General features: G+C 49.6%; 97 protein-coding genes, 1 tRNA gene and 2 pseudogenes (1 of these 100 running past the window's edge). 54 read left to right on the forward strand and 46 right to left on the reverse strand.

Features of this window, described 5'->3' with window-relative positions; translation table 11 throughout:
- Positions 1-84: 84 nt before the first annotated feature.
- Positions 85-552, reverse strand: coding sequence for a type I restriction endonuclease (locus H6F93_RS05905; protein ID WP_199313511.1), 468 nt, complete (start codon positions 550-552; stop codon positions 85-87).
- Between the two features lie 206 nt (positions 553-758).
- Positions 759-2,075, reverse strand: coding sequence for a D-alanyl-D-alanine carboxypeptidase (locus H6F93_RS05910; protein ID WP_190679693.1), 1,317 nt, complete (start codon positions 2,073-2,075; stop codon positions 759-761).
- Between the two features lie 119 nt (positions 2,076-2,194).
- Between H6F93_RS05910 and H6F93_RS05915 the strand changes: the two genes are divergently transcribed.
- Together H6F93_RS05915 and H6F93_RS05920 are read left to right on the forward strand one after the other, a co-directional pair.
- Entirely contained in the window at positions 2,195-2,857 is a 663-nt protein-coding gene (locus H6F93_RS05915) for a cofactor assembly of complex C subunit B (protein WP_190679694.1), read from the forward strand.
- A 171-nt stretch (positions 2,858-3,028) separates the two neighbouring features.
- Complete coding sequence (locus H6F93_RS05920) at positions 3,029-3,544, forward strand: DUF456 domain-containing protein (RefSeq protein WP_190642539.1); 516 nt, start codon at positions 3,029-3,031, stop codon at positions 3,542-3,544.
- Positions 3,545-3,567: 23 nt separating this feature from the next.
- Here the strand turns inward: H6F93_RS05920 and H6F93_RS05925 are convergent, their stop codons facing one another.
- Both H6F93_RS05925 and H6F93_RS05930 read right to left on the reverse strand, forming a co-directional pair.
- Positions 3,568-4,602: a bifunctional heptose 7-phosphate kinase/heptose 1-phosphate adenyltransferase gene (locus H6F93_RS05925; RefSeq protein WP_190679695.1), complete on the reverse strand. Its 1,035-nt coding sequence runs from the start codon at positions 4,600-4,602 to the stop codon at positions 3,568-3,570.
- A gap of 159 nt (positions 4,603-4,761) precedes the next feature.
- Positions 4,762-5,982, reverse strand: a complete 1,221-nt coding sequence (locus H6F93_RS05930) for an acetamidase/formamidase family protein (protein WP_347277250.1) — start codon at positions 5,980-5,982, stop codon at positions 4,762-4,764.
- 375 nt (positions 5,983-6,357) lie between these two features.
- Between H6F93_RS05930 and H6F93_RS05935 the strand changes: the two genes are divergently transcribed.
- The gene (locus H6F93_RS05935) at positions 6,358-7,032 is read left to right on the forward strand and encodes a response regulator transcription factor (RefSeq protein WP_190679696.1); all 675 of its coding nucleotides are present in this window, start codon (positions 6,358-6,360) and stop codon (positions 7,030-7,032) included.
- Between the two features lie 13 nt (positions 7,033-7,045).
- Here H6F93_RS05935 and recD2 read toward each other — a convergent pair whose 3' ends face one another.
- A complete protein-coding gene (gene recD2, locus H6F93_RS05940; RefSeq protein ID WP_190679697.1) occupies positions 7,046-9,322 on the reverse strand; it encodes an SF1B family DNA helicase RecD2 in 2,277 nt (758 codons plus the stop codon).
- 135 nt (positions 9,323-9,457) lie between these two features.
- Here recD2 and H6F93_RS05945 point away from each other — a divergent pair, with 135 nt between their 5' ends.
- Positions 9,458-11,122: an adenylate/guanylate cyclase domain-containing protein gene (locus H6F93_RS05945; protein WP_190679698.1), complete on the forward strand. Its 1,665-nt coding sequence runs from the start codon at positions 9,458-9,460 to the stop codon at positions 11,120-11,122.
- A gap of 12 nt (positions 11,123-11,134) precedes the next feature.
- Here the strand turns inward: H6F93_RS05945 and H6F93_RS05950 are convergent, their stop codons facing one another.
- The 4 genes from H6F93_RS05950 to H6F93_RS33290 all read right to left on the reverse strand — a co-directional run bounded on the left by H6F93_RS05950 (position 11,135) and on the right by H6F93_RS33290 (position 13,894).
- Positions 11,135-11,629 (reverse strand): hypothetical protein, encoded by a 495-nt coding sequence (locus tag H6F93_RS05950; RefSeq protein ID WP_190679699.1) that lies wholly within the window; start codon positions 11,627-11,629, stop codon positions 11,135-11,137.
- The gene (locus tag H6F93_RS05955; RefSeq protein WP_190679700.1) at positions 11,626-12,657 is read right to left on the reverse strand and encodes a hypothetical protein; all 1,032 of its coding nucleotides are present in this window, start codon (positions 12,655-12,657) and stop codon (positions 11,626-11,628) included. The genes H6F93_RS05950 and H6F93_RS05955 overlap by 4 nt, the downstream gene beginning before the upstream one ends.
- A 118-nt stretch (positions 12,658-12,775) precedes the next feature.
- Complete coding sequence (locus tag H6F93_RS05960; RefSeq protein WP_199313512.1) at positions 12,776-13,708, reverse strand: radical SAM/SPASM domain-containing protein; 933 nt, start codon at positions 13,706-13,708, stop codon at positions 12,776-12,778.
- A gap of 18 nt (positions 13,709-13,726) precedes the next feature.
- Complete coding sequence (locus H6F93_RS33290; RefSeq protein WP_199313513.1) at positions 13,727-13,894, reverse strand: hypothetical protein; 168 nt, start codon at positions 13,892-13,894, stop codon at positions 13,727-13,729.
- Between the two features lie 443 nt (positions 13,895-14,337).
- Between H6F93_RS33290 and H6F93_RS05965 the strand changes: the two genes are divergently transcribed.
- Positions 14,338-15,570: an MFS transporter gene (locus H6F93_RS05965; RefSeq protein WP_190679701.1), complete on the forward strand. Its 1,233-nt coding sequence runs from the start codon at positions 14,338-14,340 to the stop codon at positions 15,568-15,570.
- A 71-nt stretch (positions 15,571-15,641) separates the two neighbouring features.
- Here H6F93_RS05965 and H6F93_RS05970 read toward each other — a convergent pair whose 3' ends face one another.
- Entirely contained in the window at positions 15,642-16,280 is a 639-nt protein-coding gene (locus tag H6F93_RS05970) for a hypothetical protein (protein WP_190679702.1), read from the reverse strand.
- A gap of 261 nt (positions 16,281-16,541) precedes the next feature.
- Entirely contained in the window at positions 16,542-17,243 is a 702-nt protein-coding gene (locus H6F93_RS05975) for a LuxR C-terminal-related transcriptional regulator (RefSeq protein ID WP_190679703.1), read from the reverse strand.
- Between the two features lie 93 nt (positions 17,244-17,336).
- Between H6F93_RS05975 and H6F93_RS05980 the strand changes: the two genes are divergently transcribed.
- Entirely contained in the window at positions 17,337-18,032 is a 696-nt protein-coding gene (locus tag H6F93_RS05980; protein ID WP_190679704.1) for a DJ-1/PfpI family protein, read from the forward strand.
- A 275-nt stretch (positions 18,033-18,307) separates the two neighbouring features.
- The gene (locus H6F93_RS05985; RefSeq protein WP_190679705.1) at positions 18,308-19,102 is read left to right on the forward strand and encodes an SDR family NAD(P)-dependent oxidoreductase; all 795 of its coding nucleotides are present in this window, start codon (positions 18,308-18,310) and stop codon (positions 19,100-19,102) included.
- Between the two features lie 225 nt (positions 19,103-19,327).
- On the opposite strand, the gene H6F93_RS05990 is transcribed toward H6F93_RS05985, so the two are convergent.
- Positions 19,328-19,948, reverse strand: a complete 621-nt coding sequence (locus tag H6F93_RS05990; protein ID WP_190679706.1) for a LysE family translocator — start codon at positions 19,946-19,948, stop codon at positions 19,328-19,330.
- Positions 19,949-20,065: 117 nt separating this feature from the next.
- Positions 20,066-20,542 carry a DUF4231 domain-containing protein gene (locus H6F93_RS35675; RefSeq protein ID WP_190679707.1) on the reverse strand — a complete coding sequence of 159 codons (477 nt, stop codon included), beginning with the start codon at positions 20,540-20,542 and terminating at the stop codon, positions 20,066-20,068.
- Between the two features lie 318 nt (positions 20,543-20,860).
- On the opposite strand from H6F93_RS35675, the pseudogene H6F93_RS35680 reads away from it, so the two are divergent.
- The 4 genes and pseudogenes from H6F93_RS35680 to H6F93_RS06010 form a co-directional block, all read left to right on the forward strand.
- A pseudogene (locus H6F93_RS35680) lies at positions 20,861-21,070 on the forward strand (transposase); the annotation flags it as partial.
- 120 nt (positions 21,071-21,190) lie between these two features.
- Positions 21,191-21,355, forward strand: a pseudogene (locus H6F93_RS35685) (transposase); the annotation flags it as partial.
- A 51-nt stretch (positions 21,356-21,406) separates the two neighbouring features.
- On the forward strand, positions 21,407-21,754 hold the full coding sequence (locus tag H6F93_RS06005) for an isochorismatase family protein (protein WP_524537907.1): 348 nt from the start codon (positions 21,407-21,409) through the stop codon (positions 21,752-21,754).
- A gap of 227 nt (positions 21,755-21,981) precedes the next feature.
- Entirely contained in the window at positions 21,982-23,121 is a 1,140-nt protein-coding gene (locus H6F93_RS06010; protein ID WP_190641901.1) for an alkene reductase, read from the forward strand.
- Here H6F93_RS06010 and H6F93_RS06015 read toward each other — a convergent pair.
- From H6F93_RS06015 to H6F93_RS06030, 4 genes are all read right to left on the reverse strand, one after another.
- On the reverse strand, positions 23,097-23,237 hold the full coding sequence (locus H6F93_RS06015) for a hypothetical protein (protein WP_190641902.1): 141 nt from the start codon (positions 23,235-23,237) through the stop codon (positions 23,097-23,099). The genes H6F93_RS06010 and H6F93_RS06015 overlap by 25 nt on opposite strands.
- Before the next feature lie 40 nt (positions 23,238-23,277).
- A complete protein-coding gene (locus H6F93_RS06020) occupies positions 23,278-24,060 on the reverse strand; it encodes a class I SAM-dependent methyltransferase (protein ID WP_190679708.1) in 783 nt (260 codons plus the stop codon).
- A gap of 288 nt (positions 24,061-24,348) precedes the next feature.
- Complete coding sequence (locus H6F93_RS06025; protein WP_190679709.1) at positions 24,349-24,597, reverse strand: hypothetical protein; 249 nt, start codon at positions 24,595-24,597, stop codon at positions 24,349-24,351.
- A 474-nt stretch (positions 24,598-25,071) separates the two neighbouring features.
- On the reverse strand, positions 25,072-27,180 hold the full coding sequence (locus H6F93_RS06030; RefSeq protein ID WP_190679710.1) for a BamA/TamA family outer membrane protein: 2,109 nt from the start codon (positions 27,178-27,180) through the stop codon (positions 25,072-25,074).
- A gap of 694 nt (positions 27,181-27,874) precedes the next feature.
- Here H6F93_RS06030 and bioB point away from each other — a divergent pair.
- The 9 genes from bioB (at position 27,875) to H6F93_RS06075 (ending at position 32,801) form a co-directional block, all read left to right on the forward strand.
- Complete coding sequence (bioB, locus tag H6F93_RS06035) at positions 27,875-28,978, forward strand: biotin synthase BioB (protein WP_190641906.1); 1,104 nt, start codon at positions 27,875-27,877, stop codon at positions 28,976-28,978.
- 83 nt (positions 28,979-29,061) lie between these two features.
- Positions 29,062-29,646, forward strand: a complete 585-nt coding sequence (locus tag H6F93_RS06040; protein WP_190679711.1) for a biotin transporter BioY — start codon at positions 29,062-29,064, stop codon at positions 29,644-29,646.
- Positions 29,647-29,720: 74 nt separating this feature from the next.
- Entirely contained in the window at positions 29,721-30,215 is a 495-nt protein-coding gene (gene lspA / locus H6F93_RS06045) for a signal peptidase II (protein WP_190641908.1), read from the forward strand.
- Between the two features lie 122 nt (positions 30,216-30,337).
- Complete coding sequence (locus H6F93_RS06050) at positions 30,338-30,703, forward strand: rubredoxin (protein WP_190679712.1); 366 nt, start codon at positions 30,338-30,340, stop codon at positions 30,701-30,703.
- A gap of 60 nt (positions 30,704-30,763) precedes the next feature.
- A complete protein-coding gene (locus H6F93_RS06055) occupies positions 30,764-31,777 on the forward strand; it encodes a photosynthesis system II assembly factor Ycf48 (RefSeq protein ID WP_190641910.1) in 1,014 nt (337 codons plus the stop codon).
- A gap of 159 nt (positions 31,778-31,936) precedes the next feature.
- Complete coding sequence (gene psbE / locus H6F93_RS06060; RefSeq protein ID WP_190641911.1) at positions 31,937-32,182, forward strand: cytochrome b559 subunit alpha; 246 nt, start codon at positions 31,937-31,939, stop codon at positions 32,180-32,182.
- A gap of 142 nt (positions 32,183-32,324) precedes the next feature.
- Complete coding sequence (gene psbF / locus H6F93_RS06065; RefSeq protein ID WP_190641912.1) at positions 32,325-32,459, forward strand: cytochrome b559 subunit beta; 135 nt, start codon at positions 32,325-32,327, stop codon at positions 32,457-32,459.
- Between the two features lie 8 nt (positions 32,460-32,467).
- Entirely contained in the window at positions 32,468-32,593 is a 126-nt protein-coding gene (psbL, locus tag H6F93_RS06070) for a photosystem II reaction center protein PsbL (protein WP_190641913.1), read from the forward strand.
- An 88-nt stretch (positions 32,594-32,681) separates the two neighbouring features.
- Positions 32,682-32,801 carry a photosystem II reaction center protein J gene (locus tag H6F93_RS06075; RefSeq protein ID WP_190641914.1) on the forward strand — a complete coding sequence of 40 codons (120 nt, stop codon included), beginning with the start codon at positions 32,682-32,684 and terminating at the stop codon, positions 32,799-32,801.
- Between the two features lie 158 nt (positions 32,802-32,959).
- Here H6F93_RS06075 and H6F93_RS06080 read toward each other — a convergent pair whose 3' ends face one another.
- Together H6F93_RS06080 and psaI are read right to left on the reverse strand one after the other, a co-directional pair.
- Positions 32,960-33,445, reverse strand: a complete 486-nt coding sequence (locus H6F93_RS06080; protein WP_190641915.1) for a photosystem I reaction center subunit XI — start codon at positions 33,443-33,445, stop codon at positions 32,960-32,962.
- An 83-nt stretch (positions 33,446-33,528) separates the two neighbouring features.
- Positions 33,529-33,642: a photosystem I reaction center subunit VIII gene (psaI, locus tag H6F93_RS06085; protein WP_190679713.1), complete on the reverse strand. Its 114-nt coding sequence runs from the start codon at positions 33,640-33,642 to the stop codon at positions 33,529-33,531.
- A gap of 209 nt (positions 33,643-33,851) precedes the next feature.
- Between psaI and H6F93_RS06090 the strand changes: the two genes are divergently transcribed.
- Positions 33,852-34,796 (forward strand): ATP adenylyltransferase family protein, encoded by a 945-nt coding sequence (locus H6F93_RS06090; protein WP_190679714.1) that lies wholly within the window; start codon positions 33,852-33,854, stop codon positions 34,794-34,796.
- On the opposite strand, the gene H6F93_RS06095 is transcribed toward H6F93_RS06090, so the two are convergent.
- The 3 genes from H6F93_RS06095 to H6F93_RS06105 form a co-directional block, all read right to left on the reverse strand.
- Positions 34,779-36,548, reverse strand: coding sequence for a protein kinase domain-containing protein (locus H6F93_RS06095; RefSeq protein WP_190679715.1), 1,770 nt, complete (start codon positions 36,546-36,548; stop codon positions 34,779-34,781). The genes H6F93_RS06090 and H6F93_RS06095 overlap by 18 nt on opposite strands.
- A 361-nt stretch (positions 36,549-36,909) precedes the next feature.
- Positions 36,910-39,558 (reverse strand): ATP-binding protein, encoded by a 2,649-nt coding sequence (locus H6F93_RS06100; protein ID WP_190679716.1) that lies wholly within the window; start codon positions 39,556-39,558, stop codon positions 36,910-36,912.
- A gap of 417 nt (positions 39,559-39,975) precedes the next feature.
- Positions 39,976-40,152, reverse strand: a complete 177-nt coding sequence (locus H6F93_RS06105) for a hypothetical protein (RefSeq protein WP_190679717.1) — start codon at positions 40,150-40,152, stop codon at positions 39,976-39,978.
- Positions 40,153-40,452: 300 nt separating this feature from the next.
- On the opposite strand from H6F93_RS06105, the gene H6F93_RS06110 reads away from it, so the two are divergent.
- Complete coding sequence (locus tag H6F93_RS06110) at positions 40,453-41,418, forward strand: hypothetical protein (protein WP_190679718.1); 966 nt, start codon at positions 40,453-40,455, stop codon at positions 41,416-41,418.
- A 32-nt stretch (positions 41,419-41,450) separates the two neighbouring features.
- On the opposite strand, the gene ileS is transcribed toward H6F93_RS06110, so the two are convergent.
- Positions 41,451-44,390 carry an isoleucine--tRNA ligase gene (gene ileS, locus H6F93_RS06115; RefSeq protein WP_190679719.1) on the reverse strand — a complete coding sequence of 980 codons (2,940 nt, stop codon included), beginning with the start codon at positions 44,388-44,390 and terminating at the stop codon, positions 41,451-41,453.
- Positions 44,391-44,683: 293 nt separating this feature from the next.
- Here ileS and H6F93_RS06120 point away from each other — a divergent pair, with 293 nt between their 5' ends.
- Positions 44,684-46,294: a S8 family peptidase gene (locus H6F93_RS06120; protein WP_190679720.1), complete on the forward strand. Its 1,611-nt coding sequence runs from the start codon at positions 44,684-44,686 to the stop codon at positions 46,292-46,294.
- A gap of 13 nt (positions 46,295-46,307) precedes the next feature.
- On the opposite strand, the gene H6F93_RS06125 is transcribed toward H6F93_RS06120, so the two are convergent.
- Positions 46,308-47,204, reverse strand: a complete 897-nt coding sequence (locus H6F93_RS06125) for a Ycf66 family protein (RefSeq protein ID WP_190679721.1) — start codon at positions 47,202-47,204, stop codon at positions 46,308-46,310.
- A 184-nt stretch (positions 47,205-47,388) separates the two neighbouring features.
- Between H6F93_RS06125 and H6F93_RS06130 the strand changes: the two genes are divergently transcribed.
- Positions 47,389-47,631 carry a hypothetical protein gene (locus H6F93_RS06130; protein ID WP_190679722.1) on the forward strand — a complete coding sequence of 81 codons (243 nt, stop codon included), beginning with the start codon at positions 47,389-47,391 and terminating at the stop codon, positions 47,629-47,631.
- 822 nt (positions 47,632-48,453) lie between these two features.
- On the forward strand, positions 48,454-51,210 hold the full coding sequence (locus H6F93_RS06135; RefSeq protein ID WP_190679723.1) for a CHAT domain-containing protein: 2,757 nt from the start codon (positions 48,454-48,456) through the stop codon (positions 51,208-51,210).
- Between the two features lie 12 nt (positions 51,211-51,222).
- Here H6F93_RS06135 and H6F93_RS06140 read toward each other — a convergent pair whose 3' ends face one another.
- Positions 51,223-51,588: a VOC family protein gene (locus H6F93_RS06140; RefSeq protein WP_190679724.1), complete on the reverse strand. Its 366-nt coding sequence runs from the start codon at positions 51,586-51,588 to the stop codon at positions 51,223-51,225.
- A gap of 219 nt (positions 51,589-51,807) precedes the next feature.
- Here H6F93_RS06140 and H6F93_RS06145 point away from each other — a divergent pair, with 219 nt between their 5' ends.
- From H6F93_RS06145 to H6F93_RS06155, 3 genes are all read left to right on the forward strand, one after another.
- Positions 51,808-52,938, forward strand: coding sequence for a glycosyltransferase family 4 protein (locus tag H6F93_RS06145; protein ID WP_199313514.1), 1,131 nt, complete (start codon positions 51,808-51,810; stop codon positions 52,936-52,938).
- A 177-nt stretch (positions 52,939-53,115) separates the two neighbouring features.
- On the forward strand, positions 53,116-54,327 hold the full coding sequence (locus H6F93_RS06150) for a M20 metallopeptidase family protein (RefSeq protein WP_190679725.1): 1,212 nt from the start codon (positions 53,116-53,118) through the stop codon (positions 54,325-54,327).
- Between the two features lie 19 nt (positions 54,328-54,346).
- Positions 54,347-54,958: a DUF3318 domain-containing protein gene (locus H6F93_RS06155; RefSeq protein WP_206755708.1), complete on the forward strand. Its 612-nt coding sequence runs from the start codon at positions 54,347-54,349 to the stop codon at positions 54,956-54,958.
- 19 nt (positions 54,959-54,977) lie between these two features.
- Here H6F93_RS06155 and H6F93_RS06160 read toward each other — a convergent pair whose 3' ends face one another.
- Positions 54,978-55,703, reverse strand: coding sequence for a hypothetical protein (locus H6F93_RS06160; RefSeq protein ID WP_190641929.1), 726 nt, complete (start codon positions 55,701-55,703; stop codon positions 54,978-54,980).
- A 308-nt stretch (positions 55,704-56,011) separates the two neighbouring features.
- Here H6F93_RS06160 and H6F93_RS06165 point away from each other — a divergent pair, with 308 nt between their 5' ends.
- Positions 56,012-56,530: a GNAT family N-acetyltransferase gene (locus H6F93_RS06165; RefSeq protein WP_190641930.1), complete on the forward strand. Its 519-nt coding sequence runs from the start codon at positions 56,012-56,014 to the stop codon at positions 56,528-56,530.
- 43 nt (positions 56,531-56,573) lie between these two features.
- Here the strand turns inward: H6F93_RS06165 and H6F93_RS06170 are convergent, their stop codons facing one another.
- A complete protein-coding gene (locus tag H6F93_RS06170; protein ID WP_190679726.1) occupies positions 56,574-57,014 on the reverse strand; it encodes a DUF4332 domain-containing protein in 441 nt (146 codons plus the stop codon).
- A 141-nt stretch (positions 57,015-57,155) separates the two neighbouring features.
- Between H6F93_RS06170 and H6F93_RS06175 the strand changes: the two genes are divergently transcribed.
- The 4 genes from H6F93_RS06175 to H6F93_RS06190 all read left to right on the forward strand — a co-directional run bounded on the left by H6F93_RS06175 (position 57,156) and on the right by H6F93_RS06190 (position 60,156).
- Positions 57,156-57,229 (forward strand) — tRNA-Pro (locus tag H6F93_RS06175).
- 405 nt (positions 57,230-57,634) lie between these two features.
- Positions 57,635-58,426 carry a Tic22 family protein gene (locus tag H6F93_RS06180; protein ID WP_190679727.1) on the forward strand — a complete coding sequence of 264 codons (792 nt, stop codon included), beginning with the start codon at positions 57,635-57,637 and terminating at the stop codon, positions 58,424-58,426.
- A 130-nt stretch (positions 58,427-58,556) separates the two neighbouring features.
- Entirely contained in the window at positions 58,557-59,459 is a 903-nt protein-coding gene (gene prmC, locus H6F93_RS06185) for a peptide chain release factor N(5)-glutamine methyltransferase (RefSeq protein ID WP_190679728.1), read from the forward strand.
- A gap of 73 nt (positions 59,460-59,532) precedes the next feature.
- Entirely contained in the window at positions 59,533-60,156 is a 624-nt protein-coding gene (locus H6F93_RS06190) for an L-threonylcarbamoyladenylate synthase (RefSeq protein WP_190679729.1), read from the forward strand.
- A gap of 248 nt (positions 60,157-60,404) precedes the next feature.
- On the opposite strand, the gene H6F93_RS06195 is transcribed toward H6F93_RS06190, so the two are convergent.
- Entirely contained in the window at positions 60,405-61,640 is a 1,236-nt protein-coding gene (locus H6F93_RS06195; protein WP_190679730.1) for an S-layer homology domain-containing protein, read from the reverse strand.
- A gap of 726 nt (positions 61,641-62,366) precedes the next feature.
- On the opposite strand from H6F93_RS06195, the gene H6F93_RS06200 reads away from it, so the two are divergent.
- A complete protein-coding gene (locus tag H6F93_RS06200) occupies positions 62,367-65,963 on the forward strand; it encodes a sensor histidine kinase (RefSeq protein ID WP_190679731.1) in 3,597 nt (1,198 codons plus the stop codon).
- A 7-nt stretch (positions 65,964-65,970) separates the two neighbouring features.
- Here the strand turns inward: H6F93_RS06200 and H6F93_RS06205 are convergent, their stop codons facing one another.
- Both H6F93_RS06205 and dxs read right to left on the reverse strand, forming a co-directional pair.
- Positions 65,971-66,921 carry a response regulator gene (locus H6F93_RS06205; RefSeq protein ID WP_190641937.1) on the reverse strand — a complete coding sequence of 317 codons (951 nt, stop codon included), beginning with the start codon at positions 66,919-66,921 and terminating at the stop codon, positions 65,971-65,973.
- 182 nt (positions 66,922-67,103) lie between these two features.
- Positions 67,104-69,011, reverse strand: a complete 1,908-nt coding sequence (gene dxs / locus H6F93_RS06210; protein ID WP_190679732.1) for a 1-deoxy-D-xylulose-5-phosphate synthase — start codon at positions 69,009-69,011, stop codon at positions 67,104-67,106.
- Between the two features lie 317 nt (positions 69,012-69,328).
- On the opposite strand from dxs, the gene H6F93_RS06215 reads away from it, so the two are divergent.
- The 3 genes from H6F93_RS06215 (at position 69,329) to H6F93_RS06225 (ending at position 74,929) form a co-directional block, all read left to right on the forward strand.
- On the forward strand, positions 69,329-72,448 hold the full coding sequence (locus H6F93_RS06215) for a response regulator (RefSeq protein WP_199313515.1): 3,120 nt from the start codon (positions 69,329-69,331) through the stop codon (positions 72,446-72,448).
- A 342-nt stretch (positions 72,449-72,790) separates the two neighbouring features.
- Positions 72,791-74,122 carry a type IV pilus twitching motility protein PilT gene (locus tag H6F93_RS06220; RefSeq protein ID WP_190641939.1) on the forward strand — a complete coding sequence of 444 codons (1,332 nt, stop codon included), beginning with the start codon at positions 72,791-72,793 and terminating at the stop codon, positions 74,120-74,122.
- A gap of 27 nt (positions 74,123-74,149) precedes the next feature.
- Positions 74,150-74,929 carry a circadian clock KaiB family protein gene (locus tag H6F93_RS06225; protein WP_190679733.1) on the forward strand — a complete coding sequence of 260 codons (780 nt, stop codon included), beginning with the start codon at positions 74,150-74,152 and terminating at the stop codon, positions 74,927-74,929.
- A gap of 264 nt (positions 74,930-75,193) precedes the next feature.
- Here H6F93_RS06225 and H6F93_RS06230 read toward each other — a convergent pair whose 3' ends face one another.
- The gene (locus H6F93_RS06230) at positions 75,194-76,084 is read right to left on the reverse strand and encodes an alpha/beta fold hydrolase (protein WP_190679734.1); all 891 of its coding nucleotides are present in this window, start codon (positions 76,082-76,084) and stop codon (positions 75,194-75,196) included.
- A 170-nt stretch (positions 76,085-76,254) separates the two neighbouring features.
- On the opposite strand from H6F93_RS06230, the gene H6F93_RS06235 reads away from it, so the two are divergent.
- From H6F93_RS06235 to infB, 5 genes are all read left to right on the forward strand, one after another.
- Positions 76,255-77,754 carry a hypothetical protein gene (locus tag H6F93_RS06235; RefSeq protein WP_190679735.1) on the forward strand — a complete coding sequence of 500 codons (1,500 nt, stop codon included), beginning with the start codon at positions 76,255-76,257 and terminating at the stop codon, positions 77,752-77,754.
- 257 nt (positions 77,755-78,011) lie between these two features.
- A complete protein-coding gene (rimP, locus tag H6F93_RS06240; protein WP_190641943.1) occupies positions 78,012-78,473 on the forward strand; it encodes a ribosome maturation factor RimP in 462 nt (153 codons plus the stop codon).
- A 128-nt stretch (positions 78,474-78,601) separates the two neighbouring features.
- Entirely contained in the window at positions 78,602-79,984 is a 1,383-nt protein-coding gene (gene nusA / locus H6F93_RS06245; RefSeq protein WP_190641944.1) for a transcription termination factor NusA, read from the forward strand.
- Between the two features lie 77 nt (positions 79,985-80,061).
- A complete protein-coding gene (locus H6F93_RS06250) occupies positions 80,062-80,361 on the forward strand; it encodes a DUF448 domain-containing protein (RefSeq protein ID WP_524537904.1) in 300 nt (99 codons plus the stop codon).
- A gap of 447 nt (positions 80,362-80,808) precedes the next feature.
- Positions 80,809-83,919, forward strand: coding sequence for a translation initiation factor IF-2 (infB, locus tag H6F93_RS06255; protein ID WP_190679737.1), 3,111 nt, complete (start codon positions 80,809-80,811; stop codon positions 83,917-83,919).
- Positions 83,920-83,995: 76 nt separating this feature from the next.
- Here infB and ureG read toward each other — a convergent pair whose 3' ends face one another.
- The 3 genes from ureG to ureE form a co-directional block, all read right to left on the reverse strand.
- Positions 83,996-84,616, reverse strand: coding sequence for an urease accessory protein UreG (gene ureG, locus H6F93_RS06260; protein WP_190679738.1), 621 nt, complete (start codon positions 84,614-84,616; stop codon positions 83,996-83,998).
- 68 nt (positions 84,617-84,684) lie between these two features.
- On the reverse strand, positions 84,685-85,482 hold the full coding sequence (locus tag H6F93_RS06265) for an urease accessory protein UreF (RefSeq protein ID WP_242043324.1): 798 nt from the start codon (positions 85,480-85,482) through the stop codon (positions 84,685-84,687).
- Positions 85,406-85,900 (reverse strand): urease accessory protein UreE, encoded by a 495-nt coding sequence (ureE, locus tag H6F93_RS06270; protein WP_190679739.1) that lies wholly within the window; start codon positions 85,898-85,900, stop codon positions 85,406-85,408. The genes H6F93_RS06265 and ureE overlap by 77 nt, the downstream gene beginning before the upstream one ends.
- A 274-nt stretch (positions 85,901-86,174) precedes the next feature.
- Here ureE and H6F93_RS06275 point away from each other — a divergent pair, with 274 nt between their 5' ends.
- The 5 genes from H6F93_RS06275 (at position 86,175) to cupS (ending at position 92,822) form a co-directional block, all read left to right on the forward strand.
- The gene (locus H6F93_RS06275) at positions 86,175-86,810 is read left to right on the forward strand and encodes a peroxiredoxin (protein WP_190679740.1); all 636 of its coding nucleotides are present in this window, start codon (positions 86,175-86,177) and stop codon (positions 86,808-86,810) included.
- Between the two features lie 579 nt (positions 86,811-87,389).
- Positions 87,390-89,252 (forward strand): NAD(P)H-quinone oxidoreductase subunit F, encoded by a 1,863-nt coding sequence (locus H6F93_RS06280; RefSeq protein ID WP_190679741.1) that lies wholly within the window; start codon positions 87,390-87,392, stop codon positions 89,250-89,252.
- 16 nt (positions 89,253-89,268) lie between these two features.
- A complete protein-coding gene (locus H6F93_RS06285; RefSeq protein ID WP_190679742.1) occupies positions 89,269-90,825 on the forward strand; it encodes an NADH-quinone oxidoreductase subunit M in 1,557 nt (518 codons plus the stop codon).
- Positions 90,826-90,989: 164 nt separating this feature from the next.
- Positions 90,990-92,297, forward strand: a complete 1,308-nt coding sequence (gene cupA, locus H6F93_RS06290; RefSeq protein WP_190679743.1) for a CO2 hydration protein CupA — start codon at positions 90,990-90,992, stop codon at positions 92,295-92,297.
- A gap of 123 nt (positions 92,298-92,420) precedes the next feature.
- Positions 92,421-92,822 (forward strand): CO2 hydration-associated protein CupS, encoded by a 402-nt coding sequence (gene cupS, locus H6F93_RS06295; RefSeq protein ID WP_190641953.1) that lies wholly within the window; start codon positions 92,421-92,423, stop codon positions 92,820-92,822.
- A gap of 128 nt (positions 92,823-92,950) precedes the next feature.
- On the opposite strand, the gene H6F93_RS06300 is transcribed toward cupS, so the two are convergent.
- The 5 genes from H6F93_RS06300 to dacB form a co-directional block, all read right to left on the reverse strand.
- The gene (locus H6F93_RS06300; RefSeq protein ID WP_524537905.1) at positions 92,951-94,153 is read right to left on the reverse strand and encodes a ferrochelatase; all 1,203 of its coding nucleotides are present in this window, start codon (positions 94,151-94,153) and stop codon (positions 92,951-92,953) included.
- A gap of 132 nt (positions 94,154-94,285) precedes the next feature.
- On the reverse strand, positions 94,286-95,407 hold the full coding sequence (locus H6F93_RS06305; RefSeq protein WP_190679744.1) for a DNA topoisomerase IB: 1,122 nt from the start codon (positions 95,405-95,407) through the stop codon (positions 94,286-94,288).
- Between the two features lie 41 nt (positions 95,408-95,448).
- Entirely contained in the window at positions 95,449-95,985 is a 537-nt protein-coding gene (locus tag H6F93_RS06310) for a DUF937 domain-containing protein (RefSeq protein ID WP_190641955.1), read from the reverse strand.
- A gap of 153 nt (positions 95,986-96,138) precedes the next feature.
- Positions 96,139-96,531 (reverse strand): BON domain-containing protein, encoded by a 393-nt coding sequence (locus H6F93_RS06315; protein WP_190641956.1) that lies wholly within the window; start codon positions 96,529-96,531, stop codon positions 96,139-96,141.
- A 415-nt stretch (positions 96,532-96,946) separates the two neighbouring features.
- A complete protein-coding gene (gene dacB / locus H6F93_RS06320) occupies positions 96,947-98,446 on the reverse strand; it encodes a D-alanyl-D-alanine carboxypeptidase/D-alanyl-D-alanine endopeptidase (protein WP_190679775.1) in 1,500 nt (499 codons plus the stop codon).
- Positions 98,447-99,180: 734 nt separating this feature from the next.
- On the opposite strand from dacB, the gene H6F93_RS06325 reads away from it, so the two are divergent.
- Positions 99,181-100,818: a peptide ligase PGM1-related protein gene (locus H6F93_RS06325; RefSeq protein WP_190679745.1), complete on the forward strand. Its 1,638-nt coding sequence runs from the start codon at positions 99,181-99,183 to the stop codon at positions 100,816-100,818.
- 133 nt (positions 100,819-100,951) lie between these two features.
- Here H6F93_RS06325 and carB read toward each other — a convergent pair whose 3' ends face one another.
- Entirely contained in the window at positions 100,952-104,284 is a 3,333-nt protein-coding gene (carB, locus tag H6F93_RS06330; RefSeq protein ID WP_190679746.1) for a carbamoyl-phosphate synthase large subunit, read from the reverse strand.
- Positions 104,285-104,454: 170 nt separating this feature from the next.
- Here carB and H6F93_RS06335 point away from each other — a divergent pair, with 170 nt between their 5' ends.
- The 4 genes from H6F93_RS06335 (at position 104,455) to cbiE (ending at position 107,807) form a co-directional block, all read left to right on the forward strand.
- Positions 104,455-104,763, forward strand: coding sequence for a BMC domain-containing protein (locus H6F93_RS06335; RefSeq protein ID WP_190641959.1), 309 nt, complete (start codon positions 104,455-104,457; stop codon positions 104,761-104,763).
- 118 nt (positions 104,764-104,881) lie between these two features.
- Complete coding sequence (locus H6F93_RS06340; protein ID WP_190641960.1) at positions 104,882-105,241, forward strand: carbon dioxide-concentrating mechanism protein CcmK; 360 nt, start codon at positions 104,882-104,884, stop codon at positions 105,239-105,241.
- 598 nt (positions 105,242-105,839) lie between these two features.
- The gene (locus H6F93_RS06345; RefSeq protein WP_190641961.1) at positions 105,840-106,517 is read left to right on the forward strand and encodes a response regulator; all 678 of its coding nucleotides are present in this window, start codon (positions 105,840-105,842) and stop codon (positions 106,515-106,517) included.
- A gap of 6 nt (positions 106,518-106,523) precedes the next feature.
- Positions 106,524-107,807, forward strand: coding sequence for a precorrin-6y C5,15-methyltransferase (decarboxylating) subunit CbiE (cbiE, locus tag H6F93_RS06350; protein ID WP_190679747.1), 1,284 nt, complete (start codon positions 106,524-106,526; stop codon positions 107,805-107,807).
- On the opposite strand, the gene H6F93_RS06355 is transcribed toward cbiE, so the two are convergent.
- Together H6F93_RS06355 and H6F93_RS06360 are read right to left on the reverse strand one after the other, a co-directional pair.
- Positions 107,779-108,624, reverse strand: coding sequence for a CPBP family intramembrane glutamic endopeptidase (locus H6F93_RS06355; RefSeq protein WP_190679748.1), 846 nt, complete (start codon positions 108,622-108,624; stop codon positions 107,779-107,781). The two genes, cbiE and H6F93_RS06355, sit on opposite strands and share 29 nt — an antisense overlap.
- Before the next feature lie 248 nt (positions 108,625-108,872).
- Positions 108,873-109,283, reverse strand: a complete 411-nt coding sequence (locus tag H6F93_RS06360) for an AbrB/MazE/SpoVT family DNA-binding domain-containing protein (RefSeq protein WP_190641964.1) — start codon at positions 109,281-109,283, stop codon at positions 108,873-108,875.
- A gap of 925 nt (positions 109,284-110,208) precedes the next feature.
- On the opposite strand from H6F93_RS06360, the gene H6F93_RS06365 reads away from it, so the two are divergent.
- Both H6F93_RS06365 and H6F93_RS06370 read left to right on the forward strand, forming a co-directional pair.
- The gene (locus H6F93_RS06365; protein ID WP_190679749.1) at positions 110,209-111,222 is read left to right on the forward strand and encodes a succinate dehydrogenase/fumarate reductase iron-sulfur subunit; all 1,014 of its coding nucleotides are present in this window, start codon (positions 110,209-110,211) and stop codon (positions 111,220-111,222) included.
- An 80-nt stretch (positions 111,223-111,302) separates the two neighbouring features.
- Positions 111,303-111,506, forward strand: a complete 204-nt coding sequence (locus tag H6F93_RS06370; protein WP_190641966.1) for a CAB/ELIP/HLIP family chlorophyll-binding protein — start codon at positions 111,303-111,305, stop codon at positions 111,504-111,506.
- Here H6F93_RS06370 and H6F93_RS06375 read toward each other — a convergent pair.
- The 4 genes from H6F93_RS06375 to H6F93_RS06390 form a co-directional block, all read right to left on the reverse strand.
- Complete coding sequence (locus tag H6F93_RS06375; protein WP_190679750.1) at positions 111,503-113,023, reverse strand: trypsin-like peptidase domain-containing protein; 1,521 nt, start codon at positions 113,021-113,023, stop codon at positions 111,503-111,505. The genes H6F93_RS06370 and H6F93_RS06375 overlap by 4 nt on opposite strands.
- Before the next feature lie 338 nt (positions 113,024-113,361).
- Positions 113,362-113,904: a TolB family protein gene (locus H6F93_RS06380; protein ID WP_347277252.1), complete on the reverse strand. Its 543-nt coding sequence runs from the start codon at positions 113,902-113,904 to the stop codon at positions 113,362-113,364.
- A gap of 70 nt (positions 113,905-113,974) precedes the next feature.
- Positions 113,975-114,388, reverse strand: coding sequence for a TolB family protein (locus H6F93_RS06385; protein WP_242043325.1), 414 nt, complete (start codon positions 114,386-114,388; stop codon positions 113,975-113,977).
- A gap of 154 nt (positions 114,389-114,542) precedes the next feature.
- On the reverse strand, positions 114,543-115,343 hold the 3' portion of the coding sequence (locus tag H6F93_RS06390; RefSeq protein WP_190679751.1) for a Ycf66 family protein. The gene runs 48 nt beyond the window's last position; the window shows 801 of its 849 coding nt (coding positions 49-849); its start codon lies off the right edge, out of view; it ends in the stop codon at positions 114,543-114,545.

Here is a 115,343-nt window from a genome sequence, read left to right on the forward strand (position 1 = left end):
ACGCAGAAAACCGACTCCTATCTCTGCCTAAGCGTTCAGCACTCTATCTCTCGAACCTGGCTCAGCACTGAAACACGAGCTGCGCTAATTTCTGATTAGTCTAAACTCCAGTTTTAAGTCATACTCAAGGATGTTAAAGCTGAAAAATGGCTCCTCATCCATAAGGTTAGTTGCTCGGAGATCGGTAAAGAACCGATACTCGATTCCGTTACTTACAACAGCAACTTTTGTTGCAATTAATCCATTGAAGTAACGCCTTAGTTGACCATCATAAGCTTCAGCTTTTTGACCACGCGCTTTTGCTTCAACGAGCATAACAATCGTGTCATTAATTGCTATGGCGTAATCTACCTTTTCAAATTGCCCAGCTTTTTTTATGGCAAAATCTGCTACGTATTCAGGTCTAACTTCAGAAGGATCGTAGCAGTCGTAGCCAAGAGTATTGATGAAAGGCACGATAAGTGCCATTTTTGTGGCTTCTTCTCCAACAACTTGATCAGCTCGCTTGCGAACTTGATCAGAAAGTTTAGCGATTTCCTCAGTAAAACCCATTTTGCTTTGCCAACCTTTAGGGGAATTTATCTAATCAACAATACTGACTAGACTCAAAGTTCCCGCAAAGTTTACAAAGATCACCGCAGATTTTGAGGGCTTCTATAAAGCTTGCGTCAAGTTCATAACCTCTGAAAATAACTGTCTTCAATTCTTGCGTTGATACATGTTGTTTTTGTAAGCAGTTTGGCTAACTGAAAAATCTTCTACAAGATCTCATTGCGGCTCGCGGCTCCTAATTGATTGCTTTCCAAACGGCTCAGTTCTCCTGGGGTGAGCGTGGGAGGGATTGTGGATTGTGCACCCCATTGAGTAGTCAGGTTTTGCAGCAGAACGTCTTGCTGATTGCGGAGTTCGTCGAGATTCCAGCCTCGGTTGATGATGGCAAACCAGACTAAGCCGCGATCGCGAGTTGAGATTGCCCCTGCCAACGAGCTAACGTCTGCTAGCGTGCCTGTTTTGACTGCCGAAGAAATGGGAATGCGGCGACCTGCCAGGGTGCCGCGATCGCGCCCAATCACCGGAAACAAGTCCGCTACATTCAGGCTTTTGGGCTGCAAGTTGCGCTGAATCGCTGTCAGCATCGCAACAACTGCCCGTGGAGAAATCCGATTTTCAACGCCCAGCCCAGAGCCGTTGATGAGCTGAATTTCTTCAATTGGCACATTTGCGGTGTCGGCACAGAGTTGCGCTACTTTCTCAGCCCCACCCAAAGAGTTTGCCAACATTTCAGACATAACGTTGTTGCTGTAAATGTTCATTGCCTTGAGGATCTGAGACAGTGGCAATGAGCTGTGCCGAATGAGGGGTTGCGGACTGCGGCTGTTAACCTGTTCCAACGGGGCAGCTTGCACTGAGCCTGCAACAGCGACTTGAGGGCGAGGAGTGTTAGACGGCAGCATTCGATATTGATTTTCGACCTCGCCAGACCAGAGTGTAGAATTGATGCCTTGCCGCAAAAAGTTTCCGGCCGTCACGGGATCGGTTTCGTAGTTCATGGCAAAATTGCCCGTGATCACCAGATTTCCGGAAATGCGGTTGATACCTGCTTGATTTAAAGCATTGCCGAGGGCGATCGCTTCTTCCCACACAAACAGCGGATCGCCGCTACCTTGTACGATCAAATCCCCCTGCAAAGTTCCTGCTTCAACTGGTCCCGTGGTGCTAACCAGCGTTTCAAACTGATGATCGGGTTCCCAGGTTAAAAGCGCCGCGAGAGTTGTTGCAATCTTCGTCAGCGAGGCAGCAGGTAGGGGAACGTTTCCCTGATTTTCTGCCAGAACTTGGTTTCCTTCCTGAATCCATACTCCCTGCTCCGTCGCGGGTAAATCCTGCTGAGTCAGTTGAGCAAGATGCTGCTGTACGACAGACTCAGCTCTTGGATCTAGTGCAAATTCAGGTTGAAGTAAAACCTGCACCTGGATCGCATCTAACCAGGTTGACCAATTAGCTGACTTGAGAGTCTGAATTTCAGCCGTATTCAGCCACGTTGAGAAAAAGTTTGAGATCAACAGCTCTAGCACGCGTCGTCTTCCTTCAAGGACTTGGAGTAAACCCGATAAAATGGGAATGGACTTAACTTCTGAGGCGTTTGTTCCAGTTTTGATTAGCTTTAGTTTTTACTATCAGCCAGACCTAATCTATGGCTAGACCTGACCAAAATCAAGTATTGCGGCAGTTGCCCATTGTGGTAGGTGTTTTGGCAGGTACGCTACTGATGATCAATCGCCTGCTGACCCCGGCTCCGAGTGGTTTTCAGGCGCGATCGGATGCGTTGGGGATCATCGTTAGTGCCCTACTGATTCTAACGGGCTTGCTGTGGCAACAGGTGCAGCCGCGATCGCCCGAAGCCGTTGAGCTAATTGGCGAAGAAGGCTTTGAGTTAGCGCCAGATTTGCCAGATCCCGTCAAAACAGAATTAGCCTGGGCTTCGCACCTGCTGTTGACCAATACCGTGACGCGATCGCTCGTGGTCTATTATCAGGGGCGAGTGCTGCTGCGACGTGGTATCTTGGCTCCCAACTCAGCGGTTAAGCCAGGAGACATCCTGAAGCGAGTATTGGAAAAACAAAAGCCTGTATACCTGGTGAACCTCAAAATCTATCCGGGGCGAGTCGAATTTGACTATTTGCCAGAGAATACTCAAGGAGTGATTTGTCAGCCCATGGGCAGCGAAGGGGCGCTGATTTTGGCAGCTAATGCCCCCAGAAGCTACACGCAGCAAGACGAAACCTGGATCGCTGGAATCGCCGATAAGCTGGCAGATACTCTAAGCCGATCTCCGTTAGTATCCTCTGAAGCCTAGTAACTTCGTCATTCCTTCTTATCCAGACGCGATTGTGGAAGTTCAACCCGCTTGTAGGGGCGATTCGCGAATCGCCCTTACCCCAAACCCCCTAATTAAATTCTTGTCTGCATCGTTGCGCTCCTAACCAAAGTTCAACTCAATCAAACCCACAGTGAGGAGATATTGTTAATGGCAGTTCTGTACTGGTCGTTGGTCGCGCTAATGATTGTCGGTGTGATTGGGGCGGTGGTTCCTGGCATTCCTGGAACTAGCCTGATTGTAGTGGCGATCGCCATCTGGGGTTTCGCTCAAGGATTTACAGGGCTCTGGATTCCCATCGCCGTCGCGATTACAGTGCTGCTGCTCAGCATTGGCGTTGACCTGCTGGCAACCTACTGGGGCGCAAAAAAAGCAGGAGCGAGCAAGTGGGGACAAATTGGGGCGATCGTGGGCTTGTTCCTGGGCTTCTTTGGACTGCTTCCAGCGTTGCCGTTTGGCGGCCCACTGCTGGGAATTCTGATTGGTCCACTAGCCGGAGCCATCATCGGTGAATATCTCTATCGAAAAGACCTGAACCTGGCAGTCAAAGCCGGAGTTGGCATCGTCGTCGGCTCGCTGATTGGTAACTTGATTCAGGGCGTGCTGGCGATCGCTGTCGTCGTGGTCTTCCTTGTCTCAACCTGGCCACAAGTACAGGCATTTTGAAGCGATGCGGTTTGCAGAAATTTTTAGTTAGGCATCTCATCCAGCAAGTCTTGTAGTGCAGCTTTCATCTCCTCAACTGTAGTCGTAGCAGTGCCAAACTGCCGCACCACAATACTGGCTGCCAGGTTGCCCAAAACCGCTGCTTCCCAGGCAGACGCGCCGACTGTTAGAGCAATCGTGAGCGCTGCCGCCACTGTATCGCCTGCACCTGTAACATCAAATACTTCGGTGCGATTAAACGCGGGGATCACGGAATGGTTGCCATTGCGGTCAAACAGGCTCATTCCCTCCTCGCCTCTAGTAATTAGAACATGCTGTGCCTGAGTTAGCGCTAAGAGGTCACGTCCGGCTCGTTCGAGTGCTTCAGGAGAGGCGATTGCATATCCCACCGCGAGTTCTGCCTCCGGCAAGTTTGGCGTAAACAAAAAGGCTCCAGCGTAGCGATGCAACTCAGTTTGGGCATCTACCACAGTTTGAGTATGGGACAGAGCTGCCTCAATTACAGGTTGAGTTAGTCCGCCATCTCCATAATCGGAACAGACTACCGCCTGAGCATCCTTTGCCTGCTGTTGAATGTATTCTGCTAGCTGAAGTTGCAGGCTGAGATCGGGCAAGCTATCTGATTTGCGATCGATTCGCACGATCTGCTGGGTTACGGATTGGCGAGCATGACCAGAGATGCGAGTTTTGGTCACGGTGGGTCGATCCCGATCGACCAAAATTCCTTGCGTATCAATTCCTGCTGCTTCAAAAATTTGCCTTAGCGCATTTCCCTGGTCATCCTTCCCGACCAGCCCAACAGCCTTGACTTGCGCTCCTAGCTTCGCCAAATTGTAAACTGCGTTGGCTCCCCCACCCGGCACCTGCCGCGTCGTCTCATGCCGCAGGATCAGCACGGGAGCTTCCCGCGAAACTCGCTCAACTTGTCCTGTTAGAAACTCATCCAGGGTGAGATCGCCGACTACCAGGACTTGCGATCGCCCAAAATTCTCTAAAAGTTGCCAAAGCCGATCAGCCGCAGATCGGAGTTGAACAGTAAAGTCAGCTTCTAGGGTCATAGGCGGTTGTTAGAAATTGAGGGTTGGAGATTGGGGGTTAGCCTTCTTGGAGAAACGAGATAAATCGCGTCTTGTGGACTGATAGCGATCGTTCCATAATCTACAGGCGAATTAGGGGCGACGCATCCCCCCTAATTCCTAACCCCCAACCCCTAATCCCTAATTTCCTTGGGTTAGTGGTGCAAATAGCTCCTTAGGAATCACTCCGTGAATTCCTTTGACGATATCGACAACCTGAGAAACCTCAAAGTCGATTGCTGCACTGCCAAAGAGAAGCGCGTCTGGCTTAGTCAAGCCATATTCCTCATTGGTGATTCGTAGATACTCACGCACCGACTTTTTCATTGCCTCATCCAAGTCTTGGTCAAGACCAACTGCAATCCAGGCATCTTCGGTTTCACCGACTGGCGCTTCTAGCGTCATACCTTTATGAACAATGAGCTCAAAGGTAGGCGTGAGAGAGCATTCGATCGCTGTCAGCGCAACCTCTCCATTACCCTGAGCACAATGAGGATCGCCAGAATAAAATAGCGCTCCGGGCACTTGAACGGGTAAATAAAGGCTGCTGCCTACTCCTAAAAGCTTAATATCTACGTTGCCGCCGTATAAACCAGGCGGAACTGAATTGACTGCATCTTCAGGATCAGCCGGAACAACGCCCATCAGTCCCATGAATGGCTTCAGCGGAATGTTTAAGTTAGGCAGTCCATTCGTTGGCTTAAAGATGCCGATGTCATTCTCGCGGTCAATGGGAATGACTTTGGTGTAGATCGGTTCACCATTCTCAGGATATTCCCCTGGGAGAGAACCTCTGCCATGACGGTTAGAAATCACACCGTAGGGTACGCGGTAATCAATGTTGAGGGTCTTGATTTCCAGTACGTCTCCCGGTTCTGCCCCTTCTACATAGATGGGACCAGTGATCACGTGTGGGCCAGGGCCAGTTTTCTCGACCTCTGCCTTGATCTGCAACTGGTCAGGCAAAATATCTGATTCAGCAATACCACTACCTGTGAGAAATTCGATGGTGTCTCCCTGGTCAGCCAAAATGCCTTCGTGAGAAACAGTTTGCATAACCAAGCGATCGCCCGACTGCACTCGCAAAATCGGCTCACTGTCTGGCTTAAACAGTTCTCCCCAAATCACGTTTTCAGGAGTAGACAAGACCTCATAGGTCTGACCAGTTGCCGTTGCTGGAGAAGGAAACACGCCCCCTACAATTGCCCACAGAGAGAGAGCGATCGCCGCAGTCACACCTGCGGTCAATCTCAACCTGCGAAACCGGCGACTGCGTCCTCTAATTGTTTCAGTGACCAAGCTGATGCCTGAACGAATCTGATCTACAGGTCGCTCTAGCCGAAAACCTTGCTTTTTTCTCACCTTTATCTCCTAGTTCGCTCCTACACCCGTGCTTAAGGAGTTTCCTCAGGGCTAGAACCTACGTGATCAAGACGCAAAACCGGACAAAGGGAACAGTAGATGCTTTAGATTTCTTAGTTTTACGTATGAATACGCAAGGCCGAGCTTGGAAGCTCCTTAAATTCCGGTAGATGGCATTAGTGAACAGGTTTTCAGGAATGAATTTTGTAGCATATGCTACAAAATTCATTCCTGGTTATGCCAAAAGTAGTACTCTAATTCTGACTCTCACTCTAAAATGTATCCTTTAACACAACGCCTACCTACGACACAAGGGAGTCTAAATTTTACGAGATCCAAGAACTGCTTACTGATAGCGCTGGGTCGGTTGTGCGTATGCGAATTTTGCTTGTTGAAGATGATGCCAGGTTAGGCGAAGCGCTCTCCGAGGCGCTGACTGACCAACGCTATGTTGTAGATGTTGCTAAGGATGGGGAAAAAGGTTGGCAGCAGGTGACAACCTTGCCCTATGACCTGATTTTGCTGGACGTAACGTTGCCCAAGCTGGATGGCATGAGCCTCTGCCAACGTCTGCGAACTCAAGGCTATCACCAACCGCTGATGATGATCACCGCCCGTGACACTAGCGCTGACAAAATTGCTGGACTGGATGCGGGAGCCGACGACTATGTGGTAAAACCGTTTGACCTGCCAGAACTGTTGGCTCGAATTCGTGCCCTCCTGCGTCGCGGCAGTTCTGGTTCCTCTCCAGGAATGCAGTGGGGCAGTTTGCAGCTAAACCCCAGTACCTATGAGGTGCAGTATGGCGATCGCCCCCTCCGGCTCACCCCCAAAGAGTTCTCCATTTTAGAATTGCTCATCCGCAACGGTCGCCGCGTTCTCAGTCGGGCCGCGGTGATTGAGCACATCTGGTCTTTGCAGGAGCCACCCGAAGAAGACACGGTCAAGGCACATATCAAAAGTTTGCGCCAAAAGCTAAGAGTCTCTGGCGCGCCTGAAGACCTGATTGAGACGGTGCATGGCTTGGGATATCGGCTAAAGCAGATTTAGTCGATATCTATTCCTAAAAGTCCAGATGTCCGCTCAGGCGTTTCTCTAAAAGCGTGTATCGCTGCTGGTCTTTGACCTGCCGGACGGCAAGGGCGATCGCCTTTTGTGGTCCCACCAGAATTGCCAGTTTTTTAGCACGAGTCAGTCCGGTGTAAATCAGGTTGCGGCTCAGCATCAAGTAGTGCTGCATATAGAGCGGCAGAATCACCACCGGATACTCACTTCCCTGGCTTTTGTGAATGGTGACTGACCAGGCTAAAGTAATTTCGTTCAAGTCGGCGTAGTCATAACTCACGATCCTTTCTGCGAATTGCACGCTCACTTCTTGTTCTTCTGGATCGATCGCCGTAATCACTCCTAAATCTCCGTTGAATACTTCGCGATCGTAGTCATTCACTTTTTGGATGATGCGATCGCCCACCCTCAAAATCATTCCACCCCGCTCAATCTGTGCCTTTGTGGAACTGGGCGGATTAATTAAAGATTGCAGTACACCATTCAAGTTGCGCGTCCCGACTTCCCCGCGTGTCATCGGACATAACACCTGTACATCTCGCGCCACATCAAAGCCCAATTGCGGAATCAGATCGGTGATCAAATCATGGATTGCCTGAATTCCGGGCTGTGGCTCTGGTGCGCCTAACCACAAACAGTCCGATTCAGGCACATTAGACACAGGCTCCAGTTGAGGGAACTGACCCTGATTAATTCGGTGAGCATTACTCACGATCTGACTAGTTTGAGCCTGACGAAAAACTTGTGTCAGTCGCACCACCGGAATTTTTTCTGACGCAATCAAATCCTGCAAAACCGCACCCGGTCCGACGCTGGGCAACTGGTCAATGTCTCCCACGAGTAACAGTTGAGCATCTAGAGGAACGGCTTTGAATAGAGAATTTGCCAGAAACAAGTCCAGCATGGAAGCTTCATCCACAACAATCCCCTGCGCTGGAATCGGATATTCCTGATCGCGCTTAAACTTCATCGTTTTGGGGTCAAATTCCAATAAACGGTGAATCGTTTTGGCAGGTTGTCCGGTCATTTCACTTAGTCGTTGGGCTGCCCGTCCCGTGGGAGACGCAAGAGCGATCGCCTTTCCCATTGCCCTCCACAGCGCCACAATAGTGCGCGTCGTAAAGGTTTTGCCGCAGCCTGGTCCACCCGTAAGAATCAACACGCGCTGAGTAGCAGCCATTTCGACCGCATGGCGCTGCTGGTCTGAAAGCTGCAAACCCGTTTTTTCGGTGAAGCGATCGATCCAGCGCTGTACACGCGGCAGATCTACGGTGAGGGGTTGGTTGAGCAATTGTTGCGATCGCTCTGCCAGTTTCTTCTCCGCCCCAAAAAAAGGAGGAGCATAATAAACTCGTGTTTCTGTGTCGGGTATCTCTTCTTCAACCAGTTCTCCATCACTCACCATCAGTTGAATGATAGATGATACCTGTGTTGGTTCAGGTCGGTGATCGTCTATTTCCAGACGTTTCACCACTCGATTCACTAAATCATCTTTGGGTAAAAAACAGTGCCCTTCTTCAGAGGCTTCTGTTAACACATGAAGGGTGCCGCTGCGATAGCGAAACTCTGAATTAGGTGCAATTCCTAAGTTACGGGCGATCGCATCTGCCGTAACAAAGCCAATACCATATACATCCGTCGCCAGTTGGTAAGGATTGCCGGTTACCGTGGCGATCGACTCATCTCCATACTGCTTATAAATCTTCACCGCATACGTGGTCGAAACTCCGTGCCCTTGCAGAAACAGCATCACCTCTTTGATTGCCTTTTGCGTTTCCCAAGCCGCTTGAATTAACTTAACTCGCTTCTTGGCAATTCCCGGAACTTCTGCCAAGCGTTCTATCTGATGTTCAATCACCTCTAGAGTTTCTAGCCCAAAGTGCGCCACAATCCGCTTAGCTGTCACCGGACCTACCCCTTTAATTAAGCCACTGCCCAAATACTTTTCAAGTCCTGTGAGCGTCGCAGGTTTGGTTTCTCGATACTGAACAACTTGAAACTGTTGCCCATACTTAGGATGTTCTCGCCAGGTGCCCTGAAGCTGTAAAGTCTGTCCTGCCTGAATATTGGCAAAATTGCCAACGATCGTCACTAACTCACTGGTGCGAGGCGCTTTCAGCCGCGCTATTGTATAGCCCGATTCCTGAGAATGGTAGGTCAACCGCTCCACCACCCCTTGCAGTGGCTCAATCGGTGGCGCAGCCTGAGCATTCCCCTGAGACTGATTGGGGGGCTTCTCCGCAGCAGTTTGATATCTTCCCGATGAGTTCGACACAGTAACTGTTGGCGCTGAATACTTCTAGTGTGCCAGCTAGACGCGGCATTGGGGTTGGCTGCTCGCCAAGTTAGGTAAGTTGCAGTCTGGGTAACCTAAGGGGGTTGGGACAAACTCCTCTCTGATTTGAAGGCAATGCAGCAAAAATACAGCGCGATCGCCAGCGTCATCAAGCTCGTCGGTCGGTTTGGCAGATTCGCTAAACCGTCGTTAGAAGGTGTTACCGTTTCACCGTCTGAACTTTCTTCAAATCCAGCGATCGCCCCCTATTCTGTTCCTGACAACGAGGAGGAAAGGCTAGATGTGCTGCGACGATATCAGATTCTTAATACTTTGCCTGAAGCAGAGTTTGACGATCTAACCGAGCTAGCAGCTTACATTTGCGGTAGCCCCATTTCCTTGCTCAGCCTTACTAGTGCCAATCAGCAGTGGTTTAAGTCCAGGGTTGGGTTAGATGCTACTAGCGCACCGAGAGAGTTTTCCTTCTGTTCCCACGCAATCCTCAACCCAGACGATTTGATGATCGTACCTAACACATTAGAGGATGAGCGATTTGTCGATAACCCACTTGTCACAGCCGACCCCAGCATTCGCTTTTATGCAGGGGCACCGCTGGTTACACCAGATGGCTTTCCCCTGGGAACGCTCTGCGTAATGGATCGGGTGCCGCGCAGCCTCACGCCAGAGCAGCAAAAGGCACTGCAAACCTTAAGCCGACAGGCGATCGCCCAGATGGAACTGCGGCTAACCGTAAAAAAACTAGAGCGGCAAATCGTTCGCTATCAGCAGGCAGAAGCAAAACTGCGGGCTTCAGATCAGCAAGTGGTGGATTTGTTGGAAGGGATGACCGACGGCTTTTTTGCGCTCGATCGCCAGGGCCGTTTTACCTTTGTCAATCGCAAAGCAGAGCAAATTTTGCAGCGATCGAGCGAAGGTCTGCTAGGCAAGGTAGTTTGGCAAGTGCTGCCCGAAATGGCGAATTCAACCTTTAAACGAGAATACACAAAAGCGGTTGACCAGCAAACCAGCGTCAGTTTTGAGGAATTTTCTCACCCCTTGGGACGCTGGATTGAAGTTCGAGCATTCCCCTCTTTTGGAGGAATTTCTGTCTTTATTCACGACATCACCGTTCGCAAAACGGTAGAGGAAGCGTTGCGCTACCAGCAGGAGCAGTCTGAACATTTGTTGCTAAACATTCTGCCCGAAGCGATCGCCGATCGACTCAAAATCGAAGAAGAAGCGATCGCGGACAGCTTTGATGAAACGACCATCTTGTTTGCTGATCTGGTTAATTTCACTCACATTTCTAGCCAGATTACTCCCCATGAACTGGTGTCTCTGTTAAACAAAATTTTCTCTGTGTTTGACCGACTCACCGAAAAATATGATTTAGAGAAAATTAAAACGATTGGAGATGCTTACCTGGTCGCCAGTGGCGTACCCGTTCCCCGCCGCGATCACGCAGAAGCCGCCGCTAATATCGCGTTAGAGATGCAGGAAGCCATTCAACAGTTCAGCACTTCTCAGGGCGATCGCCTCTCGCTTAGCATTGGCATCAATTCAGGCTCAGTTGTTGCTGGAATCATTGGCACCAAAAAGTTCTCCTATGACCTCTGGGGAGACACAGTAAACGTAGCCAGTCGAATGCAATCTCACGCCTCATCTGGCAGCATCCAGGTGACAGAAGCAACCTATGAACTGTTGCGCGATCGCTACCTGTTTGAGAAACGCGGCAAGATTGTGGTCAAAGGTAAAGGTGAGATGACGACTTATTTATTGGTTGGCAAAAAAGAGAGATAGCGTTTATCTCTATCATTGATTTGCGGCAACCTGAAACGCCTGATGAATCTCTGCTTCTTTCCATCCTTGCTCTGTCAGGGTAGCGAGAATTCGTTCATAAGGGTGTCCTAGTCGGACTGCCCGCCGGATATATTCGTCTAGCGCAATGCGTTCCTGGGGAGTTGTGTTTTGGGAAACGGTGCGGGCGACTACCCCGTGAGGGGAACTGCTTCGCATCGCCTGCTGACGAATGGATGCCTCAGTTCGCTCTGCTGCATTTCTGACTGCTCCGTCGCGGCTAGATATCCCTGTAGTGTTAGCAATTTCCTTCGCTAAAGTGAGTGCTGCCCATCCTGTCACAAGGGACAAAGGAATCCAGATAATTAAACCAATTCCAGCTGTACACACGACTGAAGCGGCTAGCAGCCAAAAGGCGTTGCTCAACCCGCCTGTGAATGCAGCAAGACAAAGAAAGACCAGGGGAAACCCGACGGCAAAAGATTTAAATGATCGGATAGGAGTGCTCATAATTTGTTGTCAATTGCAGTTTCCCAGTAGCGGATAAACGTAATCACTAAAGCCATGTAGCAGGGAATGGCAAAGGCAACCTCTACAGGCACATGGGTGAAAGGTGTGGTGAAACCAGTGAAGTTGGCGATCGCACTTTCACCATAGACTCGATAGCCGTTGATGATAAACCAGGACTCTAACGGCAGGGCGATCGCTCCTGTTACGAGTAGGGCAATTAGAAACCGTTGGGGAATGCTGTAGTGGATGAACAGTTTGTTCACAATATTCATTGCTAGCCAGATCACCAGAATCCAGGTTCCAGTCATGAGCAAGCTAATGTCGTGAAAGATGTAAGACCAATCGGGCAAATTCTGATTTCTTGCCATTGGTTCAATCATCACTTCAAACAAAAGAATGCCGACTAAAGCAATGACAAAACTTCTTAGCCATTTTCTTCGCTTAGTTGGAATTAAAAGCTGTTCATCAATTGCAAAACTCCAATACTTATAGAAACTAATCACTAAAGTTGTAAAAACTGGCGTGTAGTAAATCACCTCAATAATGGGCACATTCCAAACGAAAATGCCAATTACGGAATCCAATACCTCCGGGGCATAACCTCGAATTCCAATATTTACAACAACGATTTCAAGAATGCTAACTAGAACAGTCAGAATTGCTAAGTAAAGTGCAAACCGGTGCCATTCCTTCCAGCGAGGCAAAAAATGATCAACTAGCAGCACGACGGATAAAATCATTGCTGCCCAGCCAATTGTCAACACCCAACTCACGTCTCGATATACATACGCCCACCAACCCAGCTTATGGTTATGCCACATAGGAGCCGTAAAGACTTCGAAGATCAGCACACCGACGCTCAGGATTAGAAAGCGCTGTCCGACCTTGTCTTTGACTTTAGGAAGAATCAAAAATGCAGCAGCAACTCCACTAAAAACGAACAGTTCAAATAATAGAGTTAGCGGGGTTGGTCTTGCATCAAAACCGCAGGCTAGATGAGAAAGGAAGCTATTAGTCAATCCATTCATGCAAAGGAAATTTCTCCAGCTAGTTCTTTAAGGATGGGTTGGCGATCGCACAGCAATTCGATTCCACAAGATGGTGCGTTACAGCTTTGCCTAACACACCCTATCCATCATCCACTGATCAGCACTTACTGACAGCGCCACAATCATTACAGCTTCCATCGGAAACCGTCGTCATCTCGCGAAATGTTGAATCTTTTATTTTGCAGCCGCCCCATTTTGCCTGACAAAATTCCGGCAAAGTTGTCAGTCTTTCCCACACTTTCCATAGCGGCTCTTCTAACACATCGCCAAATTTGCTGTGGTTAAAGTCACAGGACATGATGTCGCCATAGGGAGAAGCATAAAAGTAACTGGTTCCACAGGAGCACCCGACACTTTTGTGACTAGTGAAGTGGGCATAAAAGGTGACGCCAGGGTAGTCTGAATTTTGGTTATACCGTTGTGCAGATTGAATCATGGCTTCAACCCAACCCTCGTTATCGACTAGATCTTCTCGATCTTTGTATCGTCCTGTGGGCAACGCATCAAACACTAAAACTTCGTGAATACCAATTTCTTTGCCCAATTCGACAATTTTTTTGAGCTCACCTTGCTCGTAAGTTTCAGGTGTCATGGTGGTCGAAATTCCGGTTGAGAAACCTAGCTTTTGAGCCAGTTTAATTCCTCGAATTGCCTGAGCGAACAGACCTTCCTTACATCGAAAATGATCGTGCTCTGCGGGATTTGCTGAATCAATACTGATGTAAATACTATCCAAACCTGCTGACTTTAATTCATGAATTCGCTCTTCTAAGAACCAACCATTTGTGAATAGAACGGTGGTAGAAAAGCCTTTATCTACAGATTGAATAATTTCTGGCAAATCCGATCGCATCAGGGGCTCACCCCCCACAAAGTTAATCACAGAAACGCCCAAATCTTGAGCATCTCGAATCAATTTTTGTGCCTGATTGAGTGTCAGGACTGCCCGACCTGGTTCTTCTACGGCTGTGAAAAAGCTGCAATGCTGACAGGCAGCGTTGCAGTCATCATTCACCGCAAAACTCATCATGTTGGGCAGATTCTTGTTTTAAATCGTGCGGTAGAGGGCACGAGCAATGAAATTAGCAGCGGGTTTGCTAAATAAAGCGGGAGTCGAGAGGGAATAAACCGGGTAGCCGTTGCGAAAATGGATGACTTTGTTGTGATTCAGGTAAATTCTATAGAGAACTTCGACGAAATCAATGCTGCAATTCATAGCTTTAGTGGCTAAAAACCATTTCAGCCGGAGGTTCGTTAGCAACGAATTCATAAGGTTTGGCTAGAAATCTAGAGTTTAGCCAGAGGCGATCGCTCCTCCCAACGATTTGAAATAAAACGTACAAATTCTCTAGGCTGTTCCTTGCATTCAATGACTTGTTATGTTGGACGACAGCTTCAATTGCTAACTTCCACTTTGATTTCAGGAGCTGACAACAAATCACGGTTGCGGCGGGTTCATTATTACCCAAATATTTCATCTTTAACCGAATGTTTGGCTCATCGCATTCAGGACTGGGTAGATAAGTTCGTAAAGAAACTATGTTCTCATAACCCATGCTAGCCGATTTCAAGATTGTCCCTATGTGGTTCCAGATGATCTTACCTTGTGCTAATGGATACATCTCCGTAAACTGAGGAGGTTGATCTAGAAAGCCTTTGATGCCAACCCCCATAACCCTTAACTCCAAAACTCGCTGGCAGATTCCTGCCGTACTTGCTGTAACAGTTTTTGTAAATTATTTAGACCGCAATAACCTGTCTTTAGCGATACCTCGTCTTGCTCAAGACTTTAATTGGAGCGATCGCGAAGTAGGCTCAAAGGGCGAGTTATTGTTGGCTGCTTTCTTTTTATCCTACGCTCTGTCCAACATGTTGCTGAGTCCTTTAGCAGAGCGATTTGGGGCAAAACGAAGTGTCATAGCAGCGATCGCAGCCTTCTCCCTCGTTACGATTTTGAGCGCACCGTTTGGATACTCTTTTACAGCTCTGATTGTCCTACGTTTGCTTTTGGGACTGGGAGAAGGGGTTCACATTCCGATGTTGAGTGCGATTATCAGTCAATGGTTTTCGTCGGGGGAGCGATCGCGTGCTAATGCAATTTGGGGAAGCGGCATTTTTCTGTCTACGGCGATCGCACCGCTGATTGTGGTGCCGTTGATTCAGGTTTGGGGTTGGCGTTCTACCTTTGCGGTTTTAGGCGTTGCTGGAATGCTGCTCTCGATTCCATTAGTTTACTTTCTAGTGCCGGATGAGCTGTTTTCAGTCCAATCTGATGTGGATACGACCGCTTACGATCAGCGTCAGCAAAGACCGTCGGTTCAATATCGTCGAGATCATCGATTCTGGCTTGCCGTTGTAGGAGGTAGCCTCAATGCCTTTTGTGCTTTTGGTGTATTGAACTGGTTGCCCACGTATTTTAATCGTGCAAAGGCGATCGATTTTGCACAACTGGGATGGCCGCTTGCTTTAATTTTTTCAGCCGGAATCGCTGGCATTGCGCTGATGGCTTATCTAGGCGACAAGTTGCAGCAAAGGACAAAACTTGCCGGAGTTGGTTTTCTGATAGCAGGTGGGATGGTTTATATTGCTTCCACTACCAATAGAGTAGAACTTTTGGTGCTGTTTTTTGCCGCCGCAGTGTTTTGTCAAAGTGCTTATGCGGCTCAAGAATACGCAATCATTCAACGCATCTTGCCAGCCAATCAAGTGGGTGCAGGAACAGGACTTTATAACGGTTTATCTATGTTGTTGGGAGGGGTGGGTGGCTCTCTAATTCCAGGGTCAATCGTGGCAGCAACGGGTAGTTTTGATGTAGCCATTCTCAGCATTGTGGTAGGTGCATGGCTGGCATCAATTGTGATGTTTGTGCTATCACGAATGATTCGGTACTGATAGTGGCGTAATACATGAGCCGAGTGGAGTGACCTGTTCTGCTGCAACGCGATGTCTTGGAATTTTGGCCGTTACACCAAATCTGGCAAAGCGATTTGGCCTTCATGAGCACCGCTGTAAAGGTACGTTTTATACCCTCGAAGGAGAATCCGAAATCCTAATGATGTATATAAGTGTCTTGCTTCCTCTAACAGAGTATCAACCTGCGGCTGATTATTATCCTGTATGGACCTTCCTATCTGCCGCCAGAGTTCAATTGGTTCATCAATGTTTTGTAACACATAGGTGGGATGCCAATCTGATACTTCTTCAGTGCAATTCACTTCAATGAGCTTCAACGCTAACTGATAGTCCTGCGGCGCAATGTTCCATTTGAGTGACCGCCAGGTTGCTGTGCAACGGATTGAGGGGACGCCATTCTTCAACTGTGCATCAAGGCGTTTGCATTCTCCAGTTCGCCAAATCTCTGACAGTTCGCAACTTGTCCACCCTGTGAAATTGGTCGGTATAACGATGGAAGCTTCGGGTGGGTCGAGCGTGTCAGGAAGTCCTGTTTCCCCAGGGTGCATCCATCCCCAAGTCAAATCACTAGCAAAAATATGATTTTGCTTCAAACATTCTGATACGCGCGCCCATGCTGCACTCAGGTAATTTTCTGAGATGTTCCGCAAAATCGTCTCGAATGAATCGCCTAAGACAAATCCTGCCACATCCAATCTACGACCGCACCTTGGAACCTCTAAAGATTCAAGAGCTTCCCAATCTTCTTTGTGAAGTGCCCACATATCCATACGAAGCAATATAATCTATTTGTAAAATTGTGCGCGAAGAAAAGCCGACTTCCAGCAGAATGGTTTAGATGAGCGGCAGCAAAACCTTGAACTCAAAACTAGGGGTGTTGTGATGTCTACTGCATCACACATCACAATTGCTATCTTGCTCTATTCAACTGCCTCCATGGTTGGAGCCTATCACATACGCAATTTCGCTACCATTTCTGTCCGAGCAGAAACTTCTAACTTCCGAAACATACGCTTTAGAGCTTGTTTTACAGAACTCTGAGTGATCCACAACTCCGCACCAATTTCTGCATTGGTCAGCCCTTTTGCAACAAGATCAGCAATTTGAACTTCTCTAGGTGTAAGACACTTGACGGATGGATTTGTACCCCAGGGCTGTTTTCGCAGTTCAGCAAGACGTGCAGAAAGGTGAGTGCAAACGGCTCCCAAACTAGCCAGATCCAATTGACTAAATGCAGGCACATGACCAATACGAGCAAAGTTTACTGTACCAACTAACTGACCTTGCCCAACAATGGGACCCGTCATAATATGCTCATGATCATAGGTAGAACAGCATCTTTTGTACAACTCACTCTGTTTCCAGGCTCCCTTCGGCAGAACTAATTCTTCATGAGCCGGAGCATGGTACTGCAAAACGTACTGCAAAACTGGATCAACAGATTTACCAAACTTTTGATACTGTTCAACAAACGTATCTGAAACCCCTCTTGCATCAACACTGGCTAAGCCGTTATTTTCATCTAGAAGATAAATCCCCCAGCGTTGCACTCCAAAATATTCGCTGATACTATCCATCACCCTAAACCGCAGGACTTGTTCAGTTGGTGCAGTAGCGATCGCTTGAAACAAAGGGTAAAGAGAACGAGGCATAGGCTAAAAGTGTACCCACTTGAGGACTATTGGCGTTAGCAGACTTTCCCTACAATCGTTTCACAACCAGACGTTATTAAACAACTGAGGGCAATGTCTCAACTACAAATTGGCTTTCTCGTTTATCCGGGTGTAATTCAGCTTGACGTGATGGCAGCTTACCAAGTTTTAGCCTTTTCACCCAATACACAAGTGCATTTGGTCTGGAAAAATCTGACCCCTATCCTTAGCAACGAAGGTCTGACCCTGACGCCAACCGTAACACTTGCCGATTGTCCAACTCTGGATGTGATTTGCGTGCCAGGTGGCGGTATGAGACAAATCGAGATCATAAAAGACGTTGAAATTTTGGACTTTCTGCAACAGCAGTCAAAATCTGCTCAATATGTGACGAGTGTATGCACAGGTTCAATGATCCTGGCAGCGACTGGTTTACTGCAAGGCTACAAAGCAACCTGCCATTGGGCATTTCGTGATCAGCTGGCAATGATGGGAGTTGAAGTTGTGCCTCAACGAGTTGTTGTTGACCGCGATCGCATCACAGGGGCTGGTGTTACATCAGGAATTGATTTTGGCTTAACGCTGCTGGGGCTGCTTTGTGGAGAGAAGGTTGCAAAGATGGCTCAATTGATGATGGAGTACACCCCTGAACCACCTTTTAACGCAGGCACACCTGAAACAGCGGGGGAAGAAATTGTGCAACCCTTGATGCAATTTGGCAAACCACTCCTTGATGCTTTCCTAGCCCAAACAAAAAAGACAGCGAGTCAACTCAACCTGAAAAGCTAATTTCTGATGTTGCTGGCTCAGCCGAAATTTCAAGGCTGCATCCCCACCGACCAACTTAGCAAGATCACGGGTCGGTTCATTAGACACAGCTACCGTATTACTACTTCCTTGTTTACTAGACCTCCTGCATGAATCACTTTTTGAAGCGTGAATGGTAGCGCGGCGGAGCCGCGCTACCATTCACGCAGGAAGTCTACTGTAGTAATAGTTCTTCGGAATGATGCAGAAACTATGAACTTAGCCGAATCTACTTTAGTAAAGTGAGATAAGTTTGCATGACGACAGCCTTGATTACTGGAGCCTCTGCTGGCATTGGTGCAGCATTTGCCCAACAATTAGCAGCACGTCAAACCGATCTTGTGCTGGTCGCTCGTTCCCAGGACAAGTTACAGGAACTTGCCAATTCCCTCAAACATCAACATCAAATCCAAGTAGACATTATTGTTCAGGATTTGACAGCACCAGACGCGACAGAAACTATCTTTCAAACTGTGCAACAACTTGGACGATCGATTGACCTATTGGTCAACAATGCTGGGATTGGAGATTACGGTGATTTTGCTGAAAGCGATCGCGACCTGCAGCTGAAAATGGTGCAGCTTAATATTGCGACAATTGTGGATTTGAGCCATCGCTTCTTGATTGGAATGCGGCAGCGTCGAACGGGAGGGATAATCAATTTGTCTTCGGTGGCTGCGTTTCAGTCTATGCCCTATTTCTCGATCTACGCGGCAACAAAAGCATTTATTCTCAGCTTTAGCGAAGCGTTGTGGGCGGAAAATCGCAGCTACGGAGTGCATGTGCTAGCTGTTTGCCCAGGACCGGCGGGCATTAAGTTCTTCAAAGAAGCGGGATTTCCATCGTTCCTGGTTAACGTAGCTGAAAAAATCGATATGCCAGTTGAGACTGTTGTACGAGATGCCCTAAAAGCATTTGAAAAACGAGAGCCGATCGTGATTCCTGGCAGTCTGGTTAATCCCATTCTGGCTACGCTGCCTCGGTTTTTGCCGCGAAAGTGGGTTTCTAGCTTCTGGAAGTTGATATTAGGAAATAATTTTGGCAAAGGATAATACCCCACTTCCCATCGCTAGTTTGATAGAACGAACTAATTCTGATAGAGCAAACAAAACAGCAAACGTTTGAGGGTGAGATTGAAGAAGAATGAGCAAGAACGCTGACATTTCTACTGCGATTAACCTCAGTTGACAAAGACTGGAACAAGCAAGTCCGGTCTAACGTTTGAGTTCAACGGCGGACAGAAGCGTATCTTTTTGGCTGTCCGCTGCTACGAAGAGTTAGAAATCGCGGGCATAATGGAGTCCAAGTTCAGCTGCCCTCATAATGGACACGAGACCAAACCAGACCAATGTGCCAGCAAGTAATTTCATCGTTAGGCGGTAGCCGCGACTCTCCAAGGACGGGAAGAAGCGGACGGCAAGAACGGCAACAGCAACCTTGGAAGCTATCAGGGTTCCAATAGCGGTTACGACGAAGACAATGCTCTCGGCGGTAGAGCCACGAATGATGTAGTTCCCGCCAACCGTGAACCAAAAGAGATAGGGACCTGGGTTAAGAAGGTTTACCTTCACTGCTGTCGCGAGGGAGCTTTGTGATTCGAGCTTTCCGGTTAACGAAATGTTGTTGACGCGAAACATCCTTGCGGATAGCCAAAGCAGATAAGCTCCTCCAACCAAACTTAGAGCAGCGGCAAATAGTTCAATACTCTTGAATTGCGAGAGAAACCAAAGTGCAGCGATGATGATTGGGCCATCGGTAATCAATGGGGCAAGGCTTGCTCGGACTCCGGCGAAAAGCCCTCTCGATAAAGCTTGTTGAATTACAATTACACCGAGTGGTCCCGGTTTGAGACCCGCAGCTAATCCGAATGCCAGTGCGGAAAGGAAGAATTCGTTCATTGGTGCTTTCTAACGGTTCCGGTCAGCGGTTTCCAATACCTTTGCAACACCATGGGTGTTTCCAGTCTATCCGCTGCACCAGAATTGTTGCGCAGCAACCTACGAACCAAGACTTGTTTACTTCCCAGAAGATGCTTGCTGTGACCAATTTTCCTGTGCCTGTGACCAAATCTCCATTAAATGCTTCGAGAACAATTGAAGTCTTTCTGAATCATCCTGTACATTTGCATACTCTCCACTGCATTGTAAATAAAGAAAAATTTGTGTCTGAAACTGCTGAGAAATATTACGAGACTGCACCCACATTTTCTGTGTATTTGTTTGGCTCAACAACGTTGTTGAAAGTGTTGCTAAACCACTTACAACGGGGACAATCCAATCCAACTGTACAAGCACTCTGCTAGCAGACAAAGCTGAGAGAATGGTTGTGCAGACAGCTAGCGTAATACTAGTAACTTGAAGCTGCTTATATCGAGCTTTGTGACGGTCAGCACGTTTAGCAAAATCTTTGCTAAGGTGATCGCACTGATGAAGAGCTTGCTGTTTCCTCTCCTCTAACGATGCAGCGGGGGTCAGCGGGTTATATCTCTCCATAGGCTGCCTCACTTTATGGCTTCACATAACAACAGATATAGCATTGATGTTGAATGAGAACTTCTTTGACAGACTTTTGCTACTAACAAGCAGTCTCTAGGTACAACCTCATAGACAAATTCTGCTGTACGACAATTTATTGTACTGAAATTTTCCGTATAACCCCTACCCCAGGCTATTATTCTCGAAACTCTCTGGATGAAGTGCTTTTCGAGTGCATTACCTGGAAAGTTTCCTTCTCAGAGGATGTCTGAGAAGGAGAAAAGCTCTCGAAACGATAACCTGTCAATAGCAAATCAAGACAGCATTTCGAGAGCTATGAGTACATCGTATCCGAGCAACCTGACTCAAGCACAATGGGAACTACTGATAGGCTTGATTCCCGCTGCCAAACCCGGTGGTCGTCCTTGCAGAGTCGATATGCAAGCAGTCGTCAACGCGATTCTGTACATTCTTTGTGCCGGGTGTGCTTGGCGAATGTTACCTTCTGACTTCCCCTGCTGGAAAACGGTCTATCACTACTTCCGGGTATAGCGAGTCAATGGAACTTAGGAACGCATCAACCACAAACTGTATTAGTGGGTGCGAGTAAGCTTTGTCACCGATACATACCGCCCGATTGGTGAACCTGTGCTGCAAAAAGATGCTATCAAAGGCTTCGTTCCTGTTCCACAGCGATGGAAAGTAGAACGCACCTTTGGCTGGTTCAACCGGTATCGTCGCCTCCGTAAAGACTACGAAGTCCTTCCACAAACTTCAGAAGCTTTTATCTATGTTGCTAATATTCGCATCATGCTTCATCGCTTAGCCTAGTACACTTCTCAGGCATCCTCTAAGCTGGCTCGTAATTTACCCCATGATGTAATTGTCCAAAACACTCGCGCCCTTGCTCGAACGGCAAAAGAAGCTGGGGTGCCCCTGATTTTAACCAGCAGTATGGAAACACAGTTTCAAGGGTTACTGCTAGATGATTTGCAGACGATCGCGCCAGAGGTATACGAGCAGAGAGTGAGACGTCCTGGTATGGTGGATTGCTGGGAGTACGAAGATTACAAGCAAGCAATGGAGACAAGGGGTAGGAAAAAGCTGATTATGGCAGGGCTAACCAATGATGTTTGCATTGTCTACCCGGCAATTAGTGCGGTGGAAGATGGGTACGGAGTTCAGGTGGTCGTCGGATGTTGGTGGATCGGCAACAACGCTGGCAGATGAAACAGCACTGCGGATAATGGAAAGGCATGGAGTGATGCTCACTTCAACCAATCAGGTGATGGCAGAGTTAGCGGTTTCATGGTCGTATGATTTTGGAAAAATAATCCAAACCATTATGTACGAAGAAATTCTAGCCAAATTGATTAACAAGTAGTTGCGATGCGAAGCAGTTCCCCCTGCGGGATAATCGCCCATAAACATAGAAGTACCATCAGGAATACCCTACGATGAGCAAAACAATCGACCTGTTCACACCTTTTGAATTGGGCTCTTTGACACTACCTAATCGAGTGGTGATGGCTCCCATGACTCGTAGCCGCGCGGGTCAGGGGGAAAAGAAAATCCCTACGGCTCTGAACGCAGAGTACTATGCTCAACGGGCATCGGCAGGTTTGATCGTTACTGAAGCGACCCAAGTCTCGCCGCTCAGCACGGCTTATGCCAACACACCAGGTATTTTTACCGCTGAGCAAACAGCCGGATGGAAACTCGTGAGCGATGCTGTCCATCAGCAGGGTGGGCGAATTTTTTTGCAACTCTGGCATGCTGGACGGGTTGCTCATCCACTCTTGCATCCAGAAGGAGCCACACCGATTGGTCCCAGCGCGATCGCCGCTCAGGGACAAACCTTCACGCCTCAAGGAATGCAGCCTTACGTAACACCCAAGGCGTTAGAACTTGATGAAATTTCAGAAATTATTCATCAATTTCAGCAGGGTGCGGAAAACGCTTTAGCCGCAGGGTTTGATGGCGTGGAACTGCATGGAGCGTTTGGCTACCTCATCGACCAGTTTTTGCAGGATAATGCCAACCAGAGGAGCGATCGCTACGGCGGTTCGTTAGAAAATCGCACTCGCTTTCTGCTGGAAGTTACGGAAGCGGTTACTCAGGTCTGGGGTGCAAAACGAGTAGGCATCAAACTCTCTCCCAGCAACACCTACAACGGTATGGCAGACTCCAATGCGATTGAAACCTTCAGCTACGCGATTGATGCTCTCAATGCCTTTGACCTTGCCTATGTGCATTTGATGGAAGCCAGCGAAGCCGATTTGCGTCACGGTGGACAGAAAATTCCCACGAGCCTGTTCCGACCGCTTTATAAAGGTACGCTCATGGTCAATTGTGGCTACACCAAAGCAACTGCGATCGCCGCATTGGCAGAAAACAATGCTGATTTGGTTTCGTTTGGTAATTTGTTTCTTGCCAATCCAGATTTACCAGAGCGATTTCGTCTTGACGCGCCTCTCAACGCACCTGATTCTGCCACGTTTTATGCGCCTCCCTGCAATGATTCAATTGAAAACTGCGGCTTTGAGAAGGGTTACACCGATTACCCATTCCTTCAATCAGCCAACACTAGAACATAGCCATTAATTTCTATCTCATCTCTCAAAAATTGAGCGGTTGGGAGAAATGGAATGGGAGCGATCGCCTGAATGCACAGGCTAACGGTTCGGGTCAGCGGTTGCAGGGATCTTTGCATCTCACCTATTGACTTCGTTCGATCCGTTGCACCCGAATTGTTATACGGCTGAGCGATGAAAAAAGCGGTAGCCGACATCATACTCGCTTTGCTGGCGTAGATGCCCATATTTGCGATCCCACCAGCCCCTCTCTAAATCTTCGCTTAAGCGGAATAGACCACTATTTAACTCATCATCATCAATCTTGCTAAACGAAGAGATACCATTGCGAATATCACTATCTAGGTACAGTTCCGGTCGCGCCCAACCCACTGCTGCAAATGAATCTGATAGGTCATTTGGCAAAGGAAAGGGAATCACATTTGCTACACTATCCGTAATCGATTGAATCTCCTCTAGCAACTTTAGAATTGGCAAAAATGTGGATTCAACATCTCTAATGAATGAGGGAAAATATTCAGTCAACCAGAAGCTGGAGATCATCTCTGGGTCGTAGGTGAAGAATATCATTTGTCCGTTTCCTACAACTCTATGCATCTCGTTTAATGCTTGCCGATAGTCTGGAAAATGGTGGAAAGCAAGCATGATGATAGCTGCATCCACAGATTGATCGGATAGCGGCAAGTTCTCCACATATGCATCCATCCATTCGATTGCAGGATGAGCGATCGCCTGACTCCGCATAGTTTCTGATGGCTCAATTGCAAAAACACGATACCCATGCTCAGCCAAAACACTTGCGTAAGAACCTGTTCCAGCACCAATATCCGCAATCGTAGAAGCTGGTGAGGATGCCAAAATCTCTAGCAATTTTTTAGTGATGCGTGGATCGCTTCTTCTTGTTTGAGCATAGGTTTTACCAATCACATCGTAGAATGCCATCCCGCCTCCTCAAATCTTTAGCACCTGCTTATTATTTACCACCCCTAAACAGCACCAAAGTACACTCCCGATGGGTAACTGAAAGCCGTATAGTACCTCTGCTTGCGGAGGTTATATAGAAACTTTCCGCATAAATTCAGAATCTCAGCACCTCATGACTACTGGGGCATAAAGATGTGAAGACTACTCTGAATTCATATCTGTGCATCAGATTGGGTGAGCTTGAGGTGCAGAATCCGTTAAATGAATCAAGGAAGAGGGCGCGATTGCCCCCTCCTCCCTCTCTTTCTACTCTCCCTTTCTCCGATCGCGTGTCAAAATACTCATCACTTCACCAGAACTGGGTGCAGGTAACAGTGGACTCCACGCATTCACTTCAGCAAAGCCTCGATGATATAAGTCGTGAATTGTTTCGATTACACCATCGCGAGAACCGATGATGAGAACTCGCAGGCGATCGCGCCCACTATTCTGAAGTGCGGCAATTTCTCTCTCAACAGGGGATACGTTGGGAGATTCCAGGAAACATTGAGACATGAGTTGTGACTCCTTGAGGTTTTTGAGGAAACCCCAAAAACCTAGCCACCCCGCACTAATTCAACACGTTGTACAAACCCAGTGAGAGAACTAAAAGTGAGTTTATTTTCACTTTCATGTTCTGAAGGATAAACAACGGCTTTTTTGACATGACAAGTCGGGGTGGCTAAGGGAGTGTTAAAATTCACCATTAGCCGCCAGACTGGTACCGCAGTTTGGGGGTCAGTCGCTCATTGCTGCTCGCAACAGCTTTGAGCGGCGCTAGATTTTCGGGTGTAGTCGGGTTGCCGTGAGTAAAAATGACAACCTTAACGTGAGAGCATATCTGAGTGAACGGTATCTCGTCAAGGTAATAAGTGATAGACTTTTTGAGAAGTGAAAAGGCACGTTAGTGTAGGGGCGGTTCGCGAACCGCCCTCACGGGAGTTTATGGCTTACACAAGTGGAAATTGCTGTACACCTCGCGATCGCCCTTTAGAACCGTTGACCAAAACCAAAATGTAGTCTTCCTTCCCCATCATCATTAATTCCGTAGTCAGCCCGAATCAGCCCCAAAGGTGACTGGACTCTCAAGCCAACTCCAAAGCCAAATCCCGATCCGGGTTTGTCTCGTACATTGCCCGGTTCTCCTAAGACTTCATCTGCCGTTCCCAGGTCAGAAGCAAAGTCAGCAAATACCACTGCCCCAACTGGATCAAAGACGGGGAAACGGTATTCTGCTGATGCCAGGACATAGCTGCGACCCGTACCCACTCTGCCTTCCCGGTAGCCGCGAACTGAGTTTGCTCCACCCAGGTTGAAGGCGTTGTAGGGCGGCAAATCACCCAGCACTGTACCACCCTGAAGGTTAAACGCTAAGACTTCAGGGTTGCGATCGGTTGCCTCATCCAACTCCAAAACATCGACGGGAACATACTGCACGTAGTTTGCCTGAAGGCGATTGCCAAAGATGCTGCCGTTGCCAATGGGGATGGTTTGCTCAGTGCTGAGCGTTAAGGCATTTCCTTCACTGGGGTTCACTGGATTGTTGCGGCGATCGCGCGTCATTGAAAACTCTAGGGTCGTCAGGTCATCAATGCCCGTATTGCTAAAGCTGAGCGGATTCCCTTCCTCATCACGAGGAGAAATTTCGCCATCACCATCACGCAAACTGACGCGGGTGTAGTTCAGCCCCAATTCGGCATCCCACTCCCCTAAGGGACGTGAGACAGAAGCGCCCGCGCCAAATCGTCCTTCTCGAACGCGATCGCCATTCGGCAACAGCACTTCATCGGTAAACGTGCGAGAAAGCGTGCGTCGGCGAAACGCATCGACGCTGTAGCCCAGGCGATCGGGATTGCTGGCTCGATAGGGACTGGTGAAGTTTGTGCCAAACTGAAAATCTTCGGCAGAGATTTGCACATCCGCGTTGATGCGTTCACCCACACCGCCAAAGTTTTGATCCTGATAAGTGACGGTACCAAACAGTCCACTATCATCGTTGTAGCCACCGCCCACATTAAATGAACGAGACAGTTGCTCCGCCAGGTTATAGGTGACATCCACTTGTTGCGCGGTGCCGCCGAGCGAAATGTCTACATTTTCAAATAAACCCAGGGCATAGAGCTGCTGCAAATCCTGCCGAGCCGTATTCTCGTTAAATACCTGTCCGGCCTGAAGCTGAAGTTCACGGCGAATGAAGTCTTCGCGAGTGCGTCCTTCGATCGGTTCTCCATCCTCATCAACAGTGCCGCCTTCCTCATTCACAAAGCGAATGTTGATATCACTAATCACACCTTCCAACACTTCAACGGTGACAACCCCTTGAGGGCTAGGACGCAGCGCCAACACCTGCGCCAGGGTGTAGCCGTTTTCAACGTACCACTGGTTAATTTGCTGAACGGCTTGCCTCAATGCGGTTGGGTCAACGGGTTGCCCTAGCTGCGGTTGAAAGATCTGGTTGACCACGGTTAGCGGCAACACTCGCGCCCCTGCAAGCTGAAGCGATCGCACCACAATCGGTTCTACCGAAAACACTACACTTAACCCATCCGGGTTCTCAAAACTGGTGACATTCGCATCGGCAAACAGCCCCGTCGCCAAAATTGCTGCTATGTCACTCTGAAGCTGAGTATTGCTGGTTGCCCCACCCGGTCGCGTTTGAATGTTTTCTAGAACGATCTGTCGCAGGTTTGGCTCCACACCCACAACCTGAACATTAGTCGCAGTCACCACGACATCTTCGGGCAACAGATTAACTGGCGGAGGTGGACTGGTTTGCGCGGGAGCAATAGCAGGCGGAGTGGACGGCAAAACTGGGCTAGGAAAATCAGGAGATTGAGCAGTCCTGTCTGACGAGGATGCTGGAGAAGCGTCAGACATTGCTTCCGCAGTTGAGCTAGCAGCCGCAGGCGTTGCCATTGGGGCAGCGCTGCTGGCTGCTGGCTGGTAGTCCTGATAGTAAGGAATTTGGCTACCCGGAGCAGCCTCGGTAGGCGTTTGAGAAAATTCCTGAGCCATCAGCATCTCTGGAAGCGCGATCGCCCTCACTTCTCCAACCGACAACATTGCTAAAGTACAAAACGCGAAAACAGGAACACGCATAGCGGCTTCAACTCTAGAAATTCATTGAAATCTCCGGACTCAATCGCTCAACCCTTTTCTTCGCGTCTCAACCCAACTCATTCATCCATTGCCCAAATGACTCAATTTGCCTTGCTCAAATCAGATAATGATACCTACTGATAAAATTCATCCTTGCCTGATGAATTAGCAAAACAGTAAAACTGTTTGTCTCTGCCAAAGCAAAGATCTTATCAGCCAACTATACAGGAAGACCTGCCCAAAATCAGAGATCACGCCCTTGCTTGTAGAGCAAGCAAAACTAGGGGCTTAAGCGCTCTATCTAAAGGCAGCGGACCTTAGCGTAGGGACAGTTCGCGAACTGCCCCTACAGGGATTTGTGGTTTATCCAAGTAGAAATTGCTGTAAGAATCTGTGGCGTAAGTTAGGGTGAAAGGTGACGAAAATTCGAGACGGACAGAGGTGACGAAAACAACTCAAGTTCTAATTTCTAGACTTTGAGTTTTGAGTTAGGGTTACAAATCAAAAAGGGTGGCGATCGCAGTTCAAACGGTTCGAAATGTTATTTACTCTGACCGATTTTCTTTTGTCTAAGTTCCTATTAACGATCCACCAGCACAGCTTTGGTCTTAAGCAAGTAACAGATGTAACAAATAGCTTGTGTGGGACAATCTCTAGAACGTAAAATTTCAGCATTGTAACCAGAAGGTAGAACGTGGTTCAAACCCCTTTATCTCCTTTATCTGTAGATTCGGAGCAGCATTCCGATAGTGCAACACTGTCTCCGAACAAGCAGCCTCTCAGCAACCAGCTCAGAGAACTGAGCGATCGCATCATTGCCGGACACCGCCTCAGTCGTGAAGAGGCGATCGCCCTGACTCAAATCGAAGGTCAAGAGAACATTTTGTTGCTGTGCGAGACAGCCGATCGCGTGCGGCAAGCTTGCTGTGGCAACATCGTTGACCTGTGCAGCATTATTAATGTCAAATCTGGCAACTGCTCAGAAAACTGTGGCTTTTGCTCTCAGTCGGCTCACCATCCTGGAGAAGACTCACCCGTTTATGGACTAAAGCCAACCGAGGAAATTTTGGCTCAAGCCAGGGCAGCCGAAGCCGCCGGAGCCAGACGGTTTTGCTTGGTTAGTCAGGGGCGTGGGCCTAAATACAGCAAATCTGCCGAGTTCGAGCAAGTTCTAGAAACCGTTCGACAAGTGATTGCAGAAACCAATGTCAAGCCCTGCTGTGCATTGGGTGAAGTCACCCCCGAACAGGCTGAAGCGTTGCGAGAAGCCGGAGTCACCCGCTACAACCACAACCTGGAAGCCTCAGAAAACTTCTTTCCCAATGTCGCCACCACTCATAGCTGGCGCGATCGCGTCCAAACTATCAAAAACCTCAAAGCCGCTGGCATTCAAGCCTGCACGGGCGGCATCATGGGCATGGGCGAAAGCTGGGAAGATCGAGTTGACCTGGCGCTGTCTCTGCGTGAGCTAGAAGTCGAATCGGTGCCGCTGAATTTGCTCAATCCCAGAGCGGGCACTCCTCTAGGCGATCGCCCCAAACTTGATCCGTATGAAGCGCTGAAGGCGATCGCTATTTTTCGTCTGATCCTGCCCCAGCAGATCATCCGCTACGCAGGCGGGCGCGAAGCCGTCATGGGCGAACTGCAAACGCTTGGTCTAAGATCAGGCATCAACGCTATGCTAGTCGGGCACTACCTCACCACCCTCGGACAACCCCCGGAGCAAGACCAAGCCATGCTCCAGGAACTCGGACTCCAGGGCGGCGAAGCTCCCGTTCCAGCATTTGAAGAAGGTTAATTTTTTGTGTCTCGCACAAAAAATTAACCTTCAAACCCCTAGCCCCCAGTCCCTAGCTCCTAGCCCCTTCCTCTGATTTGAAAGTGACCCCTCCCACCGAACTCCTGTGGGCCTTAATCGGTCTGATTCTCACCATCGGTGGCACCTTCTTGGAAGCGTTCACCACCAACCTCCCCTGGAACTGGAGTCAAGACGGCGTACAAACCTATTCCCTGCAAGTCAACTTTCAGGTAGGGGCCGTCTTGTTAGTTGGATGTCTGGGCGGGAAGCGGGCAGCCGCCCTTTCACAAATTGCCTATCTGATTCTGGGCTTAACCCGATTTCCAGTGTTTACTCAGGGGGGTGGGCTGGACTACATTTATCAGCCCAGCTTCGGCTACTTGTTGGGCTTCATTCCGGGAGCATGGGTCTGTGGGTCATTCGCATTTCGGTTGCCGTCACGCCTGGAATCTCTCGCCTTTAGCTGCCTGTCTGGGCTATTCACCATTCACGCAACGGGATTGGGATATCTGATTGCAACCTATATGTTGCGCTGGGTTGACATTAACGCCCTATCCTTTCCTCAAGCAGTCTTAAACTTCTCTATTTATCCGATTCCGGGACAGCTTGCTGTAGTGTGTGCCGTCACAGTTCTCGCCTTTGCACTGCGACATCTCATGTTCTACTAGGTAAAGATGTTCAATTATTATGGTTAGCTACTTAACTGTAGAAATTTTGTTCGGCAACCCTCTAGTCTGCATTCATGAATATTAAGAACCAATTTTTCTGGGTTGCTGCCTTCCTGGGTTTGGTGCTAGACCAAATCACAAAATACTGGGTCGTGCAGGCAATGGAATTGAACGACTCTATCCCGGTTGTGGATGGCGTGTTCCACTTCACCTATGTGACCAATACCGGAGCTGCATTCAGCCTGTTCAGCGAATCAGGTGGCTGGTTGCGCTGGCTGTCGTTGGGTGTAAGCCTGGGACTGATGGCGCTCGCCTGGTTTGGACCTGTGATGAATCGCTGGGAACAGGCAGGCTACGGGTTCATTTTGGGAGGCGCTTTAGGAAATGGCATTGATCGCTTTGCCGCTGGAGAAGTCGTAGATTTCTTAGAATTCCGCCTGGTTCGGTTTCCTGTTTTTAACCTGGCGGATGTCTTTATTAATATCGGCATTGTTTGTCTGCTTATCGCTGTTTTCTATAACCCTCCCCGCTCAAACGGGCCACGCTCAAGTGGCAAAACAGAAAAATGAAGCCAGGAAAATCTGAGAAAAATTAGATTTGTGGTTAAGTTCTGTATAGAATGATTTTTAACAGATATTTAAGTTTGGCTAGTGTTGGCTGTTGTCCAGTCCACCTCTAGGTATGCGTAACCATGAGTACTGAAGCTGATCCAAAAAATCCTGACACTGTCGAGTCTACTGAGCCAAAGCCGCTAGATCGCCATGAATGTGGTGCTTGTGGCTACATCTATGAACCTGCCAAAGGGGACGACAAGCGCAACGTTTCTCCAGGCACACCCTTTGAAGCGTTGCCTTCAAACTGGCGCTGCCCGGTGTGCAATGCTTCTACCCGGCAGTTTAGCAATATTGGACCAGTGGGAAATCCCTCTGGGTTCAAGGAAAATCTTCGTTACGGATTAGGTGTAAATACTCTAACGCCCGGTCAAAAGAACCTTTTGATTTTTGGTGCCTTGGCGTTAGGCGTTTTGTTTTTCCTCAGCCTCTATGGGTTGCAGTAGGGCGATCACCCTTCCAACTCTTTTGACCAAGCTATTTGAAAACCGTTGAACCAAATTCTGATGCACCCGATCCTGAAACCTTTGAAACGAATTGTAATATTATTAGCAGCGGTCTTATTTTGTACTGGCTGTACCAGGTCCTTTTTACCGTCCATTAGCTATAACTCCTGGCAGCCTGTTGCGCTTTCTACTGAAGCCACCCTTTCTGACGTTTCCTTCACGGATGACTTGGAGCATGGCTGGCTGGTTGGAAAGAGTTCTACACTGCTAGAAACATTCGATGGTGGACAAACCTGGCAACCTCGTGCGCTAGAACTCGATGAGGGGCAAGTTTATAGCTTCACCTCGGTCAGCTTTTCCGGCCAGGAAGGTTGGGTCGTGGGTCAACCTGCAATCCTACTACACACCACGGATGGCGGTAAGACCTGGCTACGGGTGCCCCTCAGCGATAAATTGCCGGGTTCACCCAACACCATTACCGCTCTGGCGAAACAGTCGGCTGAGATGACCACCGACATCGGCGCGATTTATCAAACTGAGGACGGTGGCAGAACCTGGCAGGCAATGGTGCAAGAGGCAGTCGGGGTATTGCGGAATATTGCGCGATCGCCCGATGGCAAGTACGTTGCCGTTTCAGCCCGTGGTAACTTCTACTCAACCTGGGAACCCGGACAAGAAGCTTGGCAACCCCACAACCGCACCAGTTCTCGGAAGCTTCAAAACATGGGCTTTAGCCGAGACGGTCGCTTGTGGCTGTTGGCTAGAGGTGGAATCGTCCAGTTTAGCGAACCCAACAGCACTGAAGAATGGGATGAAGCAACCAACCCAGAATTTTCAACCAGTTGGGGATTGCTCGACTTGGCTTATCGCACACCCGAAGAAGTTTGGGTGGCTGGAGGCAGTGGCAACTTGCTCCGCAGCACCGATGGCGGTGTGACCTGGGAAAAAGATCGGGGTGTAGAGAACATTCCATCTAATCTGTACCGGATTGTTTTTGTTACACCGGAGCGCGGATTCATCTTAGGTCAACGCGGTACGCTGTTGAGATATGAACCTCAATCGCAAGCCGCTTAGAAGCTAGAGCAAACTATTTCCTAGAAGCACAAAGCTAGTGGTTTTGAACGCTTCTCAAATCTAAATTAGGTTTGCAGTTAGGACTAGGTTTGCTTGTGACTCTTTGCTTACTCTCGTATGATATAGATCAGGATTCAGTTGTTATTGGGAGGAACTTGAATGGCAGGTACTACTGGAGAACGTCCGTTTTCTGACATTATTACTAGCATTCGCTACTGGGTAATCCATAGTATTACCATTCCCGCACTGTTTATTGCAGGTTGGCTATTTGTTAGCACAGGTCTGGCATATGATGCATTTGGCACACCTAGACCTAACGAATACTACACTCAAACTCGCCAAGAAGTGCCCATCGTTCAAGACCGTTTTGAAGGTAAACAGCAAATTGAAGAGTTTATCCGATAGAAATTAATGGCAGGAGTTGGTACAGGTTTCCAACTAAAACTCCAGCTTAAAGCAGACAGCCTATTTGATGGCAGCCAATAAGTTAAACGATTTATTGGACAGCAGTTTTGCACAACAGTTTCACGAGTGACAAAGATAGACTATGACGAGCAACAGCCCTAATCAACCCGTTTCTTATCCAATTTTCACCGTTAGATGGATAGCCGTTCACACCCTTGCGGTTCCGACGATTTTCTTCTTGGGTGCGATCGCATCAATGCAGTTTATTCACCGTTAGGAGGGTCCATGCCACCAACCAGAAGTTCAAACCCCAACAAGCAACCAGTCGAGTTAAATAGAACTTCTCTATACCTGGGTTTGCTGTTGGTTTTCGTACTTGGCATTTTGTTTTCAAGCTACTTTTTCAACTAGCTTAAGATAGTTCTCCATTAAGGAGAATTTCAAATTAGTTTGACTCTATTTTTCGTGCTGTGTTTCGTGTGAGTTAGGAGGTAAAACAATGTCTGGAACTGGCAGAATTCCTTTGTGGGTAGTCGCAACAGTCGCTGGCTTAGGCGCACTCGCAATTTTAGGACTTTTCTTCTACGGTGCTTACGCAGGTTTAGGTTCTTCAATCTAAGAACTGAGTCAGCTTTTAGAAAGACAAAAGGGAGGCAGGGTTTAACCCTGCCTCTTTTATTGATTGATTTGCTTCATAAACTTTGAAAGCACCCACTCAGGGAGCGGGTGCTTTCAAAGACCATTTAGGATGGCTATGTTTAGGATGGTTATGTAAGACTAACCAACCAAGTTGCCGAAGGTTTGCAGCACTCCAGACTCAAACACCTGGAAGATCAGATAAGCAAACGCTGCGCCACCGATTCCACCCACCAAAAAGCTACCTGCAAATTCGCTCCAACCCTCTGAAGTGCCTAGAGACTCAGGAGGATTGGGCGTGGTGACGGTAGCAATTGGCTTCTTCACGCCTGCGCTGCCATAAAGCGACAAACAGATCGTCAGAATCACTACCAAAATCACTGCCTCAATTAAGCCAACGATGTCGGCAACGTTGGAGTTGCGAAATTGGCTAGTGAAAGCAAATGGCCCATACAGTAAGTAACCATGAGCCATGCCGATTTCTAATCCCCGCCGCTGAGCAGACAGACCTGCTCGGTAAGCGGGCAGATTGTTGATGAATGCTTTTGTGAAATCCGAGGAATTAATCGGGGTGGCCAGGTTGCCAATCTGAGGATCACCAGCAGGCTTGACTACTTCTGTTGTCATATTTAGGTATCTCCAAGTGTTCTTCTGTAATGCCTATCTCGTTTGCGAGGAAAAATCTGATACAGCTAGCGATGCAGCTATTATCAGGTGGGGGAGTCTTCGCGTTCGATGTAAATGAACAGCAGTGCCATTGCTACAGCGGGAAAGACCCAGCCCACAATGGGAACGAAAATCGAGGGTAAGTATGAGGCTGCCATAACTAAGTTTCCTAATTAGAAAAAGCCGTTAGAACAGAATCTACTGTGAAATGAGAGCAAATTGTTGATTGCTAAAGATTTTTAACAAAATTTGTCGCCTGGTCAGTGACTGAGAACTGCCGCTCATTTTTCAATCTTCCAATTTCCGATCGCCAATCTTCAAACGCTAATTTCCGAACATCAATCTTTGAACTGTCAATTTCCGAACTATGGTCAACGCAAAGAATGCGAAAGAGATACACTTGTTGCAGCCTGGAAGTCTATGGAAACGAGTGAGAGAACAGACTGAGTGGGCGATCGCCCACAAAGCACTTCTATCCATTCCCACAGCGTGCGAATTTGTTGAGCAAGCAGGCATTCGGTTTATTGTTCGCACCGTAGCTAATCTAGTTCGCAAAGACGAAGCGCAGAAAAAAACTCCAAAAGCAAGTTCCAACAAGGATTTCAACCCGTTCTTGCCCTACGAAGAGGATTTGTTTGTTGCCAATCTTTCTACAACTCACTTGTGTTTGCTAAACAAATTCAATGTAGTTGACCATCATTTGCTGATCATTACGCGGGCGTTTGAAGAGCAGGAGGACTGGCTCAACTTACAGGACTTTGAAGCAATGTGGATCACCCTGGCTGAGGTCGATGGACTCGTCTTCTACAACGCAGGGCAGAGGGCAGGGGCCAGCCAGCGGCACAAGCATTTGCAACTCGTGCCAATGCCGTTTGCACCCGATGGAATGGGAGTGCCAATTGAGTCCCTGTTTGCTGCAGCTCAGTTTGAGCATATGGGGAGTGAGCATCCAATTGGCACGATTCCAGAACTGCCGTTTCGCCATGCGTTAATCCGTTGGAAAGGTGAGATGGCATCTCCACTGGATGCCGCTAAAGCGACACTGGAACGCTATCACACATTGCTGCGGGCTGTTGGCTTGTTAGAAGGTGAAATCACAGGAACGCGACAATCAGCGCCTTATAACCTACTAGCGACGCGAGAGTGGATGTTGATCGTGCCGCGATCGCAATCCAGTTTCAACTCGATCGAAGTTAACTCGCTAGGATTTGCAGGCGCACTGCTGGTCCGAAACCCGGAGCAAATGCAGATTCTAAAAGAGTGCAGTCCACTCACTCTTTTGCAAAACGTTGCTTTAGCGATCGCACGATAGGTCACTGCCTTGCAGTTTGCCGTCTTGCCAGATTCCCTCTGCCGTCTCACCATTGGCAAAGATAAATTTGCCTTTACCATCACAGCGATTGTCTTTAAACTCACCGATGTAGCGATCGCCACTCTCTAAGATCCACTCTCCTACCCCACTAAACTGGTCGTCTTCAAACTGCCCCACATACTTTCTGCCATTCTCAAAGGTGAGCGTGCCGCAGCCGTTACGCTTGCCGTTTTGAAATTCGCCATCATAACGATAGCCATTTGGAAAAATCATGGTGCCTCTGCCGTCGGCTGGCAGATCACCATCCCCAACCGAGCCGTAATAAGCTACGCCATCAGAATATTCATAGTCAGGCTCCCCTGAGGGCAGCGGCGGCAGCGGTGACTCATCACACACGAGGGGAATTGGGCGGGAGTCAGTGTCTGGTGTTGGGTCGGTGATGCGGGCAGTTTGCTCAGCGCCAATATTGGCAAAATGAGCGATCACAGCTGCCGCTAGAATCATCACGCTTAAACCTGCCCCCACCACAATCTTTAGAGGAGCGGAACGCAGCTGAGAAGGAACCAACGCTTGCCAGCGAGGGGTGGCGGAAGTCGGGAGGGGGGCGATCGCCATCGTTTCCCTATCAGTTTGCTCCACCGGAAGCACATCCTCTGGGGGTGACAGCGGCGAATCGTTGAGAGAAACGGGCAGCATAAACGCTGTAGACTCTGGCTCCTCAACTGCGGGTGACTCTGGCAAAACATCAGATCCCACCGAGTCCTGCCAAACTACCGTAGAGTCTGGTTCTGTCACCGCTGAAAAGACCCCTCGTACGGGCAGCGGAGGTAGTTCTACTGCATCCGTTGGAGAAAGTACATCGGGCTGCCCCAACTCTTTAGGAGCTGCATCAAACTGTTCAATTAAGGAAGGTAGGGTTGCGGCTCTGTAGCGGCTGTAAAACGGCTCAATTGCTTGCAGAACCTCTTCGGCTGACTGATAACGGTCTTTGAAGTGAAACCGCACCATGCGTCTGAGAATTGCCACCAGCTCATCACCTACCGGAGCCAGAGGTTGCCAGATCAGTTCACCCGTGTCAGGGTCTTCTGGCAAATCAGATGGGCTGAGTCCAGTCAGTGCCTGCACGCCAATAATTCCCAAAGCATAAAGGTCACTGCTGGGGCGTGGTTTTCCCAAACATTGCTCTGTTGGCATGTAGCCCGGTGTACCCGCAACAATAGTCGTCTTGGGCTGCCCCTGCGCCACTACCTGCTTGACGATGCCAAAATCTACTAAAACCAGCTTGTGGTCATGCCGCCGCCGAATCAAGTTGTCGGGTTTAATGTCGCGATGAATGACCCCCTGATGATGGATAAATGCCAGCACACTCAACACCTGATGCAGCATGTGACAAACCTGAATTTCACTCCAGCTTTTGCCTTGGCGCAGCTCAAACGTTAGCGTGTGCCCTTCAATGAGTTCCTGGACCAGGTAAAACTCGTCCTCTTCTTCAAAGTAGGCCAGTAGTTGAGGGATTTGGTCATGCTTGCCGAGCTTCTGTAGCGTTTCTGCTTCGGTCAAAAAGAGCCGTCTGGCATTTCCTAAAACTTTGGGGTCATCGCTAGCAGGTTTGAGCTGTTTCACCACACACCAGGGGTTACCAGGTAAGCGAGTGTCTTCAGCAACATAGGTTTGCCCAAATCCCCCTTTTGCCAAAGTGCGAAGCACTCGGTAACGCCTGTCTAGTAAATCGCCTGGCACTGGTATTTTCATCAAGGGTTGGGCGATCGCACACAATTCAACAGTTAACAGCTTTAATTACTTCCCATTGCTATACGAGACTGCTGTTTTATAGGATGCTTCTGAACATGAAGCAAAATTCATGTGTAAAGGTATCCATCGTCAAGCAATATCTCTGTGCTAAAGGGCTAACCATTGAGGTCCAGCACAGCAAACATAGACAACATTGGGTAAGGCAAAGCGATCGGGCGGTAGAACCTGCTCTCTATCTCAAATTAACCTTCATCCTTCAGAAAATGCTCCCCTCCATACTAATGAAACTCTTGCTGCAAAAAATTCCACGAGAGTTACTCCGCAAGAGAGAAAAGAGGGGCTAGGAGTTGGGGACTAGGAGCTAGGGTAAGAGACTACTTCCTCGGACCTCCTCATCCTTTATCTCTCTTGAGCCCTTCTCCTCGCTCGTTCCTGCCAACAAAACAGTAAACGTGGTTTGCCCTTGCTGGCTCTCTACCGTGAGCGTTCCTCCTAGCTGTTCTGTGAGCTTTTTCACGAGTGCTAGTCCTAACCCCGTACCTCCTTGCTTCCAGAAGTCAGTGTTGGGAATTCGGTAGAATTTTTCAAAAATGCGAGAAATGTTAGCCTTTGGAATTTCGGCGGTGTTGCTAATTGTAAATGCGAGGACAGAATTGACATGAGTATAATTCTCAGCGTGACTAACTTCCAGCCAAATTTCACCACCCGATGGGGTATATTTGCAGGCATTATTTAGCAGTTCTGCCAAAATCCGTTCGAGGACGTTCGGGTCTGAAGTGATTGGCGGCACGTCAGCTGGAACTTTAACCTGAAGATGTTGCTGGCGATCGCCCGATCGGGTCAGAAACGGGCTAATCACGTCTGGTATCCAGTCTTGTAGAACAATCGTTTCAGGGGTGATGGAGTAATGTTCTGACTCTAGGCGCTGTAGATCTAGCAGGTCATTAATCAGGTTTGTTTCTTTCGCACATTCGGCTTGCAGAATGTCTAGATATTGCTGGTTTCGCTCTGGCGTAGCAGCAATTCTGAGCAGGTGAATGGCTATTTTCATATTTGAGATCGGCGTGCGAAGCTCATGAGAAACCGTATTCAGGAAATCATCTTTAACCTGATGCAGTTGCTTCAATTCTTCGATTTGAGCTTGAGCCGATTGAAATAAGCGAGACTGACGAATGGCGATCGCACACTGATTCGCCACCTGCTCAACTAACCGCACTTCCAGGTCAGTAAATGTTTGCTCCTTCGGCTTGAACGACCACAAATTCCCAAAAACTTCCTGATTGTCTAGAAGCGGGCACGCCAGTATGGCATAAGGCTTTTCTCTTAATCGGAGAGGATCTGCGGTATTAAAGCAGAACTGGCTGGACAGCCCCGACAAAAGCTGTTGATGAACAGCGGGACTGGCAGAGTCGGCGATCGCAAGAGTGGCTCCCCGACAATCAGGCAAGGTCGTATATTCGTAGCAAATCGTGAAAGCAGTTTTGTCAGCGTCGTACATTCCAACATTGCAACAAGCAACTGATAATTCCTGCCCTAGCTCATGCACAGCGGTTTGCAAAATCTGTGCTTCATCCAAGTTGTCCCGGACTTTGTCAGTAATGCGCCTGAGCAGCGCCTCAAACTGCAAGGCTTGATGGAGTTGATTGGTACGCTGTTGTAGTTCAGCTGTTCGCTGCTCGACCCGCATTTCTAGCTGCTCATTTGCCTTGGCTAATGCGGTGATAGAGTCTTTTAACTGAGCCTCAATTTGATTATGCGCCTGTGCCAGAACACTTAGTTCATAAATGCCTGTGGCTTGGGTGGGCTGACTTAACTCTTGCCAACGCCACGAGGACATCGTTCGCTCTGCTAATGCTTTAGACGATCGGCTAAGACGTTGAATGGGTTGGGCAATCCATTGAGAGGTAAGTGCTGCGACTACGGTTGCCACTACCATGACGATCAGGCACAACAGCGTAGTAGACCGGATATTGGCACCAATGTAGGGAGCAAAATCAGTTTCTGGCACGACTACCACGACGAGCCAGGAGAGACCGTAGCGATCGCTGAAGGGAGTAACTTGTACAATCTGTCGCTCACCGTTCATTTCAAAATCAAGCTGCTCGCGGTGTTTGATTGCATCCAGATCGCTATAGTGGTAGAGCAAATGCTCTGCCGTTGTTTGGATAGTTTTGTTTTCGCTGTCAACCGCTGCAAGCCGTTGCCTAGCTTGAGCAGGCAAAGAAGACCGCATTGAAGTTGAACTTGCTACCAACTCTCCTGTTCGCTCGATGATAAAGGTCTGCCCTGAGTGACCAACTTCCAGCTCTTGTAAAAAGCTGGAAAGCTGAGAGAGAGACAGGGTGGCGTTGGTAACGCCTAAAAGTTCACCCGTCTCACTGTAGACTGGGCGAGCAGCACTGATGGCCAGATCTGAGGAAGAAAAGTAGGGATAGATTTCAGTCCAGGTGGGTCCTCCAGCTTGGACACCAGCAACGTACCAGGGACGCTCTCGCGGATCAAAGGTATTATCTGTTTTAACCAGGCGATCGCGCTTGCCCTGTTCATCGGCTATGTAGGTGTGGTAGCGATCGCCAGTTGATTCATCCATGACACGAATCACCAGCGTGCCGTCCTTCAGGCGATCGACTGCATGGATTTCTCCCTGCTGGTTAGCAAAGGCGATCGGGCGCAAATTAGGAAACAACTGCATCTGCTTCCAAAAGTGACGCTCAAGGCGAGCTGCATTTTGCAGATCAATTTGACCTAGCCGCAGCGCATCTACATTGGTTTGAGCAACGATGTGAGGCGTTTCCATTAAGACAGCAACTTGCTGCTGAATCCGCATGGAAACTTCGTCGGTTAAGTGGGTGGCCACTTGATCAACCGTTTTCTGACCACTTCTTAAGGAAAAGTAGCAGGTCAGCCCAACCGCAAGCCCAACTTGTAGTGTAAAAGGCAATACCAGAGCAGTTTGGAGAGGAATTTTATAGGAACTCCGAAAAATTGGAATCAAACGTTTCAGCAACACCAGCACGCATCCGCTTTCTAAATGATGAGGATCCGGACTGAACTAAATCTGCTTTTCTACGACAAAGCCGCACTCCTGCCAAAAAACAGAGTAAATTCAATCTCCAATCCTGGGGCATATGTAGTTCCAAGCCAGTCTTAACGACTAGCGGGTCATGAGAGGCACATGCCGTCTGGGTGCGTCTGTCACGAGCCATCTAAGATTGCAATAGAGAAAGTGAGAACCTTGGGACTTGATCAACAGGGAATTTAGGGCAAAGCAATACAAAGCAATACGCAGACGATTCTAACTGGTAGATGATCGTCTAGGGCAATGTTCATCAAATAGTTTGTTAATCAAGTATTGCTCAAGCTAGCGCTGAATTGGAGAGGCAGGCGCTGTGATATGATGCTGATCCTCAGAATGGTTCTAACCGGGTTAGACCGACAAAAATTGGTTTGACGAAGTTGCCCATGCCCGTGCGATCGCCAATGAAACGATACCCCCCTGATGCTCGTTGACAACAATCTGACTCAATACATCGTTTTTGCCGACTGCGCCAAATTTCAAATGCGGCTTAAAAGTATCGCGTAGGTTGAGTGGAGCAGAGCGCAACCCAACTCAAAATTTTTGTAAACACTAGGTTTCCGTGTCTAACTTAATCTACAGTTTTTGCTGATTAATCGACTATTTCTGTGAAACGTCCTTACAGCCATTGAATCGCTTTTATAAAGCTTCCATCAAGATGTTGAGAATACACTCCAAAAACTGAAGCAAAAGCAGGAATAACTTATAGCGACTGCTGGTTGAGTGCAGTAACTTTTCTGATTTTTGTTCGTTGTCATTTGTGAACAGCTACTGATCAATGACCAAAAATCGACTTCACTCAACCGCTAACTTCCTTTGAGTGTTGTCATGTTATTCAATCATCGATTTTTGCTTCGACTGATCACCAATCTAGTCGTTTGTGCTTTAGCTTTATCTAGTGTTGGTGTGCTGCTATGGACAATTGACGAATTTATCGGATGGGATATTCTTCCTGACGCGATAGGAATCTACGTCCGGGCATTAGTCATTGGTATGGCGTGGGTAACTTTTACGCTGATCGTGATCCACGTTCTGCTCAGCCTTACGCTATTTGCTGAAGCAAGTGCTAGCCGTGCCAAGCTACCCGATGTTCAAGTTTCACCTGAATTAAAGCGCAAGTTAAACCGTCTGGTGCCTCTGACGGGAGTTGTAGCCATCGTGCTATTTTTTGGACTGCAAGCGGCAAACAGAGTTCGGGGAAATGTTGTTGCGCGACTTGACCGCCAGGAAACTGAGCAAAGGCAAAGAGAAGAATTTGAGAAAGCAAGCCTTGAATTTGACCGAATTCAACAAGATCTCGATCAATCGTTGCCTCAAGTTTTGGAATTGTTTACCCCGTCTCTGTTGAATTCGATTCAAACCAATACAATTTCGCCGGGTGAACTGCGACAGCTATTTCAAGCGGTGAGCGTTTCCTTTCCGCACAGTCCTTCCCTAGCGTTGTTGATTCCAGCTCAGCAGCCCTATCGATATTACAGACTTGATGCGGAAGCGATCGCCTACAACGAAGAACGAGGATTTCTCCTACAGCCGCAGTATTACTTTGGCTTTCCAACCCAGCTAGAAACTGAAGCAGTCAACCAACTTTTTGCTGAGCAAGCCGCTGCCCCAACTGCTGCCTTGACTGGAGTCTTCATCCGCAACACCACCCCTAGTTCTTGGGGAGTTTTGAGGTTGAATGGTCGGGTCATTGCTCTGGTTCATCTGGAAGCAGCCTACCGCTGTCCTGAGCCGACCGAGTTTGTCAAAGACAGTTGCACTCACGACGGCCCAGAAGAACTTTACGCCAATTAATTTTGCTGCCTCTGTTCTAGAACTTGCCCGCTCTAGAACTTGCCCGCCAGAGCCGGAATACAACGCTCACATAACAGCGGATGCTCCTTAAATTCACCCACGTGAATGGAATAGTTCCAGCAGCGATCGCACTTTTGCCCGTCGGCATCTGCCACACCCACACCGAGCGCATCAGACTGTGACTGATACTTCAGGTCAGCCAACGCTGCCGGACTGTGTAGCAGTTCAACCTGAGAGGTGAGGAATAGATAGCGCAGTTCATCAACCCCATTGCTGCTGAGGCTATCTGTCGGATTCATCGATTGCAGCTTTTGGCGTAGCTCCAGGTCGGGTACATATAGGAGCACCTTTGCTTCCAGGGAAGAACCGATCGCCTTTTCTGCCCGCGCCTGTTCCAGTACTTTGTTCACCTCAAATCGGATGCGCCGAAGCTGCTGCCAGGATGCTGCCAGTTCAGGATTTTTCCACTCGTCCTCTAGCTTCACCCAACCCGACTCAAATACTGACTCGTGAGAAGTGGAGTAGGGGATGAATTGCCAGATGTCTTCCGCCATATGGGAAAGGACAGGGGCGATCGCCCGTGCCAGGTTCTCGATTGCCACTGCCAACACAGTCTGACAACTACGGCGACGGAGAGTATCTGCTGCACTGATGTACAGCCGATCTTTGGCAATGTCGAGGTAGAAGTTAGACAGATCAACTGTGCAGAAGTTTTGCACCGTCTGGAAAAAGCGGAAGAACTGGAAGCTCTCAAATGCCTCCGTCACTTCCGTAAACACCTCCGTTATCCGGTGCAGCATGTAGCGATCCAGTTCAGGCAGTTGCTCATAAGGAACAGCATCCTTTGCCGGATCAAAGTCATGCAGGTTGCCCAGCAAGAATCGCGCCGTATTGCGAATTTTGCGGTAGACATCCGACATTTGCTTGAGGATGTTTTTACCCAGTGGCACGTCCGAGGAATAGTCCACCGACGACACCCACAGCCGTAGCACGTCTGCACCGTAGGGCGGCTCCGCTTTCTGGTTTTTGCCGCCTTCAATCACCACACTCGGATCGACAACGTTGCCCAGTGACTTACTCATTTTCCTGCCCTGCTCATCCAGGACAAAACCGTGAGTCAGCACCGTTTTGTAAGGAGCGCAGCCATTCGTCGCTACGCTAGTTAGCAAGCTGGACTGGAACCAGCCCCGGTGCTGGTCTGACCCTTCCAGGTACATCTCCACGGGATATTGCAAGCCCTCGCGCTGTTCAGCTACCGCTGCCCAAGAGGAACCGGAGTCAAACCAAACATCCATCGTGTCCATCCCTTTGCGGTAGCTGCGGCCGTTGCTGCGGTATGGTTCGGGCAGCAGTTCCTCGATTGGAAGTTCCCACCAGGCATCGGAGCCTTTTTCAGCAAAGATGGACTGAACGTAATTGATCGTTTCCTCGTTCAGCAGCGGTTCGCCCGTTTCTTCGTCATAAAACACGGGAATGGGAACACCCCAACTGCGCTGACGGGAAATGCACCAGTCAGAACGATCTGCCACCATTGCCGTGATCCGGTTTTCACCTTGTTCGGGAATCCATCGAACCTGGGCGATCGCCTTCAACGCTTCATCCCGGAAGCCTTCCACCGAAGCAAACCACTGCTCCGTCGCTCGGAAAATTGTCGGCTGCTTTGTGCGCCAGTCGTAAGGATAGCGGTGGGCGTAGGTTTCCTCTTTAAGCAGCGATTTTGCTTCCATCAGCGCCTCAATCACTGCCCCATTTGCGTCCTTCAGCACGTTCAGTCCAGCAAATGGTCCTGCCTCTGCGGTAAAGTTACCCGCATCGTCAACCGGTGAAAGAATGGGCAACCCGTACTGTTGACCGACCCTAAAGTCATCCTCACCGTGACCGGGAGCCGTATGGACTAACCCCGTTCCAGATTCCGTTGTGACGTAATCACCACCGATCACAATCGGGCTTTCCCGCTCAAACAGCGGATGGCGATAGGTGGAAAGTTCCAGTGCTTTTCCGGGCAGTTCGGCTTTGACGGTGAGCGAGACATTCAATAACTTAGACAATCGCTCAACCAGTTCTTTGGCGACGATCAGGTAGCGGAAAAAGATACCGGAAGCCTTGCCTGTTTCTGTCGCTTGTTGGGCGATCGCCCCTAAGTCATCGGCAATCACATCCTTTTCGCTGATCTCAACCACCGCATAGGTCAACTCCGGATTCACGGCCACCGCCAAGTTCGCTGGAATTGTCCAGGGAGTTGTCGTCCAGATTGCCACGCCCAATTCTGGAAGGTAGGGGGAGAACGCCTGCGCCGACTCCGCCAGGCTCACCACTGGAAACGCTGCATAGATACTACGCGAGGTATGCCCCTCTGGATACTCCAATTCTGCCTCTGCCAGAGCTGTGCGTGAACTGGGACTCCAATGCACCGGCTTCAGTCCCCGGTAAATGTAGCCTTTCAGCACCATCTGTCCGAATACACCGATCTGAGCCGCTTCGTACTCTGGAGTCATCGTCAGGTAAGGATGCTCCCAGTCGCCCCAAACGCCATAGCGCATGAAGCTCTCACACTGTTGCCGCTGTTGCCCCAAAGCCCATTCTTTAGCGCGATGGCGCAATTCGATTGGGGTCAGATTCCGTCGTTCTTCTGGCTTCATCGCCTGAAGCACTTTTAGCTCGATTGGTAGCCCGTGACAGTCCCAACCCGGGACATAGCGAACCTTGCGCCCCTTGAGCAACTGATACTTGTTGATGATGTCTTTTAGCGTCTTGTTCATCGCATGACCAATATGCAGCGCCCCATTTGCGTAGGGCGGCCCGTCATGCAAAATAAACGGCTCCCCCGAATTGGTTTGAGAAAGCTTCTCGTAAATCTGGTGGTCTGCCCAAAATTTTTGCAGTTCTGGCTCTCGTTTGACTGCGTTGGCCCGCATATCAAACTGAGTCTTGGGCAGGTTAACGGTATCTTTGTAGCTTCCTGGTTCTGTCACGATCGCCGGGGGATAGTTTAGGGGAATAACTAAGTGAACGCTCGAACGATAAAAGATCGAACTGTGAGTTATCGAACCATTATGAGCTAGAAGCTCCTCAAGCTTCAACTTTCTTGATACGGTTTCTTGACCCCGATTCTAAGCATGGACTTGCAATCCTGGATTAACCTGGTCGAAAACTCGGAGTGCATGACTGTAGCTGCATCTACCTCTCCCAATCCTGGCAGTCAGAAGTAATCAAAACTTGGTTAAAACCAGCTAGGAAGCCAACCACAGCCTTACCTCAAGCACCTATGTCTCCGTTCCCAAAATCTCCAAATTTGCAGCTATCTGAAAAGCTGTTTCTTCGCAAAAGCTGGCAATCTCATCAGCTGCGGCAGCATTCCTCTCAATCGGCAAACGGATTGACGGAACAGTCAGCTAATCTCACAACCCGCCGCAATGAATTTTTTAGAAGTAGGGACTCTCGTTCCACTGCGATCGCCTCTACCGCTCGCCTCTCACAGAGCTACCCCGAAATTAAATTTGCTGACTATCCAACCTCAGCAGGCTCAACCTCAGCAGGCTTAAAGATAAAGCTTCAAGGTAGACTCAGCCGCAGCGATAAGCCTTATCCAGGTTCACCCAGCTTTTACGCAGACAGCTATCGCCTAGCTGGATTAAAGCAAGGGCAACAGCTTCACATTCAGCTTAAATCTTTGCGGTTTGATGCTTATCTGGAACTCTTGGATGCTCACACAAATCGCATCATTTCAGTAAACGACAATGCTACAGTTCGGGGTACCAACTCTAGCCTGACCTTTACCGTCAAGCCAGGGAAAGATTACTTAATTCGGGTCAGCAGTGCCTATCCTGGAGAAATGGGGCGGTATAGGCTGAGCCTGAATAATTTCCCAGATTCAGTGGGTAGATTCAATTTTTCCTATGGCTATGGATTGGTTGATGCAGCGGCAGCGGTTGCCCGTGCTGCGGGGCAAAAACCTTTCAAAGCGGTGCAAAACTTGGGCGGCAGCAACTGGGGATTAGATTTAGTCAAAGCGCCAGAAGCTTGGGCAAAGGGATATGCAGGGCAGAACGTGACCGTTGCTGTACTAGACACTGGCGTTGACATTAATCACCCTGACTTGAAGTCCAACATTTGGAAGAACCAGGGTGAAATTCCAAACAATGGGTTAGATGACGACTGCAATGGTTTTATCGATGACGTTCATGGCTGGAATTTTGCAGGACGTGACAGTAACGATGTCAGGGACTTCTATGGGCATGGAACGCATATATCGGGCACCATTGCCGCCACCCGAAATCGGTTTGGCGTTACGGGGGTTGCCTACGCCGCCAAAATCATGCCGATTCGAGTGATTGACAGCGAGGAGGACAATTTTTTCCGCAAGTTTGATGCGAACGTTGCAGCGGGCATCCGCTATGCGGTGCAAAATGGCGCAAAGGTAATCAGCATGAGTTTGGGCAACTATCCTGGTGACCCAGCTATGCTCCGAACCAGATTGGCGCTGAAGTATGCGAGACGAGCAGGTGTAGTGGCTGTGATGGCTTCTGGCAATGAGCGAGAGAGTTTTGGGGCAACCCAGCCGATTGAGCCTGCGCTGCTGGGGGTGAAGCATTTGGGAATCGGTGTAGGGGCGATCGACATTCGGCGTAAAGTGGCTGATTTCTCTACCCCTGCTGGGCAAAGACCCCTTGCCTTTTTTGTAGCTCCTGGTGTTAGGGTTCGCTCTACAGTTCCAGGTGGTGCCTATGAGACTGATTGGTCTGGCACCTCAATGGCAACACCTCATGTTGCGGGTGTCGTGGCGCTCATGCTCAGCGCTAATCCTAGTTTGACCCCTAATGAGATTGAGCAAATTTTGATCGAGACTGCTCAGTCTAGTGGGATTACAGTGCCTTGATCTGAGGGTTTGTTTAGCTAGGAGAATTGTTGTGAGAAGCGATCGCCCCATCTAAATCTTCTAATTCTCCCGATTCTCCTGAGCTCCTTGATTCTCCTAAGTCTTCTGAAGCTGGAGATTCAGCTGTTGGAGTGGCAACAGACGGGACTTCCTCGATTGGCGATTCCAGTAAAGCTTCAGAAGTTTCAGGGGCGATCGCTTCTGAAACTTCTGCTGGAGGAGTCGGTTCAGAGGTAGCAGGCTTCGTTGTAGCGTCTACTGATTCAATAAATTCATCTAACTCATCTAATTCATCTAGCTCATCAAATTCATCTAAGTCAGCGGCTTCACTCGGCTCAGCAATCATTGCCTCAAGAATGACTTCTGCTTCCGCCTCACTCCCTTCAGTTGGCGATGTAGGCTGAGCGGCACGAGATTTAGCAGGACGGTTCTTGGGCGATCGCTTAGGCTTTGGTTTGGGCTTGAGCAAGTTTTGGATGAAGGTGGCGGTTGCCGCAAATAGCCCAGAAAATAGACCCGCGATCGGCTGCACCAGGCTATTGAGCAACGGCAATCGTTGCAATCGTTGCGGCAGCGTCGTCTGAAGCTGCTTCCACCCGTTCTGAAATGCTTCACCCAAAGATTTGGCTGAGCCGGGTAGCTGAGTTTGTTGGTCACGGGGAGTAAGCGCCCGCCTCAGTGCCAGCGTTTGCCAGCCTAGCCAGGCTAGCAGCGCAACGCTGGCAGTCTGCCCCAGCAGCACTCCACCGGTAATTCGTCCAGCACATACCCACAGGACAAGGGCATAAAACAGCCCAACCCCGCTCCAGGTAAAGTCATTTTTGCGATGAACTTCTGGAAAGAAGAAGGCAGACATATAAAGTCCAAAGCTGCCAAAACCAATAGTCAACGCCAGGATGTGTGCGAGCATAGTTCACCCCCGTTTGAGTGCATACTCTATTTTGCTTGAGATTGCTCCACTTCGCGACAGGCAACTAAAACTCTGGAATTTAGGTCTGAGTTTCGAGGGGGTGCAGGTACGCTGCGTAAATCGCCCACTAGGGTGAACCGACTGCTCGATAAAACGGGACAGAAAGTAGCTTATTTTACTAAATATGAACTTTTCGTTCGTCTGGGTTAAAAAAATGTGGTTTATTGCTTCATTGATTGCCGCAGTTGCAGCCGTCTGGTTCTACGACAAGGTTGAGAGGTTTTCTGAGGAATTGGCGATCGCTCTTCTGGCATTGGCGATCCTCAGTTTGGTTTTCAGCTTATTTTCTGCTCCCTGGCAAATTCAGCTATTGCTGCTTGCTGGAACCTTGTCCTATCGCTCCACCAAAGTTCAGTCAACCCGCTAAGAAATTTTTGAGAGAAAATTTATCCTCTGGGCGAGCAGGGCTTGTCAAAGCTTTGGCACTCCAACTGCTTGGTTGCTACTGACCCTACTGGTATCTTGTGAAACGTTCATCTTGATGGTCTACAAAATTTGTTTGTGAGATGAAAAATATGCCCTTCACAACCCGTTTGGGGTTGTCGTATATTCACTCAGCAAACTTAATTTGTACCTCACATCTGCTTTATACCCGCATTACTAAATCTTTAAAAACTCCGTAGTTTTGCTGGATTAGAGGCACACTATGGATTTCACTTATCTCCTTATCTAAGGTTTCAATCGTGGGGGGTATCACCCCTCATCTCTAACAGGATGATTTTGAGGATTGTAGGGATAGGTCTTGTATCTACCCTGCTTAAGATTATTCGTAAAGCTGAAGCTGTAATTGATCTGTAATCATTCAAATAGTTCAATCTAATAGTTCAAGTCGTCGCTCAGTAAGCAGCATTTCGATTGGTTTATGCAAAAGAAAACTCCCCAACTCAAACAAGTGAGCTAGGGAGTTAAATCAGGGTGCATCTACCATTCCACTGTTCTGGGAAGCGGGTTGCCATCCGGAATAAAATTGGGGTTAAGTCGGACATTTTGGGGTTTGAAACGAGATGCGGGTTTACTGTTGCTCATTTCACTTCAGAAAAATTCCGCTGGGAGTTTGTTTGCTGCAGAGAAAAAGATTCTACAGCAGGTAACTTTTTGAGCCTTTGATTCGTCCGGTTGAGTACGACCTTCCTCCCGTAAAGCGATCGAGCAGAACTACCAAATCAGAAGTCAGGAGAGCACGGTAACGGTGACCCAGGAGTTTCACATTTCTGTGACCCCGGTGGGGAATGAAGAATATTTAGTGCGGACTGAGCGAGTCGCACCCGGTGTACCTTTGGCAGAAGAGCAGGTCACTTGGGCAGTTGAAGATTGGCTAGCTCAGGCACGGCAGCTAATGAACGATCCTCTGCTGGGTGTATTGCAAGGAGATAGAGTTAATCGCATTGGTGGATTTGAACTGTCCCGCAGTTTAGACCATTCTGCTGATGCTGAATCATCACTGCCGCCCCTCAGTTTGGCAGAAATTGGGCAGCAGCTTTATGGCGCTTTGTTTCAAGGCACTTTGCGCGATAGCTGGATGACAGCACAGGCGATCGCCCAACATCGCGGTGAGGTTTTGCGGCTACGGCTAGGGCTAAAGGGTTCACGTCTGCCCCGTCTACCCTGGGAAGTGCTGCACGAAACTGACTCACCCGCTGAGAGAATGCGCCAGCGCGATGGGCTAAGCTTGCCGCCTCGGCCTGTAGCAACGGGGACTGGAGTCGTCTTTTCTCGCTACCAACCGGGCACTAGCCTGACGCTGCCTGTATCACCCCTTCCCCAAGAGCCAGACCAACCGCTGCGTATCCTCATGGTGATCGCGGCTCCGACTGACCAAAAGCGGCTAGAGCTAAAGCGAGAAGCCACGCACCTTCAGCAGGAGTTGCGCCATCAAAGCGGTTCTTTGCCAGAAAGCCTGACAGGAACCTTGCCCGAAATCCAATTGACGATTCTCGATCAGCCCGGTCGCGAACAACTGACCCAGGCGTTAGAACAGGGGCAATTCCAGGTTCTGCACTATGCGGGGCATAGCAACTTGGGTGCTTCTGGCGGCAATTTGTATCTGGTTAACAATAAAACGGGGCTGACCGAAATCTTGACAGGAGATGACCTGGCAGGGCTACTGGTCAACAATGGCATCCGTATGGCGGTGTTTAACTCGTGTCGTGGCGCTTACACGGCTGCGGCTGACCCTATGTCAGATGTGGGTGAGCGCAATCTAGCGGAGGCGCTGGTCGGGCGTGGCATTCCGGCGGTGCTAGCGATGGCAGAGCGCATTCCAGACGACGTGGCACTGACGTTGAGCCGCCTGTTTTACCGCAATTTGAAGCAGGGCTACCCAATTGATCTCAGCCTCAGTCGGGCGCGGCAAGGGCTAATTTCTGCCTATGGCTCCCATCAGCTTTATTGGGCGTTGCCGATTCTTTATCTGCACTCAGAGTTTGATGGCTATTTGACGGAGGGCGATCGCACCCTCGACAATCCAGCCGATCGGCTGATGCTGATTCCGCAGGGCTATGACGTTTCTCAAGCTGCGGCAAGGTCAACCCCTCCACTGCCCGCTGATGCAGTTCCAGATTCTCGCTATCTCGGTCCTGATGACTGGGAATCAGTTCTCGATGACGATTTGGGCGACCTGACAGAGGACGGAAATCGAAACTACTCAGAGTATGAAACGGAGCTTGACGAGGAATTAGACGGCGAAACAGACCTAGATTATGAGGATGAGGCGTCTGTCGTAGCCGGTTTGCTAAAACAGCTTTCTAGTAAGGAAGACCCGCAGGGTTTAGATACAGAAGTTGTTCATGTCAAAGATGCACCCGGTTCAGGGCTAACCTATGGCGAAGCAAAAACTCATTCTGCGGATCGGGCTGCACCTCCAAAAACTCAAACCGAATCTGAGACTGAGTCTGACCAGTGGATTTACGATGGACTTCCTGTCACGCCACACTCTGGCTCAATCTCGATCAGACCGCTTGAACCAGACGAAGAGACTGCACCTCAGCCCCGTTCTACGGGTGTTGCGACCGCTATTCAGCCTGCGGTCCAACCCCGGCCTGCGCGCCCGACTCGGCGGCTTCCCCGCTTTGTCTTACCGCTAGTTGGGGTAGCTGGCATTGCAGCGATCGCCTTAATTAGCTTCTTAGTCGTGCCTAGGGATTGGTTCAGTTCAGGAGGAGCCAACCCGGATGACTTGCTGCCGCCAGGGTCAAGCATTTCTGAGACGCTAGAAACAGAAGGAACAGAGCTACCCGACGTAGGTGAGGCTGAGCTGAATTCTGCGGATACGACAAACGTGACGGCGATCGCCATCGAGCACTTTAACCAGGGGAAATTTGCTGAAGGCGGACAAGCCGTCAATGCTCTGCTCGACCGCAATGCTCTACCGCAAGCGACCGCGGCCCTCGCTACCGTGCCACAAGCTGAGATCGATCAGCCTCAAATCAACTTCTTGCATGGGCGACTGGCGTGGCAGGCAGTTCAAGCTGGAGAGGCTGACTTTAGCATCAACGATGCTCGTCGCTATTGGGAAGCGGCAGTTCGAGAGCAGCCAAACAACGCAGATTACCGAATTGCGCTAGGTTTTGCCTACTATGCTGAGAGCCAACCCAGTGAGGCGATTCAAGAATGGGTCGCAGCCCTCTCGCTACTGGAAGAGCAGCAGGCAGCTAATCTGAAGGCTCAGCCGAGTAGCCAGACTGCAAATGCAGATTTGCCCCTTCCTGAGCAGCTTTTGCAAGGGGAGAAAGCGCTTAACGCCTACGCAGGAATTGCCCTGGCACTGCAACAGGCTGCATCTGAGCGATCTGCTAATGAGCAAAGCAACCTGGAGAGTAAGTCGGTCAAACTTTACCAGATGGTGATGATGAGTGACCCGACTAATTTCCAGGCGGAAGCGCTAAGCAATAACTGGCTCTGGACGCAAGAGGCAATTCAATCCTGGAGCGCTTTAGCACAACGCTAGAGCGAGTCGGGTTCAAGACTGATGCAGAATGAGTCGATTTTGGTCGGGATCGTAGGCGTAAATTTCTTTGCCATGCGAGGCGATCGCCACTTCACCCGGAGGTGAATAGCCTAGTGCAGTGAGGTGGGCGATTGCCTCCTCAAGGCTTTTCACCTCCAAACACAGGCTGATTTTGCCTCGTTCTCCTGCAAATTCTGCTTCATTCTCCTGTTTTGGCTGAAAAATGCCCAATCGCAGACCCGGAAGCTGAAACTCGGCATAGCGATTGGGAAGATGAGGCTGTGGCAGTTGACCGAATAACTGAGCGTAGAACTTGACCAGATCCTCTAGCCGAGTCGTAGCCAGCGTAACAAAGGCAGCACTACATTCAAACTTCATAGGCAAAGCAAAAAGTAACAACATCCCTCTCAAAAAAGGGCACCTCGCAGAGCGGGGTACCCTTCCATCTGTAACCCTAATTTTTGGAATTAGTACAATTCTTTCGAGGGGAATATGACAACATGACGGCTGTGAAATTAGGATAGCTCTCTGGTGCGGTTGCAAATCGAGGAGATTGAGCAACCGCGAGCCAACTGAAATTTCAAACGGTCCGTCTGCATGACAACTGTCCAAGCTGGGACTGATCGACCGCTGCGAGTGGTTGCCTATACGGATGCGGCTGGGATTGGCGGTGCAGAGATAAGCCTGGGGCATTTAGTCGCTACTGCTTCAGACCAGATTCAGATATCCGTAGTGGGCGTTTCTCAGACTGTGGTGGAGGCGATCGCCCATCGCCGTCCCCAAGCAGACCGATTCATCTTGCCTCCTCGTGGACTTCAAGCCTTTGCTGCCCACCTGCATACCTTATTGCGGCTCCGGCCCGATATCGTTCACGCTAATCTATGTACGCCCTGGGCTTGTGCAACAGGCTTAACGGCTGCTTTGATGCTGCCTCATGCTCGTGTTGTGCGAGTTGACCAACTGCCACTGCGAACAACCGATGCGATCGCCCTCTGGCGCACTAGAGCTATTTCCTTGCGAGTCGATGCTCATGTTGCTGTGGGTAAGGCAAGCGCTCAGCGCATGGAAGACTTCTATGCCCTTGGACGAGATTCTGTCCTATCGATTCCCAATGGGGTGCCCGATTTCGGCGAACCCGAATCTCCTGTTGAGACAAATAAACAGCTCGTCGTTGGCAGTGTTGGACGGCTCGACCTGATGAAAGCGCATGAAGTGCTGTTGCAGGCGATCTCTCCCCTTGAAGGGGTAAAAGTCGTCATCTTAGGCGAAGGCGAACAGCGAACTGCCCTGGAAAAACTGGCATTTAACTTGGGAATTAGCGATCGCGTCAGCCTACCGGGATGGGTAGATAATCCCCGCTTGTATTTACCAGGGTTTGATGTGATCGCACTCCCTTCCCGCTCAGAAGGATTTCCCCTGGCGATTGTTGAAGCAATGCTAGCAGCACGTCCAGTCATCGCAACTCGCGTAGGCAGCGTTCCAGAAGCGGTATGGCACGGGGAAACTGGGCTGCTGATCGACAAAAATGATGTGAATGGACTCACTCAAGCAATTCGGCAATTGCGAGATGATCCAGCTCTGCGATCGCAACTAGGACGACGAGCAAGAGAAGTGGCGATCGCCCATTTCACCGTCGAAGCCATGACAGAAAGTTACGAGAACTTGTGGAAAAAGCTGATGATTACCCCGCAAGTGCCTCGCCTTCGCGTTCCTCGTCCACGCGATTAACTTCGATTAACAGGGCTCTTTTCCCTTCTCCCCCTTTTCCTTCTGACTCGGCAGTGAGGTTCCTAATTGAGACGTTTTGGAATCATAATTCAACTCAATTGAATGTACGGGAATCCGCTACCTTAGAAATATCCCGCACGATAGGAATTCTTCACCGCCTGGAGTCTCTTCAAAATTATGGTCGCCACTTCTCTCAAGCCACTCCACGTTGATCAATCCCGAATTCGTCCAGAAATTCAAGCCCTACAGCCGCGTTTGGTAGAGTGGCGACGACACTTTCATCAGCGCCCAGAGCTAGGCTTTCGAGAGCGGCTAACCGCAGAAGCGATTGCCCAAAAGCTACAAGAGTGGGGCATCGAGCATCAAACCGGAATTGCCGAAACTGGGATTGTGGCAATCATTCCTGGCAACCGTCCTGGACCTGTGCTGGCGATTCGGGCAGACATGGACGCATTGCCGATTCAAGAACTTAATCAGGTGCCCTACCGTTCGCTGCATGATGGGGTCATGCACGCTTGCGGTCACGATGGACATACGGCGATCGCCCTTGGCACCGCCTATTATTTGTCTCAACATCCCGATTTTGCTGGAACCGTTAAACTGATTTTCCAACCTGCTGAAGAAGGTCCCGGTGGAGCCAAACCGATGGTAGAAGCGGGAGTCCTAAAAAATCCTGATGTGGACGCAATCATCGGCTTACATCTGTGGAACAACCTGCCGTTGGGGTCACTTGGGGTTCGCGATGGTGCAATGATGGCAGCTGTTGAGCTATTTGATTGCACCATTAAGGGCAGAGGTGGACATGGCGCAATGCCCCACCAAACCGTTGACTCTATCGTCGTTGGCGCTCAAGTCGTGAACGCGCTGCAAACGATTGTGTCGCGCAACGTTGATCCCCTTAAGGCAGGCGTTGTCACCATCGGCAGCTTTCATGCCGGACATGCCCGCAACGTCATTGCCAACACTGCTAAACTTCAAGGCACGGTACGCTACTTTGATCCCGGACTTGAAGGATTTTTTGAACAGCGGATGGAACAAATCGTTAGCGGCGTTTGCCAGAGTCACGGCGCAAGCTATGAGCTAGACTACAAGCGGATTTATCCCCCTGTCGTGAATAATCCGGCGATCGCCTCCCTCGTCCGCTCCGTCGCTGAAACCGTGATCGAGACCCCGCTAGGCATCGTCCCAGAATGCCAGACCATGGGCGGTGAGGATATGTCCTTCTTCTTACAAGAGGTTCCTGGCTGCTATTTCTTTTTGGGCGCAGCCAACATTGAGCGTGATTTAGCCTATCCCCATCACCATCCCCGCTTTGACTTTGACGAAACCGTCTTGGGAATGGGTGTAGAAATCTTTGTCCGCTGTGTGGAAAAATTTTGTGTAAACTAGCGCAGCCCCTTCCTCACCCATGATGAATCCAGACTCCGAAATTTATCGACTTGTGGATCTGCTGCCTGCATCCGGTCGCATGTTTGCCAAAATCAAGAGCAAACCGGAACAGCCCACTGTCATTGCCGCCCAACTTCCCAAACCCTGGGATCAGACTCGTCCGGTTTTTATCAACTTTGACCTCTGGAGCCAGCTTCCCAAACCCCAGCGAGATTTGCTGATCTTGAGAACCGTCAATTGGCTGGGCAGCGTTAACTGGCTCAAGCCCAACATCTACCAGGGTCTAGTCGCAGCCGGGGTCGTCGGCACCATCTTTGAATTGGTGCAGGGTGACATTATTGGCGCTGTCACCGCAGGCGGACTAACCAGCCTTGCTGGAACTCAGATTTGGCGCAAAAACTACAGTTCTGAACGTGAACTCGAAGCCGATGAAGCAGCTGTACGGGTTGCCGTTCGCCGAGGTTACAGCGAAACCGATGCTGCCCGTCACCTGATGGCAGCAATCGAATCTGTTTCCCACATCGAAGGCCGCTCTCAGCTCGATTTTACCGAACTGCTGCGGGTGCAAAATCTGAAGGCGATCGCCGGACTCTCCCCCGTCGGAGTTCCCCAAACTCTGCGTCGAGAATAAAGTCGTAGTAGCACGCACTTTAAAAGCGTCTGCCTAACAGCCGTTGCCTGACGCTTTCAGCAATCTTTTGCCCCAAATATTCTGGAATCAAGCTCTCATTAGGACCCAGCAAGTACAGGATCAGGCGCGTTCTTCCTCGCCAGACTAGCAAATTTGCGTTGACGACCAGCAAATCTTCCTGCCAAATGGAGTACATCACCTTGTAGAATAAACCCGGCTGGTTGTCCGCCTCAATTAGCAAAGCAGGCAAGTGAAAGACTGGATCAACGTAGAACTCTGTTTCCACCTGTTCTAAGCCTGCATCCAGGTTGAATTCTACCGCCAGCATTTCCTCAACTTCAAATCGCCCTGCCAGTGCCTCACGCACTGCCCGACAAACGTTTTCAGCCGTTTTGTCAGCTAATGCCTTGCCGCCCCGCGACACCACCAGCTTAATGAACACTAGCATCGGCGGATAAATTTGCCCGTACAGGCTGAGGCTGTGAATCGTTAGACCGTAGGCAGCCAGCACACCAAAAATATCGCTGAGCAAAAAAGACTGATTGCGATAAGCAAAATGCAAGGCACTTTTGCTACCCTCCGGCTTCAGCTCAATCACTGCCTGTTTACTTTTGTAAAGCTGATAGGCTAGTCGCAGGTTCTGCAATTGGATTTCACTACTAACAAACTGCTCATAAAACTGAGGAAACGCTCGGTTAAAGCGCTTTAGCAGTTCCAGCGTCGATGATTTCAAGCCCGCAGCCATAATTGGGAGTAAACCTTGCCTGCCCGGTCAAGAGGTAAGATGCGAAAGGGCTAAGAGTCTTTTACTAGAAAACCCTAACTTTAGGGCAATCTCCGACAAATTGCACCACCCCATTTCAATTAATGTTGTTAGCGAACCCACTCCGTAAAGCTACATATCTGGGGGCATGCCCTGTCTCTGCGGAACACACTCCTAAACATGTGGCTCTGAAATGGAAATGGTATTGATCATATTGAAACGATGATGGAGCGCGGGAGATATACTAGCAAGTACCACTCTTTAACCTTCACTACTCTAACCACGCCTGCATGGGTTTTTGGAAAAGCTTATTTAGCGCCTCTGACACAGCTACCCCCTCAAAACCAGCTCCAGGAGAGGGGTATACCGCTCAAGGTGCCACGACCACTGACGGTCGCATCTTTTTTAGCACTGAGCGGGAAATTGATCTTTACGATCTGGAGGAACTGTGCGATGCCGTAGGCTGGTCGCGCCGTCCGCTCCGAAAAGTAAAGAAGGCAATCCAACACAGCTTTTTAGTTGTCTCAATGTGGGAACATCGAGGCACTCAGCGACGGCTGATTGGTTTTTCCCGCGCTACGTCTGACCATGCGTTTAATGCAACCATTTGGGATGTGGTTGTGCATCCAGACTTTCAGGGAAAGGGGTTGGGGAAGGCGCTGATGAAGCAGGTGATTAAGAAGCTGCGAAGTGAAGATATTAGCAACATCACGCTGTTTGCTGATCCTCAAGTCGTAGACTTTTATCGGGGTCTAGGCTTTATGCCCGACCCAGAAGGTATTAAAGGAATGTTTTGGTATCCAGAGTAATTCGATCAAAGGAATGAGGGGAGAACATCCTCCCCTCATTCCTTTAAATATTTAGCGATCGCGCCTGTCGTATCCAATTCGCCAATTCATCTAAAGACGGGCAGTGATCCTGATTGTGCAGGGTCGAGACGTGCAGCTTCAAAATTTGCTGATGCAGCCTGGGCAGAGACATTTGCGCTAGCTGGGTAGCAGAACTGATCCCGGCGTGCAGCAACATACCGCAATACTGACAGCCAACAATGGGCACACGCGCCAGGTCAGATAGTGCTAGCCACTTGTTGACGTGTTGAATATGAATTTGGATTTGTGCTGCCAGAGCCTGCTTTTCAGGAACCGTCTTGATCGTTTCGAGTAGCTGTAGCGTGGTGTGAATGTCACTGGCAGCTAGGCGATCGCAATCCTCCTTGCTCAACCCAGGCAGTTGAGCAATATTCCAATCAGCGGGTTGAATGGTGCTGTGGCGAGTACGCTGAGCAGTTCCCATAATAATTCTTGCTTAGGGTGAATGAAATTCAGGAGCTTCCTCCATCTTATAGTTTGTGATGAGACATCCTTATAAAGAGTTTGCCCCAAAAATCAATCGGTTGGTTTTTGCAAAGCAGGTTATACTGATGTGTGACATTAACGGGATGTAGCGCAGCTTGGTAGCGCGCCTGCTTTGGGAGCAGGATGTCGCAGGTTCAAATCCTGTCATCCCGATTACCGAACGCTAGTATTGGGTGAAGTTAGCAGCTTTCAGCCTGATTGCTTTTTGCGATTAGCACGATGGCTTGGCTACATCAATACTGTGAAACCTTGTCTTCCATGCATTGCGCTTGGAACCATTTCTGCATTGACCAGGTCATCGAGTCGAGAAGACATCAGTTCAGGAAAACCTTAAAAGCTCAAATTTCAATCAGTCCTGGTTTTGTCCTGGATACATCGAAAGTAAATTTAAAGGTCTGATGTTATGTTGAAAGGTCAAAGGCTTGCTGTTGTCCGTCCGGTAGATGCTTAACTAGGCGGTCAATCTACAGGGCAATGGGTTTGACCTTGCAAAACGATGCTGCTAAATCACTCAGCATTGGATGAATCCCGTTGCAGTTTTTGTTATCAGGAGCAGTTATGAAGTCATTAGTTCGCTGGAGTACGACACTCAGCCTAGTCGGGGGTATTCTACTGGGTTCCCTACTAGGTGGAGCCAATCGAGCATTGGCATTGACGCCAGAACAGGTTGTAGAAAGACTACAGTCCGTGCCCGTCTTTATGATTACCAATGCACAAGGTGTCCCTCTAGTTGCCGTTTTGGGAGATGAAGAGGCAGCACCAGCCGTTGCAGGAGTATTCATTAGCCGCCAAGATGCTCAAGCCTCTCTCGACAATCTGCGTCAAAGCGATCCAGAGCTTGCTACGGATGTGCAGGTTGTGCCTGTCTCTTTAGCCCAAGTCTATGAGCTAGCGGTGGCTAACGAAAACCAGGAGCAGCCTCTAGAGTTTACGTTTGTACCCACGACGGAGCAGGTTGAGTCAGCTCGTTCTGTGCTTCAGCAGAGTGGCGAAAATCCTGAGGAGTTTAGCGGTGTGCCAGTTTTCCTGGCTCGCTCGACTGCCGAAGATGGTGGTTACCTGACCATTCAACAGGGACAAAATCAGGTTGTTCCCATGTTCTTCAATCAGGCTGAGTTGCAGAACCTCCTGGCTCAACTGAGAGAAAGCCAACCGGAATTGGCTGAATCAATGACGATTCAGGTAGTCAATTTGGAAAGTCTGATTCAAACTTTGCAGGATAGCGATAACCCAGAGCTAAATCAGATTTTGCTGGTTCCTCCTAGGGAGACTATTGAATTCATTCGATCGCTTCAAGGACAGCCTGCTCAAGGGCAACCTGCTCAAGGGCAACCTGCTCGACCTCAATAGGCTCACGGAATTGTAAGATCCCGGATTACAACGTAAGTGTTTGAGTGCTGTTGGTTTTGTGTTTGATGTGAGAATGGCGTAGGGGGCGGTTCGTGAAGCGCCCCTATATCGTATTGAGCTACAAGTGCAGATGACGAAACCTCTAGCTGAAGTATCTGGCCAAGAGCTTTGGCGATGGTGGCAAGATGCTCGACAGCAGGCGGCGATCGCTCACATCCCCAGCTTTGAAATTGAGTGGCTTTTGCGAGAAGCAGCAGGTCTGGATCGGCTGCACCTATATTCTGGAACTATCCGTAACCAAGAAAAGGTACTGTTAAAGCTGCCTTTAGAAGAAGTAATGCAACTTTGGCAGCGCCGGTTAGAGGACAGCGTTCCTGTCCAATATTTAGTAGGAGTTGCACCCTGGAGACAGTTTTCTCTGACCGTTTCCCCCGCTGTCTTGATCCCCAGACCTGAAACCGAGCTTTTAATTGATTTGGCGATCGCCGCTACCGTCTCAAATCTCAAGCTAAGGCAAGGACACTGGGCAGATCTGGGCACGGGAAGCGGGGCGATCGCCCTAGGATTGGCAACTGCCTTTCCATCGGCAACCATTCACGCAGTGGATTTCAGTGTTGAAGCATTGGCGATCGCTCAAATCAATGCTCAGCGGTATGACTTAACCGATCAGATTCAATTTCACCAAGGCTCCTGGTTTCAGCCGCTTGTGCCACTCAAGCGCAGCCTCAGCGGCATCGTTTCTAACCCGCCTTACATTCCTAGCTCAATGGTGTCTGAACTGCAACCCGAAGTCGCCAAACATGAACCCCAATCAGCTTTGGATGGTGGTGACGATGGACTCGATAGCATTCGTCACTTGATCAGCACGGCACCCGATTATTTACAAGCTGGCGGTATCTGGTTGATTGAGATGATGGCAGGTCAAGCCCAAACCGTTGCGGCCCTACTCCACCAACACGGTAGCTATCAAGACATTCAAATTCACGCAGACTTAGCAGGAATTGAGCGGTTTGCGCTGGCAGCCAGAAGTTAGGGGTGAAGGATGAGAAGTTCTTGTAGGATGGGTTAGCACGTAACCCATCCTACAAGAACTTCTCATCCTTTCCATGCACTCCCTCTCTGATCTGATTGCTGCGGCTCGTTCTGGCGATCGCCTTGTTAGCTTCCCCACCGATACCGTTCCGGCGTTGGCAGTGCGACCTGAGCGAGCTGCGCTAATTTTTGCGGCAAAACAGCGCAGCCAGACCAAACCGCTAATCTTAATGGGGGCTAACAGTGCAGATCTGTGGGAGTTTACAGCAGGCAGTGCTGAGGAAAAACAAATTTGGCAACAAGTCGCTGAGCAGTATTGGCCTGGTGCATTGACGCTTGTGTTGCCTGCGAGCAGTCATCTGCCCGCCGCAGTCAACCCAACTGACCCAACCACGATTGGAATTAGAGTGCCGAATAGTGCGATCGCCCGTTACATTCTGTCGCAGACAGGTCCGCTCGCCACCACCAGTGCCAACCGCTCGGGAGAGCCTCCGCTGCAAACAATGGAGGCGATCGCTGCCCAGTTTCCAGAAGTTCTCACCCTCCCCTCGTCAGAACTGGACAAGCTGGAACAAACGCTGTCTCCTGCAAAACCTTCTGAGCTTGATCCAGCGATCTCCCAGGGAGTTCCTTCTACTGTCATCCGGTGGCAGGACAACCAATGGGAAATCTTACGGCAAGGCAGCATCCAGCTATAGCAATTCTCAAGTAATACCAATTCCAAAAATTAGGGTTACAGATAGAAGGGCAACCCGCGAAGCGGGTTGCCCTTCTATCTGCTTTTAGAGAAATGTTGTAATTTCAATCGATAAAAGGGATAAAGGTCTTGCCCTCATCCCCTCCCGACTTTAATTGAAGAGAAACGTGCCTTTTGAGGTTGCGATAGCACGTTTCTCGTACCATTTCAGCAAATGTGTCGGGTTGAAATGGCGTTTCTAGCTCAGCACTAGCGCAATGCTAGAGGTGAATTGAGCGTTAGATCTAGATCGGTGTTGGGATCGATCGAAATCAATGTGGCGCGATCGCGACCTAAGAAGAAGTTGAGCAACGCACCAGCACCCACACCACCCAGGACTTCCTCGGTGGCGATCGCGCGATCGCCTGTCACACCAGCCACAGCCGCTGCTGCACCCGCACCTAAAGCAGCGCCCGTAATGACTTCACGCACGCTAGCCCCTCGGCGGATCACTTCAGTTGTCGTAACAACTTGAGAAGTAGCATCCATCGCCAGACGAGAACCGTTGGTTAAGACCAGTTCTTCAGCGTAGAACTGTGCCCCATCCCCAGCAATTCGCACCTCACCGATTACTTGGCTATTAGCCGGAATTAACACCGTACCGTCAGCCGAAATGATATCTCGGTCAACCAGCAGTGTCACCGGAACGGGATCTGGCTCCTCTGGCGAAACATAAATTTTGTCAGCATCCCCGTAGCCCACTGGGATTACTGTACCCGAGGGAATCCTGACAGCAGGCTGTACGACTGGAGTTTGACCCACGATGTAGGGCGAAGAAACTGCAACTGCATCGCCTGAACTCACCAGCGCCTGATAGATAAACGCCGCCACCTCTGCACGAGTTGCGGGTCGGTTAGGGTTTAGCACCTGAGTATTGGGGTAGTTCACCACAATTTGCTCTTGAGTTGCAGCAGCAATGCTGGTTTGAGCGTATTCAGGAATGCTACTGCTATCGCTGTAGATTTGCAGGGCACTGCCAACAGAACCGTTGGCCGTATAGCCCAAACCATTCGCTAGGGAAACCAACACCTGTGCCCTGGGAATGTTTTGGTTGGGGTTGAACACATTACCGGGATAACCCGTCAAAAAGCCAATGGTATAGGCTTCCTGAATCGCTTCATAAGCCCAGTAATTACTGGGAACATCGACAAAGTTCACAGAATTGCGAACTTGAGCTTGATCAAAAGCCTTACGCACCATTGCGGCAAACTGAGCGCGAGTAACCGGATCATCGGGACGGAAACTGCCATCAGGAAAACCACTAATAATTTCTCGTCTGGCTAGCTCTTGAATGAAGGGTGCTGCCCAGTAGCTTGACTGGACATCAAAAAAGCTAGTTTGTGCTTGCACAGGAGCCTGAATCACCAAGGGTGCAGCGGCTCCCGCGGTCAGGCTAAGTGCTGTTAATAAGGCGGTACCAGATCGCCAAGAATTGAAACTAGACATGGGAGAGCGTTCTCCAAAAAATGCTGAACTGGATGAATTAATAGACCCTATAGAGGTATAAAAAGTTCCTCAGTTGGTTCAATCAAGAAAAGCTCTTAATTCTGTTCAAAAAGTGAGTAGAAGGTTTTTATTACACGTTTTTCGGCAATCGCCACTCGTGCTAACTTTCTTTTTCTCTCAATATCTCATCAGGAGGCTGTTACAAGATTTACAACGGTGACGACGAAATCTGCGTAGATTAGTTGCCCCTAAGAATCCCGAACATCCTAAAGATTTGTTGCAGTAACGGTGAATTCCTGGAGATATGGCTAGTTACATTTGAACCAGAACTGAGGAATAATTTGACAGCTCTAGAGTCATATTCCCAACCACCCTTACCTTCTCCAGGAAAAATTTTCAGAAAGATAGTTTGTATCCGATTAAATTCTTTGGAACCTTCTTCATCCTAGTGAGAAAAAAGTTATGCAGTTTCCGTAAAACTGCTCACTCATGCTGAAGTACTAGAAACCTAAGAACGAGCTTAGATAAGTCATGAAGATTCTCAGGTTTCACCAGTCTTCACCAGCGATTTATCTTCGTCTACAGATAGGATTGTCGTGACTACAACAGGCGGGAAAAGTAGACCTATTTTAATGATTAAGAAAGACTAAAAGTTCAGGTTTTGATGAGATATATAGGTATCTACGAAGCCCTCCAAACCACCGTACTGTCGCCATCGGGAGTGTTATGATTCTCGACATCGATCGCCTTCAAGCTCTGCGAGACTGCTGTGCGGATGAAGCTGCATTCATCCGGCTACAGAAGGTTTTGGCGATCGCCCAATCCAGCCGTAGCTTTGGGCATCGGCTTGCCTCAACAGATCTTGCTATTGTCCCAACAGATCTTGTCCCGACAGATATCCCTGCTCATTCCAGCTATCACAACCAGTTGCGATCACGAGGTTCCCACCTCCTCCAAGGGGTAGCAGAAGCTACCAGCCAGTTGTTAATGGGAGATGACTACTGTGAAGCGATTACTAGAGCATTAGCAATTTTAGGCAAAACGACAGGGGTCGATCGCGTCCATATTTTTACCATTCAGCTTCACCCAGAAACGGGAGAGCCTGTCGCCAATCAAAAGCTGGAATGGGTGCGAGAGTCAATTACAGCCCACATTCATGACCCCGCCTTCCAGAGCTTTTCGTTTTCTAGCCCCAGCGCAACAGAATGGTATCGGGCGATCGCCGCTGGACAAATTGTCAGTGGGGTGACGCGAGAGATGCCTCCCGAAGAGCAGGAATGCTTAGTAGCCCAGGGCATTCTAGCGATTTTGGTCGTCCCCATTCGGATCAATAGCGAACTGTGGGGCTTTATTGGCTTCGATGATTGTCAGAGCGAACGCCAATGGTCTGAGGACGAAAAAGCTGCACTATCGATGGTGGCGGCTAGCATTGGTGGGGCGATCGCTCGCCAACAGGTTGAAGCAGCTTTGCGGCAGAGCGAATCCAGGCTCAAACAGATTGCGGCAAACGTTCCTGGCATGATTTACCAGTTTCTCTGCCGTGCCGACGGCAGTCGTCGGGTGCTTTATGCCAGTTCTGGTTGTCAGGAGTTACTAGAACTAGATCCGGAGGCAGTCCAGGCAGATTTTTCGCTGATTGCCGACCTGTGTCATCCAGCCGATCGAGTCAATTTTGAGCAGGCGCTCGCTGATTCAGCCGCCGCTTTGGAACCCTGGAACTGGGAAGGACGCATCATCACGCCGTCCGGCAAACTAAAGTGGATTCAAGGATTTTCTCGCCCAGAGCGGCAAGACAACGGCGACCTGCTGTGGGATGGAGTTCTGGTCGATATTACCGATCGCAAACAGGCTGAGCAAGACCTGCGCGACAGCGAAGCTCGCTACCGGGCAATGTTAGACGCCAGCCCCGACCTGATGTTTCGCCTCAGCCGAAACGGTCGATATCTTGACTTCAAGGGCAATGCGATGTCGGCTGACGTACCCCGTGAAGCGATCGTCGGACGCTACTTGCATGACGTGCTCCCCGCTGACGTGGCGGATATGTTTTGGCGTGAAATTCAACAAACTCTAGCATCAGGTGAACTGCGAACCTGTGAATATTCCCTCCCAGAAGAATCAGGGCTTCATGCTTACGAGGCTCGCATTGTAGTTAGTGGGCAGGATGAAGTTCTTACAGTGGTGCAGGATGTCACCGATCGTAAGCGGGTCGAAAAAGAACTGCGCGACAGCGAAGATCGACTCCAAAGCTTCTTCAATGCCACTTTTGAAACCGTCATCATTCACGATTTCAACAAAATTATTGACGTTAACCCTGCCACCGAACAACTGCTGGGCTACTCTGCCGCCGAGATGATTGGCATGTCCGTGATGGATCTGGTTGCACCCAGTTACCAGGAAGCGGTAAAACGCACCTGGCAATCGCTCACCTCACCCAATCAGCCCTACGAATATGAAGCGATGGGCGTTAGGAAAGATGGCACCCACTTCTTCGCTGCTGTTTGCGTTAAAGCAATTCAGTACAAGGGGCAAACAATGCGGGTTGCAGGGGTTCGCAATATTACAGAGAGGAAGCGTACCGAGGCAGCCATTCGCCAAAGTGAGGCCAGAAACCGGGCCCTGGTTAATGCAATTCCCGATTTGATGTTTAGAATCAGCCGAGACGGCACCTACCTGGACTGTAAAGCAGAAAGAGACGGAGATGTTTTGTTGCCGCCCAGCCAACTGATCGGGAAAACGGTGTATGAAGTGCTGCCGCCCGATCTGGCTGAGCAGCGGATGCACTATGTTGAGCAAGCGCTGAAAACAGGTGAGATTCAACTTTTTGAATATCAGTTGCGCCTCAGCAACAACCGCGCTAACCAGCTCTACCGACAAATGACTTCAGAGCAAATTGCGCCGTCTGAGATCTTTTACATACGGGACTATGAAGCGCGGGTGGTGGTCAGCGGTGAGGATGAAGTGCTGGCGATCGTACGTGACATCACAGAACGCAAGTGTTCAGAACATCAGCTACGGGCTTCGGCAGAGCGCGATCGCCTTTTAGGAGAAATCGCACTTCGCATTCGCCAATCCCTCGACCTAAACGAAATTCTCAACACAGCAGCCGTAGAAGTACGACATCTGCTGAAAGCTGACCGAGTTTCAATCAGCCATTACAACGAAGCTGGGATCAGCATCGTCGTTGCTGAATCGGTCGCTGAAAACGTTCTGCCTACTTTAGGCTCGGTGACAGACAGCTCCATTTACGAGGAAGTCCGAGACATTTTTGAGCGCGATCGCATCTACATCCTCAACGACACGGAACAAGCTAAATCTCCTCCATACCTGAAGGAATACTACAAGCAATATCAGATCAGAGCTGGAATTGCCGTCCCCATCATGCCAGATGGTCGATTTTTTGGTTCACTCGTGGTCAATCAATGCTCCAATCCTCGCGAGTGGCAACCCTTTGAAGCTGACCTGATGGATCGCCTGGCTACCCAGGTGACAATCGCTATCCAGCAGTCCCAGCTTTATCAACAGGTGCAGTCCCTCAACGCTGGGTTGGAACAGCAGGTCGAAGAACGTACTGCCCAGCTTCAGCAAAAGATGCAGGAGCTGCAACAACTCAATCAGCTTAAAGACGAGTTTCTCAATGCCTTTTCTCATGACCTGCGCACCCCAATCATGGGCGTGTCGCTGGTGCTGAAGAACTTGCTGAATCAGTCTGGAGAGATCATTCCCATCACTCGCTCAATTGTGACCCGAATGCTGCAAAGCAGCGAACACCAGCTTCAACTGATCAATTCTTTGCTGCAAGCCCATGCGGGTGAAACCCAAGGTGTTGTTCTACACTGCGAACTGCTGCAACTGGGGCTCCTGACGCAGGTCATTCTAGAAGAACTGGAACCACTGGTGCTAAAAAATCAAGCCACACTAAAAAACTTGGTGCCGCCAGACTTGCCGCTCGTCACGGCTGACCCTCTGCAGCTACGACGAGTGTTCGAGAACTTGATTACCAATGCGCTTAACCACAATCCTCCAGGGGTAGACCTGACCGTCAGCGCCACCGTTGAAGAGGAAATGATTCGGTTTAACTTTCAAGACAATGGCGTTGGCATGAGTCAGGAAGTCAGCGATCGCCTCTTCGAGCGCTATGTTCGGGGTCCAAAATCACGTCATTCCACCGGCATTGGTTTGGGACTTTATCTCAGCCGCCAGATTATTACCGCTCACGGCGGTCAAATTGGGGTTCACAGCGCTCCCAATGTTGGCTCTACTTTTTGGCTGACACTGCCACTAGCCATTTCCTCAGCCGCTCAGTCCAACCTGCAAGAGGGTTAAAGCAAATTTACTCGTCAGCAACAACGCGATCGCGTCCTAAAGCCTTGGCTTTATAGAGGGCTGCATCCGCATCCGCAATCAAGGCTTCGTAGTTTGTATCACTACAGCTACTCGCAAAGGCAACTCCCATGCTCAACGTCACAATCTGACTGGGCGAGTAGGAATGGGGAATAGACAGAGCCTTGACCTCCGCCCGTATTAGCTCAGCTAGTTGCACTGCTCCCTCAATCGGAGTACTGGGTAAGATCACCGCAAACTCTTCGCCTCCATAACGAGCAACCAAATCAGTCGCGCGCTTGGGGGTATTTTCAAGCACTTTAGCGATTTGCTGAAGACAGCGATCGCCTGCCTGGTGCCCATAGGTATCGTTGTAAGCTTTGAAAAAATCAACATCACAAAGAATCAGGGAGAGGGGCGATCGCTCTTTCACCATGCATTTCCATTCCTGACCCAAATACTCGTCAAATCGACGACGGTTGGCTACCTGCGTCAAGTTGTCGATCGAAATTAACCGCTGCAATGCCTGGTTCGCCGCCTCTAACTTACGCTGAAGTTGAGTCTGATGAATTAACCGCCGTACTCGCTGACGTAAGACCGCCCAGTGAATTGGCTTCGTTACAAAATCTGCCGCACCCGCTGCAAAGGCTTGATCAACCGATTCTCGATCTTCCAGCCCCGTAATCATCAGCACAGGGGTGCGGGCACCACCTGGCAGGCGTTGCAGATGCATACAGCAGCCAAAGCCATCCATTTCTGGCATCAGCGCGTCTAACAAAACAATATCGGGATGTAGACAGGTATATGCGGTCAAACCCTCTATGCCGTTTTGCGCCTCAGCAACCTTATATCCTTCCTGTTCTAAAAAACGACGCAGCCGCAGTCGAATCACCGCATCGTCATCGACCAAGAGAATCAACGGTTTATCCTGTTCGCCGACCGCAGAATCTACAAAATTCATATCTCCTTGAAAAGAGGGTTGCTGCATCTACTTACAGAACTTCACGACAGAACAGGTTTGGGATTCCCTATCTCCCACTCCCAAAGTACCCAGGTCAGTTCCTCAAGAAACACGACGCGGCAATACAAGAACGTGCCTCACATTGCACGCAAGGCACGTTCTATGAACATCAATAACTCCGATTAGACACTCACAGCTGAGGGTTGAGGGCTGAAGGTTTTTAAGATGCTCTCAGCGATTTGAGGTGGAGTTAATCCTAAAGCCGCTAGGGATTCTTCCGGCTTAGCATGATCGACCAGCGTATCTGGCACACCAATGCGTTTAATTGGCACTGTTACATCCTGATCGAGCAAGGCTTCTGCAACGGCAGAGCCGAAGCCGCCCATCAAACATCCCTCCTCAAGGGTGACAACGCGCCCAATCTGCTTCGCTAACGGAACGATCAGTTCAGTATCAAGCGGTTTCACAAAGCGGGCGTTGATTACTGTTGCTTCAATCCCGTGTTCACTCAAGATTTCAGCAGTCTGCATAGCTGGGTAAACCATCGTGCCGTAGCCGATTAGCAAAACGTCATCGCCCTGGCGCAAAATTTCTCCTTTGCCAATGGGTAACGGTTCCCAGCCTTCTTCCATTAGGGGAACACCGTGACCATTGCCCCGAGGATAGCGCATGGCGATCGCCCCCTCTGTATAGTTAACGCCTGTCACCACCATTCGCTGAAGCTCAGCCTCATCCTTGGGAGCCATCAGTACCATGTTAGGAATGCAGCGCAGATAGGCAATGTCATATAGCCCTTGATGGGTTGGGCCGTCTGCACCCACAATGCCTGCCCGGTCTAAGCAAAAGAACACAGGCAGCTTTTGAATACAGACATCATGAACAATCTGGTCGTAGCCACGCTGCAAAAAGGTTGAGTAGATCGCCGCAACAGGACGCATTCCTTCACAAGCAAGTCCTGCTGCTAGCGTCACTGCATGTTGTTCAGCAATTCCCACGTCAATATATTGCTTGGGCAATTTTGCTTGCAGCTTATCTAGCCCAGTTCCCGTTGCCATCGCTGCCGTGATGCCAATGATTTTGGGGTTATTCTCAGCAAGTTTAACCAGCGTATGGGAAAACACCTTGGCGTAGCTGGGAGGCTTGGGTTTATTAGCAGGAAGAGCCTTTCCAGTTGCCAGGTTGAATGGCGACTGAGCATGGTAGCCTACCTGATCTTGCTCGGCGATCGCATACCCTTTCCCTTTTACCGTTGCTACATGCACCAGCACGGGTCCCGGATGTTGGTGAGCCTGCTGGAAGGTTGAAATCAACTCTTGCAAGTTGTGACCGTCAACCGGACCCATGTAGGTAAAGCCCAGTTCCTCAAACACTGCCCCGACTTTAGGAACAGCTAGCCGCTTCATCCCTTCCTTGATTCGATTTAGCTCTGGGGAAAGAGAGTCACCTACAAAGGGCAGATGCTTAAACTGCTCCTCTAAGTTGTCAGCCAAAAACTGTACCGGAGGGCTAAGTCGCATTTTGTTGAGATAGCGAGGAATCGCGCCGACATTAGGCGAAATTGACATCTCATTGTCATTCAGCACGACCAGCAAATTGGTGTTGGGCAGATGTCCAGCATGGTTGATCGCTTCCAGGGCCATTCCCCCTGTCAAAGCGCCATCTCCAATCACCGCTGCGACCTTGAAGTCTTCTCCTTTTGCGTCCCGTGCTAGCGCCATCCCTAATGCCGCAGAAATACTGGTAGAGGCGTGACCTGCACCAAAATGGTCAAATTTACTTTCGCAGCGCTTTAAATAACCTGCAATGCCGTCCTTTTGCCGCAGCGTGTGAAAGCGGTCGTAGCGTCCGGTAATCAGCTTGTGCGGATAAGCCTGATGTCCAACATCCCAGGTCACCTTGTCTCGGTCAAGATCTAGAGTTTGATACAAAGCCAGAGTCAACTCCACCACACCCAAGCCAGGACCAAGATGACCGCCACTGGTAGCCACTGTTTGCAAGTGCTTTTCTCGAATCTGGCGGGCAATTTGCTTAAGTTGATGAATCGACAGACCATGCAACTGGTTGGGATGAGTCAATTCACTCAGATGCATACGGATTATACCTTTTAAGTTTTTAACGGTGCTTATTGCTTATCTCACTCTAATCCAATCTAGGGTTGTGATTAGCACTACTTTTCGAGGCTAACAGTATTTCTTATCTTTGGTAGTTGACATAACCCATCTCCAAAGAGCAGAAAATATCCCGTACACCACAGCGTTGTAGGACTGTAAGGCAAAAGTCTTGATATATGTATCGTTTATATAATGAGAGCGGCATTCTTGATATTTATCCAAGTGAGCAAGACATAATTGAGCCGGGAATGCTGATAATTAATGACTGAATCTTAATCTGAATCTCGCGATCGCTTATGCAAGTCGCTCCATTGCCAGAAAATGAAGCTTTAAGGTTGCAAGCACTTAACCGATGTGAAGTTCTTGATACTCCTCCTGAGGCTGCTTTTGACGACTTGACTCGGCTGGCCGCCCAGATCTGCCAAACTCCCGTCGCGTTGGTTAGTTTAGTCGATGCTAAGCGACAGTGGTTTAAGTCAAAAGTTGGGCTGGACGCATCAGAAACCCCACGAAATGTTGCCTTTTGTGCCCATACGGTGCTCCAGCCCGAAGCCTTGCTGATTGTACCTAATGCTCTGGCAGATCCACGATTTGCTAACAATCCTCTAGTGACTGCAGATCCACATATTCGGTTTTATGCGGGTGCGCCGTTAGTCACGCCCGATGGTTTCACATTAGGCTCACTTTGTGTCATTGACTTTGTGCCGCGAAACTTAAGCCTTGAGCAACAAGAAACTCTGCGAGTTTTAGCACGTCAAGTTGTCACTCAGTTGGAACTGCGCCATAACCTGAAAACTGTAGAAAAAGCCCTGAAACAGCGACAGCAGGCAGAAGATAGCCTCCAGCACCAAATCCATCGGGCTTTGCTACTGAAGAAAATCACCGAGGAAATTCGCCAAAGTTTGGACATTCAACAGATTTTTCAAACTACAGCAACACAAATTGGTCAAGCATTTGGAGTAAACCACTGCGTAATCCGCACTTACATTGCTGCACCAGTGCCCAAAGCTCCTTGTGTAGCTGAATATTTAGAAGCTGAATATCAGTCAGTTCTAAAGTTGGAAATTCCTGTTGTTGACAATCCCTACATGCAGGGTTTGCTAGCTCGTGATCAGGCGATCGCCTTCCCTAATGTCTACGCAGAACCACTTCTATCTCCTGCACTCGCAATCCATCATCAAGCTCACTTAAAGTCGCTGCTAGCAGTCCGCACCTCGTATAACAACGAGCCAAACGGAATCATCGAGCTACATCAGTGCGATCACTTCCGCGAATGGACAGATGATGAAATCGAGCTACTAGAAGCTGTCGCTGCCCAAGTTGGGATCGCACTCACGCAGGCTCACCTATTAGAGCAGGAAAAGCTTCAGCGCCAAGAACTAGCGCTTAAGAACTTCGCTCTAGAACGAGCAAAACGAGAAGCCGAAGCCGCAAATCGGGCAAAAAGCGAATTTTTGGCAAACATGAGCCACGAAATTCGCACCCCTATGAATGCCGTCATTGGTATGACCGGGTTGCTGTTGGACACTCCGCTTGACCCGCAGCAGCAAGACTTCGTTGAAACCATTCGCACCAGCGGCGATGCTTTGCTCACTATCATCAACGACATTTTGGATTTTTCTAAAATCGAATCTGGCAAATTCGATTTAGAACGCCAACCCTTCAGCTTGCGTGAATGCATCGAAGAATCCCTTGACTTACTGGCACCTAAAGCTGCCGAAAAAGGTCTGGAGTTGGGCTACCTGATCGAGCCTCAAACCCCTCAATTCATTGTGGGAGATGTCACCCGACTGCGCCAAATTCTAGTCAACCTGATCAGCAACGCCGTCAAATTTACAAGTTCAGGTGAGGTAATCGTCTCCGTCGAGTCAATTCAAAAATCGGCAGACAAAAAACTAGATAACGAGTTTTGCCCGGTTTACAAGATTCAATTTGCAGTCAAAGATACGGGCATTGGAATTCCGGCAGACCGCATGGATCGGCTGTTTAAGTCGTTTAGCCAGGTAGACTCGTCTACTAATCGTCGCTATGGAGGGACCGGACTAGGACTTGCCATTAGCAAAAATTTGAGTGAGATGATGGGCGGCAGAATGTGGGTTGAGAGCCAGGTTGGTCAAGGTTCCACCTTCTATTTCACGATCCTGACTCAGGCAGCGCCTAACTTTGAAACGGGCGATCGCTCCCTTCACGCAGATTATCTCGTCGGAAAGCGACTCTTGATCGTCGATGACAACGCCACCAATCGCCAAATTCTCACCCTTCAAGCTCAGGCATGGGGCATGTCTAGCCGCGCTGCTGCCTCTGGTACAGAGGCTTTAAGCTGGCTAACCCAACCCAACTTGTTTGATATTGCCATTCTCGATATGCAGATGCCCAACATGGACGGGCTAACCCTAGCAACCGTGATTCGTAGGCAACCAGGCTATCTGCGTTTGCCGCTCGTCATGCTAACCTCAATGGTCAACCTGGAGCGAGATGCCCATGCAACAACCATCGCCAGCTTCAAGGCATTGCTCCACAAACCCGTTAAGCAAGCTCAACTTCATGACGTTTTAGTTCGCATTCTGGGTAGACAACCGATTCAGATGCAGCCACCCCAATCCGTCACTAGCCCGACTGAGCTACCCCTGCCTCAACAGTTGCCGCTGAAGATCCTCTTAGCAGAAGATAACGTTGTCAATCAAAAAGTTGTTTTGCACCTCCTCCAACGCATCGGGTATCGAGCCGATGTCGTTTGCAATGGGCGGGAGGTGCTGGAGTCGCTACATCGCCAAACCTATGACGTTGTGTTGATGGACGTGCAGATGCCAGAAATGGACGGCATCGCCACAACTCGCCAGATCTGTCAGGACTGGCAACCCGCAAATCGTCCGTGCATTATTGCGATGACAGCAGGAGCAATGACGGGCGATCGCGAAGAATGCCTCATCGCGGGCATGGATGACTATCTCAGCAAGCCAATTCGGATCGAGAAATTAGTCCAAGCGCTAAAAAAATGCCAACCGCTCTCCAGAAACGAACTATCACCAGCCATTGACCTCAAAGTTTTACAAGAGCTGCAGGCGATCGGGCGAGAACAAAATCGGGACGTCCTGTTTGAAATCATTGACATCTACTTGGAAGATGCACCTCGCCTACTGCGGGCTATGCGCGAAGCAGGAACTGCTGATCTCCCTAGTGCCTTGCAGCAAGCTGCTCACACCTTGAAGTCAACCAGTGCTGCCGTCGGAGCCACCCACCTGGCGGATATTTGCCAAAGACTAGAACGCTGGACGATGGAACATCCTGATCAAATCAACAAAACAAGCATCAGCGAAGCCGAAATCCAGGAAAAGCTGACTAGTCTTGAAGCGGAGTATCAGAGAGTTAAAACGACCCTAGAGCTACATCGTCAGCAGCTTCAGCAGCCCGTATAGCTGTAGAACAGGGTTTACAAAAGCTAGAGAAAAAATGAGGAAGAAATTTTTGCCCTGGCTTCACTTTTTGATTGAGTTGGCTTGATTGAATCGCTCTAGAAATCACAGTAACAAGCTGCAAGAATCACTCAAGCTTTGGGCAATCTATAGGCAATCATATATAAACTGAAATTGAGACTCTAGAAGTTTTTGTAAAAAACCAGGTATAAAGGGGGGAAGTTATGCATTCCCTTCTCGCAAGCCACTCAATTTCTCCATCTTGTTCAATTGCCCAGAGTAGGTTTCGGCTTTGGTTCAACCAAATCTGAGGCATCCTGAAACTCTTTCACTGAGAAGTAGTTTATGACAGAAGCACAGCGTCCGCTCACCCCTCCTCCTGCTCATCGGGTTCCCCCTCCCCCGCCCCCGAGACAGGCTGCGCCCCATGCATCTGCCGGAGCTACGCAGGTGCCTTCTCAAACTTTGGGGACCCCTACAGCTACTTCGGTGAACACCGCTCCTATGACCCACGAGGCTACTGCACCGGCTGTGAAACCGCCGCCACCGCCAGCAGGACATCGACCTGCTGCACCCCCTCCAGTGCAGAGTTCGCGAGTTAATAAAGTCACGCCTGGTTCGCCTACCTTGGCGCAGCTTGTCAAAGAAGCCTTTGATAAAGGATTTTCTGATATCCATGCAGGTGTGGGTGAGGTTCCTCGCTTCCGCAACCGGGGTGAAATGGACCTTACGGATTACCCTGTTACGGATGAGTCAACCTTTTTCAGTTGGCTTAAAGAAATCCTGTCGGACATGGAAATCAAGCGGTTTAAGGAAACGCTTGACTTTGACGGAGCGGCTCAATACGACTTTGCCAGGGTACGGGTAAACTTGTTCGATTCGCTCAGGGGTCCGGCGCTGGTTATGCGTTTGATTCCGCTGAAAATCCTGACCATTGAGCAGTTGAATCTGCCCCTGGTATTTAAAGACATTTGTCACTATCACAAAGGCTTAGTGTTAGTGACAGGTCCGACGGGTTCTGGTAAGTCCACAACGATGGCAGCAATGGTGGACTACATCAATAAGGAGATGCCCAAAAACATCATCACGATTGAGGACCCAATTGAATATGTCCACCAGAGCCGCAAAGCTTTGATCAAACAGCGGGAAGTCGGAATTCACACGCTCGAATTTGACCGGGCACTGAAGTCTTCTTTGCGGGAAGACCCAGATGTGATTCTGATTGGTGAAATGCGAGACAAGGAAACGGTGAACACGGCACTTAAAGCAGCCCAAACCGGACACTTGGTTATGGGAACGCTGCACACCAACAGTGCTGTGAAGACGATTGAGCGGATTCTAAGCCTGTACGAGCCAGATCAGCAGGCTCCCATGCGGGTGGCGATCGCCGAATCTCTGGTTGCTGTCATCGCTCAAGGTCTATGTCGCACCACGGACGGCAAACGGGCTGCTTTCCACGACATCATGATCAACACAGACGCAATTAAAGACTACATTCGGCGTGGGGAAATTGACGAAGTTGAAGCAATTATTCCTAGATGTACCTTTGACGGCATGTGTACAATGAACCAATCGCTCTACAAGCTATACGAAGCAGGGCGGATCACTGAAGAAACGGCTCTGGAAATGTCGCCTAAACCCAATGAAATGGCACAAATCTTGCGCGGTCGTGTTTAGGGAGTTTTGAGTTGTGAGTTTTGAGTCATGAGTTACAGTTCCGATTCAGCACTCAAAACTCAGAACCCAGGTCTCTTTAAGGGAATTGCTTTATTTACGCCAGGTGGGGATTTGGTGTATTGCATCGATCCCCACAAGCAGAGCCGTTGGCATCTGCAACTTTGTTCAGTATTGCAGGAGATGCTGGGGTTGGTTGAGCCTCCCCATTTTTTGTTGCCCTGCTACACAGCAACCATTGACCGTTGGCTTGACCCTAAAACACAGCAAATTCAAATCTCTGCAGAGGCTTGTCCCCGAGTTTTATCCCATCAAGCATTGCTTAATGCGATTTTTGCAATGGAAGATTTAGTTTGGGAGGCAGATCCTCGGCAGAAAGAACTCTGTGACCCGCTTGTTTTAGCTAGCTATCGCCAACAATTTCCCCAGCTTTGGGAGGAGCATGATCTGGTCGTTCGGCTTCAAGCAGAACCTCACTCCTACTCACTCGAAAGCAGACACACAGCGCTTTCCTGGTCACCTCAAAAATTAGATCCGCCTTCCCAAGGCTACGTGTTGCGGTTGTTTATTGCAGGACATAATTCCGCTACAGAACGTATTCTGCAAAATCTGCATCAGCTCTTAGAAAAATCTCTTCAGCAACCCTACACGCTGAAGGTTGTTGACATCTACAAGCACCCTGAGCAGGCAGAAGCAGATCAAGTTGCGGCTACTCCAACCCTGGTTAAGGTTTGGCCGAAGCCAGTTCGACGTATTGCCGGAAACTTGGAGAACGCGGCTAAAATTCTGCAAATGCTCTCTACTTCTTGAGCTTGAGTTTGTAATACCGTTTCTACACAAGGCTGCACATTTTGAAAGGTACGCGAGGCACTTTTCAAAATGTGCAGCCTTAAAGGGAATCAGTACAAGAGACCTCCTGCATGAATCGATTTTTTCCTACGAAACTATCAAGATCGAGCTTCAAAGTTCCCCAAAAATGCAGGATTTAGGAGGCGATCAAATATTCGTGCAGGAGGTCTAAGGTTTAAAGACGTAATGAATCGGGTCTTCGCAAGGGAGAAAAGCGATCGCCTTTTACCTTTCGCCTAGATTCAGCACCCATTCTCGCAATAGTGTATTTACCTGGTCGGGCACCTCATCGTGGGGGCAATGTCCAGCCTGTAGGTAATGCTCCATTAGTTGCGGGTAGTGCTGCCGAAATTGAGCGCCTCGATCTCTGGCATTCATCCAGGGATCACCTTCACCCCAGAGCAGTAGCAGTGGGCAGGTCAGTTGATTCAGCAAAACATCAATTTTTTCGCCACGAGGTGACTTGAACACTGAGGCAAAGACTTTTGCAGCCCCCGAATCGCAAGAAGGACGGTAAATATCTTCAACAAGCTGGTCCGTGATGGCGCTTTTATCCAAATAAACGCTTTCCAAAGTTCGACGAATTACCCAGCGCTGTCGGACATACTGAAACAACAAGAAGCTGGGTAGTGGCTGGAGCAGAAAGGATTGGAGCAGCGTGCCCATTGTTTGCCTGAAAGGGTCAGGCTTGGAGGTAAGCTGCATTTCGGTAAATGGGCCGGCACTGTTAAGCAGGACTAGTCCAACTGCTGATTCGGGGCGTTGTGCAGCAACACACAGGGCTGAGTAGCCACCAAGAGAGTTGCCAGCCAGCACCGCAGGTTGACCAATCACGTTGGTGATAAAGTCGTGCAGTTGGTCACGCCAGAGGTCACCGCTATACTGCCAGTCAGGTTTGGCGGAGCGTCCGAAGCCTAGTAGGTCAATCGCCCAGACTTCAAAATCACGGCTTAGCCCCTCGATATTTTTGCGCCAGTGGTCGGTGGAGGCACCAAACCCATGAATTAGCAACAGGGGCGGTCTTTGAGGATGGCGATCGCCACTTCGCACGTAGTAAATAGGTTGTTCTCGCCACTGCCAATAGGCTCCTGTTTGGGTTTCGGTCGATGTTTGCATAAGCTAGGCGTACTTTAGAAAAATGCGATTCTGAGAATTAGTGTGAAGCAATATAAATGATCCTAGTTGATCCTATCGCAGCGCTGAAATCCCACCGATTGCAGATAGTAATTTGGCTCATAAAACAGCATATTTGAACACAATGGGTGAAATTTCAATTGAGTCTCTTCATGGCAGCCTTAGAACGCTCTAAAGTTACTAAAGCTCGGCGCAGAGCGCGTTTGTTTGAACGCATCATGGCGGCGATCGCGCTGTTAAATTTTTCGCTGGTGCTGTTTGATTACAGCTACATTCCATTAAGAGACTTTTATCTGAGGCAAATTCCGCCGATTACCCTTTGGAGCGATCGCCAGATCAACTCTTCACGGTTTATTGACTGGTACGGTCATCAGTTCAAAGGAATTGAGCCAAACCGCACTACCGAAGCTTATCTGGCTGCCGTGGATGAGCTAGAGCGGCAGGTACGCCAGCAAGGAGAACAGTCTATTTCATCGCCACAGATGCGGCCTATTCTGTCGGAGTTGCAGAGCCGCAGTGAAGCCATGGTTGACGAAGATCCGTTTGAAATTGCCAACAAGTCAGGCACTCTGGAACGAATCAAGGAGCGGATGCGAAGGCACGTTGAAGACCAGACTGGACAGGAAATTGAATCTTCAAAACAAGCATTTACTATCTTTTGGAGCCCTGAATATCTTGATAGAAACGGCTTTGCTCGACAGATGGGCTTTTTCGACGAGCGTATTGAGCCGCTGATTCAAAGCAACTACTATCGCAGCATCGGGTTTAACGGCAGACCCACCGATGAATTTATCAAAATCGATATCTGGTTTATTGCCCTGTTTGGGATCGAGTTTTTAGCTAGAACGTGGTATCTCAGCCGCCGCTACAAAGGCACCAGTTGGTTAGATACAATGCTATGGCGCTGGTATGACGTGCTTCTGCTGCTGCCGTTTTGGCGCTTCCTGCGAATTATTCCTTTAACTACGCGGATCAATCAATCTAACCTGATTAACCTTGATCCACTACGCGATCGCATTATTCGAGGAATTATCGCTAACTATGCGGTCGAGTTGACTGAAATCGTCGTGATTCGCGTAATTGAGCAACTTCAAAATCTGATTCGCCAGGGAGATATTGCTCGAACGCTGCTCAAGCCGGAAGTAGGTCCACGTTACATCAACCTGAACGAGGTCGATGAAGTTACCCTGATTTCCAGGCGGCTATCTTCAACTCTGGTTTGCCAGGTTTTGCCTAAAGTCAGACCGGATGTTGAAGCTTTGTTGCACCACAACGCCAGCAAAGCTTTACAAGAGTTGCCGCTGTATGAAGGAGTCAAGCACTTGCCTGGAATTGGCGATCTCCCCGACCAACTGACCCGGCAGGTGATTGCTCAGCTTTATCAAACTGTGTACGGGGCGATCGCTGATTCACTACAGGAAGACCCAGCTGGGTCAGCCCTGACTCAAACCTTGATCGACAACACCGTCAAAGCTTTTAGAGCTGAAATTCAAAAAGGGCACACCTTAGAGGAAATTGAAGCTCTGGTAGCTGTCTGGCTGGATGAAGTCAAGATCAACTACGTTCAACGGATTGCCGAAGAAGATGTAGAGAAGCTGCGCGAACAAACTCAGATGCTTTACCAAATTACTCAAACGGGCGGCAGGAAATAAGCCGTCAGAAATGAGCGAGCCACTCAGATCACCCATAGTTCCTTACAGCAGCGTATTCTGACAACTCTGAACTGAATGCGCTAGACTTATCAGTGATGAAGGGCAACTCTGCGTTTCGTCACATTTTGGACATCATTTCGGTGGAAGTGGGCCAGACCCCACTTTTTTTATTGCAACGCAATCCGGTTTGATGAATTACAGGCAACTTTTACCTGTACAGCACTCTAAGAATATCTGTACAGCATCTTGAGAGAAAGATGGCTCATCCTTTAATTCCTAAAATTGTTGATCTAGCAGCCCCAATCGCCGAAGACTTGGGCTTAGCGGTCGTTACGGCTGTTTTTCATACTAATCAACATCCGCCCATTTTGCGGGTAGATATCCGTAATTCTCAGGGCGATGTAAGTTTGGAAAATTGTGAGCAAATGAGTCGAGCGCTAGAAGCGGCCTTAGACGAGGCAAATGTGATTCCTGATGCTTACGTTTTAGAAATTTCCAGCCCTGGAATTCCTCGTAACCTGACGACCGATCGAGAATTCATTTCCTTTAAGGGTTTCCCTGTAGTTGTGACGACAACAGAGCCGCATGAAGGACACAAATCCTGGGCTGGGAAGTTGATTCGGCGCGATGAAGAAGCACTTTATTTAAACAAAAAAGGACGGGCGATCGCTATTCCACGCCACTTGATTGACACAGTGCAGCTAGACGAAAGTCCTTAAATCGTTTTGAGCTTTGTCTTTTAAGTTTTGGGTTCCAACGTTTAGAACCCAAAACTTAAAACAAGCTAACGGAACCATCACTAAACAAAATACAAAACCGAAAACTCGGAAAGCAGGAGGTTAGTTCTATGTCAATGGTCAGCTTACCCGGACTTCAAGACATGATTGACGGCATCAGCCGTGAGCGCAACTTGCCCAAACACGCGGTTCAAGCTGCCCTGCGAGAAGCCCTACTCAAAGGATATGAGCGCTATCGTCGCACTCACCGCCCCGACAGTGCCAGCTTTGACGAAGAATACTTCAACAATTTTGAAGTCGAATTAGACATTGAGGATGAAGGGTTTCGTGTCCTTGCTGCAAAAACCATTGTGGAAGAAGTGACCACACCCGACCACCAAATTGCCCTTCAGGAAGTGCAAGAAGTCGCAGCAGAAGCGCAACTTGGTGACACCGTGGTATTGGATGTCACACCTGATCAAGGCGAATTTGGGCGCATGGCAGCCATCCAAACGAAACAGGTACTCGCTCAAAAGCTGCGGGATCAGCAGCGCAAGCTCGTTCAAGAAGAATTCCAGGATCTTGAAGGAACCGTTCTACCTCAAGCACGGGTGCTACGATTTGAGCGGCAGTCTGTAATCATGGCAGTCAGCAGCGGCTTTGGGCAACCTGAAGTAGAAGCAGAACTGCTCAAACGCGATCAGTTGCCGAACGACAACTATCGCGCAAACGCAGTCTTTAAGGTCTTTCTCAAGCGCGTCTCGGAAGGATCACACCGGGGACCACAGCTTTTGGTATCTAGAGCAGATGCAGGACTTGTCGTTGACCTATTTGCTACCGAAGTTCCCGAGATTGAAGATGAAATTGTGCGGATTGTTGCGGTCGCCCGAGAAGCCAATCCACCCTCTCGTTCCGTTGGACCTCGCACTAAAATTGCGGTAGACACCCTGGAGCGAGATGTTGACCCGGTAGGAGCTTGCATCGGCGCACGAGGTTCACGCATTCAGGTGGTGGTAAATGAGCTGCGCGGCGAAAAGATTGACGTAATTCGTTGGTCGCCTGACCCCGCCACTTATATTGCTAATGCCCTCAGTCCAGCACGAGTAGACGAGGTACGCCTCATTAACCCAGAAGATCGGCAGGCGCATGTGCTAGTTCCAGAAGATCAGTTGAGTCTGGCGATCGGTAAAGAGGGTCAAAACGTGCGTTTGGCAGCTCGCTTGACTGGATGGAAGATTGACATCAAAGATTCAGCCAAGTATGACTATGAAGCGGAAAACCAGAAAATGGCAGCTCTAGCCGAAGAACGCCGTCAAGCTCAGGAAGAGGAGTGGCAGGAAGATGAGGAACTGGAATCAGAATTTGAGTCAGAACTAGAATCGGAATCTGAAAATCTTGACTTGGAAGAGCCAGAATTTGATCCCTCCCCTGAACCCACTACTGTCTCAGCAGACGGATTCGGGGTTGAAGCAGATAATGCAATCAAGCGGCCTCAGGCGGATTTTAGACCATAGATATGCCCGGTCGCGAGGGTTATTCAAAGCACGTGCCTTCATTCACTCATAGATGATCTGGCGCAGATGATCCGGGAGTGAGCAAATTTATTTGCATTGATCTGGTAGGGGTTATGTTGCCAAACTATCGCCGCTGCGTGAGCTGCCGCAGGGTTGCACTAAAGTCAGGCTTCTGGCGAATTGTCAGAGTACACCCATCTGGTACGGTAGAATTAGATCAGGGTGAAGGGCGATCAGTTTACCTGTGTCCGCAGGAAAGCTGTTTGCGGACAGCTCAAAAGAAAAACCGACTGGGGCGATCGCTCAAAGCTTGTGTTCCCGAGACAATTTATCAAATATTGTGGAAACGTCTATCAGCTTCCAGTTCCCAGTCCTAGGTGATATCTGCTTTGAGTGCAGTATCAGCAATGTATTGAGTAACATACTGCCCCTAGTAGAGATTCGTTTGGGTAGTTACACTGAACTTACAGCTAACTTCAGATGGATTCAATGCGGAGACAGTTGGAGGTAATCTGTAGTAACCGTGTAGCATTAGTATAGCTATGCCTTTTCATTGCTAACGATCTGGTCGGAGGCTGCCACCAGTTTTCTGAAAGTTCAGGCAAGATAGTAAAAGAAGCTGCTTATTTTTCCAGGGCAGCCTTCTGAACTATGGGAGAAAGTTACAAGATATGCCCAAAATCCTTCATCTGTAGGATCATGGAAATAGCAAAATCTGTAGCTTTTCAGGTTAAATGCACGGCTTGAGTAGATTTAGCGTAGTTTCATCAAAAGAGCGGCAGAACATTATGTGACAACAAGTCCGGTACGAAGAGGAAGCGTGGATGAACAACGGCAAAGTGAGAATTTACGAGTTATCAAAGGAATTGAATTTGGACAATAGGGATATTTTGGCAGTTTGCGATCAGCTCAACATTGCGGTCAAAAGCCACAGCAGCACTATTACAGAAGCTGAAGCCGCTCAGATTCGATCCGCTGCCGAGAAGCACACCACCAGTCACTCTTCTGCCAATAAGCCTAATTCGTCGGCTCAGTACAATGGTGGTTCTCAAGCTCGAAAATCTGGCGTGCAGCCACCCGTTAAAAAGCAACAGATTCTTGAAATTCGTCGTCATCGTCCATTAGCGGCTCCTCCCAAGCGAGCAGAGGCGGAAGCTGATGCACCAATCTCTGATCCGTCCTCATTCGATGACGTAGCAGCGCCGCCCGTTAGCTCTCCTGCACGCCCTGTAAACCGTCTGGCAGGGCCCCCTAGCCGACCACAGCGTTCACAGCCGGATAGTCCTGAAACTGTTGAAACGGCCGCTGTAGTAGAAGAAGCTGAGGTAGAAGAGGATCTGCGCGATCGCATTTCTGAAGAAGTTGAAGTGCCTGAATCTAGTGAGCTTAGTATTTTTGCTGAGCCGATCGACGATGTCGTGATATCTCTTGAAGAGGAAGAGGTGCCTGACCTCATTGCGCCTCCATCTAGACCGGCTGCCAAAGTTGCGAGTCCGCCGCAATCTAACCTGACCAATCGACCAACGCTAAAACGGGCTAGAACCGATCAACCTGAAGTTCGCTCATCTGACTCAGCAAGACCTGAGCTTAGAGCCCCCTCTGAGAGAGGAGAACGAGTTGCTCTGAGAGGCGATCGCGGTAGGCAGATTCCAATCACGGAAACTGAAGAACAAGCTGCTCCAAAGCCAAAGCCTGTTATCGAACTACGGCGTAAACCGGTTCGTCCTGGTGCGCCTGGATCATCGGATGGCGCTGACGGTACTGAAACGGCCAAAACTGGTACTGAGCCTGTAGCCGGACCGCTAGATGAGCTAAGGCGACCTACTCTGCCTCGTGTTCCCAAACGGACTAAGGGTTGGGAGGAAGAAGAGGAAGAGCAAGAAACACCAAAAGCGGCAAAAGCAACCAAAGCGAAGCGCCGCGCCCAGCCTGTGCTGGATGAGGATGAAGAAGAACTGGAAGATGTTCTGAACGCAGATGATGAGGATTCTCCCATACAGGTCAGCTTGTCCTTAGCACGTCCACCTAAGCCAAAAGGCCGTCCAGGACAGGTGAAGCCGGTAGCAGTTTCTAGCCCAACTCAAAAGAGCAAAGGGCGGGAATCTTCTAGAAGCTATCGCCGCGATCGCCGTGAAGAAGCAAAAGTTGAGCGTCCAGAGCATCTAATTCTGACGGGCAGCTTGACTGTTCACGACTTGGCTGAGGAGCTGGTAGTCCCTGAAACAGAGATTATCAAAGCGCTCTTCTTCAAGGGCATCATCGCCAACATCAACCAGATTCTGGACATTCCCACTGCGACTATGGTGGCAGAGGAAATGGGCGTGACAGTAGAGACTGCTGAGGCTGAGGCTGAGGCGAAGAAAGTCACCGAAATGATCGATGCGACCGACCTGGAAAGCCTCCAGCGTCGTCCTCCTGTGGTCACGATCATGGGACACGTCGATCATGGTAAGACCACTCTGCTCGACTCGATCCGCAAAACCAAAGTGGCTCAGGGCGAAGCAGGCGGCATTACGCAACACATTGGTGCTTACCACGTCGATGTCGAGCATGAGGGCAATACGCAGCAGGTCGTCTTCCTGGATACACCAGGTCACGAGGCGTTTACTGCGATGCGGGCAAGAGGAGCCAGGGTTACAGACATTGCTGTGCTGGTCGTCGCTGCAGATGACGGTGTAAGACCTCAAACCATTGAGGCAATTAGTCACGCAAAAGCAGCGGAAGTGCCAATTGTAGTCGCGATCAACAAGGTCGATAAAGAAGAAGCTCAGCCAGACAGGGTGAAGCAGGAGCTGACCGAGTTTGGACTTGTGCCAGAGGAATGGGGTGGTGAAACCATTATGGTTCCAGTGAGCGCGATCAATGGTGAAAACCTGGATACCCTACTGGAAATGCTGTTGCTGGTGTCAGAGGTGGAAGACCTCTATGCCAACCCAGACCGTCCGGCTAGAGGAACAATCATCGAAGCGAACCTGGATAAAGCTAGAGGTCCTGTAGCAACTCTGTTGATTCAGAACGGAACGCTGAAGGTCGGCGATGTCCTGGTAGCAGGTTCTGCCTTTGGCAAAGTCCGCGCCATGATTGACGATCGAGGTAAGCGGGTAGACAGCGCCTCACCTTCCTTTGCTGTGGAAGTGTTGGGTCTGAGCGATGTACCTGCTGCGGGTGACGAGTTTGAGGTCTTCCTAGATGAGAAGGAGGCGCGATCGACTGCTTCTAGCCGAACTGACCAACAGCGTCAGTCTCGCTTACAGCAGGCAATGGCATCCCGACGGGTCAGTCTAAATACGCTTTCAGCGAAGGCGCAGGAAGGCGATCTGAAGGAGCTAAACCTGGTCTTGAAGGCAGACGTACAGGGATCAGTCGAGGCCATTTTGGGAGCACTACAGCAGCTTCCTCAGAAAGAGGTTCAGGTGCGGGTGTTGCTCTCTGCTCCGGGTGAAATCACAGAAACAGACGTTGATTTGGCGGCTGCGAGTGATGCGGTGATTGTTGGCTTTAACACGACTCTCGCCAGTGGCTCGAGGCAAGCAGCAGACCGTGCTGGTGTAGATGTACGTGAGTACAACATCATCTATAAGCTGCTGGAAGACATCCAGGGCGCAATGGAAGGTTTGCTAGAGCCAGAAATGGTGGAAGAACCTCTGGGTCAAGTGGAGGTTCGGGCAGTATTCCCAGTGGGTCGTGGTGCAGTTGCAGGCTGTTATGTGCAGTCGGGTAAAGCAATCCGTAACTGTAAGGTGCGGGTTCGTCGCAGCGGCAGTGTTGTCTTTGAGGGCAACTTGGATTCGCTGAAGCGGATGAAGGATGACGCGAAGGAAGTCAATGCTGGCTACGAATGCGGTATTGGCATAGACAACTTCAACGCTTGGGAAGTCGGTGACATTATTGAAACCTACCGTCTGATCTCCAAGCGGCGATCGCTATCTGTCTAACTTTTGCTTATCACAAGCAGAGTTACCAAATGGGGTAGGGGGGGCAATGTGCCCACCCTACTTTTTTATGGTTATTTTATTTCGCTGTTACCGAGATACTCTTACCCATGTGAAGCTGAATCAGATCGACTACCGTTTCCAGTCCTTGACGGATTTTGAGGTTTGTAAACACAAAGGGCTTTTCGCCCCGCATTTTACGGGCATCTCGTTCCATCACCGTGAGATCTGCTCCGACTAGCGATGCCAAATCGATTTTGTTGATGACTAAGAGATCGGATTTGGTAATTCCTGGACCACCCTTCCGGGGAATTTTGTCGCCAGCGGCAACGTCGATGACGTAAATAGTCAGATCAACCAGTTCTGGACTGAAGGTAGAAGCTAGATTATCTCCCCCACTTTCAACGAAGACTAGATTCAGGTCGCTAAACTGTTGTTCTAGTTGCTCGATCGCCACTAAGTTAATCGAGGCATCTTCCCGAATTGCCGTATGGGGACAGCCACCCGTCTCTACGCCGACGATGCGATCGCGCTCCAATGCCTGACTCCGCACCAAAAACTGCGCGTCCTCCTGGGTATAAATGTCATTGGTGACAACGGCGATGTTGTGGCAATCGCGCATTGTTTTACAGAGCGCATCTACCAGCGCAGTTTTGCCCGATCCGACTGGACCTGCAATTCCTACTCGAAATGTATGCATCCTTTCCCCCTTATACCGAGAATTTGCAGATGATAGCTTATGGGAACGCAATATTTCTAACTGCAAACCTAACTGCGAAACAGGCGGGAATAGAGGGTTTCATGGTTCATGCTGGCGATCGCCACCCCCCAGCTACAGTTGCCAAAATCTTCGTCCTTCATTTCTAAAATGGAGGTCGTTGCAGTTTCAATCTCAGCGTAAAGCTCCAGCAACAAACGCTGCCCAACTGTTTGCCCTAGCGGAATTAGTCTGATTCCCGCATTCACCAAATTAGTTAACCAACTGTGGAGGTAACCCAAGATCATCGTTTTGCAGTCGATCTGCCAGAAATGAGAGGCGATCGCAAAAGCAACTGCAAAATTACAAGGTTCCCCACAGGCTTGGAGTAAACCTTCTAGCGGCGGCTGTAGCTCTAGCAATAATCGGCTCAAGGAGCGACCCATTTGCCAGCTTTGCTGCCGCAGCTCTTCAGTTTCGCGAAAGGCTGAGAGCCATTGATTCCAATAGTTTAGGTTAGATGGGGAGGCGATCGCAGCCTGGTAAACTCGCACCATTACCGCTCCCTCCAAGCGGACCGCCCCATAGCGCAATTCTTGAACCAGCCAGCGCTGTAGACTTTCAGCATCGGGCAAGTTACCGGACTGTACTAAGGTTTCCAATCCTTCAGAGTAGCTGTAGGCTCCCACAGGGAGTGCTGGACTGACCAACTGCATCAGGTGGAGGAGCGAGGAGGTGGAGGAGTGCAGGGACGAAGGGGTAGGAGGAGAAATAGTTGGATCTAGCTGCGTTTCATTGGGCATGGTGGTGGGCTTGAGCCGGAACGGATGGGGGATGGGCATGATGATTGGCGGCGTGATTGTGTCCATACGCTCCGGCTTCTGGTTGAAATGGGGCAATATCTTCGGACACATGCAGCCCTCGCTGCTCTAACATTGCCTTGAGCACCGGATCGGGCGAAAAGCGTAAATGAGTTGCCGTCACCTCTAGGGGCACGTGGCGATTGCCCAGATGATAGGCGGCTTGGAGCAAATCGAGCATTGATGGCGCTGTCACAGTCATGACAGGTTCTGGCTTGGCACTCACACGAACTATTTGACCATCAGCTTCAGTTTGCAACAGGTCGCCGTTCTGTAGCACCGTGCCTCTGGGTAGGTTGAGATAAAAATCTTGCTCATCCGTGTGAAAGTAGTGGCGCGATCGCACCCTTTCTTCAGCCGTCAGAGCCAAAGTAAACTCAGCCACTACAGTTGGATCAGCGGGCAAACGTTGCGTCAAATTCAGCATGAAATTCTGTCAGAATAATCTTTTTCTGATAAGCTATTCATTTCTTAGAAAGCTTTAAAGCCGACCCAAATAGTCAAACGTTAAATTTGCTCTAGCTCTCTTGTAGGCTTACTGTGGGCTATGGGTACTTTCACCCCAGCCACAGCTGATAATATTTCTGGTCACGCTAAAATCATAAATAAGATCTAAACTCCGATCGGATAACCGGAGTTTGTATGGCATGATAAGCAGAGTAAACGCTTTGCATCTGTATTAGAAATCACAGGAAGTTAGCATGGCACTTCAACTCGGCGATACGGTTCCCAATTTCACTCAAAAGTCCAGCGAGGGCGACATTAGCTTTTATGACTGGGCTGGCGATAGCTGGGTGATTTTATTCTCTCACCCTGCGGATTATACCCCTGTCTGCACTACAGAATTAGGCGAAGTTGCCAAGCTTAAGCCCGAATTTGACAAGCGCAACGTCAAGGCGATTGCCCTCAGCGTTGACGATGTCGAATCTCACAAGGGTTGGATTGGTGACATCGAAGAAACCCAAAGCACAACGCTCAACTACCCCATCTTGGCAGATGACGACAAGAAGGTAGCTGATCTGTATGGCATGATCCACCCCAACGCCAACGCAAAAGTCACCGTTCGGGCAGTCTTCGTCATTGACCCCAGCAGAAAACTGCGTCTGACGTTGACCTATCCCCCCAGTGCAGGACGCAACTTTGACGAAATTCTGCGCGTGATTGACTCATTGCAACTGACTGATAACTACAGCGTTGCAACCCCCGCAAACTGGCAGGATGGCGATGATGTAGTGGTCGTTCCTACGATCTCTACCGAAGAAGCAAAGCAAAAATTCCCCAAAGGCGTTACCGAAGTTAAGCCTTACCTACGCACAACGCCTCAGCCTAACAAGTAGGCAATGAGGCTTGAGCCGTAATGTTTCAGTTTTTACCCCTCTTCCAATTTGGAAGAGGGTCTTTTTGTTGTCCAAGCCCAGCATGTTTGCTTGAGGCGATACGCTTGATGATTTCTAATACAGAATCCGTTTCGTAAGGAAGCACCATTGGGTGTACGGACGAAGCATTTGGCAAAAGAATTGTGCTTCGGTTGCAAGGATTGTAACCAAATGTTCGCCCCTACTGATACCGTTACTCTACAGATGGGTTTGGGATGAGAGGCGCTCGCCTTTGTCGGGGACTAATTCCTGCTGAGTAAACCTAACCTACGGCAACATCTGCTGGCCATTTAGCCCATGCAACGCCAGGTTATGTCCCCAAGGCGTAGCAAGGTATAAGTAGAACCTCTACTTCACATCAAGAAATTTCTATCAAACAATTCTCATTTTCTTTAGGTTTCTACGTTAAGCTAATTTTCAATAGATTTTTAGTGATGGTTATCCCATTTCTTATAGAAATCCCTATATGCCCAAATTGCCTGGGGAGTTCTTGGAAAGGGGAGACGGTTTCCGAACTTTAAGCTTTGAAGGATAGTAAAGATGTTTCAGTTCCTAGCTCAAACAGCTTGGTTCATTCCTTGCTATCCGCTGGTGGGGATGCTTTTGTCGATTGCCTGGTTTCCTTCAGTGATTCGACGCACGGGCCCTAGACCAGCGGGTTATGTGAACCTGATCATGACGCTTGTGGCGTTTTTTCATGCGGTGCTGGCGTTTTCAGCAGTCTGGAATCAGCCTACTCAGTATCAATTCATTCCCTGGCTGCAAGTAGCAGATTTAGACCTGACAATTCCTCTGGAGATTTCGGCAATTACGATTGGCGGAACCATTCTGGTGACGGGAATTAACTTTCTGGCGCAGTGGTACGCCGTTGGCTACCTGGAAATGGATTGGGGCTGGGCACGGTTTTATGCGCTGCTGGCGCTGTTTGAAGCCGGAATGTGTTCTCTGATTTTGTGCAATTCTCTGTTCTTTAGCTACATTCTGCTAGAGGTTTTGACGCTGGGAACCTACCTTTTGGTGGGATTCTGGCTGAACCAATCGCTGGTGGTGACAGGTGCACGAGATGCGTTCCTGACAAAGCGGGTGGGCGACCTGTTTTTGCTGATGGGCGTGTTGGCACTGTATCCGCTGGCAGGCACCTGGGATTTTAATGAATTGGCACAGTGGGCGCAGACCGCGCAGGTTGATCCGAAAGTTGCGACTCTGGTTGCGCTTGCTCTGATTGCTGGACCAATGGGTAAGTGCGCTCAGTTTCCGCTGCACCTGTGGCTGGATGAGGCGATGGAAGGCCCACTGCCCAGCACGATTTTGAGAAACTCGGTGGTAGTGGCAACAGGGGCATGGGTGCTGGTGAAGCTAGAGCCTGTGCTGGCGCTGTCTCCATTTGCACTGACGACCATGATTGCTATTGGAGCGGTGACAGCGATCGGTGGAACGCTGATTGCGATCGCCCAAATCGACATCAAACGCGCCTTATCCTACCTGGTCAGCGCCTATATGGGATTGGTGTTTATCGCGGTCGGCGCACAGCAAACTGAAGCCGCTTTTCTGCTGGTATTGACTCATGCTCTGGCAATGGCGCTGCTGGTGATGAGTACGGGTTCCATTGTGCTAAACAACATCACCCAAGACTTGACTCAGATGGGTGGGCTATGGAGCCGCCGCCCAATTACCGGACTGTCCTTTATTGTGGGTGCACTGGGGCTGATTGCGCTGCCTCCGCTGGGCGGCTTTTGGGCAATGTTGGAATTGGCGGATGGACTATGGGCAACTCGTCCGGTTGTGGTCGCGATTCTGCTAGTGGTGAATACTCTGTCAGCGTTCAGCGTGACTCGTGTGTTTGGGCTGATTTTTGCTGGCAAGCGGCAGCAGATGACGGAGCGATCGCCCGAGAACCTGTGGACGATTGTCCTGCCCATGATGATTTTGGTTGGTTTTACGCTTCACCTGCCGCTGATTTTACAGAGTCTCTCACTCCTACCTGATTGGGCAGTGTTAAACAAAGACATGGCGCTGCTGCTGATCTGGTCGAGCATTTTTGGCATCAGCTTGGGCGGACTCATCTACATCGGTCAGACAGTCTCCAAGCCGGTTGGCATTCTCTGGCAACCATTGCGTGACCTGCTAGCGTATGACTTTTACACTCCTAGAATTTACCGCTCCACGATTGTTGGCAGCGTTGATGTGATATCGCGAATGGTGGACTGGGGCGATCGCTACATTGTTGATGGCTTTGTGAATTTCATTGGTGTTGCTTCCATCTTTGGTGGTGAAACTTTGAAATATGGCAACTCCGGGCGCACCCAGTTTTATACGCTAACGATTGCGTTAGGAGTTGTGGTAATCACAGTCCTGATGGGTTGGTCACTGCTAATCCGCCTACCCTTCCCCCTTGCTCAATAAATAGGAGACTTAATCAATGCTTAGCGTATTAATTTGGCTCCCTATTTTGGGGGCAGCCATCATCGGATTTCTGCCAGGCATCTTTTCCGCAAAACAGGTTCGCATCGGGACTTTAGCCATTACTGGCGCAGTTTTAGCCTGGACAATCTTTCTGATGACCCAGTTTGACCCAAGCGTCTCTGGGCTGCAATTGCAGGAATATCTGCCCTGGATCGAGACATTAGGTTTGAACTATCAGCTTGGCGTAGACGGGCTTTCCCTCGTTCTGCTGGCGCTCAATAGCCTGCTCACTTGGATTGCTGTATTTAGCAATAAAGCGGAAATTGAACGTCCGAGACTGTTTTATGCGTTGATTCTGCTGATTAGTGGCGGAGTTGCTGGAGCATTCCTTGCTCAAAATCTGCTGCTATTCTTCCTGTTTTATGAACTGGAGCTAGTTCCCTTCTACTTGCTGATCTCGATTTGGGGAGGAGCGAAGCGGGGTTATGCCGCGACTAAATTCCTGATCTACACGGCTACTTCTGGTGCACTGATTCTAGCGGGTTTCCTCGGACTGGTTTTGCTAACGGGTGCTTCTAGCTTTGCCTACGAATCCCTGGCAGGACAGGCATTGCCGCTGGGCTTGCAGGTGATTTTGCTGAGTGTGCTGCTGGTCGGGTTTGGCATCAAAATTCCATTGGTGCCGCTGCACACCTGGCTCCCTGACACCTACGTTGAAGCGTCTACCCCTGTCGCAATTTTGCTGGGCGGCGTGTTAGCAAAACTGGGCACCTACGGCATTTTCCGGTTTGGTTTGGGGCTATTTCCTGATGCTTGGAGCGTGCTAGCTCCCTGGATGGCAACTTGGGCAGCAGTGAGCGTACTGTATGGAGCGATCGCTGCCATTGCCCAAAAAGATATCAAGCGCATGGTTGCCTACAGTTCCATTGGTCACATGGGCTATGTTCTGCTGGGCGGTGCTGCCGTTACAGAACTGAGCCTAGTCGGTGCCGTTTCCCAAATGGTGGCACACGGTTTGATTCTGGCAATTCTATTTAACCTGGTCGGTATTATCGAAGCCAAAGTTGGTACTCGCGAACTTGATGTACTAAACGGTTTGATGAATCCGATTCGTGGCTTACCCACCGTCAGTTCTCTGCTCGTTCTAGGCGCAATGGCAAGTGCAGGTATTCCTGGAATGGCTGGATTTATCGCTGAATTCCTGGTTTTCCAGGGCAGCTTCGTTGCCTTCCCTGCACAAACGCTACTGTGCGTAGCGGGGACAGGTCTAACCGCCGTTTACTTTGTGATTCTGCTGAACCGCACCTGTTTTGGAAAGTTGGACAATGCGATCGCCTACTTTCCCAAAGTTGAATTCTCCGAAAAGGTCCCTGCCTTTATTCTTGCTGCCCTAATCTTCTTCCTGGGCGTTCAACCGACTTGGTTGGTGCGCTGGAGCGAACCCACTACCAACGCGATGGTAGCTGCCGTTCCAATTGAGAATGGGGTGCTGGGCAAAGTTGAAAGCGATCGCTCCATTGCAGCCAATCAAGAGCTTGCACCAGTAGCAACAATTCCCAGCCTGGAACCTTGAGTAAACTGCATTTCGCTCCCTAAATTCCCCATACTGGGGCACTTTGAGCGGTTCAAAAAGCTGTTCAGAATGGGGGACTTGCAGGCTAAGAAGGTTTTAATTCACACCCTAGCTCCTAGTCCCCAGCCCCTAACTCCCCTTAAGAAAATTCCTACTCCCGAAACATGACTACCACTCTCGACACCCCCAAAACCAAACTTCCCCCCTCTACTCACGAATTTGCCGACATCATCCATCGGCTCGAAGCAGGTGAAGCAATGCTGCCTGACAGCCCTGAAAACCTGAAGCAAATCATCGGCATTTACAAAGCCTACGCCGTGCCAATGGACTTTTACTGGCGTGACTTGCTTTACATTGCCGAGCGGGTCTTCCTCGAACCGCTGCCCTTTTTCAAATACTTTTTACCCAAAGAATATTTAGAACTGCATAATCATTACGCCGGGGACGATGCTGATCTCCGCATCTGGCGCGGCGAAGCTACTGCTCACCCTGAACTGCTGGAATTTATCGAAAAAGGCGAAGTTCAGCGTAAGCTGCCTAAACTGCTGCACCACTTATGGCACGATCGCGTCAACATGGAATTCGCCGAGGAGTGTATGCGGGTGATGCTTTGGCATCGCAACATGTACGCTCCGATCAACCGCTTTGACCCTTACCTCGACAGTGAAGAATACATTGCTAACGCCGATCGCGCCATCAAAGCCTACTTCAAATACAACCCGGTGATGATGGGGATGTACAAGATGTTTCCCGATATGTTCATCGAACAGGTTCGGCAGATGTCCTACTACAGCAACCTGGGACTGTTTTGGGAAGTGATGGCTCCCGTCTTCTTTGAAATGTCAGACCTGTACGACGAGGGCAAACTCACCAGCGTCCCAGAAGCGATGAACTTTTTGGTGAACGGGATTTTTGCGATCGCCGGTCGCCCTATCTACCACAACGTCTACATTCGAGGTGAATGCTACGAAATCATTCCGAAGTCCAAAGGCTTTACCTGGCTGTATGAAGCCGCACTGCCCTACGTTGAAGCTGTGTTCTACCGCACTTCTCCCTTCCGGGGCACCAAATCCTACAACGCTCAAGCAAAACAGGTGCCTGACGACCAGAAAGATTTCCACTACGGCATCCTCTACGCTGATGTATTTCCCGTTGGCACCGCAGGCATTCCACCGACACTGCTAATGCAGGATATGCTGCACTTCTTGCCCCCATACCTGCTGGACTATTACAAACAGTATTGCCGGGGCGAGGACGACATGCTGATTCAGCTGGGGATTAGCTTTCAGCGATCGATGTACTGCGTTACATCAGCCGTAATTCAGGCGCTTAGAACCGCTTTGCTTTATCCACTGGATGACCCCAATCCTAAGCACCTTCAGGCAAATCGAGAATTTTTTGAATCACAGCTCGATCGCTTCAAGCGTCCTGAAGCAAGGCTGCGGAACATCCAAAATCCAGACTACCGATAAATAGGGTGTGTTAGCGATAGCGTAACGCACCGAAGAAACGCACCAAAGAATTAAGGGTGATGCGTTACGCTACCGCTAACCGTATCCTATGCAATCCATATAACAAATTTGTAAGAGGTAAAAATGGCTGACATTGTTGACATTGCAGTAGGTGCAGGCTCTTTCCAAACTTTGGTTGCAGCAGTTCAGGCGGCAGGTTTGGTAGAAACTTTGAAAAGCCCTGGCCCGTTCACTGTATTTGCGCCAAATGATGATGCCTTTGCCAAATTGCCACCTGGAACCGTGCAAACCCTGGTACAAAACACACCTCAGCTCGCCAGAATTCTGACGTTTCATGTCGTTCCAGGCAAGCTGATGAAAGCGGATTTGGAGAAGGTCAATTCACTCACTTCGGTGGAAGGTTCTACCATTCCCATCAACACTGCTGATGGATTTGAGGTGAAGAATGCAACGGTTTTAGCCGCAGATATTGAGGCGGACAATGGTGTGATTCATGTTTTGGATCGGGTGATCTTGATGGGATAAGTGGGGCGATCGCCTTTCCCTCATTTCCCCTTAGTTTTTTCTCGTTCCCGGCGGAGCATGGTACGGAAATGAAGAAGCGATCGCCTCTCAAGGGGCGATCGCTTCTAAACTACTTTCTTTAGAAAGTCTTAGTGGTGATGGTGGTGATCGTCATGATGGTGATGATGTCCATCATGGTTGTGATCATGGCTATGAGTGTGATAGGACTGCGCTTGAGCTGCTGCCAAAGATGGATTCACCGCCAAAGCCTGCTCTGAAAGCAACGCTTCGATCTGGGGATCTGCCCAATCTGCCGCCATTTGCAAGAATTCAGGATGGTCGTTGACGCAAGCCATCTGTACATAGGTGACTTCAGGATGCTTACGACGCAATCCGTGAATGATGTGATCTACATCCAGCAAGGTTTCATGGTTTTCGGTGGCGAAGCCAATTGGCATGAACACTAGTGCCGTTGCACCCAAGTCAATCAGATTTTTAGCAGCCAGATCTGCATTGGGCTGAGTCCATTCGATTAGGGGAGTTTGGTGGTTTAGCCAGCCTACCGAAATCAGCGGATAGCGGTGGATTAGCCTTTCCCGTACCCGTTCGTAAAGCGCCTGACTCTCATCGATCCCAGAGGTAAAGCCTTTTGCTTTGTGGGGGCAGCCGTGATTCATCAACACGATGCCTGTCTGGGAAGGCAGGTGAGCCACTGCTAAGTCCTTCGCGATCTTGTCTTCAACCAGCTTAGCCATCAAATCAATGTAGGCAGGCTCGTTGTAGAAAGAGGGAATGTAGCGGGTTCCCTTGACCCAATGCTCTGTGCCGTCTGCCAGTTGCACCAACGCTTTGTTGACCTGCTCAACGGCAATACCACTGGTAAAGATGGAATCTACAACCAGCAGCGGATAGATCAGAAGCTTGTCAAAACCTTGGGCTTTGATTTCCGTCAAAACCTGTTCTGGCAGGAAGGGAGCACAGAAGTTAAAGGCTTTGAAAACTTGGATGCGATCGCCCCATTTTGCCTGCAAATTCTGCTCGATGCCCAACCGCTGCTGTTCAAAAATGGCATTGTGAGGTGAAATAAAGTGATCGTGCTGGTGGCTCCATTCGTGCAGATCAAACACAGCCAGCAGCTTTGCCAACGGGGGATAGATCCAGGTTGGCACAGGCGCAAACTTAGCGGTGAGCAGATTTAGCGCCTGTTCGTTGTAATTAGCAAAATCTTCGTAACTTTCGACTTCGCCATAACCCATGAGCAAAACAGCTACCCGATTGCTACCGGCAGCTTGCTCTAAGATTGGCTGTTGAATTTCTTCAGACTGTTGCAATTTTTTAGGAGTAGCAACCACTCTTTGCACCTCGTTTGATAAATTCTGTTTTTTTGATTGAAGTGACCATCTGGTGCAGATCACCTCAGGAAACCCTACTGCCTGAGCAGGTATCTCCCTTAGAGTAACATCCCCCCACTGGGCATGGGATAGTTACTTCTTACCACCTGTATTTGCAAAATTTTGCTCTAAAACTTCTAATACCGCCTGTTCTTCCGGACGGAGATCGTTCGGGTTAGCCTGCTCTATTGTTTGGGATTTCTCCATAATTGGCAGCAGCCAACCTTCCAGGTAAGCATCAATCACACCGGGATGAACGTAATATTTGCGGCAGGTTGCAGGTCGGTTGCCAAGTTGCTTTGCAACTGCCTTGACCGCCTGAACAATATTTCGATTGGCAGCAGTTTTTGACTCAAAGGGTCCAATTTCGCTTAGCTCCATTGCTGTTAAAACGGTACCTGCCCAAGTGCGAAAGTCTTTAGCGCTAAACTCTTCGCCTGTAATTTCCCTCAGGTAGTCATTGACATCTTCGGAGCTAACTTTTTGTCGCTGTCCTTCTTCGTCGATGTACTGAAATAGCTCGTATCCAGGAAGTTCACGGCAGCTTTTGACAATCTTGGCGAGACGGCAATCATTCAACTCAATCTCATGCTCAACTCCGCTCTTGCCGCGAAAGTGAAACCGAATTGTAGATCCTGAGACTTCAACGTGGCGATTTCGCAGGGTAGTTAAGCCAAAGGACTTGTTTTTTTCCGCGTACTCAGGATTACCAATCCGAATGAAAGTCGCTCCTAGTAGTTGTACAACTGCTGCTAAGACCTTTTCACGAGGTACTCCTCGCAGTTTGGAATGCTCTTCGGTGATTTGTCGAATCAATGGCAAAGCCAGACCAAAAGGAATCATTCGATTGAATTTGGTCTGGCTTCTAATTTTTTGCCAGTCGGCATGATAGCGATATTGCTTGCGTCCTTTGGCATCGCGTCCGGTCGCCTGAAGGTGACCGTTATCCAAGGGGCAAATCCACACATCTGTGAGAGCTGGGGGAACGGCTAAGGCTTTGATTCGCTCTAGCACCACCGCATCCTGGACGCGATCGCCATTCACATCGACATAGCTAAAGCCTTTGCCAGACCGTTTGCGCCGAATTCCTGGACTATCGTCACAAACGTAACGCAGACCCGCCACTTTGGCAGACTTGACTGGGTCTGTAACCAGCACGGCCTCTAGCTGCTTGTGAATTGTTTTCTTTTGAACCTTAGCCGTCTTTGCTTGCATTGTCGTAACTAGACCCACTCTGGGATTTTGCCTAAAAGCGCTTAACGCGATCGCTGGTTGAGAAATTGGCTCGCCAGTGCGACCGCATCCCCAATATCAACTTGTCCGTCTTGCCCACCCAAAAACGTGTCCAGTACCGAGTTGGAACCGCGTCTGTTCTGAGTTCTTTGGTTGCTGGCTCCAGATTGCAGTAAATTCAACACAATCGGAATTAGTATCGGCAGCATGGCTCGAACGGTGTTCATGTCCAGTCCGGTTTGCCTAGCAGTATCCCGTACCGTTTCTTCTTCCTGCTGTCGGTCAAAAAGCGACTGAACCGCAGCGGAATTAGCATGAGTGCCGCTGAACTGTTCGACTAGCGTTTCTGCCTCATCGCTGTGTCCAGCAGAGCGCTTTTGCTGCAAGGCAGAGCGAACATGACGACCGACAATGGATAAAACAGTTTGGGTAGTCGAGGGAGGTACGTTGCGATCGCCCGACAATTGCTGAACTGCACCTAAAATGCTGCTAATTTGGTTGGAGCTAGCATGCTGATTTGGATTGTCGATTGCTCCAAGTACCTGATCAAAAAGTCCCATAAATCTTCCAATCTCAAAACTCAACTTAGTCTGCTTGAGGTGAAAAAGTGGGGATGAGGGCAAAATTCGGCAATTTACCAAATTCGTACCCTCTCCCCTGCTCTACCCCACTAAAAGTCGTGATTGCCTTTACTTAGGTAATCGGAAATAAAACTAGCCAATCGTGACTTGACTGGTATCAACTGCACTAGCTCCACGAACGCCTTTGGCAACCGTTGCCATCTTGCTCAAAATTTGTTGGCTGGGCGCTTTACCTTTCAGGACAACAGTGCCGCCAGTCTGAGCGACATAAAGAGTGTCGATGTCATCTAGAGAAGGATCATCATCAAACGCCGCCGCGACTCGCTTAGCTAAGCCGCTTTCGTCATACTGTCCATCCAAACCGACCCGCTCTGGCGGAATGGACTGCGTGCTGGACTGCCGAGTTGTAGCGGGTGCCTGAGCAACACCACCACCGCTTTGAGCAGCTCTGTTGCCCTGTCCACCGTGGGCTCTTTGCTTTTTCTCTTGCTCTTCTTTACCAAACAGTCTTTGTAACCAACCCATAAAAACTCCTTCGTTCTTCGTTAAGTTATTTGGCTTTGTCAGCTATGTTAGGAAGTTTTCTAGTGGCACAACATCATTCTTAGGGTTAGTAGAAAGAAGAAATCAGATTTAGCAGGAATTAGTGAAACTCTTAATTTTTTGTTGAAGGATTAAAGGAGGAATTATCTATATTTTTGCGGATGAATTTAGCTATTTCAATTTTCGCAAAAGAGACTAGATCAGTAGCTAAAACCTCCGTGAGTAGAGGACTCTAGCACCTAGCCCCTGTTGTAAGGCAAAACATTTTACGTCTACATATCCCTAAAGTTATTTATCTAGGAAGTTCTACTCTGGCAGCCTTTTTTTAAGTAGAAATGGAAGTACGTCAACAGTTTGATTTGTTTGAATAGCAACTCTATCTAGTGAGGTAATTCTTTTAGCAGGAACGAAGCTGAGCTAGCTTCAGCACCATTTCATCGATCGCCTGTCGAATGATTCGCACGGGCTGGTCAGACTGATTCACCAAGATGCTGAAAACTAATGGTTGATAATCAGGCAATTCGAGATAGCCCGATAAAGTGACAATGCCGCTTGCCGTTCCGGTTTTGCCAAACAGCCTGCCCTGAATCGGAGTTTCTCGAAAGCGGTTTTGCAGAGTGCCATTGACCCCAGCGATCGCCAAGGATTCTCGATAAACCTCTGCTTCGGCGGATTGAGCGATTGCCCTTAAAGTTTGCACCAGCGCCTCTGGACTGACCAAATTGTGGCGAGACAATCCCGATCCATCTGCCAGCACGTAACTTTCAGAATCAACGCCTAATTCGGTTAAGGTCGTTTCAACCGTAGCAATTCCGGCTTCTGAGGTGGAATCGGTTGAGTTTGTCGGAGTCGTACCTAAGATTCTCAGCAGCGCTTCGGCATAAAGATTCTCGCTCTCCCGATTTGCCTGAATTAGCAGTTCCGACAGTGGATCAGATGTGACGGTGGCGATCGCTTGCTCATCTCCGTTAGCGGGACTTGTTGCCACTGCAACTTGTCCGACCGTAATTCCCGCTTCAGCTAGAATGCGCTGGAAGCGACGCAAGAAATACTGGCTCGGATCAGGAATGGCGATCGCTTCAACTTCTGGCTCTCCCCCAACCTGCAACTGCCCTGAAATTCGTAAGCTCGGCTGATTCAACTCTCGCTCAAGCTGCAAAAATTCTGGCGTTTCGGCTGCTGTAGTGATGGAATTGTTTTCAACCTGCCAGCGCAGGGCTTCTGCCGGATCGCTCCAAGAAAGCTGGAGGGGTTGTCCTACTGCTTGGGGTGAAAGGGTGAGGGCGATCGCATTCAAGTTCAGAATCAGGCTATTAACCCCAGCACCGTAACCTGCCTGCACGTCTTCCCATTCCCAGTTGGAGTTAAGAATCGGGTCTTGAAAGTACTGGTCGTCCCCGATCAGGCGATCGATGTGAGTAATGTTGCGATCGCGAATTTGCTGCGCCAGTTGTCGCAGTTCTGCATCTGTGAAGCTGGGATCACCTTGTCCCACAACTCGCAAAACCATCTCGTCAGGATCGTTTGCCTGATGCACGGAAGTGCGAATTTGAAAGGAGCTACCCAATTGATGTAGCGCCGCAGCAGTCGTCAACAGTTTGGCTGTAGAGGCTGGAATGAAGTAGCGCTGAGCCTCTTGCTCATACAGCGTTTCACCTGTTGCTAGGGTCTGAATGGAGATGCCCCAACGTGAGCGTTGAAGTTCGGGACGGTTGGCGATCGCCTGCAACTCATCTGCCAACTGAGTCGGACAGATTTCTGAACTCGTCTCAGAGTTTGCTTGAGCTACAGGAACGGGGATTTGAGCAGCAGTCTGTGCTCTAACCGAAGCGATGCTAAGTGGAATGACGATCGCTACTAGTCCCAACCCAACCCGAAAAAGCCCTCTTATAAGCATCACAATCCCAACTTCTTCTACACAGAACTTAGAGGGTATTTGAAAAGTAGCAAATGTCCTCTGTAAGGGCGCAGCATTCGGCAGATAGACTCTAAAATAGACCGAAAATTCTTGCCCAAATGCCACGCCCCTACAAACTTTTGGTTACAGATTAGACTTTTCAAACATCCTCTTACAGGAGGCAATCTGACTCCATTGCAATTGTGCAGTACGGAATACAGCACTTTCCTACTAACACGCCGTATTTTTGATTCATTCCAAACTTCCACAAAATTAAGCAACGCCAAAGAGTATTTAGACAGTAGGGAATTTCAAAAAGAGTCTGTGATTCCCGAAAAGTAACAAACTCTGCTGTGTAAATAAGCGCAAAACCAGAAACGAGCAAATGCAATAAGACTTTTTTCTAGATTCCCTAGAAACCCTAAGGATGAGTCATGATCAGTGTAGGAGATGTCAAGACTTACGCATAGTTACTATTAATCTTTTGCGTCGTATAGGTTGCTTTCAACCTTCTCAGCCAAACGAAAGAGAAAGTTTTAAGCCTTGGGTTAAGGGAACTTGAGCAACCTTTTGGCGTTGGTTTGATCTCTGCCGAACTGTTGATCCCCATTGAGAAGTAGGGTGCCGTCCTGGATATTTCTACCGCAGGACAGGGATATATTCAACACAATACCTGGATAGAATCGCTCATAGCTCGAATCTCATTTCAATCTGTGCAACTAGGCGGGGGAGTCATGCAAAGTTTAACTATTCCTTCGACGACAATGTATAGCGAAGACCTGGAGCAATTTCGGCAGCTTCAGCTTCAGCTACGCGATCGCTGGCAAGCCGTAGAGCAGTTCGACCATAACGACTGCGATATTTTGGTGATTCCCTCGCTCAGCCTGGATCAGCGGGAGCTTCTCAAGATCAAGGGAGTGCATCACTATGAAGAACGTCTGCTGTTTTCTCTGATTCGACTGCAAAATCCTTGCACTCGGCTGATCTACGTCACCTCACAGCCGATTCACCCTAGTGTGATTGAGTACTACCTCCAGCTTTTGCCAGGGGTGCCATTTTCCCAAGCCCGCGATCGCCTCCTCCTTCTGTGCGCCTACGATTCATCCCCCCGCTCTTTGACCGAAAAGATTTTAGAGCGCCCCCGGTTAGTCGAGCGAATTCGGCAGGCAATTCGTGCAGAGCGGTCCTATATGACCTGTTTTAATGCCACGACGCTAGAACGGGATCTGGCTTTACAGCTAAATATACCGCTGCTAGGGCTTGATCCAAGTCTGCTCTACTGGGGCACCAAGAGCGGCAGTCGAGAAATTTTTGCCGAAGCTGAGGTGCCGCATCCTGATGGGAGTGATTTGGTCTGGAACTCGGCAGACTTAGCAAAAGTAGCGGTCGAGCTTTGGGAACGACAGCCTGACCTAAAGCGAATGGTCATCAAGCTAAACGAAGGCTTTTCAGGGCAGGGGAATGCACTGCTTGACCTCAGACCGATTCAGCACCTTGCCCCCGGAAATGCCTCGACTGCAGAACGGGTTCAGGAAATACGCGATCGCTTTGAGTCGCTCAGCTTCCAATCGGACACTGAAACTTGGGATAACTTTAGCAGTCGCATTCCAGAATTGGGGGCGATCGCTGAAGCCTTTATCGAGGGCGAGGAAAAGCGATCGCCCAGCGTTCAAGGACGTATCACGCCTGGCGGCGAAGTTGAGATCCTTTCTACTCATGATCAGATCTTGGGCGGCCCAGACGGACAAATTTTCCTGGGATGCAGCTTCCCCGCTGATGAATCCTATCGATTGCGTTTGCAGGAATGGGGCTGGAAAGTCGGCAAAGCCCTGGCAGCACGGGGAGCTTTGGAGCGCTACAGTGTAGACTTTATTGCCGTGCGACGGGCTGGCGACGGTGCCGCTCCGGGCGAACAGTGGGAATTTCAAGCGATCGAAATCAACCTGCGAAAAGGTGGCACTACCCATCCATTTATGACGCTAAAACTGTTGACTAACGGGCGTTACGATCGCCCCACGGGTCAGTTTTACAATCAGCAGGGTGTGCCGAAATACTACATTGCTACTGACAACCTGCAAAAAGACCGCTATCGGGGGCTATTGCCCAGCGACCTGATGGACATCATTGCCCACCATCGTCTGCACTTTAACAGCATTACCGAGACAGGCACCGTTTTTCACCTGATGGGCTGCTTGTCAGAGTTCGGCAAAGTGGGACTGACCAGCATCGGCAACTCGCCCCAACAAGCTGAGGAAATCTACAATCGGGTAATTCAAGTCCTCGACTCAGAAACCACAGAGCAAAATAGCTATTCTGGTCATCCTTCAACCCCCATGCTGCCAATCCAATGGAACGGACGAGGAGAGGGATAAGAGTGCAAAGTTCAATCTAAAACCCTAGATCCCGTAGGGGCGTAGCATTCGGTAAGTAGTCCCTGAAATAAATCAGAGATTCTTGCCCGAATGCTACGCCCTTACAAGACATTTGTGATTTCTCAAATAGTCCTCAAGCGCTGTAGTCCTGAAGCGCCTTTACGTCCAGGGGTTGAGACTGAAGAGAGCGAATTGCCGAAGCAGTCGCTTTCGCTCCAGCGATCGTAGTGATCGTAGGAATTTTGTAAGACAGAGCAGTTCGACGAATCAGGCGATCGTCCAACTGAGCAGCTTCCCCCGCGGGCGTATTGAGAATCAGCTGAATTTTCTGGTTCTTGATCCAGTCCAGCACATGGGGACGACCTTCGTGCAGCTTTAGCACTAGCTCTACGTCCAGTCCGTGTTCCTGCAAGGTTTGCCGGGTGCCTGCGGTAGCGACCACTTCTAAGCCTAGTTCCATCAGATCGCGGACAACGGGCACAGCCGCAGTTTTGTCGCGATCGTTCATTGAGACAAAGACGGTGCCGCTGAGGGGAAGGCGTTGACCTGCACCGAGTTCAGCTTTGGCAAAGGCTTTGCCAAAGTCGGTGTCGATGCCCATAACTTCTCCTGTCGATCGCATTTCTGGTCCAAGAATGGTGTCGGTGCCAGGGAATTTCTCAAATGGCAGCACTGCTTCTTTGACTGAAATGTGTTTGGGGATCACTTCTTCTGTGAAGCCCAAAGACTCTAGAGTTTCGCCTGACATCACCTGCACCGCAATTTTAGCCAGGGGTACACCGATCGCCTTTGAGACAAAGGGAACGGTGCGAGAGGCGCGGGGATTTGCTTCCAGGATGTAAACCTGTTCGCCCTGCACGGCAAACTGAATGTTCATTAAGCCAATTACCTTGAGGGCTTTGGCAAGCTGCACTGTCCAGGTGCGAATGGTATCCAGGGCAACGGGGTGGAGTGAGATTGTAGGAATAGAGCAGGCAGAGTCGCCAGAGTGAATCCCTGCTTGCTCGATGTGCTCCATCACGCCGCCGATCACGACCTGTCCGGTTTGGTCGGCGATCGCATCCACATCCACCTCGATCGCGTTTTCTAAAAATCGGTCAATCAAAATGGGGTGATCTGGCTCAACCTGAACCGCATAGGTCATGTAGCGTTCCAGGTCAGCATCAGAGTAGACAATTTCCATTGCCCGTCCGCCCAACACATAGCTAGGACGCACGACAACCGGGTAGTTGATTTGCTGAGCAATGCGTACCGCTTCTTCGTAGCTGCGGGCAAGTCCGTTAGGGGGTTGCTCAATACCCAGTTCGCGCAAAATTTTCTCAAATCTTTCGCGGTCTTCTGCTGTGTCGATCGAGTCAGGGGAAGTACCCCAAATTTTTGTGGGAACAGATGGCTTCCCTTCTATCGATTCTGCGTCAGTCGATTCCAGGTAGCTCTGTAACGGAACTGCCAGTTTCAGCGGCGTTTGTCCGCCAAACTGAATGATTACGCTTTCGGGATGCTCGGCTTCAATGATATTAAGGACATCCTCTTTGGTCAGTGGCTCAAAGTAGAGGCGATCGCTCGTGTCATAGTCGGTCGAAACGGTTTCAGGGTTGGAATTCACCATGATGGTTTCAAACCCTTTGGCACGCAGGGCGTAGGAGGCATGACAGCAGCAATAGTCAAACTCAATTCCTTGACCAATGCGGTTCGGACCGCCGCCCAAGATCATCACCTTGCGCCGATCAGAGGGCAGCACTTCTGACTCGGTGTTGAGCGTAGTGTTATGGGTTTTAAGCTGATTGGCTAGCGCTTCGTCTAGCGTCAGCGCCTCAAAGCTACTCTCATAGGTGGAGTAGTAGTAGGGCGTGAGCGCCTCAAATTCGGCGGCACAGGTATCCACTGTCTTATAAACGGGGATCACGCCAAGCTGCTGACGATAGCTACGCACTTCGTCTTCAGCAGTTTTGGTCGCGTAGGCAATTTGGCGATCGCTAAAGCCCTGTTGCTTAACGGCATAAAGCTGGTCTTTAGTCAGGTCTTTTAAGGGCGATCGCTTCAAAAACTTCTCCGTTTCCAGCAGTTCTTGGAGCTTGGTTAAGAACCAGGGATCAATGCAGGTTAGCTCGTAGATTTCCTCAGCGCCCATGCCCATCAGCATTGCATGGCGCACGGTGAAAATCCGTTCAGGGTTGGGAGTACGCAGTCCGGCGCGGATTTGCTCCAGGCTAGGTAGCTTTTCGGCGCGATCGCAGCCCCAGCCTGCCCGACCTGTTTCAAGCGATCGCAGCGCCTTTTGGAATGATTCTTGGAAGGTGCGACCGATCGCCATTGCTTCACCCACCGACTTCATCTGCGTCGTCAAGACCGGATTGGAGCCAGGGAATTTTTCAAAGGCAAAGCGAGGAATTTTGGTGACTACGTAATCAATCGTCGGCTCAAAGCTAGCAGGCGTTTTACGGGTAATGTCATTTGGAATTTCGTCCAGCGAGTAGCCCACTGCCAGCTTTGCTGCAATTTTGGCAATTGGGAATCCGGTTGCCTTCGAGGCAAGGGCAGAACTGCGGGATACTCGCGGGTTCATCTCAATCACGATCACTTCACCCGTGACCGGATTCACCGCAAACTGAATGTTGGAGCCACCCGTTTCAACGCCGATCTCCCGAATGATCTTGATTGAGGCATCCCGCAATCGCTGATATTCCTTGTCGGTCAGGGTTTGAGCCGGGGCAACGGTAATCGAGTCACCCGTATGAATGCCCATCGGGTCAAGGTTTTCGATCGAGCAAATGATCACGACGTTGTCTGCCAAGTCGCGCATCACCTCTAATTCATATTCCTTCCAGCCCAAAAGCGACTGCTCAATCAGAATTTGGGAAACGGGACTGGCATCCAGACCAGACTGAGAAATCTCCTCAAATTCTTCTTGGTTGTAGGCAATACCGCCACCGGAGCCACCCATCGTAAAAGCGGGACGAATAATTAGGGGGTAGGTGCCGATTTCAAGGGCGATCGCCTTTGCTTCAGCCATCGTCTCTGCCAACCCAGACGGACAGACCGCAACCCCGATCCGCCCCATTGCTTCCTTAAACAGCTTGCGGTCTTCTGCCATCTCGATCGCAGGCAGCTTTGCACCGATTAGCTCAACCTTATATTTGTCTAGGACTCCAGTTTTTGCCAGCGTCACTGCCAAGTTGAGCGCCGTTTGTCCGCCCATCGTCGGCAGCAGTGCATCAGGACGCTCTCGGGCAATCACCTTTTCTAACAGATCTGGCGTGAGCGGCTCAATGTAAGTTCGGTTAGCCGTCTCTGGGTCAGTCATGATCGTGGCTGGGTTTGAATTTACCAGCACAACTTCGTAGCCCTCATCTCTTAAGGCTTTACAGGCTTGAGTTCCAGAATAATCAAATTCGCAGGCTTGCCCAATCACAATCGGGCCAGAGCCAATCAATAGAATCTTGTGTAAGTCGTTACGGCGTGGCATAGGGGCACCAGAAAGGTCATGGCTGGTAAATCCCACCTATTGTAGAGGTTTTCAACTAAATCGTTTTGAATCATCTGATTCAAGTTTCTTAGCTTTGCCAAAAAAGTAGGACTGCAACATCTAGATCTCTGCTATTATCGGGGTCGCAAGCTTTCGAGGAGGCTGAAACCATGCCAATGGCGGTCGGCGTGATTCAAACAGATGGGTTTCCGGCAGTGCTAGCGGCAGCCGATGCGATGGTCAAGGCGGCGCGGGTAACGCTGGTTTATTATGGTTTGGCTGAACGGGCACAGTTTATTGTGGCAATTCGGGGCAGCGTTTCTGAGGTGAAGCCTGCGATCGCCGCTGGGGTTGAAGCTGGAAATAAGGTTAAGGATGGTCTCGTCCTTTCGCACTACATTGTGCCAAATCCACCCGAAAACATTGAGTCCGTTTTGCCGATCGCTTTTACAGATGAAGTCGAGCAATTCCGCGTTTAGCCCGTCCAGGCAAAGCTGAAACTAATCGCTTCACCTCAGCAATTTCAGAGCGAAGGCTCGTACAATTAATCTTGAATTACAGTCATTCATTTACGTATTTACGAGGAAGGGATCAGCGATGCCAGTTGCGGTTGGGTCACTAGAAACAAAAGGCTTTCCGGCGGTGCTTGCAGCGGCAGACGCAATGGTGAAAGCAGGGCGGGTCACGCTAGTCGGCTATCTGCGAGCAGGTAGCGCTCGGTTTACGATTAATATTCGCGGAGATGTCTCTGAAGTCAAAGCCGCAATGGATGCGGGCATCGTAGCCGCGGAGCAGTGCTACGGCGGTACGTTAGAATCTTGGGTGATTATTCCCCGTCCCCACGAAAACGTGGAAGGCGTGTTGCCGATCGCCTACACCGAAGCGGTTGAGCAATTCCGCGACTCGGTTGAGCAACCCAGACGACTTCCTGGTAACGGAGGACTCAGAGCTCAGTAGATAGAAATCGCTGACTCTGCGTCATGGCAAAACTCCTAGCCCAGCAAACTAAGCCTGCCACCCCAGTAGGTTGGGTGCAGCAAAGCGGAACCCAACATTCCCCTAAATTCTGTTGGTTTACACATCTGCTTTGCCCAACTTACCGGCTAATAGCTGCATTGATAGGGCTAAGTTGTGGCCCCGGCTAACGCAATTCTTATTTGTAGTAGGAGTAATGCGGTTTCAAGGGACATTATTCCTATTTGAAACGGCAATGATGCAGTTTTAAGTGACACCATTCTGATCTGAAGTGACAACGATGTAGTTTCAAGGGACATCATTCCTACTTGAAATGACAATGGTGCAACTTAAAGTGAGGTGATTCCCACTCCAAGTTGGAATGATGCAGTTCTCAGTGAGATGATTCTCACTTGAAATGGCGATCGCCCTATCTTAAACAACGAGGTTCTCATCGTCAGGGTGGGGAGGTGCGTCTTCTTGAGCATAATTTGATGCAGGTTAAAATCGCCTACTAGTAGGACTCTGGCTTCTACCTTCTTCTGCTAAAACTGGAAGAATTTGAATGAGTGCTACGCCTGTTCTTTGAGGAGCTTCACCTATGCCTCCTGCCCAAAACGTTTCCGGGAAGCCGGTTCCCGATCTTCAGCCGTTAAAGATTTTGCTGGTTGAGGATGATCCGGTGATGCGGCTAGGAATGGAGCAGTTTTTGGAGGATTGCCCCCAGTTCACGGTGGTGGGTCAGGCAGAAGATGGCTATCGAGCGGTGGAGGCTGCGTTTAAGCTCAACCCCGATCTGGTGCTGATGGATATTGGATTGCCTTACCTGGACGGCATTGCAGCAACTCAGCAGATTAAAGCAAAGTTGCCTGAGATGCGAATCGTCATGTTTACTTCTCACACAGATGACACCGAAATGATTGCTGCCCTCTCCAGTGGGGCAGATGCCTATTTTGTGAAGGGTACGAGTTTAGACCAGCTCAAGGTGGCGATCGCCTGTGCCCGTGAAGGTGGGGCCTATCTCGATCCGCAAATTGCCCACCACGTGGTTGAATATCTCAAGCCCGCTCCGCCTACGGTGAGCAATGCCCAGTTTTCAGAGCGAGAAATTGAAGTACTGCGGCTGATTGTAGACGGCAAAAGCAATCCTGAAATTGCAGGTGAGCTTTATCTCAGTCTCAGTACCGTCAAAGCTCACGTTCGCACCATCATGAATAAGCTAGCTGTGGATGACCGGATCAAGGCAGCGGTTGCCGCATTGCGATCGGGGTTAGTGTAATTCGACATGACACCTATCCAGGTTATTGGCATCGGGCTAGACGGTGCAGCAGGACTCCCTGACTCAGTGCAAAAGCTGATCCAACAAGCCACCCTGCTAGTCGGCAGCGATCGCCACCTCAGCTACTTCCCCCACCACCCCGCCCAGCGTCTCATCCTGGGAGACTTCCATCAGGCGATCGCCACCCTCCGCACCCTCCTCCCTTCCCCTAGCCCCCCGCCCCTAGCCCCTAGCCCCTCAATCGCTGTCCTCGTCTCCGGCGATCCCCTCTTCTTCGGGCTCGGTCGCCTGCTGCTAGCAGAACTGCCGCCCGACCAAATTACCTTTCACCCGCATCTCAGTTCCGTGCAGCTTGCATTTAGTCGAGTCAAAGTTTCCTGGCAGGACGCAGAACTAATCAGCGCGCATGGGCGATCGCTTGAGCAACTCACCCAGGCATTGCAGCAGGGCAAAGACAAAATTGCTGTGCTAACCGATCCTAAGAATACGCCTGGGGCGATCGCCCGGCTGCTATTAGCGCTGGACTTGCCCAGCGAGTATGAGATTTGGGTCTGTGAAAACCTGGGAGGCAACGAGGAACGCATTCAAACCTTCCCCGCCAACGAGTTAGCTGAGAAGGATTTTGCGCCCCTGAATGTAGTTGTGCTGCTCCGCACCGATCGACAGAAAGCTCTAACTTTGGAACAGTTACCTGCCTTGGGACTGCCCGATCAGAGTTTTTTCAGCTTTCGCGATCGCCCTGGATTGATGACTAAGCGTGAAATTCGGCTGCTGGTTTTGGGCGAACTGGCACTGCAACCGGGACAGGTAATCTGGGATATTGGCGCAGGCACGGGCTCTGTCTCCATCGAGATTGCTCGCCTGTTTCCGCAGTCGCAGATCTACGCAATTGAGCAAACCGCCGCTGGAACTGCCCTAATTCAGCAGAATTGCGATCGCTTTCAGGTGAAAAACATTACCTCAGTTCACGGCAGCGCTCCCGACGCACTGCACAACTTGCCAAACCCAGACCGTATCTTTATTGGTGGCAGTGGCGGCAACCTGAGCGAAATTCTTGATCTTTGCGCCCAACGGATAGCCCCCAAAGGGGTTCTGGTGCTTGCTCTGGCGACGCTAGAACGTCTCACTACGGCTTTGCTATGGCGGGATCAGCTTCCCCAATCCAAACGCTGGCAGCACCATTTGCTTCAGGCGCAGCTTTCTCGCTCGGTGCCAGTGGGATCGTTAACCCGATTTACGCCACTCAACCCGGTGACGCTGCTCACGCTAAGCCAAACTCCCACAGAATAGCCCCTGTGGCTAATAGAAACAAAATGCCCATTACTCCAGCTAGCGGTTTGCCGCCTAATCCAGTGAACCAGGTTGAGCCGCTTCCGGTGTAAGCGATCGCCCCCATTGCATCCAGGCTAGCGATCGCCCAAATCCATCCAGCATGAAGCCCACAGGCTAAACCCAGACTGCCGCCGTCCACCCATCGCGCCAGCACCAGCACCATTCCCATCAACCACAGTCCTGGCAGTTGAGGAATATTTTCTTTGCCCTCCCAAACTAGATGTAGCAGCGCAAAAATTAGGCTGGCGATCGCCCCTGCCATCCAGACAGAATAGTCCTGCTGGAGCTGATTAATCAGAAACCCGCGAAAAATTAACTCTTCTGTAACACTCACCCACAATCCTAAGAGCAAAGTCGGCAGCAACAGCTGAAGCAAAGCAGTGGCAGCATGGTTGCCTTCCGCCTTAGTTTGAATCGGGCGCTGCCAGCGCAGCCAACCCAGAGCTTGCTGAACCACAAATAGAATTGCTAAACCCAATACCCCCAGCAGCCACCCTAACCCTACTGAACCCGGTACCGCTGAATTCCAGGACAAGCCGTAATCGGCGAATGATGTCCCCTCTAAATGGGCTGCCCCCCACAAAATTGCAGGTGCTAGCAGGTAAAGCGAGGCTAGCAGTGGCAGTTTTTGCGAGGGGGCAAGGGGTTTTGGAGGATGCCAGTGAAGTGCGATCGCCAGCGGTATCGCAATGGGTAGCCAAGCGATCGCCCAGGTGAGAAAGAAAATGAAGATCTTTAACAGCGCAGGGGCTTTAGTCAAAACTGCAAAGCTCATACCGAACAGCCTAGAACTTTCGAGCAAAAGTCGGGAAAGGGTGTACCAAAACAAGACGAATTGGATACAGATTGCTCAACGGCATGAGCCTTCATGCATATTTCTGATGTGAACGGTCATGCGTAGATTTAGATTTGAACGGTAATTTCTCCAAGTATTAATGATTAGCTTACTTATCTACTTATTTATCTTGAGAGGATTACAGCCCAAAGTTGGTCTTGACAAACCACGATCAAAGCATTCGCTTTTTAGAGATCTTCATCCTCATCCAGGTCAATCGAACCATTTCTATCACTATCAATCTGAATGAGGTGAATGTGCTTGTAGCCTAACTTAATCTCAAACTCATCACCTGGCTTTAATCCCATTTTTTCGGTGTAAGTTGCACCAATAACTATCTGCCCATTCTTATGAACACTGACTCGATAGGTTGGTTCTCGACCCCGTCCATCTTTTGTGCCCTCTGCACTCAAAGGAGTTCCTTTGGCTGCTAGTACGGCTTCAAAAAAATCTGCAAGATTAACTCGGGTCTGATTGTTTTTGCCAACTGTATAGTATCCGCACCGTCTCGCTTTTTCTCGACGAGGCAAGTGGGAAAGTTCTTTTACTTTTTGAAGTAGCGCTTTTCCGGTTAAAGGAGCCGTTACAGTTTCAGTCATCTTCTTTAAGGTGTCCTTTCAGACTTCAAGATAGCAAATTAGAGCTAATGCCAACCTTTTCTATATAAAAATATAGCCCTAAAGGTCACTGATATGACAAGAATTTACTGAAGAACCTAAACAATAGACTAGTTAAACATCATGCTCTGCTTAAAGCCTATGCAAAATCTGAAAGCCTAATTTAGGAGTATCGGGATTGGCTTAACCCTATATTGCTAAGTTAGAGTTTTCATCGCGTTTCTTAGCAGTGTGCATTGCTAATTAAGCTAAGGTACTTATTGCCGATCTCCCTAATCTCAGCCGTAGAGATCTGTATGTCAAATCCATGGGGCAAAATTTGGAGGTTAATCAATATCAGAAGTAGATCAGATAGTTGATTTCAATCCTAAGAGCGATTAAAAGTTGATACATGATTGCTGAGAACTGTCAACTCCAAAAAGCAAAAAAGCCATGTAAAGACTAGATGTTGCACTCATTTACTTCCCCTCATGCTGGTAGCAATCCTGGAAAGTTTATCAAGGCATTCGCTCTCCAATGACGTGATTTCACAAACCATCTGACTCAGAAATTGCGTAGGGGTTAGTTCTAAATAAGCGGTGATTGTAAGCAGCGTAATCTTTACCTAGACACTCGCAATCCTTACCCTGATCTCGCTACCTAAGTTGGATTGTATCGGTGTTGTTTTGCGGTTGGTAGTGATAAATACGAAAGAGTGATCCTTTAGGAAACGATTGTGGGAGGTTGTGGTCAAGGCGTTTTTGGCTGCTCTCTTTCATTATCCCGCCGCGCATTAGGTGAAGTTATTCTCCTTGTCAAAGGAGTTTCAAGGAGTTTCGGCTTAGACTATAGATATAGAAGCACTGACTAATCACTACAAAAGATTGCATCAGTGCTGAGTATCAATAGTCTGGAATTTGCTTTGACTATGCAAGTTTTGTTTAAAGTGGTTCGGCAGGAGTTAGACGGCACTCCACGAATCCAAACTTACGAATTAGAAGTTGACCCCGGCAATACGGTTTTAGATTGTCTGAATCGAATTAAGTGGGAACAGGACGGTACTTTGGCGTTTCGGAAAAACTGTCGCAACACGATTTGTGGCAGTTGTGGAATGCGAATTAACGGTCGGTCTGCCCTAGCCTGTAAGGAAAGTATTGGTAGCGAAATTGCTCGGTTGCAACAAATCCAAGCGTCTGCAACTTCGAATCATGAGTCCGAACTTCCAACAATCACGGTTGCCCCAATGGGAAATATGCCCGTGATTAAAGATTTGGTGGTAGATATGCAGAGCTTCTGGGATAACCTCGAGGCGGTTGAGCCGTATGTCAGCACTAAGGCGCGACAGGTACCAGAACGTGAGTTTTTGCAAACTCCAGAAGAGCGCGATCGCCTGAATCAAAATGGCAACTGCATTCTCTGTGGAGCCTGCTATTCAGAATGCAATGCGCGAGAGGTGAATGCAGATTTTGTTGGGCCTCATGCGCTGGCAAAAGCGGCTCGAATGGTGGCTGACTCCAGGGACGACCAGACGGAAGCTCGGCTAGAAAACTACAACCAGGGCACTCATGGAGTGTGGGGCTGTACACGCTGCTATTACTGCAATGCGGTTTGCCCGATGGACGTTGCGCCAATGGATCAGATTGGCAAAATCAAACAGGAAATTTTAGACCGCAAGGATGAGCGCAGTAGCCGTTCGGTGCGGCACCGCAAGGTTTTGATTGATTTGGTGAAGCAGGGCGGCTGGATTGACGAGCGCCAGTTTGGACTAAAAGTAGTTGGTGATTCGTTTAGGGACTTGCGAGGTTTAGCTAGCCTTGGACCTTTGGGCTTGCGGATGCTGGTTCGAGGGAAGTTTCCTTTAGAATTTGAGCCATCTGAGGGGGCAGCAGAGGTGCGATCGCTAATCGAATCTGTGCAAAATCTGGAGTCGCAGTCAAACTAGCAACAGCCCTTTAGAATCCTTTAGTGGATTAGCATTTCTTACGAATGCTCAAAATTCCTATTCTGAATGACTCAATTCCTATGACTTCTGAAAAAATCACACCCACACCCGAAGTTACTCCAGATTCCACAGCCGAAACGGCTGTCCAGCCTGAGCCTGGCTTCGGCTGGACACCCTATGCTGAGCGGATCAATGGGCGATTTGCCATGATCGGGTTCTTTGCGCTACTGATTTTGGAGCTGCTTACTCGCGAAGATTTCTTTACCTGGCTGGGGCTACGCTAGCGCACTGTGAGGGTATAGCGCCCTTGACCGTTGGCATCGTAGGCATTAGCGATCGCCCGATAGGTACCCGTTTGGGGTAGCGTAACTCTAATTTCAGAGTTGCGGCACTCTGGCGTTTGTTGCTGGCACCGATCGTCATTTTGTTCGAGTGGTTCGCCCTGCTCGTTCACCAGGATCAGGTAGGTGTCAAATTCTGTACTCTCCATCGTGACTGTCACCGTCTGCCCCTGCGTTGCGCGAAAAACATGTTCGCGGTAGAGGCTATTGTCAGATAACGTTGGGCCACCAGGGCTAAGTACCCCTTGCTCCTGCAAGATTACGCCGGATGGGGTGGGTTGCTGTTGCTGCCGAGGCTGTTGTTCTTGGACGGGCGGTTGCCCCGCTTGCGGTTGAGGGGTTGACCCAGCCGAAGCTACGCGCAATTCATAATCTCCTGATTCCCCTGCTGCATAGGAGTTTGCCAGGATTGTATAAGTTCCGTTAGCTGGCAAAGTCGTTGCTAGCCTAGCGTTGGTACCGCCAGCACTGTCGTCATCTTGAGTCAGATCGCTACCATCGGGTGCCAGCAAGATCAGGTAAGCATCCAATTGGTTGCTACTCATTGTGATTTCGATCTGCTGTCCGGCTCTGCCTTCAAAGGTGTAAAGGTTGAAGTAGCTGTTGTCTACTGGTAAGACATTGCTGCCGTCGCCTAGATTACCCCTAACAATTGGACCGTTGACTGCGATCGCTTCAGGCGGACGATTAATTTGTGGGCGGTTGGTTTGAGCAACAGTGGGGGCACTTCCTTCTCGCACTGCTGTGAGGAATGGCTGAACGCGATCGACTGAAATGGCAAACCCAATGCCGATATTTCCCGCAGTGCTACCCGTTGTAAAAATGGAGGTGTTAACTCCAACCAATTCTCCTCGGTTATTCAGGAGGGGTCCACCAGAGTTGCCGGGGTTAATTGCTGCGTCAGTTTGAATCAGTCCCCGATCCTGGTCAATTCGACTGACAATACCCACTGTAAAAGTATTTTGAAACTGTCCAAAGGGGTTGCCGATCGCAAAGGCTCTTTGCCCAACGCGTACAGAGCCAGAGTTAGCCAACCTTAAGTAGGGCAAATTGCTCTGTCCTCGTAACCGAACTGCGGCTAAGTCTAATCCCTCTTCCCCAAACGCAATAACATCGCCCTGAACCTCTCTACCGTCCGACAAACGCACTGTCACCGTACGGCTACCTGCCACAACGTGGGCATTGGTCAGAATCAGTCCGTCTGGGCTAATGATGCTGCCACTACCTGAACCGTCTCCTGCATTTACAGAAATAACCGCTGGACTTGCCGTTTCATAGACCCGAACGTTGGTATCTTCTTCCACATCTTGAGCCAGCGCTTGGTTGGAGCGGGGCTGACCCAAATTAGTAACGTTCAGCAGGTCAACCGGAACAAATGCATCAAGGGTGGTGAGACCAATGGCAGTTCCTGCTGCGATGATTCCTGATGTGGCTACACGGCTGAGGAGTTTGATGTTCATGCTGGAATTGTGGTGCAACTGCTAGGGAACAGATTTCAAAGAGCTATTCAGGAGATACCTGGTGGCGATCGCCGATTCCGTTTATCCGATACCTTCTTCATCCTTCTATTTTGGCTATCCGGGATAGGGTTGGGTAGGGTTTGTGTGACAGCTATCGCTGTTGCAATGAAGATTTAAATAAGAAATAATCTTCCAGCACGAATCACTTTTTGAGGCGTAATACCAACTCAAAAATTAGGGTTACAGATGGGAGGGTACCCCGCGTCGCGGGGTGCCCTCCCATCTAGAGAAATGTTATAAGTGCTAGCGTACAGATCAAATTCGAACCTCCTCTAACCTCAGCGGGGATTCATGGGAATGTCTAGGGGATCGCCAGCACGGGTATAAATTAAGATGTCCCACTGCCCCTGAGCGTTGGATTCAAAGGCGATAGTGCTGCCATCAGCGCTAATGCTGGGGTTACGAACTTCAGCTTTAAGAGCGTTGGTGAGACTGCGAAGCTGATACAGTTGGCGATCATACAGATAAATATTAGATTCGCCCTGCCGATTCCCTGCAAAAACAATGTAGCGACCATCTTCAGAAATGTCTGGATCGGCAACAGTCATATCTAGACTGTTGAGTTCAGGTAAGTCGAGCAATTGCCGCCCGATTAGGTCATACACATAGACATCTTGACTGCCTGCTCGGTCTGAGACAAAAACAAGATGTCTGCTAGCAGCTTTAGGAGATAGTTCTGCATAGGGGCTGTTGAGGCTGCGTCCGTTGGGGTCAAAGGGAAAGCTGAGATAGTGTGGGCCTGAACAACCAATCAGCAGAGCAGACAGGGCGATCGCCAAAACTAAAATCGCTAAAACAGATCTCACAGCAGCAGGTTTCACAGGAGCAAGACGGAGGGGGCAAGGCGGAGCGGGACAAGGAGGAATTGCGGTTTAATTCTCTGACTTCACTCTACAGAACATCTAGCTCAACTCTTGTGCCTCGATCAATCACTTCAATATCCCACTGTCCGTTGCTGCCCGTCTCAAAGGTAATGTAGCGTCCGTTGGGGCTAATGCTGGGATGTCTGACCCAGCCTCGGTAGCCAGCCGTGAGAACCTGGACTTGTTCGGTAACGCAGTCATATAACTCAATATCGGCTCTACCGCGATCGCTTGCAACGTACACAATGTAGCGGGCTGTGTTGCTAACGCCGGGGTTTTCGGCGATCGCATCCGGGCGATTTAACCGAGGCAAATCGACAAATTCCTGACTTTTCAAGTCAAACAGCAGAAGACTGCGAGTACCGTTTCGGTTAGATACGTAAGCAATAAATTGCCCATTGCCGCTTAAGGCTGGTTGCTCATCGCTATACAGGCTGTTCAAACCGTTTAAGGAGTCATCAGCCCAAGCTACGTCTTGTTGGCAGTTAATAAGAAAAGTGAACAGGATCAAGCCAATGCTTAACCCTATCCACTGCTGAAAGCGCTTGAAAATGCCAAAATGCCTGGCCACTTGAGGAGCTAGCGTTTAGTTGTCGCTAATCATAATCACGTGGATTATCCTGGTCTTCGCTGGTGTAATCAATTGGCTGATAGTCAACGTAGTCAGAGGGCGATCGCTCTGACTCAACTCGACTGCGGCGAGGCGCATCTTGAGGAGGGCGGGTTCTTCTGGGTCTTGAAGATGGGGGAGAATCGGAACTGCGGCTAGGACGACTGCTGCGAATCGGTTTGTCCTCTGTATCACCCCAGTACTCGTCTACATCAGGACGGCGGGACACTGGACGCTCGGTTCCACTAGAGGGAGGACGACGGCGACGAGGGCGGCTTGACGCATCACTGTAAGGGTCACCAGAACCGAGGCGATCGCTGCTGCCTCGGCTGGATGGACGACGACGCACTTCCTCACCGTACTCGTCACTTGGGCGAGCATCGCGTGTGCCTCTGATCCGGCGGGTGATAGGCCGAGGTTCTTCATCTAGGGCGTCCAGTTCGTCTAACTCAGCCCGATAAACCCGGCTCACAGGACGATCATCATCGACAACAGGCGTTGTGCGCTTTGCCTGCTCTGTAGCGACAGCCCGCAGACGAATGCTCTCAACCGCAAAGAAAATGGCAGAACCCGTCAGCATAAACTGACCAAACTGCAAAATCGGGTCTTGCCGCCAGCCATTGAAGAACAGAATGCCACCGCAAACCAGCGCCACTGCTGCAAAGAAAATGTCATGATCTCGCGCCAGGTTAGGGCGCACCGAACGCAGGAAATAAAGCCCTACGCCTGAGAGGGCCAAACCAACCCCCACAAGGCTACTTGCGTTTGAGATGATGTTGACCGTTGC

Source organism: Leptolyngbya sp. FACHB-671 (genome assembly GCF_014695745.1).
In the GTDB taxonomy this organism is placed as follows: Bacteria; Cyanobacteriota; Cyanobacteriia; order Elainellales; family Elainellaceae; genus JAAUTN01.

Coding starts and splice junctions, on each gene's coding strand:
- H6F93_RS05955 (WP_190679700.1), bottom strand. CDS start 12,657: ATGAATGGATTGACTAATAGCTTCCTTTCTCATCTAGCCTGCGGTTTT.
- H6F93_RS06285 (WP_190679742.1), top strand. CDS start 89,269: ATGCTTAGCGTATTAATTTGGCTCCCTATTTTGGGGGCAGCCATCATC.
- H6F93_RS06315 (WP_190641956.1), bottom strand. CDS start 96,531: ATGGGTTGGTTACAAAGACTGTTTGGTAAAGAAGAGCAAGAGAAAAAG.
- H6F93_RS06145 (WP_199313514.1), top strand. CDS start 51,808: ATGACAACTGTCCAAGCTGGGACTGATCGACCGCTGCGAGTGGTTGCC.
- H6F93_RS06055 (WP_190641910.1), top strand. CDS start 30,764: ATGCACCCGATCCTGAAACCTTTGAAACGAATTGTAATATTATTAGCA.
- H6F93_RS05945 (WP_190679698.1), top strand. CDS start 9,458: ATGCAGCAAAAATACAGCGCGATCGCCAGCGTCATCAAGCTCGTCGGT.
- H6F93_RS06235 (WP_190679735.1), top strand. CDS start 76,255: ATGGCAGCCTTAGAACGCTCTAAAGTTACTAAAGCTCGGCGCAGAGCG.
- H6F93_RS06340 (WP_190641960.1), top strand. CDS start 104,882: ATGCCAGTTGCGGTTGGGTCACTAGAAACAAAAGGCTTTCCGGCGGTG.
- H6F93_RS06310 (WP_190641955.1), bottom strand. CDS start 95,985: ATGGGACTTTTTGATCAGGTACTTGGAGCAATCGACAATCCAAATCAG.
- H6F93_RS06325 (WP_190679745.1), top strand. CDS start 99,181: ATGCAAAGTTTAACTATTCCTTCGACGACAATGTATAGCGAAGACCTG.
- H6F93_RS06205 (WP_190641937.1), bottom strand. CDS start 66,921: ATGAATTTTGTAGATTCTGCGGTCGGCGAACAGGATAAACCGTTGATT.
- prmC (WP_190679728.1), top strand. CDS start 58,557: ATGACGAAACCTCTAGCTGAAGTATCTGGCCAAGAGCTTTGGCGATGG.
- H6F93_RS05990 (WP_190679706.1), bottom strand. CDS start 19,948: ATGAACGAATTCTTCCTTTCCGCACTGGCATTCGGATTAGCTGCGGGT.
- H6F93_RS06335 (WP_190641959.1), top strand. CDS start 104,455: ATGCCAATGGCGGTCGGCGTGATTCAAACAGATGGGTTTCCGGCAGTG.
- H6F93_RS05905 (WP_199313511.1), bottom strand. CDS start 552: ATGGGTTTTACTGAGGAAATCGCTAAACTTTCTGATCAAGTTCGCAAG.
- H6F93_RS06150 (WP_190679725.1), top strand. CDS start 53,116: ATGGTCGCCACTTCTCTCAAGCCACTCCACGTTGATCAATCCCGAATT.
- H6F93_RS06160 (WP_190641929.1), bottom strand. CDS start 55,703: ATGGCTGCGGGCTTGAAATCATCGACGCTGGAACTGCTAAAGCGCTTT.
- H6F93_RS33290 (WP_199313513.1), bottom strand. CDS start 13,894: ATGAATTGCAGCATTGATTTCGTCGAAGTTCTCTATAGAATTTACCTG.
- H6F93_RS06050 (WP_190679712.1), top strand. CDS start 30,338: ATGAGTACTGAAGCTGATCCAAAAAATCCTGACACTGTCGAGTCTACT.
- H6F93_RS06010 (WP_190641901.1), top strand. CDS start 21,982: ATGAGCAAAACAATCGACCTGTTCACACCTTTTGAATTGGGCTCTTTG.
- H6F93_RS06220 (WP_190641939.1), top strand. CDS start 72,791: ATGACAGAAGCACAGCGTCCGCTCACCCCTCCTCCTGCTCATCGGGTT.
- H6F93_RS05920 (WP_190642539.1), top strand. CDS start 3,029: ATGGCAGTTCTGTACTGGTCGTTGGTCGCGCTAATGATTGTCGGTGTG.
- dxs (WP_190679732.1), bottom strand. CDS start 69,011: ATGCATCTGAGTGAATTGACTCATCCCAACCAGTTGCATGGTCTGTCG.
- H6F93_RS06180 (WP_190679727.1), top strand. CDS start 57,635: ATGAAGTCATTAGTTCGCTGGAGTACGACACTCAGCCTAGTCGGGGGT.
- dacB (WP_190679775.1), bottom strand. CDS start 98,446: ATGCTTATAAGAGGGCTTTTTCGGGTTGGGTTGGGACTAGTAGCGATC.
- H6F93_RS06195 (WP_190679730.1), bottom strand. CDS start 61,640: ATGTCTAGTTTCAATTCTTGGCGATCTGGTACCGCCTTATTAACAGCA.
- H6F93_RS06030 (WP_190679710.1), bottom strand. CDS start 27,180: ATGCGTGTTCCTGTTTTCGCGTTTTGTACTTTAGCAATGTTGTCGGTT.
- rimP (WP_190641943.1), top strand. CDS start 78,012: ATGGCTCATCCTTTAATTCCTAAAATTGTTGATCTAGCAGCCCCAATC.
- H6F93_RS06200 (WP_190679731.1), top strand. CDS start 62,367: ATGATTCTCGACATCGATCGCCTTCAAGCTCTGCGAGACTGCTGTGCG.
- H6F93_RS06265 (WP_242043324.1), bottom strand. CDS start 85,482: ATGGACACAATCACGCCGCCAATCATCATGCCCATCCCCCATCCGTTC.
- psaI (WP_190679713.1), bottom strand. CDS start 33,642: ATGGCAGCCTCATACTTACCCTCGATTTTCGTTCCCATTGTGGGCTGG.
- H6F93_RS06355 (WP_190679748.1), bottom strand. CDS start 108,624: ATGAGCTTTGCAGTTTTGACTAAAGCCCCTGCGCTGTTAAAGATCTTC.
- H6F93_RS06360 (WP_190641964.1), bottom strand. CDS start 109,283: ATGACTGAAACTGTAACGGCTCCTTTAACCGGAAAAGCGCTACTTCAA.
- H6F93_RS05935 (WP_190679696.1), top strand. CDS start 6,358: ATGCGAATTTTGCTTGTTGAAGATGATGCCAGGTTAGGCGAAGCGCTC.
- H6F93_RS05965 (WP_190679701.1), top strand. CDS start 14,338: ATGCCAACCCCCATAACCCTTAACTCCAAAACTCGCTGGCAGATTCCT.
- psbE (WP_190641911.1), top strand. CDS start 31,937: ATGGCAGGTACTACTGGAGAACGTCCGTTTTCTGACATTATTACTAGC.
- H6F93_RS06345 (WP_190641961.1), top strand. CDS start 105,840: ATGCCTCCTGCCCAAAACGTTTCCGGGAAGCCGGTTCCCGATCTTCAG.
- H6F93_RS05925 (WP_190679695.1), bottom strand. CDS start 4,602: ATGACCCTAGAAGCTGACTTTACTGTTCAACTCCGATCTGCGGCTGAT.
- H6F93_RS35675 (WP_190679707.1), bottom strand. CDS start 20,542: ATGGAGAGATATAACCCGCTGACCCCCGCTGCATCGTTAGAGGAGAGG.
- H6F93_RS05950 (WP_190679699.1), bottom strand. CDS start 11,629: ATGAGCACTCCTATCCGATCATTTAAATCTTTTGCCGTCGGGTTTCCC.
- H6F93_RS06280 (WP_190679741.1), top strand. CDS start 87,390: ATGTTTCAGTTCCTAGCTCAAACAGCTTGGTTCATTCCTTGCTATCCG.
- H6F93_RS06215 (WP_199313515.1), top strand. CDS start 69,329: ATGCAAGTCGCTCCATTGCCAGAAAATGAAGCTTTAAGGTTGCAAGCA.
- H6F93_RS06015 (WP_190641902.1), bottom strand. CDS start 23,237: ATGCAAAGATCCCTGCAACCGCTGACCCGAACCGTTAGCCTGTGCATT.
- H6F93_RS06080 (WP_190641915.1), bottom strand. CDS start 33,445: ATGACAACAGAAGTAGTCAAGCCTGCTGGTGATCCTCAGATTGGCAAC.
- H6F93_RS05985 (WP_190679705.1), top strand. CDS start 18,308: ATGACGACAGCCTTGATTACTGGAGCCTCTGCTGGCATTGGTGCAGCA.
- cupA (WP_190679743.1), top strand. CDS start 90,990: ATGACTACCACTCTCGACACCCCCAAAACCAAACTTCCCCCCTCTACT.
- H6F93_RS06165 (WP_190641930.1), top strand. CDS start 56,012: ATGGGTTTTTGGAAAAGCTTATTTAGCGCCTCTGACACAGCTACCCCC.
- carB (WP_190679746.1), bottom strand. CDS start 104,284: ATGCCACGCCGTAACGACTTACACAAGATTCTATTGATTGGCTCTGGC.
- nusA (WP_190641944.1), top strand. CDS start 78,602: ATGTCAATGGTCAGCTTACCCGGACTTCAAGACATGATTGACGGCATC.
- H6F93_RS06225 (WP_190679733.1), top strand. CDS start 74,150: ATGAGTTACAGTTCCGATTCAGCACTCAAAACTCAGAACCCAGGTCTC.
- ureE (WP_190679739.1), bottom strand. CDS start 85,900: ATGCTGAATTTGACGCAACGTTTGCCCGCTGATCCAACTGTAGTGGCT.
- lspA (WP_190641908.1), top strand. CDS start 29,721: ATGAATATTAAGAACCAATTTTTCTGGGTTGCTGCCTTCCTGGGTTTG.
- H6F93_RS06170 (WP_190679726.1), bottom strand. CDS start 57,014: ATGGGAACTGCTCAGCGTACTCGCCACAGCACCATTCAACCCGCTGAT.
- cbiE (WP_190679747.1), top strand. CDS start 106,524: ATGACACCTATCCAGGTTATTGGCATCGGGCTAGACGGTGCAGCAGGA.
- H6F93_RS06025 (WP_190679709.1), bottom strand. CDS start 24,597: ATGTCTCAATGTTTCCTGGAATCTCCCAACGTATCCCCTGTTGAGAGA.
- psbF (WP_190641912.1), top strand. CDS start 32,325: ATGACGAGCAACAGCCCTAATCAACCCGTTTCTTATCCAATTTTCACC.
- H6F93_RS06155 (WP_206755708.1), top strand. CDS start 54,347: ATGATGAATCCAGACTCCGAAATTTATCGACTTGTGGATCTGCTGCCT.
- H6F93_RS06090 (WP_190679714.1), top strand. CDS start 33,852: ATGGTCAACGCAAAGAATGCGAAAGAGATACACTTGTTGCAGCCTGGA.
- H6F93_RS06020 (WP_190679708.1), bottom strand. CDS start 24,060: ATGGCATTCTACGATGTGATTGGTAAAACCTATGCTCAAACAAGAAGA.
- H6F93_RS06230 (WP_190679734.1), bottom strand. CDS start 76,084: ATGCAAACATCGACCGAAACCCAAACAGGAGCCTATTGGCAGTGGCGA.
- H6F93_RS06075 (WP_190641914.1), top strand. CDS start 32,682: ATGTCTGGAACTGGCAGAATTCCTTTGTGGGTAGTCGCAACAGTCGCT.
- ureG (WP_190679738.1), bottom strand. CDS start 84,616: ATGCATACATTTCGAGTAGGAATTGCAGGTCCAGTCGGATCGGGCAAA.
- H6F93_RS06110 (WP_190679718.1), top strand. CDS start 40,453: ATGTTATTCAATCATCGATTTTTGCTTCGACTGATCACCAATCTAGTC.
- H6F93_RS06275 (WP_190679740.1), top strand. CDS start 86,175: ATGGCACTTCAACTCGGCGATACGGTTCCCAATTTCACTCAAAAGTCC.
- H6F93_RS05915 (WP_190679694.1), top strand. CDS start 2,195: ATGGCTAGACCTGACCAAAATCAAGTATTGCGGCAGTTGCCCATTGTG.
- H6F93_RS05975 (WP_190679703.1), bottom strand. CDS start 17,243: ATGCCTCGTTCTCTTTACCCTTTGTTTCAAGCGATCGCTACTGCACCA.
- H6F93_RS06140 (WP_190679724.1), bottom strand. CDS start 51,588: ATGAAGTTTGAATGTAGTGCTGCCTTTGTTACGCTGGCTACGACTCGG.
- H6F93_RS06190 (WP_190679729.1), top strand. CDS start 59,533: ATGCACTCCCTCTCTGATCTGATTGCTGCGGCTCGTTCTGGCGATCGC.
- H6F93_RS06370 (WP_190641966.1), top strand. CDS start 111,303: ATGACTTCTGAAAAAATCACACCCACACCCGAAGTTACTCCAGATTCC.
- H6F93_RS06305 (WP_190679744.1), bottom strand. CDS start 95,407: ATGCAAGCAAAGACGGCTAAGGTTCAAAAGAAAACAATTCACAAGCAG.
- H6F93_RS06095 (WP_190679715.1), bottom strand. CDS start 36,548: ATGAAAATACCAGTGCCAGGCGATTTACTAGACAGGCGTTACCGAGTG.
- H6F93_RS06125 (WP_190679721.1), bottom strand. CDS start 47,204: ATGCTCGCACACATCCTGGCGTTGACTATTGGTTTTGGCAGCTTTGGA.
- H6F93_RS06130 (WP_190679722.1), top strand. CDS start 47,389: ATGAACTTTTCGTTCGTCTGGGTTAAAAAAATGTGGTTTATTGCTTCA.
- H6F93_RS06365 (WP_190679749.1), top strand. CDS start 110,209: ATGCAAGTTTTGTTTAAAGTGGTTCGGCAGGAGTTAGACGGCACTCCA.
- H6F93_RS06120 (WP_190679720.1), top strand. CDS start 44,684: ATGTCTCCGTTCCCAAAATCTCCAAATTTGCAGCTATCTGAAAAGCTG.
- cupS (WP_190641953.1), top strand. CDS start 92,421: ATGGCTGACATTGTTGACATTGCAGTAGGTGCAGGCTCTTTCCAAACT.
- psbL (WP_190641913.1), top strand. CDS start 32,468: ATGCCACCAACCAGAAGTTCAAACCCCAACAAGCAACCAGTCGAGTTA.
- H6F93_RS05960 (WP_199313512.1), bottom strand. CDS start 13,708: ATGATGAGTTTTGCGGTGAATGATGACTGCAACGCTGCCTGTCAGCAT.
- infB (WP_190679737.1), top strand. CDS start 80,809: ATGAACAACGGCAAAGTGAGAATTTACGAGTTATCAAAGGAATTGAAT.
- H6F93_RS05980 (WP_190679704.1), top strand. CDS start 17,337: ATGTCTCAACTACAAATTGGCTTTCTCGTTTATCCGGGTGTAATTCAG.
- H6F93_RS06375 (WP_190679750.1), bottom strand. CDS start 113,023: ATGAACATCAAACTCCTCAGCCGTGTAGCCACATCAGGAATCATCGCA.